Annotated in this window: 97 protein-coding genes, 1 tRNA gene and 3 pseudogenes (2 of these 101 only partly in view); 57 read left to right on the top strand and 44 right to left on the bottom strand. The window is 52.1% G+C overall.

From position 1 onward, the window contains the following. Positions 1 to 170: the final stretch of a PQQ-dependent sugar dehydrogenase gene (locus HV350_RS16140; protein ID WP_094760734.1), read on the top strand. The gene continues 928 nt to the left of window position 1, outside the view; the window shows 170 of its 1,098 coding nt (coding positions 929–1,098); its start codon lies beyond the left edge, outside the window; it ends in the stop codon at positions 168 to 170. Positions 171 to 175: 5 nt separating this feature from the next. Here the strand turns inward: HV350_RS16140 and HV350_RS16135 are convergent, their stop codons facing one another. Next, on the bottom strand, positions 176 to 802 hold the full coding sequence (locus tag HV350_RS16135) for a glutathione S-transferase family protein (protein ID WP_016152396.1): 627 nt from the start codon (positions 800 to 802) through the stop codon (positions 176 to 178). 328 nt (positions 803 to 1,130) lie between these two features. On the opposite strand from HV350_RS16135, the gene dacC reads away from it, so the two are divergent. Continuing rightward, entirely contained in the window at positions 1,131 to 2,333 is a 1,203-nt protein-coding gene (dacC, locus tag HV350_RS16130; RefSeq protein ID WP_016156089.1) for a serine-type D-Ala-D-Ala carboxypeptidase, read from the top strand. Between the two features lie 45 nt (positions 2,334 to 2,378). Here the strand turns inward: dacC and deoR are convergent, their stop codons facing one another. Together deoR and ybjG are read right to left on the bottom strand one after the other, a co-directional pair. Beyond that, the gene (deoR, locus tag HV350_RS16125) at positions 2,379 to 3,137 is read right to left on the bottom strand and encodes a DNA-binding transcriptional repressor DeoR (protein WP_094760736.1); all 759 of its coding nucleotides are present in this window, start codon (positions 3,135 to 3,137) and stop codon (positions 2,379 to 2,381) included. Positions 3,138 to 3,201: 64 nt separating this feature from the next. Next, positions 3,202 to 3,810 carry an undecaprenyl-diphosphate phosphatase gene (ybjG, locus tag HV350_RS16120; RefSeq protein ID WP_103283667.1) on the bottom strand — a complete coding sequence of 203 codons (609 nt, stop codon included), beginning with the start codon at positions 3,808 to 3,810 and terminating at the stop codon, positions 3,202 to 3,204. Positions 3,811 to 4,107: 297 nt separating this feature from the next. On the opposite strand from ybjG, the gene HV350_RS16115 reads away from it, so the two are divergent. Continuing rightward, positions 4,108 to 5,340, top strand: coding sequence for an MFS transporter (locus HV350_RS16115; RefSeq protein WP_047501216.1), 1,233 nt, complete (start codon positions 4,108 to 4,110; stop codon positions 5,338 to 5,340). Positions 5,341 to 5,368: 28 nt separating this feature from the next. Here the strand turns inward: HV350_RS16115 and HV350_RS16110 are convergent, their stop codons facing one another. From HV350_RS16110 to HV350_RS16100, 3 genes are all read right to left on the bottom strand, one after another. Continuing rightward, positions 5,369 to 5,650: a hypothetical protein gene (locus HV350_RS16110; protein ID WP_019076373.1), complete on the bottom strand. Its 282-nt coding sequence runs from the start codon at positions 5,648 to 5,650 to the stop codon at positions 5,369 to 5,371. Positions 5,651 to 5,756: 106 nt separating this feature from the next. Then, positions 5,757 to 6,572 carry a Cof-type HAD-IIB family hydrolase gene (locus HV350_RS16105; RefSeq protein ID WP_049282702.1) on the bottom strand — a complete coding sequence of 272 codons (816 nt, stop codon included), beginning with the start codon at positions 6,570 to 6,572 and terminating at the stop codon, positions 5,757 to 5,759. Beyond that, positions 6,572 to 7,780 carry an MFS transporter gene (locus HV350_RS16100; RefSeq protein WP_029139467.1) on the bottom strand — a complete coding sequence of 403 codons (1,209 nt, stop codon included), beginning with the start codon at positions 7,778 to 7,780 and terminating at the stop codon, positions 6,572 to 6,574. The genes HV350_RS16105 and HV350_RS16100 overlap by 1 nt, the downstream gene beginning before the upstream one ends. A gap of 85 nt (positions 7,781 to 7,865) precedes the next feature. On the opposite strand from HV350_RS16100, the gene HV350_RS16095 reads away from it, so the two are divergent. Further along, positions 7,866 to 8,426, top strand: coding sequence for a TetR/AcrR family transcriptional regulator (locus HV350_RS16095; RefSeq protein WP_049040682.1), 561 nt, complete (start codon positions 7,866 to 7,868; stop codon positions 8,424 to 8,426). On the opposite strand, the gene HV350_RS16090 is transcribed toward HV350_RS16095, so the two are convergent. After that, positions 8,413 to 9,210, bottom strand: coding sequence for an SDR family oxidoreductase (locus HV350_RS16090; protein WP_181628906.1), 798 nt, complete (start codon positions 9,208 to 9,210; stop codon positions 8,413 to 8,415). The two genes, HV350_RS16095 and HV350_RS16090, sit on opposite strands and share 14 nt — an antisense overlap. Before the next feature lie 267 nt (positions 9,211 to 9,477). Further along, entirely contained in the window at positions 9,478 to 11,163 is a 1,686-nt protein-coding gene (locus HV350_RS16085; RefSeq protein WP_016152406.1) for an aspartate:alanine antiporter, read from the bottom strand. Positions 11,164 to 11,432: 269 nt separating this feature from the next. On the opposite strand from HV350_RS16085, the gene HV350_RS16080 reads away from it, so the two are divergent. Beyond that, entirely contained in the window at positions 11,433 to 11,813 is a 381-nt protein-coding gene (locus HV350_RS16080) for an inner membrane protein YbjM (RefSeq protein ID WP_016152407.1), read from the top strand. Positions 11,814 to 11,847: 34 nt separating this feature from the next. On the opposite strand, the gene HV350_RS16075 is transcribed toward HV350_RS16080, so the two are convergent. Beyond that, positions 11,848 to 12,111 (bottom strand): GrxA family glutaredoxin, encoded by a 264-nt coding sequence (locus HV350_RS16075; RefSeq protein ID WP_016152408.1) that lies wholly within the window; start codon positions 12,109 to 12,111, stop codon positions 11,848 to 11,850. Between the two features lie 172 nt (positions 12,112 to 12,283). Here HV350_RS16075 and HV350_RS16070 point away from each other — a divergent pair, with 172 nt between their 5' ends. Next, positions 12,284 to 12,574 (top strand): YbjC family protein, encoded by a 291-nt coding sequence (locus HV350_RS16070; protein ID WP_181628905.1) that lies wholly within the window; start codon positions 12,284 to 12,286, stop codon positions 12,572 to 12,574. Then, positions 12,558 to 13,295, top strand: a complete 738-nt coding sequence (gene nfsA, locus HV350_RS16065; protein ID WP_181628903.1) for an oxygen-insensitive NADPH nitroreductase — start codon at positions 12,558 to 12,560, stop codon at positions 13,293 to 13,295. Before HV350_RS16070 ends, nfsA begins: the two co-directional genes overlap by 17 nt. 411 nt (positions 13,296 to 13,706) lie before the next feature. Here nfsA and HV350_RS16060 read toward each other — a convergent pair whose 3' ends face one another. Next, entirely contained in the window at positions 13,707 to 15,281 is a 1,575-nt protein-coding gene (locus tag HV350_RS16060) for a YadA C-terminal domain-containing protein (protein ID WP_181628901.1), read from the bottom strand. A gap of 731 nt (positions 15,282 to 16,012) precedes the next feature. Between HV350_RS16060 and HV350_RS16055 the strand changes: the two are divergent. From HV350_RS16055 to rlmC, 9 genes and pseudogenes are all read left to right on the top strand, one after another. Beyond that, positions 16,013 to 16,090: pseudogene (locus tag HV350_RS16055) on the top strand (oxygen-insensitive NADPH nitroreductase); the annotation flags it as partial. 59 nt (positions 16,091 to 16,149) lie between these two features. Next, on the top strand, positions 16,150 to 17,052 hold the full coding sequence (gene rimK / locus HV350_RS16050) for a 30S ribosomal protein S6--L-glutamate ligase (protein ID WP_181628900.1): 903 nt from the start codon (positions 16,150 to 16,152) through the stop codon (positions 17,050 to 17,052). A gap of 90 nt (positions 17,053 to 17,142) precedes the next feature. Then, positions 17,143 to 17,619 (top strand): YbjN domain-containing protein, encoded by a 477-nt coding sequence (locus tag HV350_RS16045; protein ID WP_016152413.1) that lies wholly within the window; start codon positions 17,143 to 17,145, stop codon positions 17,617 to 17,619. 433 nt (positions 17,620 to 18,052) lie between these two features. Beyond that, complete coding sequence (potF, locus tag HV350_RS16040) at positions 18,053 to 19,165, top strand: spermidine/putrescine ABC transporter substrate-binding protein PotF (protein ID WP_181628898.1); 1,113 nt, start codon at positions 18,053 to 18,055, stop codon at positions 19,163 to 19,165. 138 nt (positions 19,166 to 19,303) lie between these two features. Continuing rightward, a complete protein-coding gene (potG, locus tag HV350_RS16035; protein WP_016152415.1) occupies positions 19,304 to 20,437 on the top strand; it encodes a putrescine ABC transporter ATP-binding subunit PotG in 1,134 nt (377 codons plus the stop codon). Positions 20,438 to 20,446: 9 nt separating this feature from the next. Then, complete coding sequence (gene potH, locus HV350_RS16030; RefSeq protein WP_016152416.1) at positions 20,447 to 21,400, top strand: putrescine ABC transporter permease PotH; 954 nt, start codon at positions 20,447 to 20,449, stop codon at positions 21,398 to 21,400. Further along, positions 21,397 to 22,242 (top strand): putrescine ABC transporter permease PotI, encoded by an 846-nt coding sequence (gene potI / locus HV350_RS16025; RefSeq protein ID WP_016152417.1) that lies wholly within the window; start codon positions 21,397 to 21,399, stop codon positions 22,240 to 22,242. The genes potH and potI overlap by 4 nt, the downstream gene beginning before the upstream one ends. Before the next feature lie 59 nt (positions 22,243 to 22,301). Beyond that, entirely contained in the window at positions 22,302 to 22,790 is a 489-nt protein-coding gene (locus HV350_RS16020) for a YbjO family protein (protein ID WP_181628896.1), read from the top strand. A 41-nt stretch (positions 22,791 to 22,831) separates the two neighbouring features. Next, on the top strand, positions 22,832 to 23,959 hold the full coding sequence (gene rlmC / locus HV350_RS16015; RefSeq protein WP_049259765.1) for a 23S rRNA (uracil(747)-C(5))-methyltransferase RlmC: 1,128 nt from the start codon (positions 22,832 to 22,834) through the stop codon (positions 23,957 to 23,959). Positions 23,960 to 24,590: 631 nt separating this feature from the next. Here rlmC and HV350_RS16010 read toward each other — a convergent pair. The 3 genes from HV350_RS16010 to HV350_RS16000 all read right to left on the bottom strand — a co-directional run bounded on the left by HV350_RS16010 (position 24,591) and on the right by HV350_RS16000 (position 26,382). Next, positions 24,591 to 24,678 (bottom strand) — tRNA-Ser (locus HV350_RS16010). Positions 24,679 to 24,827: 149 nt separating this feature from the next. Next, a complete protein-coding gene (locus HV350_RS16005; protein ID WP_016156101.1) occupies positions 24,828 to 25,505 on the bottom strand; it encodes an isochorismatase family protein in 678 nt (225 codons plus the stop codon). 16 nt (positions 25,506 to 25,521) lie between these two features. Beyond that, positions 25,522 to 26,382, bottom strand: coding sequence for a pirin family protein (locus tag HV350_RS16000; RefSeq protein WP_016156102.1), 861 nt, complete (start codon positions 26,380 to 26,382; stop codon positions 25,522 to 25,524). Positions 26,383 to 26,490: 108 nt separating this feature from the next. On the opposite strand from HV350_RS16000, the gene HV350_RS15995 reads away from it, so the two are divergent. Continuing rightward, the gene (locus HV350_RS15995) at positions 26,491 to 27,402 is read left to right on the top strand and encodes a LysR family transcriptional regulator (RefSeq protein WP_181628894.1); all 912 of its coding nucleotides are present in this window, start codon (positions 26,491 to 26,493) and stop codon (positions 27,400 to 27,402) included. A gap of 79 nt (positions 27,403 to 27,481) precedes the next feature. On the opposite strand, the gene infA is transcribed toward HV350_RS15995, so the two are convergent. The 6 genes and pseudogenes from infA to trxB form a co-directional block, all read right to left on the bottom strand. Continuing rightward, positions 27,482 to 27,700, bottom strand: a complete 219-nt coding sequence (gene infA / locus HV350_RS15990) for a translation initiation factor IF-1 (protein WP_002211347.1) — start codon at positions 27,698 to 27,700, stop codon at positions 27,482 to 27,484. After that, positions 27,628 to 27,985, bottom strand: a pseudogene (locus tag HV350_RS15985) (hypothetical protein). The gene infA and the pseudogene HV350_RS15985 overlap by 73 nt, the downstream one beginning before the upstream one ends. Continuing rightward, a complete protein-coding gene (aat, locus tag HV350_RS15980; RefSeq protein WP_046274664.1) occupies positions 27,986 to 28,690 on the bottom strand; it encodes a leucyl/phenylalanyl-tRNA--protein transferase in 705 nt (234 codons plus the stop codon). A gap of 44 nt (positions 28,691 to 28,734) precedes the next feature. Next, positions 28,735 to 30,456, bottom strand: coding sequence for a cysteine/glutathione ABC transporter ATP-binding protein/permease CydC (cydC, locus tag HV350_RS15975; protein ID WP_181628892.1), 1,722 nt, complete (start codon positions 30,454 to 30,456; stop codon positions 28,735 to 28,737). After that, positions 30,457 to 32,223, bottom strand: coding sequence for a cysteine/glutathione ABC transporter permease/ATP-binding protein CydD (cydD, locus tag HV350_RS15970; RefSeq protein WP_047359392.1), 1,767 nt, complete (start codon positions 32,221 to 32,223; stop codon positions 30,457 to 30,459). A 114-nt stretch (positions 32,224 to 32,337) separates the two neighbouring features. Beyond that, positions 32,338 to 33,306, bottom strand: coding sequence for a thioredoxin-disulfide reductase (gene trxB, locus HV350_RS15965; protein ID WP_181628891.1), 969 nt, complete (start codon positions 33,304 to 33,306; stop codon positions 32,338 to 32,340). A gap of 547 nt (positions 33,307 to 33,853) precedes the next feature. On the opposite strand from trxB, the gene lrp reads away from it, so the two are divergent. From lrp to HV350_RS15925, 8 genes and pseudogenes are all read left to right on the top strand, one after another. After that, the gene (gene lrp, locus HV350_RS15960; RefSeq protein ID WP_002439523.1) at positions 33,854 to 34,348 is read left to right on the top strand and encodes a leucine-responsive transcriptional regulator Lrp; all 495 of its coding nucleotides are present in this window, start codon (positions 33,854 to 33,856) and stop codon (positions 34,346 to 34,348) included. A 134-nt stretch (positions 34,349 to 34,482) separates the two neighbouring features. Then, the gene (gene ftsK / locus HV350_RS15955) at positions 34,483 to 38,388 is read left to right on the top strand and encodes a DNA translocase FtsK (RefSeq protein ID WP_181628890.1); all 3,906 of its coding nucleotides are present in this window, start codon (positions 34,483 to 34,485) and stop codon (positions 38,386 to 38,388) included. A 111-nt stretch (positions 38,389 to 38,499) separates the two neighbouring features. Next, the gene (gene lolA, locus HV350_RS15950) at positions 38,500 to 39,111 is read left to right on the top strand and encodes an outer membrane lipoprotein chaperone LolA (RefSeq protein ID WP_003831898.1); all 612 of its coding nucleotides are present in this window, start codon (positions 38,500 to 38,502) and stop codon (positions 39,109 to 39,111) included. 10 nt (positions 39,112 to 39,121) lie between these two features. Further along, positions 39,122 to 40,465 (top strand): replication-associated recombination protein RarA, encoded by a 1,344-nt coding sequence (gene rarA, locus HV350_RS15945; RefSeq protein ID WP_181628888.1) that lies wholly within the window; start codon positions 39,122 to 39,124, stop codon positions 40,463 to 40,465. 92 nt (positions 40,466 to 40,557) lie between these two features. After that, positions 40,558 to 41,850, top strand: coding sequence for a serine--tRNA ligase (gene serS, locus HV350_RS15940; RefSeq protein WP_003831902.1), 1,293 nt, complete (start codon positions 40,558 to 40,560; stop codon positions 41,848 to 41,850). Positions 41,851 to 42,079: 229 nt separating this feature from the next. Then, positions 42,080 to 44,525 (top strand): annotated as a pseudogene (gene dmsA, locus HV350_RS15935) (dimethylsulfoxide reductase subunit A). Between the two features lie 10 nt (positions 44,526 to 44,535). Then, positions 44,536 to 45,153 carry a DMSO/selenate family reductase complex B subunit gene (locus HV350_RS15930; protein ID WP_003035741.1) on the top strand — a complete coding sequence of 206 codons (618 nt, stop codon included), beginning with the start codon at positions 44,536 to 44,538 and terminating at the stop codon, positions 45,151 to 45,153. Position 45,154: 1 nt separating this feature from the next. Further along, positions 45,155 to 46,018 (top strand): dimethyl sulfoxide reductase anchor subunit family protein, encoded by an 864-nt coding sequence (locus HV350_RS15925; RefSeq protein ID WP_046274694.1) that lies wholly within the window; start codon positions 45,155 to 45,157, stop codon positions 46,016 to 46,018. A gap of 29 nt (positions 46,019 to 46,047) precedes the next feature. Here the strand turns inward: HV350_RS15925 and ycaC are convergent, their stop codons facing one another. Then, positions 46,048 to 46,674 (bottom strand): isochorismate family cysteine hydrolase YcaC, encoded by a 627-nt coding sequence (gene ycaC, locus HV350_RS15920; protein ID WP_181628887.1) that lies wholly within the window; start codon positions 46,672 to 46,674, stop codon positions 46,048 to 46,050. 385 nt (positions 46,675 to 47,059) lie between these two features. On the opposite strand from ycaC, the gene HV350_RS15915 reads away from it, so the two are divergent. After that, positions 47,060 to 48,208, top strand: a complete 1,149-nt coding sequence (locus HV350_RS15915; protein ID WP_181628885.1) for an MFS transporter — start codon at positions 47,060 to 47,062, stop codon at positions 48,206 to 48,208. Between the two features lie 45 nt (positions 48,209 to 48,253). Here HV350_RS15915 and HV350_RS15910 read toward each other — a convergent pair whose 3' ends face one another. Genes HV350_RS15910 through HV350_RS15890 form a run of 5 tightly spaced genes read right to left on the bottom strand, consistent with a single transcriptional unit; the run spans position 48,254 to position 52,062 of the window. Beyond that, complete coding sequence (locus tag HV350_RS15910; protein ID WP_047359387.1) at positions 48,254 to 48,730, bottom strand: PTS sugar transporter subunit IIA; 477 nt, start codon at positions 48,728 to 48,730, stop codon at positions 48,254 to 48,256. Positions 48,731 to 48,783: 53 nt separating this feature from the next. Beyond that, entirely contained in the window at positions 48,784 to 49,695 is a 912-nt protein-coding gene (locus HV350_RS15905; protein WP_181628883.1) for a transketolase C-terminal domain-containing protein, read from the bottom strand. Continuing rightward, positions 49,695 to 50,492, bottom strand: coding sequence for a transketolase (locus HV350_RS15900; RefSeq protein ID WP_016156111.1), 798 nt, complete (start codon positions 50,490 to 50,492; stop codon positions 49,695 to 49,697). The genes HV350_RS15905 and HV350_RS15900 overlap by 1 nt, the downstream gene beginning before the upstream one ends. 12 nt (positions 50,493 to 50,504) lie before the next feature. Then, the gene (locus HV350_RS15895; RefSeq protein ID WP_046274698.1) at positions 50,505 to 51,770 is read right to left on the bottom strand and encodes a PTS ascorbate transporter subunit IIC; all 1,266 of its coding nucleotides are present in this window, start codon (positions 51,768 to 51,770) and stop codon (positions 50,505 to 50,507) included. A gap of 16 nt (positions 51,771 to 51,786) precedes the next feature. Continuing rightward, on the bottom strand, positions 51,787 to 52,062 hold the full coding sequence (locus HV350_RS15890; protein WP_016152439.1) for a PTS sugar transporter subunit IIB: 276 nt from the start codon (positions 52,060 to 52,062) through the stop codon (positions 51,787 to 51,789). 121 nt (positions 52,063 to 52,183) lie between these two features. On the opposite strand from HV350_RS15890, the gene HV350_RS15885 reads away from it, so the two are divergent. Next, on the top strand, positions 52,184 to 53,032 hold the full coding sequence (locus tag HV350_RS15885) for a MurR/RpiR family transcriptional regulator (RefSeq protein ID WP_016156113.1): 849 nt from the start codon (positions 52,184 to 52,186) through the stop codon (positions 53,030 to 53,032). Positions 53,033 to 53,093: 61 nt separating this feature from the next. Here the strand turns inward: HV350_RS15885 and pflA are convergent, their stop codons facing one another. The 4 genes from pflA to ycaO form a co-directional block, all read right to left on the bottom strand. Beyond that, complete coding sequence (pflA, locus tag HV350_RS15880; RefSeq protein WP_003035751.1) at positions 53,094 to 53,834, bottom strand: pyruvate formate lyase 1-activating protein; 741 nt, start codon at positions 53,832 to 53,834, stop codon at positions 53,094 to 53,096. Positions 53,835 to 54,019: 185 nt separating this feature from the next. Next, positions 54,020 to 56,302 (bottom strand): formate C-acetyltransferase, encoded by a 2,283-nt coding sequence (gene pflB, locus HV350_RS15875; protein ID WP_016152441.1) that lies wholly within the window; start codon positions 56,300 to 56,302, stop codon positions 54,020 to 54,022. A 59-nt stretch (positions 56,303 to 56,361) separates the two neighbouring features. Then, complete coding sequence (gene focA / locus HV350_RS15870; RefSeq protein ID WP_003831909.1) at positions 56,362 to 57,219, bottom strand: formate transporter FocA; 858 nt, start codon at positions 57,217 to 57,219, stop codon at positions 56,362 to 56,364. Between the two features lie 404 nt (positions 57,220 to 57,623). After that, positions 57,624 to 59,384 carry a 30S ribosomal protein S12 methylthiotransferase accessory factor YcaO gene (ycaO, locus tag HV350_RS15865; protein WP_047414124.1) on the bottom strand — a complete coding sequence of 587 codons (1,761 nt, stop codon included), beginning with the start codon at positions 59,382 to 59,384 and terminating at the stop codon, positions 57,624 to 57,626. 136 nt (positions 59,385 to 59,520) lie between these two features. Here ycaO and HV350_RS15860 point away from each other — a divergent pair, with 136 nt between their 5' ends. The 13 genes from HV350_RS15860 (at position 59,521) to HV350_RS15800 (ending at position 74,552) form a co-directional block, all read left to right on the top strand. Then, complete coding sequence (locus HV350_RS15860; RefSeq protein ID WP_016156114.1) at positions 59,521 to 60,213, top strand: DUF421 domain-containing protein; 693 nt, start codon at positions 59,521 to 59,523, stop codon at positions 60,211 to 60,213. Between the two features lie 212 nt (positions 60,214 to 60,425). Further along, complete coding sequence (gene serC, locus HV350_RS15855) at positions 60,426 to 61,514, top strand: 3-phosphoserine/phosphohydroxythreonine transaminase (RefSeq protein WP_049043001.1); 1,089 nt, start codon at positions 60,426 to 60,428, stop codon at positions 61,512 to 61,514. Between the two features lie 68 nt (positions 61,515 to 61,582). Beyond that, positions 61,583 to 62,866: a 3-phosphoshikimate 1-carboxyvinyltransferase gene (gene aroA / locus HV350_RS15850; RefSeq protein WP_181628882.1), complete on the top strand. Its 1,284-nt coding sequence runs from the start codon at positions 61,583 to 61,585 to the stop codon at positions 62,864 to 62,866. Positions 62,867 to 63,098: 232 nt separating this feature from the next. Continuing rightward, entirely contained in the window at positions 63,099 to 63,782 is a 684-nt protein-coding gene (cmk, locus tag HV350_RS15845; RefSeq protein WP_016152447.1) for a (d)CMP kinase, read from the top strand. Positions 63,783 to 63,895: 113 nt separating this feature from the next. Further along, the gene (gene rpsA / locus HV350_RS15840) at positions 63,896 to 65,569 is read left to right on the top strand and encodes a 30S ribosomal protein S1 (RefSeq protein ID WP_003035776.1); all 1,674 of its coding nucleotides are present in this window, start codon (positions 63,896 to 63,898) and stop codon (positions 65,567 to 65,569) included. Between the two features lie 160 nt (positions 65,570 to 65,729). Beyond that, the gene (gene ihfB / locus HV350_RS15835) at positions 65,730 to 66,014 is read left to right on the top strand and encodes an integration host factor subunit beta (RefSeq protein ID WP_003035780.1); all 285 of its coding nucleotides are present in this window, start codon (positions 65,730 to 65,732) and stop codon (positions 66,012 to 66,014) included. Between the two features lie 206 nt (positions 66,015 to 66,220). Then, positions 66,221 to 68,485, top strand: a complete 2,265-nt coding sequence (locus HV350_RS15830; protein WP_181628880.1) for a ComEC family protein — start codon at positions 66,221 to 66,223, stop codon at positions 68,483 to 68,485. Between the two features lie 36 nt (positions 68,486 to 68,521). Then, positions 68,522 to 70,270 (top strand): lipid A ABC transporter ATP-binding protein/permease MsbA, encoded by a 1,749-nt coding sequence (gene msbA / locus HV350_RS15825; protein WP_047414130.1) that lies wholly within the window; start codon positions 68,522 to 68,524, stop codon positions 70,268 to 70,270. Next, positions 70,267 to 71,244, top strand: a complete 978-nt coding sequence (lpxK, locus tag HV350_RS15820; RefSeq protein WP_016152450.1) for a tetraacyldisaccharide 4'-kinase — start codon at positions 70,267 to 70,269, stop codon at positions 71,242 to 71,244. The genes msbA and lpxK overlap by 4 nt, the downstream gene beginning before the upstream one ends. A 41-nt stretch (positions 71,245 to 71,285) precedes the next feature. Next, positions 71,286 to 72,518: a winged helix-turn-helix domain-containing protein gene (locus HV350_RS15815; RefSeq protein ID WP_181628878.1), complete on the top strand. Its 1,233-nt coding sequence runs from the start codon at positions 71,286 to 71,288 to the stop codon at positions 72,516 to 72,518. Between the two features lie 51 nt (positions 72,519 to 72,569). Next, positions 72,570 to 72,752: a protein YcaR gene (ycaR, locus tag HV350_RS15810; RefSeq protein WP_003035793.1), complete on the top strand. Its 183-nt coding sequence runs from the start codon at positions 72,570 to 72,572 to the stop codon at positions 72,750 to 72,752. Next, positions 72,749 to 73,495, top strand: a complete 747-nt coding sequence (kdsB, locus tag HV350_RS15805) for a 3-deoxy-manno-octulosonate cytidylyltransferase (RefSeq protein WP_016152452.1) — start codon at positions 72,749 to 72,751, stop codon at positions 73,493 to 73,495. The genes ycaR and kdsB overlap by 4 nt, the downstream gene beginning before the upstream one ends. A gap of 163 nt (positions 73,496 to 73,658) precedes the next feature. Continuing rightward, positions 73,659 to 74,552, top strand: a complete 894-nt coding sequence (locus tag HV350_RS15800; RefSeq protein WP_016156120.1) for a YcbJ family phosphotransferase — start codon at positions 73,659 to 73,661, stop codon at positions 74,550 to 74,552. A 35-nt stretch (positions 74,553 to 74,587) separates the two neighbouring features. Here HV350_RS15800 and elyC read toward each other — a convergent pair whose 3' ends face one another. Next, complete coding sequence (gene elyC / locus HV350_RS15795) at positions 74,588 to 75,352, bottom strand: envelope biogenesis factor ElyC (protein ID WP_019076401.1); 765 nt, start codon at positions 75,350 to 75,352, stop codon at positions 74,588 to 74,590. Between the two features lie 135 nt (positions 75,353 to 75,487). Between elyC and cmoM the strand changes: the two genes are divergently transcribed. The 7 genes from cmoM to HV350_RS15760 all read left to right on the top strand — a co-directional run bounded on the left by cmoM (position 75,488) and on the right by HV350_RS15760 (position 86,161). Beyond that, the gene (gene cmoM, locus HV350_RS15790; protein ID WP_016156122.1) at positions 75,488 to 76,291 is read left to right on the top strand and encodes a tRNA uridine 5-oxyacetic acid(34) methyltransferase CmoM; all 804 of its coding nucleotides are present in this window, start codon (positions 75,488 to 75,490) and stop codon (positions 76,289 to 76,291) included. Next, positions 76,284 to 77,606, top strand: a complete 1,323-nt coding sequence (mukF, locus tag HV350_RS15785; RefSeq protein ID WP_047414139.1) for a chromosome partition protein MukF — start codon at positions 76,284 to 76,286, stop codon at positions 77,604 to 77,606. The genes cmoM and mukF overlap by 8 nt, the downstream gene beginning before the upstream one ends. After that, the gene (mukE, locus tag HV350_RS15780) at positions 77,587 to 78,291 is read left to right on the top strand and encodes a chromosome partition protein MukE (RefSeq protein ID WP_016152457.1); all 705 of its coding nucleotides are present in this window, start codon (positions 77,587 to 77,589) and stop codon (positions 78,289 to 78,291) included. The genes mukF and mukE overlap by 20 nt, the downstream gene beginning before the upstream one ends. Continuing rightward, entirely contained in the window at positions 78,291 to 82,751 is a 4,461-nt protein-coding gene (gene mukB / locus HV350_RS15775; protein ID WP_101699881.1) for a chromosome partition protein MukB, read from the top strand. Before mukE ends, mukB begins: the two co-directional genes overlap by 1 nt. 256 nt (positions 82,752 to 83,007) lie before the next feature. After that, entirely contained in the window at positions 83,008 to 84,759 is a 1,752-nt protein-coding gene (gene ldtD / locus HV350_RS15770; RefSeq protein WP_016152460.1) for a L,D-transpeptidase, read from the top strand. Positions 84,760 to 84,936: 177 nt separating this feature from the next. Then, positions 84,937 to 85,485 carry a YcbK family protein gene (locus tag HV350_RS15765; protein WP_016152461.1) on the top strand — a complete coding sequence of 183 codons (549 nt, stop codon included), beginning with the start codon at positions 84,937 to 84,939 and terminating at the stop codon, positions 85,483 to 85,485. Positions 85,486 to 85,513: 28 nt separating this feature from the next. Then, positions 85,514 to 86,161, top strand: a complete 648-nt coding sequence (locus tag HV350_RS15760; RefSeq protein WP_003035823.1) for an MBL fold metallo-hydrolase — start codon at positions 85,514 to 85,516, stop codon at positions 86,159 to 86,161. 54 nt (positions 86,162 to 86,215) lie between these two features. Here the strand turns inward: HV350_RS15760 and aspC are convergent, their stop codons facing one another. From aspC to pncB, 4 genes are all read right to left on the bottom strand, one after another. Beyond that, positions 86,216 to 87,406, bottom strand: coding sequence for an aspartate transaminase (gene aspC / locus HV350_RS15755; protein ID WP_016152462.1), 1,191 nt, complete (start codon positions 87,404 to 87,406; stop codon positions 86,216 to 86,218). A gap of 183 nt (positions 87,407 to 87,589) precedes the next feature. Next, on the bottom strand, positions 87,590 to 88,666 hold the full coding sequence (gene ompF / locus HV350_RS15750; RefSeq protein WP_016152463.1) for a porin OmpF: 1,077 nt from the start codon (positions 88,664 to 88,666) through the stop codon (positions 87,590 to 87,592). Positions 88,667 to 89,266: 600 nt separating this feature from the next. After that, positions 89,267 to 90,667, bottom strand: coding sequence for an asparagine--tRNA ligase (asnS, locus tag HV350_RS15745; protein ID WP_016152464.1), 1,401 nt, complete (start codon positions 90,665 to 90,667; stop codon positions 89,267 to 89,269). Positions 90,668 to 90,832: 165 nt separating this feature from the next. After that, a complete protein-coding gene (gene pncB / locus HV350_RS15740; protein ID WP_016156127.1) occupies positions 90,833 to 92,035 on the bottom strand; it encodes a nicotinate phosphoribosyltransferase in 1,203 nt (400 codons plus the stop codon). 265 nt (positions 92,036 to 92,300) lie between these two features. On the opposite strand from pncB, the gene pepN reads away from it, so the two are divergent. Further along, positions 92,301 to 94,913, top strand: coding sequence for an aminopeptidase N (pepN, locus tag HV350_RS15735; protein WP_181628876.1), 2,613 nt, complete (start codon positions 92,301 to 92,303; stop codon positions 94,911 to 94,913). A 103-nt stretch (positions 94,914 to 95,016) separates the two neighbouring features. Here pepN and ssuB read toward each other — a convergent pair whose 3' ends face one another. Genes ssuB through ssuE form a run of 5 tightly spaced genes read right to left on the bottom strand, consistent with a single transcriptional unit; the run spans position 95,017 to position 99,268 of the window. Continuing rightward, positions 95,017 to 95,784: an aliphatic sulfonates ABC transporter ATP-binding protein gene (ssuB, locus tag HV350_RS15730; RefSeq protein WP_016152467.1), complete on the bottom strand. Its 768-nt coding sequence runs from the start codon at positions 95,782 to 95,784 to the stop codon at positions 95,017 to 95,019. Then, on the bottom strand, positions 95,781 to 96,572 hold the full coding sequence (gene ssuC / locus HV350_RS15725; protein ID WP_101699887.1) for an aliphatic sulfonate ABC transporter permease SsuC: 792 nt from the start codon (positions 96,570 to 96,572) through the stop codon (positions 95,781 to 95,783). The genes ssuB and ssuC overlap by 4 nt, the downstream gene beginning before the upstream one ends. An 11-nt stretch (positions 96,573 to 96,583) precedes the next feature. Next, the gene (gene ssuD, locus HV350_RS15720; protein ID WP_016156131.1) at positions 96,584 to 97,729 is read right to left on the bottom strand and encodes an FMNH2-dependent alkanesulfonate monooxygenase; all 1,146 of its coding nucleotides are present in this window, start codon (positions 97,727 to 97,729) and stop codon (positions 96,584 to 96,586) included. Next, complete coding sequence (locus tag HV350_RS15715) at positions 97,726 to 98,700, bottom strand: sulfonate ABC transporter substrate-binding protein (RefSeq protein ID WP_181626265.1); 975 nt, start codon at positions 98,698 to 98,700, stop codon at positions 97,726 to 97,728. The genes ssuD and HV350_RS15715 overlap by 4 nt, the downstream gene beginning before the upstream one ends. Beyond that, positions 98,693 to 99,268, bottom strand: a complete 576-nt coding sequence (gene ssuE, locus HV350_RS15710; RefSeq protein WP_016152471.1) for an NADPH-dependent FMN reductase — start codon at positions 99,266 to 99,268, stop codon at positions 98,693 to 98,695. The genes HV350_RS15715 and ssuE overlap by 8 nt, the downstream gene beginning before the upstream one ends. Before the next feature lie 242 nt (positions 99,269 to 99,510). Between ssuE and pyrD the strand changes: the two genes are divergently transcribed. Further along, a complete protein-coding gene (pyrD, locus tag HV350_RS15705) occupies positions 99,511 to 100,521 on the top strand; it encodes a quinone-dependent dihydroorotate dehydrogenase (RefSeq protein WP_181628875.1) in 1,011 nt (336 codons plus the stop codon). A gap of 165 nt (positions 100,522 to 100,686) precedes the next feature. Continuing rightward, positions 100,687 to 101,229: a cell division protein ZapC gene (zapC, locus tag HV350_RS15700; protein ID WP_016152473.1), complete on the top strand. Its 543-nt coding sequence runs from the start codon at positions 100,687 to 100,689 to the stop codon at positions 101,227 to 101,229. Here the strand turns inward: zapC and HV350_RS15695 are convergent. Then, the gene (locus HV350_RS15695) at positions 101,226 to 102,332 is read right to left on the bottom strand and encodes a YcbX family protein (protein ID WP_181628873.1); all 1,107 of its coding nucleotides are present in this window, start codon (positions 102,330 to 102,332) and stop codon (positions 101,226 to 101,228) included. The genes zapC and HV350_RS15695 overlap by 4 nt on opposite strands. 98 nt (positions 102,333 to 102,430) lie before the next feature. On the opposite strand from HV350_RS15695, the gene rlmKL reads away from it, so the two are divergent. The 6 genes from rlmKL to rmf all read left to right on the top strand — a co-directional run bounded on the left by rlmKL (position 102,431) and on the right by rmf (position 110,352). Next, entirely contained in the window at positions 102,431 to 104,539 is a 2,109-nt protein-coding gene (gene rlmKL / locus HV350_RS15690; protein WP_016152475.1) for a bifunctional 23S rRNA (guanine(2069)-N(7))-methyltransferase RlmK/23S rRNA (guanine(2445)-N(2))-methyltransferase RlmL, read from the top strand. Between the two features lie 12 nt (positions 104,540 to 104,551). Next, positions 104,552 to 106,459, top strand: coding sequence for an ABC transporter ATP-binding protein (locus HV350_RS15685; RefSeq protein ID WP_181628872.1), 1,908 nt, complete (start codon positions 104,552 to 104,554; stop codon positions 106,457 to 106,459). A 15-nt stretch (positions 106,460 to 106,474) separates the two neighbouring features. After that, a complete protein-coding gene (gene pqiA, locus HV350_RS15680) occupies positions 106,475 to 107,722 on the top strand; it encodes a membrane integrity-associated transporter subunit PqiA (RefSeq protein ID WP_016152477.1) in 1,248 nt (415 codons plus the stop codon). Between the two features lie 4 nt (positions 107,723 to 107,726). Further along, positions 107,727 to 109,367, top strand: a complete 1,641-nt coding sequence (pqiB, locus tag HV350_RS15675; RefSeq protein WP_003836843.1) for an intermembrane transport protein PqiB — start codon at positions 107,727 to 107,729, stop codon at positions 109,365 to 109,367. Then, positions 109,364 to 109,927, top strand: a complete 564-nt coding sequence (gene pqiC / locus HV350_RS15670; protein ID WP_016152478.1) for a membrane integrity-associated transporter subunit PqiC — start codon at positions 109,364 to 109,366, stop codon at positions 109,925 to 109,927. Before pqiB ends, pqiC begins: the two co-directional genes overlap by 4 nt. Positions 109,928 to 110,184: 257 nt before the next feature. Continuing rightward, positions 110,185 to 110,352, top strand: a complete 168-nt coding sequence (gene rmf, locus HV350_RS15665; RefSeq protein WP_003035871.1) for a ribosome modulation factor — start codon at positions 110,185 to 110,187, stop codon at positions 110,350 to 110,352. A gap of 107 nt (positions 110,353 to 110,459) precedes the next feature. Here the strand turns inward: rmf and fabA are convergent, their stop codons facing one another. Together fabA and HV350_RS15655 are read right to left on the bottom strand one after the other, a co-directional pair. Then, a complete protein-coding gene (gene fabA / locus HV350_RS15660) occupies positions 110,460 to 110,978 on the bottom strand; it encodes a bifunctional 3-hydroxydecanoyl-ACP dehydratase/trans-2-decenoyl-ACP isomerase (protein ID WP_003035875.1) in 519 nt (172 codons plus the stop codon). A gap of 68 nt (positions 110,979 to 111,046) precedes the next feature. Continuing rightward, positions 111,047 to 112,807, bottom strand: coding sequence for a Lon protease family protein (locus HV350_RS15655; RefSeq protein WP_080858512.1), 1,761 nt, complete (start codon positions 112,805 to 112,807; stop codon positions 111,047 to 111,049). Positions 112,808 to 112,992: 185 nt separating this feature from the next. On the opposite strand from HV350_RS15655, the gene matP reads away from it, so the two are divergent. Beyond that, the gene (gene matP / locus HV350_RS15650) at positions 112,993 to 113,445 is read left to right on the top strand and encodes a macrodomain Ter protein MatP (protein WP_016152480.1); all 453 of its coding nucleotides are present in this window, start codon (positions 112,993 to 112,995) and stop codon (positions 113,443 to 113,445) included. 98 nt (positions 113,446 to 113,543) lie between these two features. Here matP and ompA read toward each other — a convergent pair whose 3' ends face one another. After that, the gene (gene ompA, locus HV350_RS15645) at positions 113,544 to 114,602 is read right to left on the bottom strand and encodes a porin OmpA (protein ID WP_016156137.1); all 1,059 of its coding nucleotides are present in this window, start codon (positions 114,600 to 114,602) and stop codon (positions 113,544 to 113,546) included. A gap of 357 nt (positions 114,603 to 114,959) precedes the next feature. After that, positions 114,960 to 115,343, bottom strand: the 3' portion of a protein-coding gene (sulA, locus tag HV350_RS15640) for an SOS-induced cell division inhibitor SulA (protein WP_181628870.1). 126 nt of this gene lie beyond the right edge of the window; only the last 384 of its 510 coding nucleotides appear in the window; the start codon falls outside the window, past its right edge; it ends in the stop codon at positions 114,960 to 114,962.

The raw sequence follows: 115,343 nt of genomic DNA, 5'->3' as shown, positions 1-115,343 counted from the left end.
AAGATAAAGAAGTGATCGTGCTGAGCGTCAAAGGGAATGCCGTCACCGAAGAGGGGCGTCTGTTGCAGGAAAGAGGGCAACGGATCCGTGATGTGCGTGTCGGACCAGACGGGTACTTATACGTACTAACCGACGAGTCCGACGGGGAATTACTGAAAGTGAGTCCCTGATTTAGTTAGCTGACCGGGATCATCACGACTTTTTGAAACGCCGGACGTTCGGTCAGTTGCTGATACCAGTGCTCCAGATGTGGGCGCGGGGTCCAGCTCAGGCCAACGTTGAACAGGTTATAGATAAACGGCGCAACGGCGATATCGGCAGTGCCAAATTCAGCCCCGGAGAACCATGGCTGGTCCGCCAGCGCGTTATCCAGAATAGCAAACAGGTTATCGCACACCTGACTACCCGCCTCGATTGCCGCCATATCGCGTTTCTCGGCAGGGGTTCTGACCAGGCCAAACAAGATAACCCGATGCGCAGGACTTAGCGTCTGGTTTGCCCAGTCCATCCATTTTTCACCGACGGCGCGCGCGGCCGGGGCGTCAATCCACAAACGCTTTTGTCCGTACTGAGCTGCCAGATAGCGGACAATGGTATTGGATTCCCACAGAACAACGTCCGTTTCATCATCACGTAGCAGCGGGACCAGTCCGTTCGGGTTGAGTGCCAGATAGTCGGCATCGCGGTTACCGCCATGCTGTCCGCCCGCCAGAATTTGGTTATACGGCAGTTCCAGTTCCTCGAGCGTCCACAATACTTTTTTTACGTTGGTCGAGTTATTGCGACCCCACAGTGTAATCATAGTAACCCCGCAAATTAATTGAGCAGCTTTATGGCTGCAGATGCCATCTGACTAGCCCACATGGTGGGGTAAACCTAATATTTACGCAACAAAGTCTAAAAAAATCGTGCCAGGAGCAGCGCAGCGCGGTGTTATTGCATAAACTTTAAAAACTTTACCAACTTACGGTTTCTTTAAGCTCGTTAGTGCGTTATTACTCACCGCACTTATTTTACACGTCATCCATCAGACCTTTTCTGCATGGGTTGGCCAGGGTCGCTTGGCTGGTTTTGTGTAAACACGGTGTGGTATGACGTGGTTTTTTGGAATGGATACTCGGGTGGCATTTATGACGCAATACTTCTCTTCACTTCGCAGCTTTGCTGCAGGTTCTGCACTCTTAATCCTTTTGGCGCCGAGCGTACAGGCGGCGGAGCAACCAACGGCCCCACCGAGCGTCGACGCGCGCGCGTGGATCCTAATGGATTACGCCAGCGGTAAGGTTCTGGCGGAAGGTAATGCTGATGAGAAACTGGATCCTGCCAGTCTGACCAAGATCATGACCAGCTATGTGGTCGGTCAGGCGCTGAAGGCCGGGAAAATTAACCTCAACGACATGGTCACTGTGGGCAAAGACGCCTGGGCGACCGGTAATCCGGCCCTGCGCGGTTCGTCGGTTATGTTCCTCAAGCCCGGCGATCAGGTTGCAGTGTCCGATCTGAACAAAGGCGTTATCATCCAGTCTGGTAACGATGCCTGTATCGCCCTGGCTGATTACGTTGCCGGCAGCCAGGAATCCTTCATTGGTCTGATGAACGGCTACGCGAAAAAACTGGGGCTGACCAATACCACTTTCCAGACCGTGCATGGCCTGGATGCGGCAGGACAGTTCAGTACCGCACGTGATATGGCCCTGCTCGGGAAAGCGCTAATCCACGATGTACCGGAAGAGTACGCTATCCACAAAGAGAAAGAATTTACCTTTAATAAAATCCGCCAGCCGAACCGCAACCGTTTGTTGTGGAGCACCAACCTGAACGTGGACGGTATGAAAACCGGTACTACGGCCGGGGCGGGATACAACCTGGTCGCTTCTGCGACCCAGGGGGATATGCGCCTGATCTCCGTGGTGTTGGGGGCGAAAACCGACCGCATTCGTTTTAATGAGTCAGAAAAGTTGCTGACCTGGGGCTTCCGCTTCTTTGAAACCGTTACGCCGATTAAACCGGATGCCACTTTCGTGACGCAGCGCGTCTGGTTTGGCGATAAGAGTGAAGTTAATTTGGGCGCCGGAGAAGCGGGCTCGGTGACTATCCCGCGTGGTCAGCTCAAAAACCTGAAGGCCAGCTTTACCCTGACCGAACCACAGTTAACCGCGCCGCTGAAGAAAGGCCAGGTTGTGGGGACTATCGACTTCCAGTTGAACGGGAAATCCATCGAGCAGCGTCCACTGATGGTGATGGAGGCCGTGGAAGAGGGGGGATTCTTTAGTCGCATGTGGGACTTTGTGATGATGAAATTCCATCAGTGGTTTGGCGGCTGGTTCTCTTAATCTTAGCGTTTGCCGGATGACGCTATCGCCATCCGGCAGTATCGCTTAATACATCAGCTTGATACGTTGCGCTTTCGCGTACTCAATAAACGCCTCGTCAGGGCGGCTATCGCTGACGATGGTATTAAAGCGTTTTACTTCACCCATCCGCGCAGGACGCACCTTACCAAATTTGCTGTGATCGACCACCAGCACGTGATGCTGCGCCATCGACATCGCCCAGTGTTTCACCGGTAGCTCTTCCAGGTTAAAACAGGTCGCGCCTTTCTCAATATGAATGCCAGCTGCGGAATAAAAAGCGATATCCGGGCACAGGTTGTTCAGCGTTTCCTGGAAATCAAGCGGTTTGAAAATTGCGTTGCTGGCATGGAATTCGCCACCACACAGAATGACGCGGCACTGCGGTTTTTCCTGCAGCACCAGAAACGTATTCAGCGAGTAGCAGATTGCGGTGAAAGGCAATTCATTGTCGATAGCCTCAATGATCCACGGCGTGGTGGTACCACAGTCGAAAAAGATAGTCTGATGTGCCTGCACGAGGCTTGCCGCCATCTGGGCGGCACGGCGCTTTTCATCAACCAGTCGGGATTTTTGATCGCTGATTAAATAGTGATTGGCGCTGCGGGGTTCCAGAACAATATAGCCCCCGAGCAAGACGACGGGAGCATCGTGATTATTCAGGTCGCGACGAATGGTCATCTCAGATACGCCCAGCAGCGTCGCGGCTTCTTTGAGGTGTAATTTATCGCTGCGTTTCAGCGCCTGCAGTAATTGACCAATACGCTCGTCGCGTCGAGTTTCCATAGTTCCCCTGGAGAGTAGAATAAGTGCTCAGTATCGCGCTTAATACTACTCTTTTTACCGTGGGTTAGTCACGCACCCAGCCTTTACGGATGGGCAGAGCGAAGCAGGCGCGATAGCCATTTTGCAAGCCGAGGTACAGGGGCGCGCCAAACCGCTGCCAGATCATCTGGGCGCTCAGGCAGCCAATCAGCCCGACGAGTAATCCTCCCAGCATATCCAGCGGCCAGTGTACGCCAAGGTAGACCCGCGACCAGGCAATCGCCACAGCAACGACCATCAGCAGAGCGCCCGTCCACAGGCGATGCCAGAACAAGAAAGCCAGTGCAAAGGTAAAGATAACCGTACCGTGATCGCTCGGGAAAGAGTCATCCGCCGCATGATGCAGGAAGTTGTAACCGGTGTGGTTAACAAACGGACGATCGTGAGGGAACAGATGCCCCATCAGCCATGAAATCGTCAGACCGACGATCAGCGCAATCGCCATTTTTATAACTAACTGGCGCTGGAGAGTAACCTGGGCCCGCGGCCCCCAAAGCCAAAGCACAACGGCTAATAGCGGTACGATGTTAATCAGGTCTTTGGCAATAAAAATGGCAAGCGATATCATCCATTGCGCAGAGTCCGGCGTGGCATTGATGAGATAAAAAAGTGAGTTGTTCAGATTTTCCAGCATAACGTCCAGACTCAGTGTAATCGTTAAAAAGGCCCAAGAGGGGAGAGCATAAAATTGCTTTCACGGGATAAAAAGCGGTCTTGTCTTATTTGTCTGTTAAATGACTATTTTTCAGACAATTAATGAGACTTATTGAACATGATAGCGGCCTCAACTTAAATTAACCTTAACGCAAAATGTTCCTGAGCAAATGAGTGTAAAAATGTGCGCAATTTGCTTTCAAATCACATAATTCACTATCACCAGTACGGCGCATTTATTACACTTTGCGCGATTTTTCTATAGTTAAGAGACTGCATGCAGAACCGTTTATCTTCAGGCGCCCGTTTGGGGCGTCAGGCATTACTTTTCCCTCTCTGTCTGGTGCTTTACGAATTCTCTACTTATATCGGCAACGATATGATCCAGCCCGGAATGTTGGCGGTGGTGGAGCAATATAATGCCGGATTAGATTGGGTGCCCACATCCATGACCGCCTATCTGGCTGGCGGCATGTTTTTGCAGTGGTTATTAGGACCGCTGTCGGATCGAATTGGACGTCGCCCGGTGATGTTAACCGGCGTGCTCTGGTTCATTGTGACCTGCCTTGCAACCCTGCTTGCGCAGAATATTGAGCAATTTACCTTCCTGCGTTTTTTACAAGGGATAAGCCTGTGCTTTATTGGCGCGGTGGGTTACGCCGCAATTCAGGAATCCTTTGAAGAAGCGGTGTGCATAAAAATTACCGCGCTGATGGCAAACGTAGCGTTGATTGCGCCCCTGCTGGGGCCGTTGGTCGGTGCAGCCTGGGTACATGTTCTGCCGTGGGAAGGGATGTTTATCCTGTTTGCCGCCCTGGCCGCCATCTCTTTTTTTGGTCTGCAACGCGCGATGCCGGAGACGGCAACCCGGCTTGGTGAAAAGCTGTCGATTAAAGAGCTGGGCAAAGATTATAAGCTGGTGCTGAGGAACGTGCGCTTTGTTGCAGGCGCGCTGGCATTGGGTTTTGTCAGCCTGCCGTTACTGGCGTGGATTGCGCAGTCCCCGATTATTATCATCAGCGGTGAACATCTCAGCAGCTACGAATATGGCCTGTTGCAGGTGCCGATTTTTGGCGCGTTGATTGCCGGTAACCTGGTACTGGCGCGCCTGACCTCGCGAAAAACCGTACGTTCGCTGATTATCATGGGCGGCTGGCCAATCGCCGTCGGGCTGGTGATTGCCGCTGCGGCCACGGTGGTGTCATCCCATGCGTATCTATGGATGACGGCGGGTTTAAGCATCTATGCGTTTGGTATTGGCGTGGCGAATGCTGGACTGGTACGTCTGACGCTGTTTGCCAGTGAAATGAGTAAGGGCACGGTTTCTGCCGCCATGGGTATGTTGCAGATGCTGATTTTTACCGTCGGTATTGAGCTGAGCAAACACGCTTATCTGCTCGGAGGAAACGGCTTGTTCAGCCTGTTCAATCTGGCAAGCGGCGTACTGTGGGTGATTCTGATGGTTATCTTCCTGAAAGATAAACGGGTAGGGGATTCACGGGAAGGTTAAAGCCCGGTTGCCCGGGCCAGGCAAAAACTTAGTGGTGATCGTCAATCTGGTGTTCGATGATCATTCCTTCACCGACGCTTGCAACATGTCGCGCATAAGGATGTGCGCGATAGACAGGGGCCGGGGCAGGCGCCGGAGCAACATACACCGTTTGTGGCGCGGTGGTGACGCTGACCGCCTGCGGAACACTGACGGAAGAGGGCACTACCACCACCTTATAACCGCTTGGTACATCAACGGTAACGCTTTGCGCAAATGTTGTCCCCGCAAAACCCAGCAACAATGTCGCTATCAGTACACTTTTCTTCATAATCCGCTCGTCTGAATATTCACTGGAGGTAATAATCCAGCGGGTTAATTTGAGGCGGATTATGAATAGATCATGCCATCATTTTGTTGCCGTCTGTGCTGAGGCGTTATTGCGTAAACGGTGCTTCATTCTTTAACACGCGGTCGATAATATCCAGCACGCCCTCTTCGTTGTTCGACCCTGCGCGATATTTTGCCGCCTGGATCACCGGCTCATGGGCGTTCGCCATTGCAAAACTAAATCCTGCCTGACGCAGCATCTCAATATCATTGCCACCATCGCCAAACACAACAACTTCATCGTCGGTAATATTCCAGCGTTGTTGCAGCAGACGCAGACCGTTTGCCTTATGCACACCGGGTATAATTAAATCGATGCTGCCGTAGCCGGTATGTACCGGCACCATAATGTCGCCAATCGCCTCATGGAGGTCAGCCTGCACCTGGGGGATACGATCGTCTGAAATATTTAGCCCGAACTTGAAGAAAATGTCGTTGAGGTTGTCAAAATTATCCACAAATTCAAGACGATGATAATACATGGCGGAGACAGTCTTATGCTCATCGCTGTACCGCTTCAGGGTATAGGCGCTGTTTTTACCGCAGGCGATAATGTCGATGTCCGTACGGGTCAGCAGATGTTCCATGATGGCCTGGAAATCGTCTTTTGCCAGCTCACCGTTAAAGACATCTTCCCCTTCACTGACCACCCATCCGCCGTTTTCGGCGACAAATGAGATTTCACTGGCCAGTTCAGGGAAAAAGGAGATGAGCTGGTAATACTGGTTACCGCTGGCGACCACAAAGCGGATCCCTTGTTCTTTCATCTGGCGGTATTGCGCCATAAAGCGCTCACGATTATAGGTTTTTTGGTCGCTTAAAAATGTGCCGTCCATGTCGACTGCAATCAGTTTGATACGCATTAGCTGTTCTCCATCACAGTGGTGTTTTTGAGATCCGGTTTTGCCACCGCTTTCGCGACGATGGCGGCGACAAGCACCAGCGCCAGCACCACCAGCATAGCGCTACGCAGGCCGTAGTGTTCACCCAGGTAGCCCAGCAGCGGTGGTCCAACCAGGAATGCCAGATAGCCGGTAGTGGCGACAACGCTGACGCGGGTTGGCGCATCGGGACCGGTGTCGCTGGCAGCCGAAATGGTCAGTGGGAATCCCAGTGATGCGCCGAGTCCCCACAGAATAACGGAAACACCCGCCACCCAAGTGCTGTCGACAAAAATAATCAGGCTAATCCCAAGAGCACCCATAAGCGCACTGGCGCGTACTACCGCGACGCGGCTGTAGCGGTCGATGAACCAGCCGCCAGTAAATCGTCCAACGGTCATACCCAGCGTAAATCCGGCATAAATCAGCGAGCCTGATGTCGGGCTAAATCCATGTCCGTCCACCATCAGCAGCGGAAGCCAGTCGTTGGCGGAACCTTCAGCAAATGCCATTGCGAGCACCACGACGCCAATCAGCAATAGCTGAATATCGCGATAAAAAGGCAGTCCTTTTTCGCCGGAGTGAGACCCGTCAGCGGCATTTTTACCCGTGCCGTCAGGAATGGCTTTGATGGCGATGAAGATAGGGGTGATAGCCACCATCGCCGCCAGCAAGATATGCGCGGTCGCCGGTACGCTGAAGGCGGTAAGCATCATCCCGACTCCGGCACCCGCCAGCGTTCCCAGGCTGTAAAAACCGTGCATCATCGGCAGTACGGTTTTATTCATTTCGCGCTCAACAGCCGCACCTTCGACGTTGATGGCAACTTCTGCTGCGCCAAAGCTGGCGCCGAACACGCCCAGACCAAATGCGAAAAGCCATGCGGAATGCAGCCAGAGCGCCACGCTGAGGATTGCCATTCCGAGGACTGCGCAAGACATGGTGGTGCGGATCACTTTACGTGTGCCAAATCGTTTCACCAGCCAGGCCGAACAAAGAATGCCACTCATCGAACCAATTGAAAGTCCAAACAGCACCGCGCCCATTTCGGCGGTTGAGATGGAGAGGATATCTCTGATGGCAGGGGTACGCGTTGCCCAGGAGGCCATTAATAATCCTGGTAAAAAGAAGAACGTGAACAGTGCCCAGGTGCGACGTCTTAAGGCTTTGCGTGATGAGATGCCAGTCATGAATTCGAGCCAAAGAAAAGAGGAAAGAAGACAACCTTAGCAAGGTTGTGTACATTTGTACACAAATGCAAGAAGAGGTAATGCAGTGCGACGTGCGAACGATCCGCAGCGGCGGGAAAAAATAGTTCAGGCGACTCTGGATGCGGTAATAGCCCATGGTATTCATGCGGTTACACATCGGAAGATTGCGACAATTGCTCAGGTGCCCTTGGGTTCTATGACCTATTACTTTTCGGGAATTGATGAGCTTTTAATGGAGGCGTTTGAGCGTTTTACTGACAGGATGATGCTGCAGTATCAGGCTTTTTTTGCCGACGTTGCGGATGCGTCGCAGGCTTGCCATGCGATTACCGATATGATTTACAGCTCCCAGGTCACGACACCCGATAACATGGAACTCATGTATCAGCTGTATGCCTTCGCCAGCCGTAAACCGGCACTAAAAACGGTGATGCAAAACTGGATGTTACGCAGCCAACAAACGCTGGAGCAGTGGTTTGCTCCGGTTACGGCGCGGGCGCTGGATGCGTTTATTGAAGGGATGACGCTGCATTTTGTCACGGACAAAAAACCACTGCGGCGAGAAGATATCTTGCTGATGGTGGAGCGTATTGCGGGGTTGCCCGCGACGGTCAGTTGTGCGTAGCGCCGCCGGTAATATTCACCACCGTTGCGGTGATTGCTCCGGCATGGTCTGAAGCCAGAAAGGTCATTACCTCAGCGATTTGTGCAAGCGTAGGCAGGCGCCCAAGCATGGTACTTTGCGCCGCACCTCCTAACCATTGTGCAACGGTTATACCCATTGACTGCGCTTTAGCGGTAAAAATCTCCCCGGTATAGGAACCGGCCTGAACGGCATCCACAATCGCATGCGAGCGCAGGCCGACGACCCGAATATTCGCCGGCCCCAGTTCGCTGGCGAGCGCTTTAAGAAAGGCCTCTGTTCCCGCACAGCCAACGATGTGTCCCAGATGTCCAGGTATCGCCATCGGGGCCGCAGGCGCAACAACGGTGAGAATGACGCCCGCACGATTGCCGCCCATGTGTGGCGTTACGGCTTTTGCGATATTGAACTGCGCCGAGAGGAAAGGGGTGATACCGCTCATAAACTCAGAAAGGGATAACGCCTCGATGCGTTTGCCCTGTTCATGCATAAAGCCGGTTGCGTTAACCACCACATCTATTCCACCGGTTTGCTGCGCAAGCTGAGTAACTTGTTTTGAGGTACCGTATTCGTCGAGTACATCGGTGACAAAGGTTTCGACTGCACCGCCCGCGGTTCGAATGCTACTGGCCACCCAATCCAGCTTTTCCTGACTGCGCGCGCCCAGATACACATGAGCGCCTTCACGCGCCATGGCATGCGCAACTGCACTGCCTATAGCGCCGCTGCCTCCGAAGATTACCGCGACTTTGCCTGCGAGTAACATAGCACCCCCCATTACCATTTAGCTCTGACTAAAAGTATGTGTCATAACCGGCATGCTGCAAATGTGAGAGAGTTTCGGGGGAGGGAGTCAGCGAACGCAAAATTCAGGCAACAAAAAACCCATCAACCTTGAACCAAAACGGCGGGGTTGATGGGCTCCACAAATTGGGGACATCAAAGAAAAGCAGTGGCAATAGTTATGACTGACGTCTTGAAGAAAAGTTCTGCTTACCTGCAAAAAATTTTCGTTTAAGAGTAAATTTCAGCGCTAACCAAGCCCAGGCCAGACAATGACGATGAGTGTCCCCGCTAATGTCAGCAGTACGTTGGCAATTGCGTAGGTCCCGGCATAGCCTAATGCGGGGATGTTGCTGCGTGCCGTATCGCTGATGATTTCCATTGCCGGAGCGCAGGTACGCGCGCCCATCATGGCGCCAAAAAGCAGGGCGCGGTTCATGCGCAATACGTAAGCACCGAATAAGAAACAGATGACAACCGGCACCAGGCTGACAACCAGGCCGGCAATCAGCATTTGACCACCCACGGCGCCAAGGCCATTGCCAATGCCGCTGCCCGCGCTTAAACCGACGCCTGCCATAAATACCATCAGGCCAAACTCTTTAACCATGTTCAGCGCCCCCTGTGGGATATAGCCAAACGTTGGATGGTTGGCACGCAGGAAGCCCAGCATGATCCCAGCGAACAGCAGTCCAGCCGCATTCCCGATGCCGAAGCTGAAATTACTGAACTGGAAGGTGATCATCCCGATCATCAGACCGATGATAAAGAAGGCGCAGAAGGCCAGCAGATCGGTCACCTGACTGTGAATGGAAATGAAGCCGATACGATCGGCAATGGTTTTGACGCGGCGAGCATCCCCACTGACCTGCAGCACGTCGCCTTTATTAAGCACGACGTTGTCATCGATAGGCATTTCAATCTGGCTACGGATCACGCGGTTGAGAAAACAGCCGTGATCGGTCAGTTTCAACTGGGCCAGGCGGCGGCCAACGGCATTGTGGTTTTTCACCACAATCTCTTCAGTGACGATGCGCATATCGAGCAGATCGCGATCGAACACCTCTTTACCATTACGGAAACTGGGATCGAGGCGGGCATGCGCATCCGGATAACCCACCAGGGCTATCTCATCGCCCATTTGCAGTACCGCGTCGCCATCCGGGTTGGCCAGGATGCCGTTGCGACGGATGCGTTCAATGTAACAACCGGTCTGGCGATAGATACCCAGCTCGCGCAGATTTTTGCCATCGGCCCATGCCACCAGTTCCGGGCCAACGCGATAGGCACGAATTACCGGCAGATAAACCTTACGGTTGGCATCAGTGTCCAGACCTCGTTCACGTGCGATTTGTTGGGCGCTGGTTTGCAGATCCTGATGCTGAAGTTTCGGCAGGTAGCGCGCGCCAACAATCAGACTGACCAAACCAATCAAATAGGTGAGCGCATAACCGAGGCTCAGGTTATCGAGGGCGGTTGAAAGCGATGTCCCCGACATTCCGGAATGGCGCAAGGTGTCACCCGCGCCGACCAGCACCGGCGTTGAGGTCATCGAGCCGGCCAGCATACCTGCCGTCAGGCCGATGTCCCAGCCAAATAGCTTACCCAGCCCCAGGGCGATCAGCATGGCGCTGCCGACCATCACCAGAGCAAGCATTAGATAATTTTTCCCATCGCGAAAAAAAATCGAAAAAAAGTTGGGACCGGCTTCGACGCCGACACAAAAAATAAACAGCATAAAGCCGAGATTTAATGCATCGGTGTTAATACTAAAGTGCTGTTGACCTAATAATAGGGACACCACTAAAACGCCAATGGAATTACCGAGTTGGACTGAACCCAGACGTAATTTACCCAGACACAGGCCCAGTGCCAGGACCACAAATAATAACAGGATGTAATTCCCATTTAACAAATCTGCGACGTTTATATTCACGGAGACTAACTTCTTGTTTACTAGTAAGCTATTGAAAGAAATGGCAATTTACGCTAATGTTTTTGCCAGAAATTAAGGGGCGACAGCTTCGTACACAGCCCCGAATAATGCAGCATAACAATATATGCGGTTAGTTTAATCTCATTACGTATCAACGGCTATAAGAATCGTGTGAGTGTGTTTTTGGCATGGAATGCCTGGTTACTTTATCTGACTGGACGCCTGCGGGCGAAAAGAGTGTTCGATAGAGAATGTGTCAGGAGGAACAATTGAAACATAAGCAAAGTTGGGCGGGTGCGGTCTGCTGCTTTGTGCTCTTTATTGTGGTGTGTCTTTCATTAACGCTGAACGTGAAAGGGGCATTCAGAGCGGCAGGGCATCCTGAGGTCGGATTGTTGTTTTTTATCCTGCCTGGTGCTGCAGCAAGCTTTTTCTCCCATCGTCGGGAGGTGCTCAAACCCCTTCTTGGTGCCATGTTGGCGGCGCCGTGCTGTCTGTTACTGATGCGGTTCGTTTTTATGCCGACGCGTTCGTTGTGGCAAGAGCTGGCGTGGTTGTTTAGTGCGGTGTTTTGGTGCGCGCTTGGCGCATTGTGTTTTTTGTTTATCAGCAACTTGTTCAATCAGCATCATCGACGGAAAAAGAACTGAAGACGCCCTCCAGCGGAGGGCGTAGAAACGGCTATCAGGCGAACAGATTCATGTTCTCTTTTGCCCACGCTTCAAAATCCGTGCAGCCGCCGATGTGTTTTTGATCAACAAAAATCTGCGGAACGGTTTCAACTGGCTTACCTACCGTCTTTTCCAGATCGGCTTTCGTAATACCTTCGGCATGGATATCAATGTAGCGGAAGTTAAAATCGTCATGCTCATTGCTTAATTTTTCTGCTAATTCTTTTGCGCGCACGCAATACGGGCACCCTGGACGACCAAAAATAACGGCAAACATCTCTCTCTCCTCGAACTTATCAGGCCGGATGGCAATACTTGTTATGATGCCGCGATTTGTGACAGATGAAAAGCAGGTTCAGCCTGTTGCTTTGATATCCTCAAGCTATAACTGTTAAACACGACAAGCCGGAACGTTTTATAATGAAAGCCATTTCGCCGGGAGGCCGCTTATGCGCGCAATTGGTGCATTACCCAAAAGCGTATTGATGCTGGAAATAATCGGGATGGTTTTGTTATCGCTGGCGCTGCTATCGATTAACGATTACCTCACTTTACCCGCACCGCTTGGCAGTCCGTTAGCCTGCGTGGCGATGATATTTCTGGGTGTGCTGCTGATGCTTCCCGCCGCGGTGGTATTAACGTGGCGTATTGCTCAACTGGTTGCGCCGCAGCTGATGTCACGAACCCCCGGTGATTCTTCACGTTCAGACAGAGAAAAAAGAGATGACGCCAACCATTGATTTACTTCGTAGCCACCGTTCCATTCGCCATTTCACCGATGATGCCATTTCGGATGCGCAGCGGGAGGCGATTATTGCCGCCGCTCAGGGGACCTCAAGCTCCAGTTTTTTACAATGCACAACCATCGTTCGCATAACGGATAACGCCTTGCGTGAATCACTGGCTACTTTATCCGGCGGACAAAAACATGTAGCGCAGGCTGCCGAGTTCTGGGTGTTTTGCGCTGACTTTAATCGCCATTTGCAGATTTGCCCTGACGCGCAACTCGGGCTGGCGGAACAGCTGCTACTGGGCGTTGTTGATACCGCGATGATGGCGCAAAATGCGCTGACGGCGGCAGAGTCTTTGGGGCTTGGCGGCGTGTTTATTGGCGGTCTGCGAAATAATATTGAGCCGGTCACTGAACTTCTGAAGCTTCCGCAACATGTTCTGCCGTTGTTTGGGCTGTGCCTCGGCTGGCCGGACAAGTCAATTCCTCAATATGAAAAAATTACAAAACCTCGTCTTCCCGCTGGTTTAGTTGTGCATGAGAATAACTATCAGACTGTAAACAAAGCGCTTTTACAAGAATACGATGAAGAATTAGCTCACTACTACATGACACGCGCGACAAACAACCGCCGCGATACGTGGACTGATCATATCCGTCGAACCATCATCAAAGAGAACCGACCGTTCATTCTGGACTACTTGCATAAACAAGGTTTTGCTATCCGCTAACCCCTTGCTGTTGGGCGGCGCTTTCGCCGCCCCTTCTAAATACCTGTATCAATCATCTAATACAGGTAACATCATGTTCCAGATTATCAGCCGGGGAATTCCATAAACTAATATCTCCTAAAGTAATCAAACTACTCTCCAGCGTGAAAGAGTCATTACACAATTCAATTTTATAAAATGAAATTTTACCATTTCGACCAGCTAATGCTTTCATCACTAAAAATTTAGCTGAATCTTGGAATCGAAGACCGAATTTTCTTTCCACTCATTCGGGTTGTGCAACTTTGTCGAAAAGGATTATCTATAGGCTGTTTTATATCCTTGTCTTACTTTTTTCGATAAGAGCATCATATTTTTTTTGATAGTTCATAAATATTCTCTTTTATTAAGGGCGATTCCACCATCCTTTATTTAAAAGCCCACAGCGATCCCTGTGGAGTACGCAACCTGTGTAGCGCTCGTGGTGGAAACACCTGCTTTAACCGCTACACGGTCAGAAACGTTATAGTTAACACCAACCGCAATTGCTTGTTCACCGCTATAACCACCAGTTGCCGCACCTAAAGAGAATTTAGAACCTGCAACAGTAGGGAGGCCAGCCAGCGCCGCAACGCTTGCGATCCCCGCATTTGCTTTCTTCTCGTTACGGTCAACTTTAGCCTTCAGGTCAGAGAACGACTTGTTTAGCCCATTAACTTCCTGTTCAACACCAGTAATACGACCGTCGAACCCTGCAACCTGGCGTTGTGTGGTGTCTGCCATATTGTAAGCGGTGTTCGCGGTGGTCTGGGCAACATCGGCTTTAACCGTAGCAATATCAACCTGTGATTTTGCTTCTGCTGCCTGGGTTGCTGCCTGGTTTACAGAATCAACAATGCTCGAAACCTGGGTAGAAACTACCTGAATATCAGTTTTCACGTTTTGAACATCGGTTGTGTTCTTATCAACCTTTGCAATCAGACCGATATCACCCGTTGAATCCGTACCCATCGTGGATGTTGCACCGTGCAAAATCTGGTTGATCTGGTCTGCTTTGCTGTGCGCTGCGTCCACATCACTTTTATCCGCTTTGCCGCTAACAGCTACAGAAAGATTCTGTACGGTTTCTTTATCAGCTTTTTCCAGCATAGTCTTCTGTAAACCGCCTACCGTATCCGCTACGTCCTGGACGGTGCTTTTATCCGCTTTCAGGTCGTTCAGTTCGTTTACCATCTGAGTATTCTTAGAAGCAGTATCCGCTACCTTAACCAGTTCCGTTTTATCAACCTTACCCGCGACCGCTTCCGCAATGGAGGTATCAACCTGGTTTTGGTTTACCTTGTCTGCAACCGCGTTAGAAATTGCCGCTGTCACTTCGGCTTTATCCGCTTTGTTCGAAACATCAACTGCTGACAAGTTGTTCAGACGGTCGTTAATTGCGTTGAGTTCCGTTTTATCCGCTTTCACATCCAGATCAGCTTTATCTGCTTTGTTGTTTATTTCCGTGTTGATATTGGTAAGGCTAACTTCGGTGGAGGTAACGCGATCAGAAACAGCAGTCAAATCAGATTGTTCAGCTTTACCGGAGACATCGACCGAAGTCATCGTATCCAGATGATGTTTAATTTGGGTGATATCACTGGTGTTGAGATCAATAATACCTTTGTAATCTTCAACCTTACGCAGCGCTTCCGTTGCGTTGGTGTTCGCGGTTTCAGCGATGTTTTGCACGTAACCAACATCATCAAGAATGACTTGGTTAGTTACTTTCTGTTTTTCCATATCGGTTATAACCTGTTCGAGGTCATAACCCATCTGACCGATGTCCACCACTTTCACACCTGGAACAGCTACACCGTTGATCTGATATTCACCATTAACCATCACGCCATTCGCCATCAAGTCATATTCTGGCGTTCCTGGTTGATGCGGGATAATATACCCGTTAGCGTTAACACCAAAAGAAGCCAGAATAGTAAAAACAACCAGAGTTTTTACAGCTTTCATACAAATATCCTTTTTGATAAATTAAATGTGAGTTTGGTCGGCCCCAAATCCAGGGGCTTTAATTGCTATAATTATTTCGGGTATTACGGGGTTGCAGCTTTTCGTAAAATGAAATCACTTTATTAAAATCACCAACATCATAAACAAGCGTTTTGGTTCCGATGCTTGCACTATATTCAATTACGCTGCTGTCTGTTGCGAAATTAATTTTTTGCTAAGAACTTCCTTGGCAAAAGCTTAGTGTTAATATCAGCCAATGCCATATCAGAAAAAATATCTCTGTGTTCTACTTGCGGTAATTAATGCAGAAATTACCAGGGCAATTAATTTAGAGTTGCTCTTCATTTATTTTTTTAGTCCGTGTAACAAACTGTAAATTGGTCGTACCACTTGCGGGGTATTCTAGTGACTTGTGAAAAATGAAATTTTGTTTTAGATCACATATCCTGACATTACTTTATTACTCGAAACTGAATGATTGGAAAATGAACTGTTGCGGAATGAAACGATATCGATACAACACACCAGGATAAATAGGAAAGGCAGGATTATCTGGAAGCGGGGCATCAGCCCCACACAGCGTTTCGCTTGTATCACGCCCTCCCAGTTAACCGTTTTGAGGAACTCGACGTGTGATACCAACCCGATAGCGTTGTTATTCGCCACGCCCTCAGGGGGGCGTGATAGCGGATCATCTCCTGTGCGTGGTCAAGGAATCCGACAACATCACTCTTCGCCGCACCATCGTTAAAGAAAGTGGTCCCTTTATCCTGGAATATTTGCATAAACAGGGGTGGGCTACGCGCTAAAGATTTTAACGCAGTGTATGATATGCCAGCTTTTACCAGGTCATTCAGAGAGGTGCAGGGTGAAAATTGCCATTTTGTCCCGGGACGGAACGCTCTATTCTTGTAAGCGCCTGCGTGAAGCGGCGATGCAGCGTGGTCACCTGGTTGAAATTATCGATCCCCTTTCTTGCTATATGAACATCAGCCCGGCGGCGTCCTCAATTCATTATAAGGGCCGCCAGCTTCCTCATTTCGATGCAGTGATCCCAAGGATTGGTTCAGCGATTACCTTTTACGGTACCGCGGCGTTGCGCCAGTTTGAGATGCTGGGTAGCTATCCGCTGAATGAGTCGGTAGCAATTACGCGTGCGCGCGATAAGCTGCGTTCGCTGCAGCTGCTGGCGCGTCAGGGAATCGATTTACCCATCACCGGGATTGCTCACTCCCCGGACGATACCAGCGACATGATTGACATGGTTGGCGGCGCGCCGCTGGTGGTGAAACTGGTTGAAGGTACGCAGGGGATCGGCGTGGTACTGGCGGAAACGCGCCAGGCCGCAGAAAGCGTGGTGGATGCCTTTCGTGGGTTGAATGCCCATATTCTGGTTCAGGAATATATCAAAGAAGCGAAAGGGCGAGATATTCGCTGTTTCGTGGTGGGTGACGAGGTGGTGGCCGCCATTGAGCGCCGGGCCAAAGAAGGTGATTTTCGTTCTAATCTCCATCGCGGTGGGGTTGCCACTATTGCGAATATCACGCCGCGCGAAAGGGAAATTGCGCTCAAAGCCGCTCAGACAATGGGTCTGGACGTTGCTGGCGTTGATATTCTGCGTGCTGAACGTGGGCCGCTGGTCATGGAGGTCAACGCTTCTCCTGGCCTGGAAGGGGTGGAGAAAACCACCGGAATAGACATTGCCGGCAAGATGATCCAGTGGATTGAGCGTCACGCTAAGCCTGAATTTTGCCTTAAAATCGGCGGCTAAGCACAATATCGATTGCGATCGTAGTATGACACGCTCTTTTTGCGTAAGCTGTGCCGGTATTTTTTTCATCAATAGAGGTCGCACATTATTATGACATCACTGGTCGTTCCCACTCTGGATACGTTGCGTCAATGGCTCGACGACCTGGGCATGAGTTTTTTTGAATGCGATACCTGTCAGGCGCTGCATTTGCCGCACATGCAGAATTTTGACGGCATCTTTGATGCAAAAGTTGATTTGGTTGATAACGTCATTCTGTTTTCCGCGATGGCAGAAGTCAGACCTTCTGCACTACTGCCGCTGGCCGCCGATCTGTCTGCGATTAACGCCAGTTCACTGACGGTGAAAGCCTTTCTGGATATGCAGGATGATAATCTGCCAAAGCTGGTGGTCTGCCAGTCTTTATCCGTTATCCCGGGCGTGACGTTTGAGCAGTTCGAATATTTTGTTCGCCAGAGTGAAGAGCAAATATCGATGGTGATCCTCGAGGCCGGTGCGCATCAGCTGTTATTTAACGCTGAAGAAGATGCGCAAAACAGCAACGCCGAAGTTCATTTCCTCCATTAATTCTTCCTGAATCTGGACATATATTGCGCAGCCGCTGCCAAAGCGGTTGCGTATTGCCTGTTTTTATTCTGCATTTAACCGTTCATTAAAGAATTATTCACCTCCATTCAGCGCCTTCCGCTGTATGTCATAGACAATTCATGCATAAAAAATTGATAAAAGACGTTTTTTAATCTGGGCTATATCCACAAATCCTGGCTAAAGTTATTCTTGCGAAGCTTATCAACGTCATCATTCAAACAGCCCCTTGTGGCCTGACCTGTGGCCACAATGCATATTGAATGCATGGGGGGATGCCAGCGCGCAATAGCGGCGTGAGGAGAGGCCTCTCTTTTCATGGGTGCCGCTTGAAAGAATATGCACGTTTCTTGCATATCATTAGAGTGTGACATTTTTGTTCGTTTGTTAACGAACTTTCAGAAGGAAAGAGATTATGACCGCCTTAAATAAACGATGGTTACCAGGCCTGGTTGCGGGTGCTCTGATGGCCATCTCTGCTGGCACGCTCGCTGCTGAACAAAAAACGCTGCATATTTATAACTGGTCTGATTATATTGCCCCGGATACGGTGGCTAATTTTGAAAAAGAGACCGGAATTAAAGTTATTTATGACGTATTTGATTCCAATGAAGTGCTGGAAGGTAAGCTCATGGCTGGCAGTACCGGCTTTGACCTTGTCGTTCCATCCGCCAGTTTCCTTGAGCGTCAACTGACCGCGGGCGTCTTCCAGCCGCTGGATAAGAGCAAATTGCCTGGCTGGAAAAACCTCGATCCTGAATTGCTGAAGCTGGTGGGTAAACACGATCCGGACAACAAGTTTGCGATGCCGTATATGTGGGCAACAACCGGTATTGGCTATAACGTGGATAAAGTGAAAGCGGTACTGGGGCCGGATGCGCCGGTTAATAGCTGGGATTTGATCCTCAAGCCAGAAAATCTGGAAAAACTCAAAAGCTGCGGCGTCTCTTTCCTCGACGCGCCCGAAGAAGTGTTTGCCACCGTGCTGAATTATTTGGGTAAAGATCCAAACAGTACCAAAGCGGATGATTACACCGGACCGGCAACCGATCTGCTGTTGAAACTGCGCCCGAATATTCGCTACTTCCACTCCTCGCAGTACATTAACGACCTGGCAAACGGTGATACCTGCGTGGCGATTGGTTGGGCCGGGGATGTATGGCAGGCGGCAAACCGTGCGAAAGAAGCGAAAAATGGCGTCAATATTTCCTTCTCAATTCCTAAGGAAGGTGCGATGGCCTTCTTTGATGTGTTCGCGATGCCAGCCGATGCGAAAAACAAAGACGAAGCCTACCAGTTCCTCAACTACCTGCTGCGCCCTGGTGTAATTGCGCATATTTCTGACCACGTGTTCTATGCCAATGCCAACAAAGAAGCGACAGCACTGGTCAGCCAGGACGTTCGCGACAACCCGGGCATTTACCCGCCTGCCGATGTCCGCGCCAAGCTGTTCACGCTGAAAGTACAGGATCCGAAGATCGACCGTGTACGTACTCGCGCCTGGACGAAGGTAAAAAGCGGGAAATAACCCGATGTACGGGACGTGACCCGGCAGGATTTACGCCTGCCGGGCAGTGTTGATCCCGGACACATATAACCCGGCAATACGCACCACCGTGGTGCGTTATTTGCACCGTTTCTTTGTTTTATGCCGGAGAGCGCCTAATTGAATGATGCAACCCCACGCCCACAAGCGAAAATCCGCAAGGCGCTGACCCCGCTGCTTGAAATTCGCAACCTGACCAAGTCCTTTGACGGTCAGCACGCCGTTGATGACGTCAATCTTACTATCTATAAAGGCGAAATATTTGCTCTGCTCGGGGCGTCCGGCTGCGGTAAATCGACCCTGTTGCGGATGCTGGCGGGATTTGAACAGCCAACAACCGGGCAAATTATGCTTGATGGCGTCGATTTAGCGCATGTCCCGCCTTATCTGCGTCCGATTAATATGATGTTTCAGTCCTATGCCTTGTTTCCGCACATGACGGTAGAGCAGAACATTGCCTTTGGCCTCAAGCAGGACAAGCTGCCAAAGGCTGAAATCGCCAGCCGGGTGAGTGAGATGCTGGGACTCGTGCATATGCAGGAGTTCGCCAAACGTAAGCCGCATCAGCTTTCTGGCGGTCAGCGTCAGCGCGTGGCGTTGGCGCGTAGCCTGGCGAAACGCCCGAAGCTGCTGCTGTTGGATGAACCGATGGGGGCGCTGGATAAAAAGCTCCGTGACCGCATGCAACTGGAAGTGGTGGATATCCTTGAACGTGTCGGCGTGACCTGCGTGATGGTGACGCACGATCAGGAAGAAGCCATGACGATGGCGGGCCGCATTGCGATCATGAACCGTGGCAAATTTGTCCAGATCGGCGAGCCTGAAGAGATCTACGAGCATCCGACTACGCGTTACAGTGCAGAATTTATCGGTTCGGTTAACGTCTTTGAGGGGCTGCTGAAAGAGCGTCAGGAAGATGGTCTGGTTATTGAGTCTCCAGGACTGGTACATCCGCTGAAAGTGGACGCAGACGCTTCCGTTGTCGATAACGTCCCGGTGTATGTTGCGCTGCGCCCGGAAAAAATCATGCTCTGCGAAGCCCCTCCGCCAGAGGGATATAACTTCGCGGTAGGCGAAGTGGTGCACATTGCCTATCTGGGTGATTTGTCGGTGTACCACGTACGCTTGAAAAGTGGCCAGATGCTGAGCGCTCAGCTACAAAATGAACATCGTTATCGCAAGGGATTACCAACCTGGGGTGACGAAGTCCGTTTATGTTGGGATGCGGACAGCTGTGTGGTGTTGACGGTTTAAGGAGCGAAGATGAGTACACTTGAACCTCCGGCGCGCGTGGATAACGTGGGGCGTTTCACGCTGTTTATGTCGCGGCTGCAAATGAAGCACGGGCGCAAGCTGGTCATCGCGCTGCCGTATGTGTGGCTGATGCTCCTGTTTCTGCTGCCATTTCTGATCGTCTTCAAAATCAGTTTGGCTGAAATGGCGCGGGCTATTCCGCCGTATACCGACCTCATTTCATGGGCTGACGATCAGTTATCCATCACCCTCAATTTAGGCAATTTCCTGCAACTGACGGACGATCCGCTCTATTTTGATGCGTATCTGCAATCTTTGCAGGTAGCGGGGATTTCGACTGTCTGTTGCCTGCTGTTGGGATATCCGCTGGCATGGGCGGTCGCGCACAGCAAACCCTCGACACGCAATATTCTGTTGCTGCTGGTGATCCTGCCGTCCTGGACGTCATTTTTGATTCGCGTATACGCCTGGATGGGGATCCTGAAAAATAACGGTGTCCTGAACAACGTTCTGATGTGGCTGGGTGTTATAGACCAACCGTTGACGATTCTGCACACCAATCTGGCGGTCTATATCGGTATTGTTTACGCCTATTTGCCCTTTATGGTGCTGCCGATTTATACCGCGCTGACGCGTATTGATTACTCGCTGGTGGAAGCGGCACTGGATTTAGGCGCCCGACCATTGAAAACCTTCTTTAGCGTGATCGTGCCGTTGACCAAGGGCGGGATTATCGCCGGGTCAATGTTGGTGTTTATTCCGGCAGTTGGGGAGTTTGTGATCCCGGAACTGCTGGGCGGCCCGGACAGCATCATGATTGGGCGCGTGCTTTGGCAGGAATTTTTCAATAACCGTGACTGGCCGGTGGCTTCTGCCGTCGCCATTATTATGCTGCTGTTACTGATTGTGCCGATCATGTGGTTTCATAAATATCAGCAAAAAAGCGTGGGGGAACACGGATGAATAACTTACCGGTCGTTCGCTCACCGTGGCGTATTTTTATCCTGGTACTGGGTTTTACCTTCCTGTACGCGCCGATGCTGATGTTGGTTATCTACTCGTTTAACAGCTCCAAGCTGGTGACGGTCTGGGCGGGGTGGTCAACGCGTTGGTATGGTGAGCTTTTCCACGATAGCGCGATGATAAGCGCCGTCGGCATGAGCTTAACGATTGCCGCCTGTGCTGCGACGATGGCGGCAATTCTCGGTACCATCGCCGCCGTGGTGATGGTGCGCTTTGGTCGTTTTCGTGGATCAAATGGTTTCGCCTTTATGATCACCGCACCGCTGGTGATGCCGGATGTCATTACCGGTTTGTCGCTGCTGCTGCTGTTTGTGGCGTTGGCGCACGCCATCGGCTGGCCAGCGGATCGCGGTATGTTGACCATCTGGCTGGCGCACGTCACATTCTGTACAGCGTACGTGGCGGTAGTGATTTCCTCGCGTTTACGCGAACTGGATCACTCCATTGAGGAAGCGGCGATGGATCTTGGTGCCACGCCGCTGAAGGTTTTTTTCGTCATCACGCTGCCGATGATTATGCCGGCGGTGATCTCAGGGTGGTTACTGGCCTTTACGCTGTCGCTTGATGACCTGGTCATTGCCAGTTTTGTCTCTGGTCCTGGCGCCACAACGTTACCCATGCTGGTGTTCTCCAGCGTACGTATGGGGGTCAATCCGGAGATCAACGCGCTGGCGACGTTGATACTTGGCGTGGTAGGAATTATCGGATTTATCGCGTGGTATCTGATGGCGCGAACAGAAAAACAACGGATTCGCGATATCCAACGTGCAAGACGCGGCTGAAAAAACTAAAATCTGCCAACCTGTCTATACGGCGCAGCTGCGGTGGCTGCGCCGTTTTCATGGAAGACGACGCGTTGGGATTTTTTAAGAAATCATCCACATCACATGCCCGTTTAAACGTCCCTACTTTAGTGCAGGTGGCGGCGCTGGCTATTATCATGATCCGCTGTCTCGATCTGTTGATGATTTTTAATACGCTCGGGTTTCGCGGAACCAGCGAGTTTATTCATCGCAGCGTCCAGACCTGGAATTTGACGCTGGTGTTTCTGGGTAGCCTGGTGCTGCTGTTTATCGAAATTTACTGCGCATTTTCGCTGGTTAAAGGTCGGAACTGGGCACGCTGGGTCTATCTACTGACCCAGATTATCGCCAGCGTCTATCTGTGGGCGGCCTCATTGGGCTATGGATATCCGGAACTGTTCAGCATTGCGGGAGAGTCCAGACGTGAAATCCTGCATACGCTGGTGATGCAAAAATTGCCGGATATACTGGTGTTGCTACTGCTGTTTGTTCCTGCGTCCAGCAGGCGGTTCTTCCGCTTGCAATAACGTGTATAATCTTCGCCCCCTGTTAATTTTTAGGTTTTTGTATGCAGTGCGCACTTTATGACGCCGAACGCTGCCGCTCTTGTCAGTGGATAACGCAGCCTGTCGCCGATCAACTCTTCGCCAAAACAGCCGATCTGCAGAATCTGCTGGCCGATTATCCGGTCGGAGAATGGTGCGCGCCGGTCAGCGGCCCGGAGAGCGCTTTTCGTAATAAAGCCAAAATGGTGGTCAGCGGCAGCGTGGAAAAACCGCTGCTGGGGATGCTGCATCGTGACGGTACGCCGGAGGATTTGTGCGAGTGTCCGCTCTATCCTGAGTCTTTTGCGCCGGTGTTTGCCGCACTAAAACCGTTTATCGCCCGTGCGGGGTTGACGCCCTATAACGTGGCGCGCAAACGCGGGGAGCTGAAATATCTGCTGTTAACGGAAAGCCGGTTTGATGGCGGTATGATGCTGCGTTTTGTTCTGCGCTCCGATGCGAAACTGGCACAACTGCGTACGGCGCTGCCATGGTTACAGGCGCAGCTTCCGCAGTTAAAAGTGATCACCGCCAATATTCAACCTGTGCATATGGCGATTATGGAAGGGGAGAGCGAAATCTTCCTGACGGAACAACAGGCGCTGGCTGAACGCTTTAACGATGTGCCATTGTGGATACGCCCACAGAGCTTCTTCCAGACCAACCCAGTGGTGGCTGGGCATTTATATGCCACGGCGCGCGACTGGGTGCGTCAGCTTCCGGTTAATCACATGTGGGATCTGTTTTGCGGCGTCGGGGGTTTTGGTTTGCACTGCGCCACGCCGCAGATGAAACTGACGGGTATTGAAATTGCGCCAGAGGCCATTACCTGCGCGAAACAGTCGGCGCAGGAGCTTGGGTTGCAGAATCTGCATTTTCAGGCGCTGGATTCGACCCAGTTTGCTACCGCACAGGGAGAAGTGCCGGACCTGGTGCTGGTGAATCCGCCTCGTCGGGGGATTGGGAAGCCGCTGTGCGATTTTCTTTCCCGCATGGCGCCGCGTTTTATCGTTTACTCCAGCTGTAATGCACAAACCATGGCAAAGGATATCCGCGAGTTGCCTGGGTATCGCATTGAACGCGTCCAACTTTTCGATATGTTCCCACATACTGCGCATTACGAAGTGTTAACTCTGCTCAGCCGACAATAACCGACATGCCTGATAGCGTGACGCTTATCAGGCAAATGCAACATGCGAAAAAAAAGCCCGTACTTGCGTACGAGCTCTTTCTCGAATATGGCGGTGAGGGGGGGATTGACTCGCTTCGCTCGCCCTTCGGGCAGCCTGTTCGCTGCGCTCTCAGTCTGTCCAACTGGCTGCGCCAGTTGTCGACCCCCGGTCGGGGCTTCTCATCCCCCCGCAGGCGTGCAACATGCGAAAAAAAAGCCCGTACTTACGTACGAGCTCTTTCTCGAATATGGCGGTGAGGGGGGGATTGACTCGCTTCGCTCGCCCTTCGGGCAGCCTGTTCGCTGCGCTCTCAGTCTGTCCAACTGGCTGCGCCAGTTGTCGACCCCCGGTCGGGGCTTCTCATCCCCCCGCAGGCGTGCAACATGCGAAAAAAAAGCCCGTACTTACGTACGAGCTCTTTCTCGAATATGGCGGTGAGCGGGGGATTGACTCGCTTCGCTCGCCCTTCGGGCAGCCTGTTCGCTGCGCTCTCAGTCTGTCCAACTGGCTGCGCCAGTTGTCGACCCCCGGTCGGGGCTTCTCATCCCCCCGCAGGCGTGCAACATGCGAAAAAAAAGCCCGTACTTGCGTACGAGCTCTTTCTCGAATATGGCGGTGAGGGGGGGATTCGAACCCCCGATACGTTGCCGTATACACACTTTCCAGGCGTGCTCCTTCAGCCACTCGGACACCTCACCATATTGTATTGCTGCCTGACCGCTTGGGGGGCAACGGGGCGCTACTATAGGGAGTTGCGCTAAAACGGTCAAGCAGAATTTACGTGTTAACTCTCGTTTGGTTACGCAATGTACATATTCCTCCGCCCGGACAGGCGCGGAGAATATGATTAGCGCTGAGAGTCCAGTTTTTCGCCGTTGGTCACGACTTCCTGGGCCTTGCTATAGCTCTCGATCAGCAACTGATAAGCCGGGAAGATTTTGGTATACACTTCCGCCCATTCAGCGGCGTCTTCACGGTTCCATGTCCCCTGAATTTCAGAAGCGACGGCGGCGGTATCCATCGGTATCACGCCAGCCTGAACAACACGTGCCAGGGTGATTTCCTGCGCCATTTTGCTGTAAGTACCGGAAGCGTCGATCACTGCGAAGACCTTGTAGCCCTCCGCAACCGCGCTGATGGCCGGGAACGCCATGCACACGCTGGTGATCGTACCGGCGATAATCAGCGTCTTACGACCCGTTGCTTTGACCGCTTTCACGAAGTCTTCGTTATCCCAGGCGTTGATTTCGCCTTTACGTGCTACGTATTGGGCATGTGGCGCATTGGCATGGATCTCTGGGATCAACGGGCCGTTAGGCCCCTGCGGTACCGACGCCGTGGTAATTACCGGCATCTTCGCCAGGGTTGCAATTTTAGCCAGCGCGGCGGCACGCGCACGCAGTTCCGGCATGGGCATATCGCCGACGGTCTGGAACAGCCCACTCTGATGATCGATAAGCAGCATGACGGAATCATTCACATCGATGACCGGACGTGAACCATTAAAGTTTGCAGGACTGGACATATTCTTCTCCTTCGATTCAGATTTGGCCAAAGCGGCCGGAGTTAAAATCGCGGACGGCTTCAGCGATTTCTTGTTTCGTATTCATCACAAACGGACCGTAACCTACAATCGGCTCGTTCAACGGTTCGCCAGACAGCAGCAGCACGCTGGCGTCGCTGGTGGCTTCAATGTGTAGCGTTTTCCCCTGCTGGCTTAGCACTACCAGTTGTGCTTCGCTGGCAGGCGTGGTGCCGTTTACGGTGATATTCCCTTTTAATACCACCAGAGCGGTGCTCCACCCTTCAGACTGGGACAACGTCAGCGGATGATTACGTTGCAGGCGCATATCCCAGACGTTCAGCGGTGAAAAGGTGTGTGCCGGGCCTTTCGTATCCTGATAACTACCCGCGATCACGCGAACGCTGCCTGCATCATCGGGCAAGGCGACGGTGGGAATAACATCGCTGCTGATGCCCTGATAACCCGGTACGGCCATTTTGTCTTTTGCCGGCAGATTGACCCACAGTTGCACCATTTCCAGTTCACCGCCCTGACGGGTAAATTCCGGGGAGTGGAACTCTTCGTGTAATATTCCTGCACCAGCGGTCATCCACTGCACATCGCCAGGGCCGATAATGCCGCCGCGACCGGTTGAATCACGGTGTTCAACTTCGCCGCTGTAAACTATAGTCACCGTCTCAAAACCGCGGTGAGGGTGTTCACCTACGCCGCGTTTTTCGTTACCCGGCGTGAACGTATGCGGACCCGCGTAATCAAGCAGCAGGAACGGGCTTAATTGCTCAGCATGAGACTGGTAAGAGAACATCGAGCGAACCGGAAATCCATCGCCAACCCAGTGTGGGCGAGGTGCGGTGTAGACGCCTGTTACTTGTTTCATATGTGTCTCCTCAGTGGCGTTGTTTTGATGTGAATAAGCTTATATTCATGACAGCGAGCTGGGTAGTAGCTAAAATAGCTCTCACTGTCTCAAAAATAGGACAATGAAATGACAAGGCCGGATCTCAATGATTTTGCATGGTTTGTGCATGTTGTAGAGGAAGGGGGATTCGCGGCGGCGGGTCGGGCGCTTGATGAACCTAAATCAAAACTGAGCCGACGAATAGCGCAACTCGAAGAGAGACTAGGGGTACGACTGATTCAGCGAACCACCCGGCAATTTAACGTGACTGAAGTCGGGCAAACCTTTTACGAACACTGTAAGGCGATGCTGGTGGAGGCGCAGGCGGCGCAGGATGCCATTGCCGCGTTACAGGTTGAACCGCGTGGCGTTGTGAAGCTGACTTGTCCTGTTACGTTGCTGCATGTGCATATCGGGCCAATGCTTGCCCGTTTTATGGCACGTTATCCTGACGTATCAGTACAACTGGAGGCCACTAACCGCCGTGTTGACGTCGTTGGAGAAGGTCTGGATGTGGCGATTCGCGTCAGACCTCAGCCATTTGAGGATAGCGACCTGGTGATGCGCGTCCTGGCGGACAGAGGACATCGCTTGTATGCCAGCCCACAGTTAATTGAGCAGATGGGGGCGCTACACTCTCCGGCAGAGCTGACCCGTTGGCCAGGTTTGAGTCTGGCCTCTGGTAAACATGTGCATCGTTGGGAATTATTCGGCCCGCAGGGCGCGCGGGCGGAGGTGCATTTCACGCCGCGTATGATCACCACCGATATGCTGGCGTTACGCGAAGCCGCAGTCGCCGGCGTAGGTGTTGTTCAACTTCCACAGTTGATGGTAAAAGATCAATTAGCTGCGGGTGAGTTGGTGGCGTTGCTCGACGGTTGGGAACCTAAGCGAGAAATTATTCACGCAGTCTTTCCATCACGCAGGGGATTATTACCGTCAGTGCGCGCATTAGTGGATTTCTTAACGGAAGAATATGCGCGGATGATTGAGGATTAAATACCAGGCTTCAGCCCACAAAAAAGGCCGGTTAAACCGACCTTTTATTATCTGGACGCCATTCGGGCGTTAAAAACAATCAGCGACTACGGAAGACAATGCGGCCTTTGCTCAGGTCGTACGGGGTCAGCTCAACAGTCACTTTGTCGCCCGTCAGGATGCGGATATAGTTTTTACGCATTTTACCGGAGATGTGTGCAGTAACCACGTGACCGTTTTCTAACTCTACGCGGAACATGGTATTAGGTAACGTATCGAGAACGGTACCCTGCATTTCAATATTGTCTTCTTTGGCCATCTAATCCTCTGGGGTATCACTACCGTAATTTGAACCGGCAAGATAATGCCGAAGTTCTTTTAATAAGTAAAGATTTGTGCGTTTAAAACACAGCAAATCGGGTTTGGCGCATTACTCTATCCACACACGGCAAAGCCGCACTTAAAGCGCAACGTGTAAGGGAACGAGGAGATAAACGATAGGCGTTGCCTGACGCGAACTGTTCCTTAACGGCGGCGGGGTAATGGGCTAAACCAACTCTGCGCGACAATTATAACACCCCGACAAAAAATGTGCCGAAAACATTCACTCCTGAGGTGAAAATAACATCCTGGGAATCCAGAAATGGCTCGGTAGCCGCTGCTGGCGCAGTCTGCTCAGGTGCTCAAGGTACTCCCGACGCGGTGTTTCGACGGCGCCCAGTGAGGCTGTGTGGCTATTTAATACCTGGCAGTCGATTAATTTTCCGCCCTGACGGATAAATTCAGCGCAAAAAACGAGCAGTGCGGTTTTGGACGCATTTTCCTGACGGCTGAACATCGATTCGCCACAAAACAGCGTACCTTGCGCCACGCCATACATACCGCCCACTAATTCATTTTGTCGCCACACCTCAATTGAGTGGGCATGCCCCAGTTCGTGCAGGCGATGGTAAGCATCCACCACATCATGCGTTATCCAGGTGCCTTCTTCCCGGTCATTCGCGCAGCCTTCAATCACTTGACCAAACGCGTAATTGAGCGTCACGCGATAAGGCGAATTTTTATGAAAGCGTTTCATGCTGCGGCTGAGGTGAAATTTCTCGGGCCAAAGAATGGCGCGCGGATCGGGCGACCACCAAAGGATGGGGTCGCCAGGTGAAAACCATGGGAAAATACCGCGCTGATAGGCCATCAGCAGGCGGGCAGGGCTGAGATCGCCGCCAAGCGCCAATAAACCGTTAGGCTCGCGTAAAGCGCCTTCCGGTGACGGGAAGGCTATGGAATGGCGGGACAGTTGCACCAGGCGCATGACAGCGAAACTCCACTACGCGAGTTTGATCGTTCAATAATAGCTTACAGACGTTGCTTAAACTGGTAATAACGCCCCTGCCTGGCTAACAGATCTGCGTGATTACCTTGCTCAATAATTTGTCCGTTGTCCATTACTATTATTTGATCAAAACGTGACAACCCACGCAGACGATGTGTAACCATTAATACGGTTTTGTTGCGCATGACATCGCTAATTAATTCAAGCATTTGACTTTCCGTTGTGGCATCCAACCCTTCGGTGGGTTCATCCAGCAGCATCAGCGGAGCATCGTGCAATAAGGCGCGGGCGATAGCCAGACGACGGAGCTCGCCGCCAGAAAGCTGACGACCGCCTTCGCCAAGCCAGGCGTTGAGTCCATCATCCTCAAGCAGTTTGTCCAGACCGACGCGGCACAACATCGCGGCTAATGCGTCATCGCCGGCGTCCGGTGCCGCCAGCAACAGGTTATCGCGAAGCGTAGCGCTGAACAGATGCACGCGCTGTGGCACGACGCTGATACTCTGGCGCAGCGTGGCTTCACTAAGGGTCGCAATCGGCTGTTCGTTAATCAGGATCTCGCCACTCTGCGGATCCCATGCGCGGGTTAGCAATTGCAATAACGTTGACTTACCACAGCCGGTGCGACCGAGAATCGCAATGTGTTCACCGGGGTTGGCTTGCAGGGAAAGTGTATCGAGTGCCTTTTGCGCCTGTCCTGGATAGCTGAATGATACATCGCGTAGCGTAAGGGTTACCTGCTCTGAAACCGAGGAACCCGCATCCGGGAAGGTCACTTCTGGCTGCTGTTCGGTCAGTTCGGTGATGCGCAGCGCAGAGGCAATAACCTGGCCGAGATGCTGAAACGCGCCGGTGACAGGCGCTAACGCTTCGAACGCGGCTAGTGCACAGAAGACAAACAGCGCGATCAGTGCGCCTGGCTGAGTGTTACCGCCCACGCCGCCTGAGGCCATCCATAGCATCATAATCACTGCCAGCGCGCCGACTAACAGCATGACCGCCTGCGACAACGCCGTTAATTCAGACTGGCGTCTCTGGGCTTCGTGCCACTGCAGCTCGGTGACTTCCATTTGAGCGCGGTAGCGTTCACTGGCGCCAAAAATGGTCAATTCAGCCTGGCCCTGTAGCCAGGAGGTTAACTGCTGACGATATTGCCCACGCAGATGCGTCAGACTTTGTCCGGTGCTTTTGCCTGCCTGATAAAAGAGTGGGGGCAGAATAAATAAGGTCAGCAGCATAATACCGCCGAGGGTGATAGCCAGCGTGAAATCGAGAACGCTTAGACCCAGCGTGACCACCATGATGACGACAAAAGCCCCCACCAGCGGGGAGATCACGCGCAAGTACAGATGATCGAGCGTGTCTACATCAGCCACCACGCGGTTAAGTAATTCACCCTGTCCATAACGGGACAGGCCCGCAGGAGAGAGCGGCAGTAGTTTGCTGAAGGTATAAATACGCAAATGCTGCAGCACACGGAATGTTGCGTCATGGCTGACCAGTCGTTCGAAATAACGCCCCGCGGTGCGGGTGATCGCTGCGCCGCGTACGCCTGCGGCAGGGAGCATATAGTTAAAGCTGTAAATTCCGGTGACGCCAACCACTGCAGAAGCCGACAGGAACCACCCTGAAAGCGTCAGCAAACCAATACTTGCCAGCAGCGTGACGATCGCCAGAACGATCCCCAGCGTTAACATCCATTTGTGCCGTTTATACAGCGTCAGATAAGGTAGCAAAGCGCGCATTTAGATGTCCTCCTGACGATGAGCCAGTAATGTCGCAAAAGCCCCGTTGGCTGAGCTAAGTTCGGTCCAGGTACCTTGTTCAACGATCTGTCCATCCTGCATCACCCAGATAGCGTCCCAGTCGGCAAGATCTTCCAACTGGTGCGTCACCATCAGCGTGGTCTGGCGGCGAGATGCCGCGTTCAACGCCTGCATCACGCGTTGTTCGCTGTGCGCATCAAGACTGGCGGCGGGTTCATCCAGCAGCAGTAACTGACAGGGATTGAGTAAGGCGCGAGCAACGGCAACGCGCTGCGCTTGCCCGACGGAAAGTCGGGCCGCCTGATCGCCAACTGGCGTATCCACGCCCTGCGGCAGCAGCGGTAAAAACTCGCTGACCCAGGCGCTGTCGAGTGCGGCTTGTAGCTGTTCTTCGCTGGCATCGGGGCGAGCCAGCAGAACGTTTTCGCGTAACGTGGCGGCAGGAAGCTGCGGATTTTGCCCAACCCATGACAGCTGTTTACGCCAGGAATCAGGTGACAGGTCGCGAAGTTCAAAGCCGTTAATTCGCAGCGATCCCCGATAAGAGAGGAAACCGGACAGGACATTAAGCAGCGAACTTTTACCGGAACCGCTGCGTCCAACCAGCACCGCACGTTGCCCGGCAGCCAGGGTAAAGTTGAGCGGGCCGGCCAGCACTTTACCTTCCGGCGAAGTGATAATCAGATCGTGTGCCTCAATTGAAACGGCGTCTTTCGTCGCCAGCTCAATGTCGCCACGCTCTGGATGAGCCAGCGGGGTTTCCATGAAGGTTTTCAGACTATCAGCTGCACCCACGGCTTGCGCTTTGGCGTGATAAAACGTACCCAGATCGCGCAGGGGCTGGAAAAACTCCGGCGCCAGAATGAGCGCGAGGAAGCCTGCCGCCAGCGTGACGCCCGTCCCGTAGTGGCCGAAATCGAGCTCTCCGAGGTAGGAAAAACCGAAGTAAACCGCTACCAGCGCAATAGACAGAGAGGTAAAGAACTCAAGGACACCGGATGACAGGAACGCCAGGCGCAGGACTTCCATGGTGCGCTGGCGGAAATCTTGCGACGCTGCGCGGATGCTTTCCGTTTCGGCTTCACCGCGACCAAATATTCTTAGCGTTTCCATGCCCCGCAGACGATCGAGGAAATGACCGCTGAGGCGGGCAAGAGCCTGAAAATTGCGGCGGTTAGCATCGGCAGCGCCCATACCGACCATTGCCATAAATAACGGGATCAGTGGGGCTGTTCCGAGCAGAATAAGGGCGGCTACCCAGTTTGACGGGAATACCGCCGCCACAATCAATAATGGGACGCATACGGCCAGCGCCATTTGCGGCAGATAACGTGCATAGTAATCATGCATATCGTCAATCTGCTCCAGGATCAGAGTGGCCCAGCTCCCGGCCGGTTTGCCCTGTATCCAGGCCGGACCAGCCTGTTGCAGACGGTCAAGCACCTGGCGGCGAATTTCAAAGCGAATATGTTGCCCTGCGTGAAACCCGACCCGTTCGCGTAACCAGACGACCCATGCCCGCAGGATGAAAATCAATACCAGCACGATGAAAGGAAGCAGCAGCGCCTCTCGGGGAATATTGGCCATGATCATATGGTCCAGAATGCGGGCCATGAGCCAGGCCTGAGCGACGATTAACAGACCACTCACGAACCCCAACAGGCGTGAAATGTTCAGCCATCGTTGGGAAATTACACTTTGCTGTTTTAACCAGCGGGTCAGCTCTTTTTGACGGGTTTTATTCATTGCACGCTTAGCAGGTGAGTTATTGGAATTTTTGGGCAGGGCAATGTTACAACGAGGCAAAAATAAAGGCGACTTATAGTCGCCTTTTTTACTTTTGTTACTGATTTGTAAAACTTATTTGCAAGCGTCCGCCAGACCGTCGAGATAACGTTCTGCATCAAGCGCGGCCATACAGCCCGTGCCCGCAGAGGTGATCGCCTGGCGATAAATATGATCCATCACGTCACCGGCTGCGAAGACCCCCGGAATGCTGGTCTGTGTGGCATTACCGTGAATACCGGACTGAACTTTGATGTAGCCGTTTTCCAGTTCAAGCTGACCGTCGAAAATGGCGGTATTCGGGCTGTGACCGATAGCGACAAACAATCCGGCAACGTCAAGTGACTCCACATTGTCAGTGTTTTGCGTATCGCGCAGGCGCAGCCCGGTTACGCCCATTTGATCACCGGTTACTTCTTCCAGCGTGCGGTGGGTGTGCAGCACGATGTTGCCGTTTTCAACTTTATCCATCAAACGCTTGATGAGAATTTTCTCAGCGCGGAAACTGTCGCGACGGTGAATCAAATGCACTTCAGATGCGATATTCGCCAGATACAGTGCTTCTTCAACCGCAGTGTTGCCACCGCCAATCACCGCAACTTTTTGATTACGGTAGAAGAAACCGTCGCAGGTTGCGCAGGCGGAAACGCCGCGGCCTTTGAATGCTTCTTCTGAAGGCAGGCCCAGGTAACGTGCTGAAGCGCCGGTAGCGATGATCAGTGCGTCACAGGTGTACTCTCCGCTATCGCCGGTCAGACGGAAAGGGCGGTTTTGCAGATCAACGTTGCTGATGTGATCAAAAATGATTTCTGTATCAAATTTGGTCGCATGTTCGTGCATACGCTCCATCAGCAGCGGGCCAGTGAGATCGTGCGGATCGCCAGGCCAGTTTTCCACTTCTGTTGTTGTGGTCAGTTGACCACCTTTTTCCATACCGGTAATCAGTACCGGTTGCAGGTTAGCGCGTGCAGCGTAGACCGCAGCGGTATATCCCGCAGGGCCTGAGCCCAGAATAAGAAGTTTACTGTGTTTGGTTGCGCCCATGAGATCCCCATAGTTGTTGGCAGGCAATGAGCAGGATTGTAGGGAATTTACAGGCGTAAAAAAAGAGTATGGCGATTTTGTTAACAATATGTGTAATAGCAGAAACCGATGAGCGGGGGAATAAGTCGTAATACTATAACGATTTCTACTAAAAATCGGTCAGTTATAAGGTGATAAAATGACGATTTTCCATCACTGCGAATGAATAACTGGCATGTTGTACTAAAAATCGATGTTTTGCTTTGACAATCACCTGCTGTTTTGCGAAAACAGTCAAGGAAGAAAAAAAATGTGTCATGTATGTGCTGCATAATCATGCATGTAGATACCATGTTTACCGTGTTAGCGAAATCTACGCATGGTGTGGACAGATGCCATTCGTGATGTCGATAGCCGCCGACAGGCAACGGTCTTCTCACCATAAGCCCAGGCATTACAAACCGAAAATCCCTCTGGGTTGCGGTTTATTTTGATGGGTAGCGACTCTGAACAGTGATGTTGGTAGAGTCAGGCAGGAGTAGGGAAGGAATACAGAGAGACAATAATAATGGTAGATAGTAAGAAGCGCCCTGGCAAAGATCTCGACCGTATCGATCGTAACATTCTTAATGAGCTGCAAAAGGATGGGCGTATTTCTAACGTCGAGCTTTCTAAACGTGTGGGACTTTCACCAACGCCCTGCCTTGAGCGTGTGCGTCGGTTGGAAAGACAGGGTTTTATTCAGGGCTATACAGCGCTGTTAAACCCGCATTATCTGGATGCATCACTTCTGGTTTTTGTTGAGATTACTCTGAATCGTGGCGCCCCGGATGTGTTTGAGCAATTTAACTCTGCAGTACAAAAACTTGAAGAAATTCAAGAGTGTCATTTGGTTTCCGGTGATTTCGACTATTTGTTGAAAACACGCGTACCGGATATGTCGGCGTACCGTAAGCTGTTGGGGGAAACCCTGCTGCGTCTGCCGGGCGTGAATGACACACGTACTTATGTCGTAATGGAAGAAGTCAAACAGAGCAATCGTCTGGTAATTAAGACGCGCTAACACGGAACAGGTGCAAAATCGACGCAGTTTGATTACACTCCTGTTAATCCATACAGCAACAGTGCCGGGGCAACCCGGTGCTGTTGTCCGTTTTAGCATCGGGCAGGAAAAGCCTGAAACCTGGAGAGCCGTTTTTGAGCCAGGAATACACTGAAGACAAAGACGTCACATTGACGAAGTTAAGCAGCGGGCGCCGACTCCTGGAAGCGCTACTGATCCTTATTGCCCTTTTTGCCGTCTGGTTGATGGCTGCCTTACTCAGCTTTAACCCTTCGGATCCCAGTTGGTCGCAAACCGCGTGGCACGAACCTATCCATAATCTTGGGGGAATACCCGGAGCATGGCTGGCAGACACACTGTTCTTTATTTTTGGCGTCATGGCCTACACCATTCCCGTCATCATTGTCGGCCGCTGCTGGTTTGCATGGCGACACCAGGCCAGCGACGAATACGTCGATTATTTTGCCGTTTCGCTGCGTATTATTGGCGTTTTGGCGCTGATCCTTACCTCCTGCGGGCTTGCCGCAATCAATGCCGATGACATCTGGTATTTCGCCTCTGGCGGCGTGATCGGCAGCCTGCTCAGCACCACGTTGCAACCATTACTGCACAGTAGCGGCGGTACGCTGACGCTATTGTGCATTTGGGCTGCGGGATTAACGCTGTTTACCGGCTGGTCATGGGTGAGCATTGCGGAAAAACTGGGCGGCTGGTTACTCAATATCCTGACGTTTGCCAGCAACCGTACCCGTCGCGATGATACCTGGGTCGATGACGAAGAATATGAAGATGAAGATGAGTCTTTCGACACCGCTGATGGCAAACCTCATGAATCGCGTCGGGCGCGTATTCTGCGCGGTGCGTTAGCGCGCCGTAAGCGTCTGGCGGAGAAATTTACCAACCCGCTTGGCCGTCATACTGATGCCGCGCTATTTTCCGGCAAACGCATGGATGATGAAGACGAAATTGAATACAGCGCTCGTGGCGTTGTTGCCGATCCTAACGATGTGCTGTTCTCCGGTAATCGTGCGACGCTGCCTGAATATGACGAACTTGACCCACTGCTGAATGGTCATTCGGTGACAGAGCCAGTTGCCGCCGCAGCGGCAGCGACAACGGCAGCTCAGGCCTGGAGCGCACCGGTTGATCCGCTGCTGCAAACATCGCCAGTGACCAATACGGTTATGGAACAACCGGCCCCAGCCGTAGCCTGGCAAGCCGTGCCTGGTCCGCAAACCGGTGATGCGGTGAATGCGCCAGCGCCTGAGGGTTATCCTCAGCCAGCCCACTACGCGCAGCCACCGGTGCAGCAGCAGTATGAATCATGGCAGCAGCCGGTTGTGGAGGAGAGTCCGCAGCCGCAGGGATTTACCGCGGAGCACAACTGGCAGCCGGAACCTGCATATCAGCCGGAGCCCGTGCAGCAGCCTGTTTATCAGCCGGAATCAACCTTTCAACAAAACGCCGCGTTCCAGCAGCCTGCGGTTGAACAACCGCCTTTAGTGGAACCTGAGCCGGTAGTTGAAGAGGTTAAACCGACCCGTCCGCCACTCTACTATTTTGAAGAAGTTGAAGAGAAACGTGCACGTGAGCGCGAGCAACTGGCCGCCTGGTATCAGCCGATTCCAGAGCCTGCTCAGGAGCCCGAACGTGTTAAGCCATCTATGCCGACGGCAGCATCCATACCGCCCGTTGAGTCAGTTGCTGCCGTTGCGCCGCTGGCTGCCGGGGTGAAAAACGCCGCTTTAGGGGCGGGTGCGGCTGCCGCAGCACCTGTCTTTAGTCTTGCGGGTAGCGGTGCACCGCGTCCACAGGTGAAGGAGGGGATTGGTCCGCAGTTACCGCGTCCGAATCGTGTGCGCGTACCTACTCGTCGGGAGCTGGCGTCGTATGGCATAAAACTGCCGTCACAACGTATGGCTGAAGAGAAAGCTCGCGAAGAGCATCTTGATACAGATGCGTACAGTGACGAAGAAATTGACGCAATGCAGCAAGATGAGCTGGCGCGTCAGTTCGCCCAGTCGCAGCAGCACCGCTATGGCGAGGAGTATCAGGATGATGCCAGTCAGACTGATGATGATTCCGCCGCAGAAGCAGAACTGGCTCGCCAGTTTGCCTCTTCCCAGCAGCAGCGCTATTCCGGTGAACAGCCTGCCGGAGCGAATCCGTTCTCGCTTGATGACTTTGAATTTTCGCCAATGAAAACGCTGGTGGATGATGGTCCGCATGAGCCGCTATTTACTCCAGGCGTAATGCCGGAGTCTGCACCGCAGTACCAGCAGCCTGTCGCACCGCAGCAGCATTACCAGCAGCCAGCGCAGCCTGTCGCACCGCAGCAGCATTATCAGCAGCCAGCGCAGCCTGTCGCACCACAACAGCATTACCAGCAACCGGCGCAGCCTGTCGCACCACAGCAGCATTATCAGCAGCCAGCGCAGCCAGTCGCACCGCAGCAGCATTATCAGCAGCCGGCGCAGCCTGTTACACCGCCGCCGCAGGATAGTCTGATCCATCCGCTCCTGATGCGTAATGGCGACAGTCGTCCGGCGCACCGTCCAAGTACGCCGCTGCCATCGTTGGATCTGCTCACGCCGCCGCCGAGTGAGGTTGAGCCGATAGATACTTTTGCTCTGGAGCAAATGGCTCGTCTGGTGGAGGCTCGTCTGGCGGACTTCCGCATTAAAGCCGATGTAGTGAACTACTCTCCTGGTCCGGTCATTACCCGCTTTGAGCTTAATCTTGCTCCTGGAGTTAAAGCGGCGCGTATTTCCAACCTGTCGCGAGATCTGGCGCGTTCATTATCGACCGCAGCGGTACGCGTGGTCGAGGTAATTCCGGGCAAACCGTATGTCGGGCTGGAGTTACCCAACAAAAAACGTCAAACCGTTTATCTGCGCGAAGTGTTGGATAACGCCAAATTCCGTGATAACTCATCTCCGCTGACCGTGGTACTGGGTAAAGATATTGCGGGCGAACCGGTGGTTGCCGATCTGGCGAAAATGCCGCACCTGCTGGTGGCAGGGACAACCGGTTCCGGTAAGTCGGTTGGGGTGAACGCCATGATCCTCAGCATGTTATACAAGGCGCAGCCGGAAGACGTTCGCTTTATCATGATTGACCCGAAAATGCTGGAACTGTCGGTTTATGAAGGCATTCCGCATTTGCTGACTGAAGTTGTGACCGACATGAAAGATGCCGCCAACGCCCTGCGCTGGAGCGTCAATGAAATGGAACGTCGCTACAAGCTGATGTCGGCGCTTGGCGTGCGTAACCTTGCCGGTTATAACGAAAAAATTGCTGAAGCCGCCCGTATGGGACGTCCGATTCCGGACCCGTACTGGAAGCCGGGCGACAGTATGGATGTTCAGCATCCGGTGCTGGAAAAACTGCCGTATATTGTTGTGCTGGTGGATGAATTCGCCGACCTGATGATGACCGTGGGTAAAAAGGTGGAAGAACTGATTGCTCGTCTGGCGCAAAAAGCGCGTGCGGCGGGGATCCACCTGGTGCTGGCGACCCAGCGACCGTCGGTTGACGTTATCACTGGTCTGATTAAAGCGAACATCCCAACGCGTATCGCCTTTACCGTGTCCAGTAAAATTGACTCGCGTACCATCCTTGACCAGGGCGGAGCGGAATCGCTGTTGGGTATGGGTGACATGCTTTATTCCGCACCAAACTCAACGATCCCTGTGCGTGTACACGGCGCCTTTGTACGTGATGAAGAAGTTCACGCTGTGGTTCAGGACTGGAAAGCGCGCGGTCGTCCACAATACGTTGACGGCATAACGTCTGACAGCGAAAGCGAAGGCGGCGGTGGCGGCTTTGATGGTGGCGAAGAGTTGGATCCGCTGTTCGATCAGGCGGTAAACTTTGTCACCCAGAAACGCAAAGCCTCAATCTCCGGCGTCCAGCGTCAGTTCCGTATCGGTTACAACCGAGCGGCGCGCATCATCGAACAGATGGAAGCGCAGGGAATTGTCAGCGAGCAAGGGCATAATGGTAATCGTGAAGTGCTGGCCCCGCCGCCCTTCGAATGATTGCAAAGTTAAGTAATTCAGTATTTTCTACTTTCCTCATGCTGATTTTTGGCCTGAAATGGATAGCAGAGGGATCTCCCCGTTGGGAGTGACGTATTTTGAGGAATAACGATGAAAAGAATCGCAATCACCTGTGCATTATTGTCGAGCTTTGTGGTGAGCAGCGTCTGGGCTGATGCTGCCAGCGACCTGAAAAGCCGCCTGGATAAAGTCAGTAGCTTCCATGCCAGCTTTACTCAGAAGGTCACGGACGGTAGCGGTGCGGCGGTGCAGGAAGGTCAGGGTGACTTATGGGTTAAACGTCCTAATCTGTTTAACTGGCATATGACGCAGCCTGACGAGAGCATCCTGGTTTCCGATGGTAAAACGCTGTGGTTCTTTAACCCGTTTGTTGAGCAGGCGACGGCGACATGGCTGAAAGACGCCACGGGCAACACGCCGTTCATGCTGATTGCACGTAACCAGGCCAGCGACTGGCAGCAGTACAATATTAAGCAAAATGGCGATGATTTCGTGCTGACGCCAAAAACCAGCAGCGGTAACCTTAAACAGTTTACTATCAATGTTGGGCGTGACGGGACGATCCACCAGTTCAGCGCCGTTGAACAAGACGATCAGCGCAGCAGCTATCAGCTGAAATCTCAGCAGAATGGTGCGATTGAACCCTCTAAATTCACCTTTACCCCGCCGCAAGGTGTAACGGTTGACGATCAACGTAAGTAGAGGCGTGTGAGTGAGCAATCTGTCGCTCGACTTTTCTGATAATACTTTTCAGCCGCTGGCCGCGCGTATGCGGCCAGAAAATTTAGCGCAGTATATCGGCCAGCAGCATCTGCTGGCTGCGGGCAAACCCTTGCCGCGCGCTATCGAGGCCGGGCATCTGCACTCCATGATTTTATGGGGACCGCCGGGGACCGGGAAAACGACGCTTGCCGAAGTTATTGCCCGTTACGCCAACGCCGATGTCGAACGAATTTCGGCAGTTACGTCTGGCGTTAAAGAAATTCGTGAAGCGATTGAGCGTGCGCGTCAGAACCGTAACGCGGGTCGACGCACGATCCTGTTCGTGGACGAAGTTCACCGTTTTAATAAAAGCCAACAGGATGCGTTTTTACCGCATATTGAAGACGGCACTATTACGTTTATTGGCGCCACCACTGAAAACCCCTCGTTTGAGCTCAACTCGGCGCTGTTGTCGCGTGCACGCGTTTATCTACTGAAATCGTTAACTTCCGACGACATTGAACAGGTACTGGACCAGGCGATGTCAGACAAAGCGCGTGGTTATGGCGGCCAGGATATTGTTCTGCCGCCAGAGACGCGTCGGGCTATTGCCGAACTGGTTAATGGTGACGCGCGGCGGGCGCTGAATACGCTGGAAATGATGGCCGATATGGCCGAAGTTGATGATTCCGGCAAGCGCGTATTGAAACCAGAATTGCTCACCGAAATTGCCGGTGAACGTAGTGCGCGTTTCGATAATAAAGGCGATCGTTTTTACGATCTCATCTCCGCATTACACAAGTCGGTACGTGGAAGCGCCCCAGATGCGGCGCTTTATTGGTATGCGCGAATTATTACCGCTGGTGGCGATCCGCTGTACGTTGCCCGTCGCTGTCTGGCGATTGCCTCAGAAGATGTCGGCAATGCCGATCCCCGCGCCATGCTGGTGGCGATTTCCGCATGGGACTGTTTTACCCGCGTGGGACCCGCGGAAGGCGAACGCGCGATTGCTCAGGCGATTGTTTATCTGGCCTGTGCGCCGAAGAGTAATGCGGTTTACACCGCCTTCAAAGCCGCGCTGTCTGATGCCCGCGAACGTCCGGATTACGACGTGCCGGTTCACCTGCGCAATGCGCCGACTAAGCTGATGAAAGAGATGGGCTACGGTCAGGAGTATCGTTATGCCCATGATGAGCCTAATGCCTATGCCGCCGGAGAAGAGTACTTCCCGCAGGAAATGGCACAAACGCGCTATTATCGCCCCACAAACAGAGGTCTTGAAGGCAAGATTGGCGAAAAGCTCGCCTGGCTCGCCGGACAGGATCAAAATAGCCCTATAAAACGCTACCGTTAGTGTTATCGTTGCGGTAATGTTGTCTCTGTATCCCTGTGACCGCAGGCTGTGGTCACTTTCTCCTATTTTAATTCGATAAGCACAGGATAAGCATGCTCGATCCCAATCTGCTGCGTAATGAGCCAGACGCAGTCGCAGAAAAACTGGCAAGCCGGGGCTTTAAGCTGGATGTAGATAAGCTGCGCGCTCTTGAAGAGCGTCGTAAAGTTCTGCAGGTACAAACTGAAAACCTGCAGGCAGAGCGTAACTCGCGATCGAAATCCATCGGCCAGGCAAAAGCGCGCGGGGAAGATATCGAGTCTTTACGTCTGGAAGTGAACAAACTGGGCGAAGAGCTGGATGCCGCGAAAGCTGAACTTGATACCTTACAGGCCGAGATCCGCGACATTGCGCTGACTATTCCTAACCTGCCAGCGGACGACGTTCCGGTGGGTAAAGATGAAAATGACAACGTCGAAGTCAGCCGCTGGGGTACTCCGCGTGAGTTTGATTTCGAAGTGCGCGATCACGTTACCCTGGGTGAAATGCACACGGGTCTTGATTTCGCCGCTGCGGTTAAGCTGACCGGCTCTCGTTTCGTGGTCATGAAAGGGCAGATTGCGCGTATGCACCGTGCGCTGTCTCAGTTCATGCTGGATCTGCATACTGAGCAGCATGGCTATAGCGAAAACTACGTCCCGTATCTGGTTAACCATGACACGCTGTACGGTACAGGCCAACTGCCGAAATTCGCTGGCGATCTGTTCCATACCCGTCCGCTGGATGAAGAAGCTGATAGCAGCAACTATGCGCTGATCCCAACGGCAGAAGTTCCGCTGACCAACCTGGTGCGCGACGAGATCATCGATGAAGATGCGCTGCCGATCAAAATGACTGCGCATACGCCGTGCTTCCGTTCTGAAGCAGGTTCTTACGGTCGTGACACGCGTGGTCTGATCCGTATGCACCAGTTCGATAAAGTTGAGATGGTGCAGATTGTTCGCCCGGAAGATTCGATGGACGCGCTGGAAGAGATGACCGGCCATGCCGAGAAGGTCCTGCAACTACTGGGGCTGCCGTATCGCAAAATCATCCTGTGCACTGGCGACATGGGCTTCGGCGCATGCAAAACTTACGATCTGGAAGTGTGGATCCCGGCGCAGAACACCTATCGCGAAATCTCCTCTTGCTCCAACGTGTGGGATTTCCAGGCTCGTCGTATGCAGGCGCGTTGCCGCAGCAAATCCGACAAAAAGACTCGTTTAGTGCATACTCTGAACGGTTCCGGTCTGGCGGTTGGGCGTACGCTGGTTGCGGTAATGGAAAACTATCAGCAGGCTGATGGCCGCATTCAGGTTCCGGAAGTATTACGTCCGTACATGAATGGCCTGGAATTCATCGGTTAAGTTACCTTTCTCTGCTAAAAAAGCGCCTCAGGGCGCTTTTTTTATGCCCGTTTGACGTCGGACAATAACGACTACTCCCATAGGGGTAATACTGACTTCGAATGAAAGTCAGTATTTTTCTCTGTCTTTTAGCAAATTCAGTTTCTACCAGCCTGTATATCGATATTAACGTTATATAAAAAACTATACATCGAATATTTGTTTATTGTGAGCAGCAGAGTGAGCCACTATGAAAACTAAGATCCCCGATGCCGTGCTGGCAGCTGAGGTTACTCGCCGCGGTTTGGTGAAAACGACGGCGATAGGCGGACTGGCGGTGGCCAGTAGCGCGTTTACCCTGCCATTTACCCGGATTGCAAATGCTGCAGAAGCCCTTAATCCGACGCCGATTAATGAGAAAGTGATCTGGAGCGCGTGTACGGTGAACTGCGGCAGCCGCTGCCCGCTGCGTATGCATGTGGTCGACGGTGAAATAAAGTATGTCGAAACCGACAACACCGGCGATGACAACTATGACGGTCTGCACCAGGTACGCGCCTGTCTTCGTGGTCGATCCATGCGTCGCCGAGTCTATAATCCCGATCGTCTGAAATACCCGATGAAACGCGTTGGTAAGCGTGGCGAAGGAAAATTTGAGCGCATCAGTTGGGATGAAGCCTACGACATCATTGCCAGCAATATGCAGCGTCTTATCAAAGACTACGGCAATGAGTCTATCTACCTGAACTACGGTACCGGTACGCTGGGTGGCACTATGACGCGCTCGTGGCCGCCGGGTAAAACGCTGGTAGCACGGTTGATGAACTGCTGCGGCGGCTATCTTAATCACTACGGTGACTACTCTTCAGCGCAAATCGCTGCCGGGTTGAACTATACCTACGGCGGCTGGGCTGACGGTAACAGCCCGTCCGACATTGAAAACAGCAAGCTGGTGGTTCTGTTCGGTAATAACCCTGGTGAAACCCGTATGAGCGGGGGGGGGGGTAACTTATTACCTTGAACAGGCGCGACAGAAATCCAATGCCCGCATGATCATTATCGATCCCCGTTATACGGATACCGGTGCGGGGCGTGAAGATGAATGGATCCCGATCCGTCCTGGTACTGATGCGGCGCTGGTCAATGGTCTGGCGTATGTCCTGATCACCGAAAACATGGTTGACCAACCGTTCCTCGACAAATACTGCGTGGGTTACGACGAGAAAACCTTACCGGCCGACGCGCCGAAGAACGGTCACTATAAGGCGTATATTCTTGGGCAGGGTAAGGACGGCATTGCCAAGACCCCGGAGTGGGCGGCGCAGATTACCGGTATTCCCGCTGAACGTATCGTCAAACTGGCGCGTGAAATAGGTAGCGCTAAACCGGCATACATCAGCCAGGGGTGGGGGCCGCAGCGTCATGCTAACGGTGAAATAGCGACCCGCGCCATTTCTATGCTCGCTATCCTGACCGGTAACGTTGGGATCAACGGCGGCAACAGCGGGGCGCGTGAGGGCTCATACAGTTTGCCGTTTGAGCGTATGCCAACGCTGGAAAACCCTGTTGAAACCAGCATCTCAATGTTCATGTGGACGGACGCGATTGAGCGAGGCCCGGAGATGACGGCCCTGCGTGACGGCGTACGCGGCAAAGACAAGCTCGATGTTCCTATTAAGATGATCTGGAACTATGCCGGTAACTGTCTGATTAACCAACACTCTGATATTAACCGCACGCATGAAATCCTCCAGGACGAGAAGAAGTGCGAGATGATCGTCGTCATCGACTGTCATATGACTTCCTCGGCGAAATACGCAGACATTTTGCTGCCGGACTGCACTGCCTCCGAACAGATGGATTTTGCGCTGGATGCCTCATGCGGGAACATGTCCTATGTGATTTTCACCGATCAGGCGATCAAACCACGCTTCGAATGCAAGACTATCTACCAGATGACCAGCGAGCTGGCGAAGCGCCTTGGCGTTGAGCAGCAGTTTACAGAAGGTCGTACTCAGGAAGAGTGGATGCGCCATCTGTATGAGCAGTCGCGCAAAGCGATTCCTGAACTGCCTACGTTTGAAGAATTCCGTCAGCAAGGGATCTTTAAACAGCGCGATCCGCAAGGACATCATGTGGCGTATAAGGCGTTCCGAGAAGATCCTAAAGCCAATCCGCTGACCACGCCGTCAGGTAAGATCGAAGTTTATTCGCAGCAGCTTGCCGAGATCGCGGCAACCTGGGAACTGCCGGAAGGTGATGTAATCGATCCGCTACCGATTTATACCCCAGGCTTTGAAAGCTTAAACGATCCGCTGGTGGAGAAATTCCCTTTGCAGCTGACCGGCTTCCACTATAAGTCTCGCGTTCACTCGACCTATGGCAACGTCGATGTCCTGAAAGCATCCTGCCGCCAGGAAATGTGGATCAACCCGATGGATGCGCAGCGACGCGGTATTAACAACGGCGACAAGGTACGTATTTTTAACGATCGTGGTGAAGTGCATATCGAGGCGAAAGTGACGCCACGTATGATGCCCGGCGTGGTGGCATTGGGCGAAGGGGCCTGGTATGACCCGGATGCAAAACGCGTGGATCAGGGCGGTTGCATTAACGTCCTGACGACCCAGCGTCCGTCTCCTCTCGCAAAGGGGAATCCGTCACACACGAACCTTGTTCAGGTTGAAAAGGCGTAAGGAGTAACCGATGACAACCCAGTATGGATTTTTTATTGATTCCAGCCGTTGCACCGGTTGCAAAACCTGCGAACTGGCCTGCAAAGATTTCAAAAATTTAACCCCGGAAGTCAGCTTCCGCCGCATTTATGAATACGCAGGCGGCGACTGGCAGGAGGACAACGGCGTCTGGCATCAGAACGTCTTTGCTTATTACCTCTCCATTGCGTGTAACCACTGTGAAGATCCAGCCTGTACCAAGGTTTGTCCGAGCGGCGCGATGCACAAACGTGAAGATGGTTTTGTCGTTGTCGACGAAGATGTTTGCATTGGCTGCCGGTATTGCCACATGGCCTGTCCTTACGGCGCGCCGCAGTACAATGCTGAAAAAGGGCATATGACTAAATGTGATGGCTGCCATGAGCGCGTCGCTGAAGGCAAAAAACCTATCTGCGTGGAGTCCTGCCCACTGCGTGCGCTGGATTTTGGTCCGATTGAAGAGCTGCGCAAAAAACACGGTACTTTGGCTGCGGTAGCGCCACTGCCGGGCGCGCACTTTACCAAACCAAGTATTGTCATCAAACCTAACGCCAATAGCCGCCCGACAGGGGATACTACAGGTTATCTGGCCAATCCGAAGGAGGTGTAAGATGGGAAGTGGATGGCATGAATGGCCGCTGATGATCTTCACTGTCTTCGGACAGTGTGTAGTTGGTGGCTTTATCGTTCTGGCGCTGGCGTTGATGAAAGGGGACTTACGCCCTGAATCGCAGCAGCGCGTGATTGCCTGCATGTTCGGGCTGTGGGTATTAATGGGCATTGGCTTTATTGCTTCCATGCTCCACCTGGGCTCACCGATGCGCGCCTTTAACTCACTCAATCGTGTAGGATCTTCTGCGTTGAGTAATGAAATTGCCAGCGGCTCAATCTTCTTTGCCGTTGGCGGCATCGGCTGGCTGCTGGCAACGTTGAAAAAAATGTCGCCCGTATTACGCAATCTGTGGTTAGTTGTCACCATGGTACTGGGCGTGATTTTTGTCTGGATGATGGTGCGCGTGTATAACACCATCGATACCGTGCCGACCTGGTACAGCATCTGGACGCCGCTGGGCTTCTTCCTGACGATGTTTATGGGCGGTCCGCTGCTGGGATATCTGTTGCTGAGAATTGCTGGCGTGGACGGTTGGGCGATGCGCCTGTTGCCGGCTATTTCAGTGCTTGCTCTGGTCGTGAGCGCCATCATGTCTGTAATGCAGGGGGCTGAACTGGCGACGATCCACAGTTCCATTCAACAGGCGTCTGCGCTGGTTCCAGATTACGGCTCGCTGATGGCGTGGCGGATTGTCGCTCTGGCATTAGCGCTGTGCTGTTGGATTGTACCGCAAGTGAAAGGCTACCAGCCTGCAGTTCCGCTGCTTTCCGTCGCGTTTATTCTGCTGTTAGTCGGCGAGTTGATTGGTCGTGGCGTGTTCTACGGGCTGCATATGACCGTCGGTATGGCGGTTGCCAGCTAAATGACAAACCGGGGCATAGCCCCGGTTTTTTACTTCTGTTTAGTTAACGTGTCGTAGCTGGTCATCAGATTGCGATAATCAGGAATGTGATTAGATAACAGCGTCGCCAGACCTTCGATATCGTTGCGCCAGTCGCGATGCAACTCACATGCGACACCAAACCACGTCATCAGTTGAGCACCGGCCTGGGACATCCGATCCCATGCTGAATGGCGAGTAATTTCATTAAACGTACCCGACGCATCGGTTACGACAAAGACATCAAAACCTTCTTCAATAGCCGAGAGCGCAGGGAAAGCAACGCAAACTTCCGTCACGACACCGGCAATAATCAGCTGTTTTTTACCGGTCGCTTTCACTGCTTTCACGAAATCTTCGTTATCCCACGCGTTAATGTTTCCGGGGCGAGCAATATAAGGCGCATCGGGAAATTGAGCTTTCAGTTCCGGTACCAGTGGCCCGTTTGGTCCTGTCTCGAAACTGGTTGTCAGAATGGTTGGGAGTTTGAAGTATTTTGCTAAGTCGCCGAGGGCAAGCACGTTGTTTTTAAATTTATCGGGATCGATATCCCGAACCAGAGAGAGCAGGCCAGCCTGATGGTCGACCAGCAGTACTGCCGCATTATCTTTATCAAGTCTTACGTAAGGTTTAGTCATGATATTTCTCCTGTTCAGCATCAGTGGGGGAAATTTGATGAGTTTAAGTCTACAGAAAGAACGATATATGGATTAGATACCTAAATAAGAACTCACTGTTCTATTTTGAAGACAATGCAGATCTGCATCCCGCATAGAGTTTAGTAAGAAATAAAAGTAAGGGGAGTCCATGAAATTTTTCGACTGAACGCAACGCGAGATTTTTGTTTTAGATCAATAAAAACAAGCAGATGTGTTTTTGTGTTTTTTATCTATTCACATTAAGAATCAGTAATGCAAATCGATCGTCCGGAAAGCGCCTCAGCCCTTTGATTGCGCCGATTGACAATGTTTTTGGCAGTGTCATGATTCGCATGAAATTTGAACTTCCTCACGGTTTTTATTCATGTCCATCTATACCCGTCCCGTCATGCTGTTGCTGTGCGGGCTGCTTCTGCTGACCCTGGCGATCGCCGTGTTAAACACGCTCGTCCCGCTTTGGCTCGCCCATGAAAATTTGCCCACCTGGCAGGTAGGTGTGGTGAGTTCTTCCTACTTTACGGGCAATCTGGTAGGGACGTTGCTGACCGGGTATTTAATAAAATACCTTGGTTTTAATCGCAGCTATTACATTGCCTCGCTTATTTTTGCCGCGGGCTGTATCGGCCTTGGGGTTATGGTGGGATTCTGGAGCTGGATGACCTGGCGTTTTATCGCCGGTGTTGGCTGCGCCATGATTTGGGTGGTAGTGGAAAGTGCGCTGATGTGCAGCGGGAATTCGCGTAATCGCGGACGCTTGCTTGCCGCCTATATGATGATCTATTACGTGGGGACGTTTTTAGGCCAGCTACTGGTTAGTAAAGTATCAACAGAATTGATGAACGTCCTGCCGTGGGTGACGGGTACGATCCTGGCTGGTGTTTTGCCATTGCTCTTTACGCGCATTGCCAATCAGCAGGGTGATGAACAGCAGTCTACTCCTATTACCTCCATGCTGAAGCTGCGGCAGGCGCGTCTGGGCGTTAACGGCTGTATTATTTCTGGGATTGTTCTGGGGTCTTTGTATGGCCTGATGCCGCTGTATCTCAACCATCAAGGGGTGAGCAACGCCAGCATTGGTTTCTGGATGGCGGTTCTGGTTAGCGCCGGTATTCTGGGGCAATGGCCGATTGGCCGCCTGGCAGACAAGCTGGGACGCCTGCTGGTTTTACGCGTCCAGGTCTTCGTGGTTATCGTCGGAAGTATCGCCATGCTGAATCAGGCGGCGATGGCGCCTGCGTTGTTTATGTTGGGTGCGGCAGGTTTTACCCTCTATCCGGTGGCGATGGCCTGGGCCTGTGAAAAGGTTGAACATCATCAGCTGGTCGCCATGAATCAGGCATTGTTATTAAGCTATACCGTTGGCAGCCTGCTGGGTCCTTCATTCACCGCAATGCTGATGCAGAATTATTCCGATAATCTGTTATTCATTATGATTGCCAGTGTATCGTTTATTTATCTGCTGATGTTGTTGCGTAGCGCCAGACATACGCCGACTCCGGTGGCTCACGTATAAAGCGCGCCAGACGGTATGCAAGGCAAAATGTTTGCATACCGTGACTCATTTTCCCATTGCGGGTATGCCGGAAGTTGCGAGGTATTCGCATGCTTTCAGCGTGCAGTGAAGCTGCGCCTGACTGGTCATACTCGTCAGCTGTTGTAAATGCTCCCCTTCATCCAGCCAGCAAACCAGTTTTTGAATCATTTCAATATGTCGGGTGCTGCTGGCAGCCGCCAGGACAATAATTAACCGCACATCTGGATGCCCTGGAAAAGGCACCGCCTCTTTCAGACACAAGAGCGACAGATGTGTCTCACTGCTTATCACTCCTTCTTCCGGACGAGCGTGCGGTAGGGCAAACTCAGGGCTTAGGATGTACCACGGTCCCAGTTGTTCTGTTTCACGGATGATTGCCTGTGCGTAGGCGGACGTAATCGCGCCCAGTTCTTCCAGAGGCTGGCAAGCCAGCGTCACGGCCTCCTGCCAGGAGTAGCATTGTTTACGAAACTGACAGGCAGAAAATAGCGCAGATGTCATTGTGTTCTCCTTATTTCAGAGCAGCAGACCGCATTGCGGCCTGCCAACCCGAACTATCTGAGGGCTTCAAAGAGTGCGGTCGCCGAAATACCGTATTTCTCTTTCAACTGGCGGCTATTGCCTGATTCCGTAAACGTATCTTGTGTCCCCAGTCGGATTAATCTCGTGGTTAATCCTTCCTCCGCCAATACTTCAGCAACCTGTCCGCCAAGCCCACCGGTGATCGTGTGATTTTCAATCGTTGCGATCTGCGGGCAACTGGCAATCAGTTGCAGAAAGCGCTGGCGGTTAAACGGTTTTAGCATGGCGACGTGAATCAGCTTGCCACGTTTTCCCTGGGCGCACAGTTGCACATAACCTGCGCTTGCCTGCTCCAGAACGGTCCCTTCATAGAGAATGGCGAAATCATTGCCTGAGTCCTCCACGGTGGCGATATCGGTCACTCGCGGAACGGCAGATTTATCGCGCACGGGCATCGGTTCTCGGGCTACGCGAATATAGACCGGACCGGGAATGTTTACTGCCTGTTCAAATGCGGCCTCAACTTCTTCAGCGTCGGCAGGCGTCAGAATTGTGAGCCCCGGCAGTACGCGCGTCAGGGCCAGATCTTCCAGCGCATGATGCGATGCGCCGTCAGGTCCATCATCCATTCCTGGGTGGCTACCAACTAATTTAATGTTAGCTTTGGCGTAGCATGCCTGGCGCAGTTGAGTCCAGGCGGTGCCTGTCACAAACATCGCAAAGTTAACGTAGAACGGAATATTTCCTTCCAACGCCTGGCCAGTGGCAAAGCTCATTGCCGATCCTTCCGCAATACCCATTTCAAAGAAAGCGTCTGGATAGACGGCCTGGAACTGGTCAGTGCGGGTGGAGCTGGCTAAATCACTATCAATGGCGACAATGGGATAGCCCTTTTTTTTCAGGGCAATGAGTGCGTTACCAATTTCATCACGTGGGGCTTTCATCACTGCAACTCCTCCATAGCCTGCTGATATTGTTCGGTGGTTGGGGTTTTTGAATGCCAGTCACCGTTATTTTCCATATAGCTAACGCCACTGCCTTTGGTGGTATGCGCAATAATGGCGACAGGTTTTCCTTTCAGATGGCGTGAAAGCATCAGCGTGTCGGCAACCTGATGCATATCGTTACCGTTATGGAGTTCGAGTACGTGCCAGCCGAAAAGACGCACTTTGTCGGCCAGAGGTTCCAGATTCACCACCTGGTTAACGGGGTCGTGGGAGGAAAAACCGTTGTAGTCGATAATCGCCACCAGGTTATCCATCTTCATATGGCCTGCCTGTTGTAGCGTTTCCCAGATTTGCCCTTCGTGCATTTCGCCATCGCCAATGATGGCGAAAACGCGCTGTGATTCCCCCCGCTGTTTTTTGGCCGCCGCCATACCAAAGGCAATAGATAATCCCTGGCCCAGCAGGCCGGTTGTTGCATCGACTTCGGGCAGAGATTTGATGCTAGGGTGCCCCTGTAAACGTGAGTTAATTTGTCGAAAAGTATTAAATTCGCTGCGCTCAATTTTGCCTTTTTGATGCAGCATGGCGTACTGAGCAGCAACCGCATGACCTTTGCTCATGACCACGCGAGCGCGAGGGGCGCAGGAGAAGTCCACCTCTTGATCGTAAATCCAGGTCAGAATGTCGATGATGGACAATGCACCGCCAGGATGGCCAATGCCTGATTCATAAATCATGGTGACAATATCCCGGCGAGCAGCCAGCGCATGGGATTTCAATTCATCAATATTCATGTTCATTCCTTATCAGGGCAACATTTTGCCGATGTAATAAACCACTAAGCCGAGGGCGACAAAATCTGTCTCCGGGAAGCTAGTACCGGACAATCCCACCGATTCCATGATGGGATAGATGAGTGCCGGGCCAATACCAATTAATATGCCAGTGACAAAGCTACCGGCGATGGCCCCTTTCCAGCCTCCTGACGCATTACCGAAGACGGCGGCGGTAGCACCAATGAAGAAGTAGGGGATGGCGACGGGGATAATGACCGTTTGCCCAATTAATGCGAGTACCCCCATAACCACCAATCCACCCACAAAGGAAGAGATGAAACCTAAAACGGTGGCGGTTGGGGCGTACGGAAAGACGACTGGGCAATCCAGTGCGGGTTTGGCGTTCGGGATAAATTTTTCAGAGATGCCCAGAAATGCCGGGACTATTTCTGACAACAGCAAGCGAACGCCGGTGATGATGATATAAAGCGATGCGGTAAACGTGAGTGACTGGAATAGCGGATAAACCAGCCAATGCATTCCACCGGCGGCGGCTGTTACCGCTTCTTCGCCTGCGGCAAGCGCCGCGATGTAATAGAAAATACTGACAGAGATGGACACGGAGACGATGTAGTCTTTAAAAATCCCCAACCATCCGGGAAGATTTAGCTTTTCTGTTGACTGCTTAGGATCACCCACTTTCGAACCGATCCATCCCGATAGCGCGTAGGCCAGAGTAACGTAATGACCCATCGCGATTTCATCATTACCGGTAATCTTACGCATCCACGGCTGAGCGATAGCTGGATAGACACAGGCTGCAAGCCCCAGCAGTATGGAACCGACGATAATTGTTGTTACATCGCTGTAGCCAAGCGCCTTAAGCGTAACGGTTAAGAGGGCAGACAGATACAGATTATGTTGGCCCGTCAGGAAGATGTATTTGAACGGCGTTACGCGGGCAAAAAACAAGTTCCAGCCGAAACCAACGACCATGATGAGTGAAACGCACATGGCAAACTTGGTTTGTGCCAGCCCAGTTAACGCTTCGGCTAACGGCATCACACCTTTCAGACCGAATCCATCGCTGAATAAGGTCTGAAAATTACCTAAGGATGTCACCGCAATCCCTGCTCCGCCGGCAAATACCAGAAATCCGACGATGGTTTTAAAGGTACCTGAAAGCACTTTTTCGATGGGTTTACGCTGGATAAGCAAACCAATTAGCGCAATAAAGCCAACTAAAAGTGGGGTTACACCCAAAATGTCGAATACAATGAACTTTAGGAGATCCATATTTCCCCCGGAGAGGTTAGTTGTTTTGAACAACGCTGGTGAGCGCAGATTCCATTTCTTCGCTGTTCATCAGATCGGTGATACCGATTGCTCTGAACCCGGCGGCTTCTACCTCATCGGTCAGGTCGCTCATGGTGATCACGAAGTCGATGTTTTGCCAGGTTCGTAGCCCTGACAGGACATCGTGTTCAAGATCGATATCCCAGCCATGTTTATCGATGACTTTTTGGGCTTTGATTTTCAGCATTAGCGAACTGCCCATACCGGTACGACAGACGATCAGACCTTTCATTAGACGTTCTCCTGTTTGTAAAAATAATTATTTTTAATTATCATTGGTGCGATAAAAATTATTATCGCAAAGCCGGGCAAAGTATGTGACAGCATTTGCATTTTGTGCAAAAAGGCGAAAAATGAGTCAGATAGATACTAATTTATTGATTAACATAAGAAATGGGGCTTCAGAGCTGAGTCCGATCCTGGAAAAGGTAGGGCGTTTTATCACTGAAAATCCTGATTTTGTGATGCGGCATACGATAACCGAGCTGGCCGATTCTATTGATACCAGTGAGGGGAGCATCACTCGTTTTTGCCGTGCCTTTGGTTTTAAGGGGTTTTCTGATTTCAGAACGGCTCTTGCACTGGAGCAAGGAGCTGCACGGCCGAATGATGGAGGAAGTGAGGAGACGGCGGCGGTACTGGCAAGCGTTTGTGACAGCAATGCCATCATCGACAGCAAAGAGTTGCAGGCGGTTGCGACCTGGTTAAATCAGCTCAGTAATATTGCAATTTATGCGGTAGGTACTGCGGTGCCGGTGGCGTTATTCCTGCAAATCAATCTGGTGCAGATGGGGAAAATAGCCAGTTATATCGACCGATTTTATCCGGCGGCTATCTCTCCGTTGGCGGACAGCCAAAAAACAGGGATTATCGTTATTCATACAGAACAAGTCTCTACCGATATGATGCAGTCGCTGACGCTAGCGAAGGAACAAGGCATAAAAATTCTCTCGTTAACTCGCGGATCGTTTGCGCCATTAAATCGGCTTTCTGACTGGAATTTGCAGGCGGCGGTTGCGTTACAGGGGGAAGGTGAGTCTGGTTTTGCTGAAATTGCTGGTGCGATGATGGTGGCGGATCGCATACTCAGTGCTCTGGAAGAGCAGGATGAGCGTTACGTGCAGTGTCGTAAAGCACACCAGAAACGTATTTTCTCTATTGAAAGCGTGACCAATAAACTTTCAGAATATTTTATGTCGTAGGCATCGAACGTTGGCGTCGCGCTACTCAAGCAGAGCGCTGCGACGCCGTGGTCGTCATACCTTAGTACATTACTTTATGACCATACTGCTCAAGAATGCCTTTCACGCGCTCCATGGTCTCTTTCTTCGGTGGCTTAACACCGTCAAGTTTGTACTCTTCACCCATTGCCACCCATTTGTGTTTGCCCAGCTCATGGTATGGCAGCAGTTCGATTTTCTCTACGTTGCCCATATCGCGGGTAAACTCGCCCAGGCGGTGCGCGGAGTCGTCATCGTCAGACCAGCCAGGCACAACGACGTAGCGGATCCACACCTTGATGTCTTTATTGGACAGGTAACGTGCGAACTCAAGCGTACGATGGTTAGATACGCCCACCAGATTCTGATGGATTTCATCATTCATCTGTTTGAGATCGAGCATCACCAGGTCAGTGACTTCCAGCAATTCATCAATCACCGGATCGTAGCGGCGAACAAAACCGTTGGTATCCAGACAGGTATGAATACCTTCTTTTTTACAGGCACGAAACCAGTCGCGTACAAATTCAGCTTGCAGGATAGCTTCGCCACCGGACGCTGTCACACCGCCACCGGAGGCGTTCATAAAGTGGCGGTAGGTCACGACCTCTTTCATTAACTCGTCGACGGTGACTTCTTTGCCGCCGTGCGTATCCCATGTGTCACGGTTATGACAATACAGGCAGCGCATCAGGCAGCCCTGGAAGAAGGTAATAAAACGGATGCCCGGGCCATCAACAGTGCCACAGGATTCAAAGGAGTGAATGCGACCAATAACTGACATTGCGGTGTTTCTCCAGGTGTGGCCCATCCGGGGCCAGTGTTAGTGCACAGTTATTAACTGTGTCGAGTCTGTTTTGGCTGCTATCCATAAGTATAGATAGCTGACAAAGCAGGCTATTAAAAAGGCCCCACTTACGTGGAGCCTTTATTGTACGCTTTTTAAAGTACGATTTCAGTCAAAACCAATTACATGGTCTGAGTGAAGGTACGAGTAATAACGTCCTGCTGCTGTTCTTTAGTCAGGGAGTTAAAACGTACTGCGTAGCCAGAAACACGGATGGTCAGCTGCGGATATTTTTCCGGATGTTCCATCGCATCCAGCAGCATTTCACGGTTCATGACGTTCACGTTCAGGTGCTGACCACCTTCGATGGACGCTTCGTGGTGGAAGTAACCATCCATCAGACCAGCCAGGTTGGTCTTACGAACTTCGTCATCTTTACCCAGTGCGTTCGGAACGATAGAGAAGGTGTAAGAGATACCATCTTTAGCGTAAGCAAACGGCAGTTTAGCAACGGAAGTCAGAGAGGCAACAGCACCTTTCTGGTCACGACCGTGCATTGGGTTAGCACCCGGTCCAAACGGCGCGCCAGCACGACGACCATCTGGGGTGTTACCGGTTTTCTTACCATAAACCACGTTAGAGGTAATGGTCAGAACAGACTGAGTCGGGATAGCGTTACGATAAGTAGTCAGTTTCTGAATTTTCTTCATGAAACGTTCTACCAAGTCAACCGCCATGTCATCAACGCGAGAGTCGTTGTTACCAAACTGCGGGTATTCGCCTTCGATTTCGAAGTCGACAGCCAGACCGTCTTCGTCACGAATCGGTTTAACTTTCGCATATTTGATTGCAGACAGGGAGTCAGCAGCAACGGACAGACCAGCGATACCACACGCCATGGTGCGGATAACGTCACGGTCGTGCAGCGCCATCAGAGAGGCTTCGTAGCTGTACTTGTCGTGCATGTAGTGGATAACGTTCAGTGCAGTGACGTACTGTTTAGCCAGCCAGTCCATGAAGTGATCCATGCGCTCCATAACTTCGTCGAAGTTCAGAACGTCGCCTTTGATCGGTTCAGATTTAGGACCAACCTGCATTTTCAGTTTTTCATCAACGCCGCCGTTGATTGCGTACAGCATGGTTTTCGCCAGGTTTGCACGCGCACCGAAGAACTGCATTTGTTTACCAACAACCATCGGGCTTACGCAGCAAGCGATAGCGTAGTCGTCGTTGTTGAAGTCCGGACGCATCAGGTCATCGTTCTCGTACTGCAGAGAAGAGGTGTCGATGGACACTTTAGCGGCGAATTTCTTGAAGTTCAGAGGCAGTTTTTCAGACCACAGAACGGTGATGTTCGGCTCCGGAGAAGGACCCATGGTGTACAGGGTATTCAGGAAGCGGAAGCTGTTTTTGGTAACCAGAGTACGGCCATCAACGCCCATACCACCGATAGATTCAGTTGCCCAAATCGGGTCACCGGAGAACAGTTCATCATATTCAGGGGTACGCAGGAAACGAACCATACGCAGTTTCATGACCAGGTGGTCAATCATTTCCTGAGCGTCTTGCTCGGTGATTTTGCCTGCTTTGATATCACGTTCGATGTAGGCATCCAGGAAGGTGGATACGCGACCGAAGGACATTGCTGCGCCGTTCTGAGATTTAACCGCGGCCAGGTAGCCGAAGTAAGTCCACTGGATAGCTTCCTGAGCGTTGGTTGCCGGACCAGAGATATCGCAGCCATATTTAGCAGCCATTTCTTTGATCTGACCCAGTGCGCGGTGCTGTTCAGCAATTTCTTCACGCAGACGGATAGTGGCTTCCAGGTTTACGCCGTTTTCCAGATCGGACTGCAGAGAGACGAACTGAGCGTATTTGTCTTTCATCAGGTAGTCGATACCGTACAGCGCAACGCGACGGTAGTCACCGATGATACGGCCACGGCCATAGGCATCTGGCAGACCAGTCAGAACACCGGATTTACGGCAGTTCAGAATGTCTTTGGTGTAAACATCGAATACGCCCTGGTTGTGGGTTTTGCGGTATTCGGTGAAGATTTTTTTCAGCATCGGGTCCAGTTCGCGATTGTACGCTTTGCAGGAACCTTCAACCATTTTGATGCCGCCAAACGGAATGATCGCACGTTTCAGCGGAGCTTCAGTCTGCAGACCAACAATTTTCTCGAGCGCTTTGTTGATGTAGCCAGCGTCGTGAGAAGTGATGGTAGAAGCAACGGAGGTGTCAAAGTCAACAGGCGCGTGAGTGCGGTTTTCCTGTTTAACGCCTTCCATCACGCTGTCCCACAGTGCAGTGGTCGCATCAGTTGCGCCAGCCAGGAAGGACTCGTCACCCTCATACGGAGTGTAGTTTTTCTGAATGAAGTCACGGACGTTTACTTCATTCTGCCAATCACCTTTGGTAAAACCTTCCCAGGCTGTGGCTAACTTTTCATTAAGCTCGGACATGTAACACCTACCTTCTTAAGTGGATTTTTTATTTACTGCGTGTAATGGGCATCATCAGATTAATGATGATCGTTACCACGCAGATAAATGACCCAGTATGTCAACCCGACCAACAAACCGCCGCCGATAATGTTGCCGATCGTAACCGGAATCAGGTTATCGGTGATGAAATTCATCACGGTCAGGTGAGAAAAATTCTCCGGAGAAGACCCAACAGCGGTCCAGAATTCCGGGGTGGCGAAATCGCGAATTACAATACCCATAGGGATCATAAACATGTTTGCGATACTGTGCTCAAAACCGCTGGCAACAAACATTGCGACCGGTAATACCATGATAAACGCTTTGTCCATCAGGCTGCGACCCGAATAGCTCATCCATACTGCCAGACACACCATCAGGTTCGCCAGGATGCCAAGACTTACCGCCTCAACAAAAGTATGGTGCACTTTGTGGTCGGCTGTTTGCAGGACGTTGAGACCCCACGCGCCGTTAGCGGTCATATACTCGCCAGAAAGCCACATGAGTAACACGAAGATCAGGGCGCCAATCAGGTTGCCGACATAAACGTTAAGCCAGTTTTTAGCCAATTGGCCCCAGGTGATGCGGCCACTGGCTTTCGCTACGACAATCAGTACGGTTGAGGTGAAGAGGTCTGCACCGCAGACAACGCAGAGAATCAGCCCCAGGGAAAAGCAGATACCACCTACTAGCTTCGCCATGCCGAAAGGCATTGTGCCGGTACCGGTTGTGGCGGTGATATAGAAAACAAAGGCAATTGAAATGAATACACCGGCAGTAATTGCCAGATAGAACGTCTTAAGCGGATGTTTCGTTGCTTTATAGACGCCTGCTTCTTCGGCAACTTTGGCCATTGCAGCAGGAAGAATAAGATCAAAAGGGTTGTCAGCTTTCACACTAACTCTCTCTTTATTAAGTCGGCGACGAGATACTAACAAAGCATTATAGATGAGAATTTGATATAGATCATATCTCGCCTGGCTTATAGGCCCGTAAGGCGCATGGTTTTTATGCGATTACGGTGTAACTTGTTGATTATCCAAATAAAAATAAATTTTAAAAATTATAAAGTGAGTTGAATTTTTTCTTTCTGTCTCCTCTGGGGCGGTTAATTAAAATGGAGTAATTGAGATAAAAAACCACATTAATAAGCTAATTTTCTTAATATCAACTACTAATATTTAACCTTGTTTTTACATTTATTTTTTGATTTGACCAAAATAAAAAACAGGGCGCATTAAGCGCCCCGTAATATAGCCCAGACAATACCTTTAGCCTACTCAGCGCAGGCTGATTGTCACTATTTTGACCAATGTGCTGCTTTCGCGCGCTGCAGTTTTTCGTAAGCTTTCAGCAGAGACTGATGCGCCGGGAAAGCCTGCAGATCGCTATCAACAGTTTGAAGCCCGTAGAACGGCGCTTCGCCACTTAATGCTGCACTTGCGGCTTCAACCGCCTCGGCACCGTACATGCGCACAAACGCGTTCAGATATTGTAGCGGCTGACGATCTTCTTCCTGAGATAGCAGCAGCAGCGTTTGCAGACAGCGGTAGTAGTTGGCACGTTCAGCGCTAAAGACAGAGGCGTTGAATTCCATCGTCCATTCTGTCCAGACCAGCGCCTGCTCCAGGTCGCCGCCGGCCAGCGCCAGCATCACTTTAAGCTCGCCAATGCGCAGGGTGTACCAACCGTTATCCGCACCGGTTGCCAGACCGAGCAGCTCGCGTACGCGGGTGAAGTCGTCAAAGCCTTCTTCATCCAGTTGTTCGATCAGATTGAGATAGTCTTCTTTATCCCATTCACTGCCCGGAAGAGAGAGGATAGTGTCACGCAGATGGGCGCCCATGGCATTGTTGGCTAACCACAGATCTTCAGCCGGATAGATGTCAGACATTCCCGGAACAATAATGCGGCACGCATAAACGCTCAGGTGCTCGTAGTCGGCGATATACACTTCTTTATCTTCAGCATTGAAGATGGCCATCAGGGTGGCGAACTCTTCTTCCGTGGTACCGGAGAAATTCCAGTCAACGAACGGATAGTCAGCATCCTGCTTGAACAGATCCCAGGAGATCAGGCCGCTGGAATCGATGAAGTGGGTTTCAAGGTTAGTGTGTTCAGCCACTTCTTCGTCGTCAAAGGTCGGTGGGGTGAAGACATCAAGATCTTTCAGACCACGGCCCTGTAGCAGTTCAGTGACAGTACGCTCCAGCGCAACGCCGAAATCCGGGTGCGCACCGAAGGAGGCAAAGCAGGTACCATTGGCCGGGTTGAACAGGACAACGCAAATCACCGGATACTTGCCGCCCAGCGAGCCATCGTAGGCGAAAATTGGGAAACCTTCCGCTTCCAGTTTGGCGATGGACTCAACCACTGCCGGGTAGCGCGCCATGACTTCGGCCGGGATTTCCGGCAGGCTGATGCTTTCCGCAATAATACGGTTCTTCACATGACGCTCAAAGACTTCAGACAGGCCCTGAACGCGCGCTTCGTTTCGGGTGTTACCCGCAGACATGCCGTTAGAAACGTACAGGTTGCCAATAATGTTCATCGGAATATAGACGGTCTGGTTATCCGACTGACGGGTAAACGGTAGGCCGCAGACCCCACGTTCTTCATTACCGGATTGCAGATCGATAAGCATGCTGCCAGTCAGTTCGTTGTCTGGATCGTAAAACGCACGTAGACGAGCATCCAGTAGACCTTCTGGTACGTCGTCTTCTTCAGTCAACGGGAACCATTTTTCGTTCGGATAATGCACGAATGGGCCGTTGGCGATGGTTTCACCCAGCCAGAAATCCGCAAAGAAATAGTTAGTCGACAGACGCTCAAAATATTCGCCCAGCGCGGAAGCCAGCGCCGCTTTTTTCGTCGCGCCTTTACCGTTGGTGAAGCACAGCGCGCATTCTTTGTCGCGAATATGTACAGACCAGACGTTAGGGACGGGATTCAACCACGAGGCTTCTTCAATTTGAAAACCAAGGTCGAGCAATTTTTGCTGGAAGCGAGCGATGGAGTCTTCCAGAGCGGCATCTTTGCCGGGGATAAATGTTTGCGTCATGAAAATCACTTTTGTCGTACGGAAAGCGCGCAATGATACGGGTTTTAAATGAATGGCGCTATCGTCGCCGGAGTTCAGACGTAAATAAAAGTATTAGCTATGCTTTCCTACAGCCAACCACGTTTAGAGCATAATAATGAAAGCTTTCGATTTACACCGAATGGTACTGGATAAGGTGCCCATGGATTTTCTGGGAGAAGTTGCTCTGCGCAGCCTCTATACCTTTATATTGGTTTTTCTGTTTTTAAAAATCACCGGACGTCGCGGCGTACGCCAGATGTCGCTTTTTGAAGTGCTGATTATCCTTACGCTGGGGTCCGCGGCGGGAGACGTGGCATTTTATGATGATGTCCCGATGCTGCCGGTGCTGGTGGTCTTTATTACGCTTGCTGTGCTGTATCGGCTGGTTATGTGGCTGATGGCGCATAGCGAGAAAATGGAGGATTTGCTGGAGGGCAAGCCCGTTGTGATCATTGAGGACGGCGAGCTGGCATGGTCGAAGCTCAATAGCGCCAATATGACGGAATTCGAATTCTTTATGGAATTGCGTTTGAACGGCGTGGAGCAATTGGGACAGGTGAGACTGGCCATCCTGGAGACTAATGGGCAAATCAGCGTCTATTTCTTTGCTGATGAAGACGTAAAGCCGGGACTCAGTATTTTGCCTAAACGCTGTACACAGCGATTTAAAGTGATACCGGAAGCTGGGGACTATGCCTGTATACGGTGTAGTGAAGTGGTGCAAATGAACGCCGGAGATCATCAATTATGTCCACGCTGTGCAAATCCAGAATGGTCGAAGGCCAGTCGGGCAAAACGGGTCACCTGACAGCGAAAATCTCGGTTTTTACCCGTCAATCCGATAGATTCTGTTGTGTGACCAATGACACATTTTTACCCCGGCCAGTTTTACCCATTGCGGCGCGTGTCACTGAATGATAAAACCGATATCCACAGGAATAACTTATACCAATGTCTGTCACCGGATTATCGCCAATGACAGGATGTTGATTGGACAACAACACAACGTGGTGAGGGGAAATGGCTCAGGTCTTCAATTTTAGTTCAGGTCCGGCAATGTTACCGGCAGAAGTACTTAAACTGGCTCAACAGGATCTTCGCGACTGGAACGGTCTTGGCACGTCGGTGATGGAAATTAGCCACCGTGGCAAAGAATTCATCCAGGTCGCAGAGGAAGCGGAGCAGGATTTTCGCGATCTTCTCAGCATCCCCTCCAACTATAAAGTGTTGTTCTGCCATGGCGGTGGGCGCGGGCAGTTTGCGGGTATCCCGTTAAATATTCTGGGTGACAAAACCACGGCGGATTACGTCGATGCCGGTTATTGGGCCGCCAGCGCAATTAAAGAAGCGAAAAAATACTGTGCGCCAAACGTTATCGACGCCAAAGTCACCGTTGACGGACTGCGTGCTGTTAAGCCAATGAGCGAATGGCAGCTTTCTGACAACGCGGCGTATTTGCACTATTGCCCGAATGAAACCATTGATGGCATTGCGATCGATGAAACGCCGAATTTTGCCAGCAATGTGGTGGTTACGGCGGATCTGTCCTCTACCATTCTTTCCGCACCTCTTGACGTGAGCCGTTATGGCGTAATTTATGCCGGGGCGCAGAAAAACATCGGCCCGGCCGGGCTGACCATTGTCATCGTACGTGAAGATTTGCTGGGTAAGGCTCATGTGTCATGCCCGTCAATCCTCGACTATACCGTCCTGAATGACAACGACTCCATGTTCAACACACCGCCAACCTTTGCCTGGTATCTGTCTGGCCTGGTCTTTAAATGGCTGAAAGAGCAGGGCGGTGTTAACGCGATGGATAAAATTAACCAGCAAAAAGCGGAACTGCTGTACGGCGTAATCGATAACAGCGATTTCTACCGTAACGACGTGGCAAAATCGAACCGTTCACGCATGAACGTACCGTTCCAGCTTGCTGACAGCGCACTGGATAAACTCTTCCTGGAAGAGTCTTTCGCTGCGGGTCTGCACGCGTTGAAAGGGCACCGTGTGGTCGGCGGTATGCGCGCGTCCATCTACAATGCAATGCCGCTAGAAGGTGTAAAAGCGCTGACCGATTTCATGGTCGATTTCGAGCGCCGCCGCGGTTAATCTGCTGTATTTTCATCCCCACAGCCAGTCTGTGGGGTTTTTATGTCTGTTTTTGAGAGTCGAGTTTCATGGAATCCCTGACGTTACAACCCATTGCGCGGGTGGATGGCACCATCAATCTGCCTGGATCCAAAAGTGTTTCTAACCGCGCTTTGCTGCTGGCTGCATTAGCAAATGGCACCACTGTCCTGACCAACCTGCTGGACAGCGATGATGTCCGCCATATGCTTAATGCTCTGAATGCGTTAGGAATTAGCTATACCCTTTCTGCCGACCGTACGCGTTGCGAGATTATCGGCAATGGCGGCGCGCTGCATGCCGAAGGCGCAGTGGAACTGTTCCTTGGCAATGCCGGAACCGCAATGCGCCCGCTGGCCGCTGCGCTGTGTCTGGGCAGCAATGACATCGTGTTGACGGGCGAGCCGCGCATGAAAGAGCGCCCGATTGGCCATCTGGTTGATGCGTTACGCCAGGGCGGAGCCAACATTGAATACCTGGAGCAAGAAAACTATCCGCCTTTACGTCTGCGCGGTGGCTTTACCGGAGGACAGGTTGAGGTAGACGGCAGCGTGTCCAGCCAGTTCCTGACTGCGCTGCTGATGACTGCGCCACTGGCGCCGCAGGATACGACGATCGCCATTAAAGGCGAGCTGGTATCCAAACCTTACATTGATATCACACTGAACCTGATGAAAACGTTTGGTGTTGAAATTGAGAATCAGAACTACCAGCGCTTTATTGTGCAGGGTCAGCAGCAGTATCAGTCACCGGGTGCATATCTGGTTGAAGGTGACGCTTCTTCCGCTTCCTATTTTCTCGCAGCAGGAGCCATTAAAGGCGGTACGGTAAAAGTCACCGGGATTGGCCGAAACAGTATGCAGGGTGATATCCGCTTTGCTGATGTGCTGGAAAAAATGGGCGCGACCATTACCTGGAGCGATGACTTTATTGCTTGTACTCACGGTGAGTTGAACGCGGTAGACATGGATATGAACCATATTCCCGATGCGGCGATGACCATCGCCACGGCAGCGCTGTTCGCTAAAGGCACCACGACCTTACGTAACATCTATAACTGGCGCGTCAAAGAGACCGACCGCCTGTTTGCGATGGCGACCGAGTTGCGTAAAGTGGGTGCGATCGTTGAAGAGGGCGAAGACTATATTCGTGTCACACCACCGGCGACGTTACAGTTTGCGGAGATCGCGACCTACAACGATCACCGCATGGCGATGTGTTTCTCGCTGGTGGCGTTGTCTGACACGCCGGTGACCATTCTGGACCCTAAATGTACCGCCAAAACCTTCCCGGATTATTTCGAACAGCTGGCGCGTATTAGTACACCTGCCTGACCCTCACATCTGACGATCGCGCTCCGCATATTCGTGAGCGCATCGCTGCAGAAAAAAGTAAATCAGTGTCATCTTCCGGGCTGGTTTCTCGCCAGCCCGCTATAATTGCGCAATTCTTCCTCACATCGTTACAGACTAATCGGGTTTTTACACTCTGTGTTAACGATTATTAGCGTTGGCGCGTATAATGCGCGGCGTTCACGTTAACGTATGCCCGTTTAAGGAGAAAAAGATGACGGCAATTGCCCCGGTTATTACCATTGATGGCCCAAGTGGTGCAGGAAAAGGCACCTTGTGCAAGGCAATGGCGGAAGCATTGCAATGGCATCTGTTAGATTCAGGCGCGATCTACCGCGTACTGGCGCTCGCAGCGTTGCATCACCATGTTGATGTCACATCTGAAGATGCTCTGGTACCGCTTGCCTCACACCTGGATGTGCGTTTTATCTCAACGGACGGCAACCTGGAAGTCATTCTGGAAGGTGAAGATGTCAGCGGCGAAATCCGCACCCAGGAAGTAGCGAATGCCGCATCTCAGGTCGCTGCGTTTCCTCGCGTACGCGAAGCGCTGTTACGCCGCCAACGCGCGTTTCGTGAAGCGCCCGGCCTGATTGCCGACGGACGAGACATGGGGACCGTGGTGTTCCCGGATGCACCAGTGAAAATTTTCCTGGACGCCTCCTCGCAAGAACGTGCGCATAGACGTATGCTACAGTTGCAGGAAAAGGGCTTTAGTGTTAACTTTGAACGCCTTTTGGCCGAGATCGAAGAACGCGATTTCCGCGATCGTAACCGTGCTGTAGCGCCGCTGGTTCCCGCTGCCGATGCTTTAGTTTTGGATTCAACCCGATTAAGCATTGAGCAAGTGATTGAAAAAGCGTTACAATACGCGCGCCAAAAACTGGCACTCGCTTAAGTGCGACCGAATTTGCAGTACCCCCGTTGCAATGGATTGACAGCGGGTATGTTAAACAACCCCATCCGGCATGGAGCCAGGTGGACGTTAAATATGAAACCTGAAGATTAAACATGACTGAATCTTTTGCTCAACTGTTTGAAGAATCCTTAAAAGAAATCGAAACCCGTCCGGGTTCCATCGTTCGTGGTGTTGTTGTTGCTATCGACAAAGACGTAGTACTGGTTGACGCTGGTCTGAAATCTGAGTCCGCCATTCCGGCAGAGCAGTTCAAAAACGCCCAGGGCGAGTTGGAAATCCAGGTTGGTGACGAAGTTGACGTTGCTCTGGATGCAGTAGAAGACGGCTTCGGTGAAACCCTGCTGTCCCGTGAAAAAGCTAAACGTCACGAAGCTTGGATCACGCTGGAAAAAGCTTACGAAGAAGCTGCAACCGTTACTGGTGTTATCAATGGCAAAGTCAAGGGTGGCTTCACTGTTGAGCTGAATGGTATTCGCGCGTTCCTGCCGGGTTCCCTGGTAGACGTTCGTCCGGTCCGCGACACGCTGCACCTGGAAGGCAAAGAGCTTGAATTCAAAGTAATCAAGCTGGATCAGAAGCGTAACAACGTTGTTGTTTCCCGTCGTGCCGTTATCGAATCCGAAAACAGCGCAGAACGCGATCAGCTGCTGGAAAACCTGCAGGAAGGCATGGAAGTTAAAGGTATCGTTAAGAACCTCACTGACTACGGTGCATTCGTTGATCTGGGTGGCGTTGACGGCCTGCTGCACATCACCGACATGGCATGGAAACGCGTTAAGCATCCGAGCGAAATCGTAAACGTTGGCGACGAAATCACTGTTAAAGTGCTGAAGTTCGACCGCGAGCGTACTCGTGTATCTCTGGGCCTGAAACAGCTGGGCGAAGATCCATGGGTAGCTATCGCTAAGCGTTATCCGGAAGGTACCAAACTGACTGGTCGCGTGACCAACCTGACCGACTACGGCTGCTTCGTTGAAATCGAAGAAGGCGTTGAAGGCCTGGTTCACGTTTCCGAAATGGATTGGACCAACAAAAACATCCACCCGTCCAAAGTTGTTAACGTTGGCGATGTAGTGGAAGTTATGGTTCTGGATATCGACGAAGAACGTCGTCGTATCTCCCTGGGTCTGAAGCAGTGCAAAAACAACCCATGGCAGCAGTTCGCGGAAACCCACAACAAGGGCGACCGTGTTGAAGGTAAAATCAAGTCTATCACTGACTTCGGTATCTTCATCGGCCTGGACGGCGGCATCGACGGCCTGGTTCACCTGTCTGACATCTCCTGGAACGTTGCAGGCGAAGAAGCAGTTCGTGAATACAAAAAAGGCGACGAAATCGCAGCTGTTGTTCTGCAGGTTGACGCAGAACGTGAGCGTATCTCTCTGGGCGTTAAACAGCTCGCAGAAGATCCGTTCAACAACTGGGTTGCACTGAACAAGAAAGGCGCAATCGTAAACGGTAAAGTCACTGCAGTTGATGCTAAAGGCGCAACCGTAGAACTGGCTGACGGCGTTGAAGGTTACCTGCGCGCTTCTGAAGCTTCCCGCGACCGCGTTGAAGATGCAACTCTGGTTCTGAGCGTAGGCGACGACGTTGAAGCTAAATTCACCGGCGTTGATCGTAAGAACCGCGCAATCAGCCTGTCTGTTCGTGCTAAAGACGAAGCTGATGAGAAAGATGCAATCGCAACTGTTAACAAACAGGAAGATGCTAACTTCTCTAACAACGCAATGGCTGAAGCTTTCAAAGCAGCTAAAGGCGAGTAATATCGAGTGCTCCCAAATCCTTTGTGCTGTTAACAGCACAAAGGGTGACGAGTAGCTTGACAGATTACAGGATTCGTCCTGTAATCAATGACAAAGGGCGGCTAAGGCCGCCCTTAATCAATGCAGCAGCTAATTATGCCTTTAAGGAACCGGAGGAATCATGACCAAGTCAGAATTGATTGAAAGACTTGCAACCCAGCAACCTCATATTCCCGCGAAAGCGGTTGAAGATGCAGTTAAAGAGATGCTGGAACATATGGCCTCGACTCTTGCGCAGGGCGAGCGTATTGAAATCCGCGGTTTCGGCAGTTTCTCTTTGCATTACCGCGCACCGCGCACCGGACGTAATCCGAAGACCGGCGATAAAGTGGACCTGGAAGGAAAATACGTTCCGCACTTTAAACCAGGTAAAGAACTGCGCGATCGCGCCAATATTTACGGTTAAGTTTTTAGCGAGACTTAACGCCGAGAAAAGCACCCGCATGGGTGCTTTTTTCATTTCTGCCAGCCCATCCTGGAATCTCCATCTCAGTTAATTTGCACGTTACAAGCGCCGCTAAATGTTAGCGGAATGCATACCGTATAACGCTAAATTGGCACCAGACAACCGTCGAACATTACTGCACACTTCCTGCTACAGGGAGGTGACTGATGAAAATAACAACGGTTAGTACGTGTGCATTATTCGGCATTCTCCCGCTTATGCTATTACCTGCGTTACCTGACATGTTGTGCATCGGCGTTATATTTGGTCTGGCAATTCTGCTCTGTCTTATTTCTCACAGCCCTGTACGTTTCGCCGGATTAACCCTGCTATTTTTTCTTTGGGGAGTTCTGGCTGCGAAAGATGCGCTGTGGGCCGGTAATACGCTGCCTGCAAAAAGCCAGCAGGCCATCGTGCGGATAACCGGAACCGATAATATGACAACGCACTACGGCCAGATCACGCATCTGCAGGGGAAGCGGGTATTTCCTGCTATCGGAATTACTCTGTATGGGCAGTACCTACCCGGCAACGTTTGTGCGGGCCAGACATGGGCGATGACGTTGAAGGTTCGTGCTATACACGGTCAATTGAACGAGGGCGGGTTTGATAGCCAGCGTTACGCATTGGCGCAGCACCAGCTGCTGACGGGAAGATTTTTGCAGGCTTCGGTTATCACACAACAATGCAGTTTGCGTTCGCGGTATCTCTCCTCGTTGAAAAGCGCGCTCGCTGACTATCCCTGGCAGCAGGTTATACTGGGCCTGGGAATGGGGGAGCGCTTGTCCGTGTCACAAGCGGTGAAAACCATTATGCGTGATACCGGTACGGCCCATTTGATGGCTATCTCCGGGCTGCATATTGCATTTGCCGCACTTCTGGCTGCAGGATTAATTCGCGCGGGGCAATTTTTTATGCCAACCAGATGGATTTGCTGGCAGGTTCCGTTAGTTGGCGGGATCGTCTGCGCAACATTCTATGCCTGGTTAACGGGGCTACAGCCCCCGGCATTACGTACGGTTGTTGCGCTACTGGTCTGGGGAGGGCTAAAACTCAGCGGCAGGCAGTGGAGTGGATGGTCGGTGTGGATCTGCTGTCTGGCAGCCATTCTGGTGGTGGATCCTGTCGCCGTTCTTTCACAAAGTCTGTGGTTGTCTGCTTTTGCCGTTGCGGCGCTGCTGTTCTGGTATCAATGGGTTCCGATGCCGGATTGGCCGCTGTCTCGCGTTGGACGCCAATTTCTGGCGCTTGCTCATTTGCAATTGGGAATTACGCTCCTGCTTCTGCCTGTGCAAATCGCGATGTTTCACGGTTTTAGCCTGACCTCATTTTTGGCCAATTTGTTTGCTGTACCGCTGGTTACGTTTATTTCCGTACCATTGATATTAGCAGGCATGATCGTGCATTTAACCGGGCTGGCGATGGTTGAGTCGAACCTATGGTATTTAGCGGATCGCTCCCTCGCGCTATTATTTTGGGGGCTCAGGAGCCTGCCTGAAGGGTGGATCAATATTGATGCACGTTGGCAATGGCTTACATTTGTACCCGGACTCCTGCTCATCGCATATCGGCTGAACGCGTGGCGAACTATACCGGTAGTTTGCGTCACTGTGCTCCTTTTACTGAGCGCCCCGTTCTGGCGAACGCCACGTACTGATGTCTGGCAAGTGCATATGCTGGACGTCGGGCAGGGGCTGGCGATGGTCATTGCGCGAAATGGGAAAGCGATTCTTTACGATACCGGTCTGGCATGGCCTGAAGGCGATAGCGCGCAACAGCTGATTATTCCCTGGCTACGCTGGCACAACCTGGAGCCAGAAGGCGTTATTTTAAGCCATGAGCATATGGATCACCGGGGCGGGTTGCGTTCGCTGCAGCAAGCCTGGCCGTCGCTATGGATAAGAAGCCCATTAGGTTGGGAAGGGCATCTCCCGTGTTTACGCGGGGAGCGCTGGCAATGGCAAGGGTTAACCTTTAGTGCGCATTGGCCCGTGCGTGGAAATAAAGATCTGGGGAATAACCACTCCTGCGTGGTTAAGGTCGATGACGGGCATCAGAGTATTCTGCTGACCGGAGATATTGAGTCTCCCGCTGAACAAAAAATGCTCAGTCACTACTGGCAGCATCTGCAGTCTACGGTGATACAGGTTCCACATCATGGTAGCAATACCTCATCATCGCAGGCGCTGATTCAGCGGGTCGGCGGGCAGGCCGCGTTAGCCTCCGCATCCCGTTACAATGCCTGGCGTCTCCCGTCCAGGAAAGTGAAGCAACGTTATCGGCAACAAAATTATCAATGGCTGGATACACCCCACCAGGGGCAGATTACGCTGGATTTTTATCAAAAAAACTGGCGAATAAACAGCTTGCGGGATCAGATTTTACCTCGTTGGTATCATCAGTGGTTTGGCGTGTCGGAGGATAACGGGTAGAATATGCGGCTATTCTAACAAATGCTGGTTTTTTGAATGCATAACGATAAAGATCTCTCTACGTGGCAGACGTTTCGCCGACTATGGCCAACCATAGCGCCTTTTAAATCGGGTCTGATCGTGGCGGGTATAGCGTTAATCCTGAACGCGGCCAGCGATACCTTCATGCTATCGCTCCTTAAGCCATTACTGGATGATGGTTTTGGTAAAACGGATCGCTCGGTGCTGCAGTGGATGCCGCTGGTGGTCATTGGACTAATGGTTCTTCGCGGATTCACCAGCTATGTCTCCAGCTACTGCATCTCATGGGTATCAGGCAAAGTGGTCATGACCATGCGTCGCCGCCTGTTTGGCCATATGATGGGCATGCCGGTCTCCTATTTTGATAAGCAGTCTACAGGTACGCTGTTGTCACGTATTACCTATGATTCAGAGCAGGTCGCGTCATCGTCCTCCGGCGCGCTGATCACCGTGGTACGTGAAGGGGCTTCAATTATTGGCCTGTTTATCATGATGTTCTATTACAGCTGGCAGCTGTCATTGATTCTGATTGTACTGGCGCCAATTGTGTCAGTGGCGATTCGTATAGTTTCCAAGCGTTTTCGTAGCATCAGTAAAAATATGCAAAACACCATGGGGCAGGTTACGACCAGTGCGGAGCAGATGCTAAAAGGCCACAAAGAAGTTCTGATTTTTGGTGGTCAGGAAGTCGAAACTAAGCGCTTTGATAAAGTCAGCAATAAGATGCGTTTGCAGGGTATGAAGATGGTTTCCGCCTCTTCTATCTCCGATCCTATCATCCAGCTGATTGCGTCTCTGGCTCTGGCCTTCGTGTTGTATGCAGCCAGCTTCCCAAGCGTAATGGAAAACCTGACTGCAGGGACAATTACGGTTGTCTTCTCGTCAATGATCGCGCTGATGCGTCCGTTGAAATCGCTGACCAACGTCAACGCGCAGTTCCAGCGCGGTATGGCGGCCTGCCAGACCTTATTTACGATTCTGGATAGCGAGCAGGAAAAAGATGAAGGTACGCGCGAAATCGAACGCGCTACCGGCAATCTCGAGTTCCGCAACGTGACATTCACCTATCCGGGACGTGAAGTACCTGCGCTGCGCAATATCAACCTGAATATCCCAGCGGGGAAAACCGTTGCCCTGGTTGGCCGTTCAGGTTCAGGGAAATCCACCATCGCCAGCTTGATCACGCGCTTCTATGATATTGATGAAGGGCAGATTCTAATGGACGGACACGATCTACGTGAATATACCCTGGCATCCTTGCGCGATCAGGTCGCGTTGGTTTCGCAGAATGTGCACCTGTTTAACGATACGGTTGCCAACAACATCGCCTACGCGCGTACCGATTTGTACAGCCGTGAGCAGATCGAAAAAGCGGCGAAAATGGCTTACGCCATGGATTTCATCAATAAGATGGACAATGGCCTGGATACGGTGATTGGCGAAAACGGCGTCCTGCTATCTGGTGGTCAACGTCAGCGTATCGCTATTGCCCGCGCCTTGTTGCGTGACAGTCCGATTCTGATCCTTGATGAAGCAACGTCGGCACTCGACACCGAGTCTGAACGCGCGATTCAGGCTGCTCTGGATGAGCTTCAGAAAAACCGTACCTCCCTGGTGATTGCTCACCGCCTTTCTACCATTGAACAGGCGGATGAAATCATCGTGGTGGAAGACGGTATTATTGTTGAGCGCGGAACCCATAGCGAGCTGATTGAGCAGCGTGGGGTGTATGCACAATTACATAAAATGCAATTCGGTCAATGATCGCTCGAATCTGGTCTGGTGAGTCGCCGCTGTGGCGACTGTTACTCCCGCTCTCCTGGCTGTATGGCCTCGTGAGCGGGGGGATCCGCTTATGTTACAAGCTTGGGATTAAACGCGCGTGGCGTGCACCAGTCCCGGTTGTGGTGGTCGGAAACCTGACCGCGGGTGGCAATGGCAAAACACCCGTGGTGATTTGGCTGGTTGAACAACTGCGTCAACGTGGGATTCGCGTGGGCGTGGTGTCGCGTGGTTATGGCGGGAAAGCGGCTGCTTACCCGCTGTTACTGACCGCAGATACCACTACGGCAGAAGCGGGTGATGAACCTGTGCTGATCGCCCAACGTACCGGCGTGCCCGTAGCGGTATCCCCGGTAAGATCGGATGCGGTCAAAGCCATTTTGGCCCAACACGATGTGCAGATGATTGTGACGGACGATGGGCTACAGCACTACCGTCTGGCGCGAGATGTTGAAATCGTGGTTATTGACGGAGAACGTCGGTTTGGCAATGGCTGGTGGCTTCCCGCGGGTCCCATGCGGGAACGCGCAGGTCGGCTTAAATCGGTGGATGCGACTATCGTTAACGGTGGCGTTGCGCAGCCAGGGGAAATCCCTATGCGACTTGAACCGGGGCTGGCCGTTAATTTACGTACGGGTGAACGCCGCGATGTGTCGCAGCTGTCCAATATTGTCGCCATGGCGGGCATTGGCCATCCACCGCGTTTTTTTGCCACGCTGGAAGCATGCGGTGCCAGCGTGCAAAAAAGTATTGCGCTGGCAGACCATCAGTCTCTGACCTACAGTGACGTCAGTGCGTTTGCAGACGCCGGGCAAACGCTGGTGATGACGGAAAAAGATGCGGTTAAGTGCCGTGCATTTGCCGATGAAAACTGGTGGTATTTACCTGTTGACGCTCATTTGTCAGGCGATCGGCCTGATATGTTGCTGGATAGCTTAATCTCGCTGACTCGCTAACTGATTCACGCTGCGGCAGCGAATCATTTATGAGGCCATAAATGTCGTTGCCGCGTCTTTCTTTGACGGATGCCCGTCATCTTCACCTTGCCGCTCAAGGGCTGCTGAAAAAAACACGCCGTCGGGCAACCCCAGCAGATATTCTTGCTACCATTTCGCGCATGTCGTTATTGCAAATCGATACCATCAATATTGTGTCGCGCAGCCCTTACCTGGTGCTGTTTAGTCGGTTGGGTGATTATTCGCCCCAGTGGCTGGATGACGCATTGCAGCGGGGCGAACTGATGGAATACTGGGCGCACGAGGCCTGCTTTTTGCCGCGTAGCGACTTTATGCTGATACGTCACCGCATGCTGGCCCCGGAGAAAATGGGCTGGAAATATAAAGCGGAGTGGATGAAAGAACATGCGCATGAGATTGAGCAACTGCTCCAGCACATCCAGCATAACGGACCAGTACGCTCTACCGATTTTGAGCATCTGCGCAAGGGGGCCAGCGGCTGGTGGGCATGGAAACCGCATAAGCGTCATCTTGAAGGCCTGTTCACCGCCGGGAAAGTGATGGTGGTGGAACGGCGTAATTTCCAGCGAGTGTATGATTTAACCCATCGCGTCATGCCGCACTGGGATGATGAACGCGACCGGCTTTCACAGGAAGAAGCTGAAAACCTCATGCTGGATAACAGTGCCCGCAGTTTGGGGATTTTTCGCGAACAATGGCTGGCAGACTACTATCGCCTGAAGCGTCCGGCGCTAAAAAACTGGTGCAACGTACGTGCACAGCAGCAACAGATTATTCCTGTCGATGTCGAAGGGTTAGGAACCCTGTGGCTGCATAGCCACCTTCAGCCGCTGCTGGAGCAGGCATTGACGGGTAAATTAACGGCGACGCATAGCGCAGTATTATCACCCTTTGATCCGGTGGTCTGGGATCGTAAACGGGCAGAGCAGCTATTCGATTTTAGCTATCGCCTCGAATGCTACACGCCAGCACCGAAACGTCAGTATGGTTATTTTGTCCTGCCGCTGCTGCATCGCGGGCAGTTAGTTGGGCGGATGGATGCCAAAATGCACCGCAAAACGGGCGTACTGGAAGTGATTTCGCTCTGGTTACAGGATGGCGTCAAACCTGGGGTTACTCTGCAAAAAGGATTGTTTCAGGCGATTGATGATTTTGCCCGCTGGCAGCAGGCAACACGTGTGACGCTGGGACGCTATCCTGAAGGTTTATTTGCTGATGCACGCCATGGTTGGGAAATAGACCCAGCACGGTAAGCGATTATGTTAATATTTACGGATTCACAATCCGGTCCATCTGGAGGAACTATGGATCATCGTCTGCTTGAAATCATTGCCTGCCCGGTATGCAATGGCAAACTCTGGTTTAACCAGGAAAAACAGGAACTGATTTGTAAACTGGATAACCTTGCTTTCCCACTGCGTGATGGCATTCCCGTGTTACTGGAAACCGAAGCTCGCGTTCTGACTGCTGATGAGAGTAAATCATGAGTTTTGTGGTCATTATTCCTGCGCGTTATGCGTCCACACGTTTGCCGGGCAAGCCGCTGCTGGATATCAATGGCAAGCCGATGATCGTGCATGTGCTGGAGCGTGCGCGTGAATCTGGCGCTGAACGTATTATTGTTGCGACCGATCACGAAGATGTCGCTCGCGCGGTAGAAGCGGTAGGGGGTGAAGTATGCATGACCCGAGCCGATCACCAGTCCGGTACGGAGCGTCTGGCGGAAGTCGTCGAGAAATGTGGCTTTAGCGATGATACCGTTATTGTGAACGTACAGGGTGATGAGCCGATGATCCCGGCGGTCATTATTCGCCAGGTCGCTGAGAATCTGGCACAGCGCCAGGTCGGTATGGCGACCCTTGCTGCCCCGATTCACAGTGCGGAAGAGGCATTTAATCCGAATGCGGTGAAAGTCGTTCTGGACGCCGAAGGTTATGCGCTCTATTTTTCACGCGCGACCATTCCGTGGGATCGCGACCGTTTCGCTAAAAGCCTGGAAACGGTGGGTGACACCTTCCTGCGACATCTGGGTATTTACGGCTATCGCGCCGGTTTTATCCGCCGTTATGTTAACTGGCAGCCCAGCCCGCTTGAGCATATTGAAATGCTGGAGCAGCTACGTGTGCTGTGGTACGGCGAAAAAATTCATGTTGCCGTCGCCAAAGAAGTACCCGGTACCGGCGTAGACACTGCCGAAGATCTTGAGCGCGTTCGCGCCGAAATGCGTTAGTTTTTCTCACGACACTCCCCCTGATGACGCGAATTTTTGGGAGGAGTGTCATATCGTTACGCTTTCCCGCCACTTTTCTTTTCATCAATTGATCTCATCCGGGTGACATCTGTCTGCACGACGCTCATTATGAAAGCAGTAGCATTTATGAGGGCAATCCGAAATGGAACAGTTGCGTGCCGAACTCAGTCATCTGTTGGGTGAAAAACTCAGTCGTATAGAATGCGTGAATGAAAAAGTGGATACGGCCCTGTGGTCACTGTACGACAGCCAGGGAAATCCGATGCCACTGATGGCGAGAAGTTTCACCACGCCGGGTATGGCGCAGCAGTTGGCATGGAAAACCTCCATGCTGGCGCGCAGTGGTACGGTGCGTATGCCCGTCATTTATGGGGTCTTAACCCATGAGGAACATCCCGGTCCTGATGTGCTACTGCTTGAGCGTTTACGTGGAGTGCCGGTGGAAGCGCCTGCCCGAACGCCCGAACGCTGGGAACATTTAAAAGATCAGATCGTAGAAGGTCTGCTGTCATGGCATCGGCAGGATAGTGCTGGCTGCGTGGGAATGGTGGATAACACGCAAGAGAATATCTGGCCATCCTGGTATCGTCAGCGGGTTGAGGTGCTGTGGACCACGTTAAATCAGTTCAACAATACCGGGCTAACGATGCAGGACAAGCGGATCCTGTTTCGCACGCGTGAGTGTTTGCCTGCCTTATTTGAAGGATTCAATGATAACTGCGTGCTGATCCACGGTAATTTCAGTTTACGTAGCATGCTCAAAGACGCCCGTAGCGATCAGCTTCTGGCTATGGTGGGACCGGGGTTGATGCTGTGGGCGCCAAGGGAATATGAACTGTTCCGCTTGATGGATAATGCGCTGGCGGAAAGCCTGCTTTGGCAATACCTGCAGCGCGCGCCAGTGGCGGAGTCATTCATCTGGCGGCGCTGGTTGTATGTGTTATGGGATGAAGTGACGCAATTGGTCAACACCGGACGCTTTAATCGTTCCAACTTTGACCTGGCAACGAAATCATTGCTGCCGTGGCTCGCATGATAAACATGTGAACACCTTATCAGGCAACATTCCTGTCAATGTTCCGATCCTTTCAGCCACTGCCAGATACGTCCCAGGGTTTCGTAACCAACGCGATCGCTGTGCATCAACCAGACGGGTGAAGGTATAGCGCGCTCCCACGGATTAAGCGGTGAATCAATTGCTAACTGATTGGCTGGCGCTGGCAGCGGATGCAAGCCGGCCTGCTGGAAGAAGATCATCGCCCGCGGTAAATGGGAGGCAGAGGTTACCAGCAGGAACGGCGCATTGCCGATGGCCTTCTTTACCGCTGCGGCTTCTTCTTCGGTATCTTTGGGGTGATCCAGGGTGATGATTTCATTGGCTGGCACCCCCAGCGACTGCGCAACTCGGGCACCAGCTTCTGCGGTACTGACGTTATTCGTCTTTGCGGCAGCGCCGGTAAAGATGAGCTTCGATCCCGGGTTTGCGCGCCATAGGCGAATACCTTCATTCAGACGTGGAAGGCTGTTGCTGATCAGATTTGAACTCGGTGCCCACTGCGGATTCCAGGTATACCCTCCGCCCAGCACCACAATATATTCCACTTTTTGCGAACCTTGCCACGTTGGATAACTGTCCTCAATCGGTTTCAACAGGCTGTCGGCGACGGGCTGTAAACTAAGGAGTAACAGTGCCAGCCAACTCAGGCTAATACACACTTTCCCTGTTTTTTGAAAGCGACTGAACCAGACCAGCGCCAGGCCAATACCCATCATAATTAGCATCAGTGGCAGCGGCAGCATCATACCGCCAATCACTTTCTTCAGCGTAAAAAGCATCCTTTTTGGTTCCTTTTTTAACCATACAGCAGGGGATCTGCAGGGATATTACACCAGGAAGGTTCATTCTCGGCGTGGGTGTGACAAAATAGCGGTTTTACTTAGTCACCCTAAAGCCAGTATGTGGAGAGCCCGATGCGGGACCGCAATTTTGATGACATTGCAGAGAAGTTTTCCCGTAACATTTACGGCACCACCAAAGGCCAATTGAGACAGGCTATCCTTTGGCAGGATCTGGATCGATTACTGGAAACGTTCGGTGAGCAAAAACTGCACATTCTGGATGCCGGTGGTGGTGAAGGGCAAACGGCCATCAAAATGGCGGAACGAGGACATTTCGTCACATTATGCGATCTGTCTGGCGAGATGATCGCCCGAGCGCAACAGGCGGCAGAGGCAAAAGGTGTGAGCGGGAACATGCATTTTATACAATGCGCCGCTCAGGATGTTGCTTCGCATTTGGAAAGCCCGGTTGATCTGATATTGTTTCATGCTGTGCTGGAGTGGGTGACAGATCCGGTCAACGTGTTGCAGACTCTGTGGTCAGTATTGCGTCCTGGCGGCGCGCTGTCGTTAATGTTCTACAATGCTAACGGTCTGTTGATGCATAACATGGTCGCAGGGAACTTTGACTATGTGCAGGTGGGGATGCCGAAACGTAAAAAACGCACGCTTTCACCGGACTACCCACGCGATCCGGGGCAGGTCTACCAGTGGCTGGACGAGATCGGTTGGCAGATAACCGGTAAAACGGGCGTCCGTGTGTTTCATGATTATCTGCGAGATAAACATAAACAGCATGACGACTTTGAAATGTTACTTGAGTTAGAAACGCGCTATTGCCGCCAGGAACCATATATCAGCCTTGGGCGCTATATTCATGTCACCGCGATTAAAAGTTCGGCCCGAGCCGCAGATGCAAGGATAATTTATGAGTGAATTTTCCCAGACAGTCCCCGAACTGGTTGCCTGGGCCAGAAAAAATGACTTCTCCATCTCTCTGCCGGTAGACAGACTTTCGTTCCTGCTGGCGGTCGCGACCCTGAACGGTGAGCGACTTGACGGCGAGATGAGTGAAGGTGAGCTGGTGGATGCGTTCCGCCATGTGAGTGATGCGTTTGAGCAAACCAGCGAAACCATCGGCGTACGCGCCAACAACGCGATCAACGATATGGTGCGTCAACGTCTGCTGAACCGCTTTACCAGCGAGCAGGCGGAAGGCAACGCTATATATCGTTTAACGCCATTGGGAATTGGCATCACGGATTACTACATTCGTCAGCGCGAATTCTCTACGCTGCGTCTTTCAATGCAGCTGTCGATTGTTGCAGGTGAACTAAAGCGTGCGGCGGATGCGGCAGCGGAAGGTGGCGATGAGTTCCACTGGCATCGTAACGTCTACGCGCCATTGAAATACTCGGTGGCGGAGATTTTCGACAGTATCGATCTGACTCAGCGCATCATGGATGAGCAGCAACAGCAGGTAAAAGACGACATCGCACAGTTGCTTAATAAAGACTGGCGGGCGGCGATCTCCAGCTGTGAACTGCTGCTCTCTGAAACGTCTGGTACGCTGCGTGAACTGCAGGATACGCTGGAAGCGGCGGGGGATAAGCTACAGGCTCACCTGTTACACATCCAGGACGCCACGATGACGCATGACGATTTGCATTTCGTCGATCGGCTGGTGTTTGACTTACAAAGTAAGCTCGACCGCATTATCAGTTGGGGTCAGCAGTCCATTGATTTATGGATCGGCTACGATCGTCACGTGCATAAGTTTATCCGTACCGCGATCGATATGGATAAAAACCGCGTCTTTGCCCAGCGTCTGCGCCAGTCCGTGCAGACATACTTTGACGATCCGTGGGCGCTAACCTATGCCAACGCCGATCGTCTGCTGGATATGCGTGACGAAGAGATGGTGCTGCGTGACGAAGAGGTCACCGGCGAGCTTCCGGACGATCTGGAATATGAAGAATTTAACGAGATCCGTGAACAGTTGGCGGCGATCATCGAAGAACAGCTGGCTATTTACAAATCCAGACAAACACCACTGGATCTCGGTTTGGTCGTGCGCGAGTATCTGGCGCAATACCCACGTGCGCGTCATTTCGACGTCGCGCGCATAGTTATCGATCAGGCGGTACGCCTTGGCGTAGCGCAAGCAGACTTCACCGGACTGCCAGCCAAATGGCAGCCGATTAATGATTACGGAGCCAAGGTACAGGCGCATGTCATTGACAAATATTGAACAAGTGATGCCGGTAAAGCTGGCGCAGGCGCTGGCGAATCCGTTATTTCCGGCGCTGGACAGCGCCTTACGTTCGGGCCGCCATATCGGTCTGGATGAACTGGATAATCATGCCTTCCTGATGGATTTTCAGGAATATTTTGAAGAGTTTTACAGCCGCTATAACGTGGAATTGATCCGTGCGCCGGAAGGGTTCTTCTACCTTCGCCCGCGTTCAACGACGCTCATTCCCCGTTCGGTCCTGTCTGAACTGGACATGATGGTCGGTAAAATTCTTTGCTATCTCTATCTCAGCCCGGAACGCCTGGCGAACGAAGGGATTTTTACCCAGCAAGAGTTGTACGACGAGCTGCTAACGCTGGCTGATGAAGCGAAGCTGCTGAAACTGGTGAACAACCGTTCAACCGGTTCGGATGTTGATCGCCAGAAGCTACAGGAAAAAGTTCGTTCTTCGCTAAACCGTCTGCGCCGTTTAGGCATGGTGTGGTTTATGGGTCACGACAGCAGCAAATTCCGTATTACGGAATCAGTCTTCCGCTTTGGCGCGGACGTGCGCAGCGGTGACGATCCGCGCGAAGCGCAGCGTCGCTTAATTCGTGATGGCGAAGCGATGCCGGTCGAGAACCGCCTGCAGCTCAACGATGAGCCCGAAGAGAATCAGCCGGACAGTGGAGAAGAAGAATAATGATTGAACGCGGTAAATTTCGCTCACTTACGCTGATTAACTGGAATGGTTTTTTTGCCCGTACATTCGACCTTGATGAACTGGTTACCACGCTGTCCGGCGGTAACGGTGCGGGTAAGTCCACCACCATGGCGGCATTTGTTACAGCGCTCATCCCGGACTTAACCCTGCTGCATTTCCGTAACACCACCGAAGCCGGTGCAACCAGTGGTTCACGTGATAAGGGCCTGCACGGTAAGTTGAAAGCGGGCGTCTGTTACTCAATGCTCGACGTCCTCAACTCGCGCCATCAGCGCGTGGTCGTGGGGGTGCGTCTGCAACAGGTTGCCGGTCGTGATCGTAAAGTGGATATCAAACCGTTTGCCATTCAGGGGCTGCCGATGTCGGTGCAGCCAACCCAACTGGTGACGGAAACGCTGAATGAACGCCAGGCGCGCGTGCTGTCCCTCTCTGAGCTGAAAGAGAAGCTTGATGAGATGGAAGGCGTGCAGTTTAAACAGTTCAACTCAATCACCGATTATCACTCACTGATGTTCGATCTGGGCATTATCGCCCGTCGTCTGCGTTCCGCGTCTGACCGTAGTAAATTCTATCGTCTGATTGAAGCCTCGCTGTACGGCGGGATCTCCAGTGCCATTACCCGTTCACTGCGTGACTACCTGCTGCCGGAAAACAGCGGCGTACGTAAAGCCTTCCAGGATATGGAAGCTGCGCTGCGTGAAAACCGCATGACGCTGGAAGCGATTCGCGTAACTCAGTCTGACCGCGATCTGTTTAAGCATTTGATCAGCGAAGCGACCAACTATGTGGCCGCGGATTATATGCGTCACGCCAACGAACGTCGTATCCATCTTGATAAAGCGCTGGAATATCGTCGTGAGCTGCATACTTCACGCAAGCAGCTGGCCGCGGAGCAGTATAAGCACGTGGATATGGCGCGCGAACTGGGCGAGCATAACGGCGCGGAAGGCGATCTGGAAGCTGATTACCAGGCCGCGAGCGATCACCTGAATCTGGTGCAAACCGCGCTGCGTCAGCAGGAAAAAATTGAACGCTACGAAGCGGATCTTGAAGAACTGCAGGTCCGTCTCGAAGAACAAAATGAGGTGGTCGCGGAAGCCGTTGACCGCCAGGATGAAAACGAAGCCCGCGCAGAAGCCGCGGAACTGGAAGTGGATGAGCTGAAAAGCCAGCTTGCCGATTATCAGCAAGCGCTGGACGTCCAGCAAACGCGAGCCATCCAGTATACCCAGGCGATCCAGGCGCTGAATCGGGCGAAAGAGCTCTGCCACTTACCGGATCTGACCGCCGACAGCGCTGCTGAATGGCTGGAAACCTTCCAGGCTAAAGAGCAGGAAGCCACTGAAAAACTGCTGACGCTGGAACAAAAAATGAGCGTGGCGCAAACCGCGCACAGCCAGTTCGAACAGGCTTATCAGCTGGTGGCGGCTATCAATGGCCCGCTGGCGCGTGGTGAAGCCTGGAGCGTGGCGCGTGAACTGCTGCGGGAAGGCGTTGAACAGCGCCACCTGGCGGAACAGGTTCAGCCGTTGCGTATGCGACTCAGCGAACTGGAGCAGCGTCTGCGCGAACAGCAAGATGCCGAGCGTCTGCTGGCTGAATTCTGCAAGCGTCAGGGTAAACAGTTCGATATCGATGAGCTGGAAGCGCTGCACCAGGAGCTGGAAGCACGCATCGCCGCCTTGTCGGACAGCGTCTCTTCTGCCAGCGAACAGCGTATGACGTTGCGTCAGGAGCAGGAACAGCTGCAGTCTCGTATCCAGCATCTGATGAAACGTGCGCCTGTCTGGCTGGCCGCGCAGAATAGCCTGAATCAGCTTAGCGAGCAGTGTGGCGAAGAGTTTACCTCAAGCCAGGACGTGACCGAGTATCTGCAACAACTGCTGGAGCGCGAGCGTGAAGCCATTGTTGAGCGTGATGAAGTCGGTGCGCGCAAAAATGCAGTTGATGAAGAAATTGAACGTTTAAGTCAGCCGGGCGGGGCGGAAGATCAGCGTCTGAACGCGCTGGCGGAGCGCTTCGGCGGCGTTCTGCTGTCAGAAATCTATGACGACGTTAGCCTTGAAGATGCGCCGTACTTCTCTGCGCTGTACGGTCCTTCGCGTCATGCCATCGTGGTGCCGGATCTGACGCTGATTACCGAGCAGCTTGAAGGGCTGACGGATTGTCCGGAAGATCTCTATTTCATCGAAGGGGATCCGCAGTCGTTTGATGACAGCGTTTTCAGCGTTGATGAGCTGGAAAAAGCAGTAGTGGTGAAAACCGCCGAGCGTCAGTGGCGTTATTCCCGCTTCCCGACGGTGCCGATTTTTGGCCGTGCAGCGCGCGAAAGCCGTATCGAAACCCTGCATGCTGAGCGTGAAGGGCTGTCTGAACGTTTCGCAACGCTCTCCTTTGACGTCCAGAAAACCCAGCGTCTGCATCAGGCGTTCAGTCGTTTCATTGGCAGTCATTTGTCGGTGGCGTTTGAAGCCGATCCTGAAGCGGAAATCCGCCAACTGAATGGCCGTCGCGTTGAACTGGAACGTGCGCTGAGCAATCATGAAAATGATAATCAGCAAAGCCGTATGCAGTTTGAGCAGGCGAAAGAGGGGGTCTCTGCTCTTAACCGCCTTCTCCCGCGTTTGAATCTGCTGGCGGATGACACGCTGGCCGATCGCGTGGACGAAATTCGTGAGCGCCTGGATGAAGCCCAGGAAGCGGCGCGTTTTGTGCAGCAACATGGCAACCAGTTAGCCAAACTGGAACCGATTGTTTCGGTCCTGCAAAATGACCCTGAGCAGTTTGAACAACTGAAGGAAGACTACGCGTATTCCCAGCAGATGCAGCGCGATGCGCGTCAGCAAGCTTTTGCTCTGACCGAAGTGGTGCAGCGCCGGGCGCACTTTAGCTATTCCGACTCTGCTGAAATGCTTAGCGGCAACAGCGATCTGAACGAAAAACTGCGTGAGCGCCTGGAACAGGCGGAAGCTGAACGTACCCGCGCCCGTGAAGCGCTACGCAGTCACGCTGCACAGTTAAGCCAGTACAACCAGGTCATGGCGTCGCTGAAAAGCTCCTATGACACCAAAAAAGAGCTGCTTAACGATTTACAACGTGAACTGCAGGATATTGGCGTTCGTGCGGACAGCGGTGCCGAAGAGCGCGCGCGTATTCGTCGTGATGAACTGCATGCACAGCTCAGCAATAACCGTGCCCGCCGTAACCAACTGGAAAAAGCGTTGACCTTCTGCGAAGCGGAGATGGAAAACCTGACCCGCAGGCTGCGCAAGCTGGAACGTGATTATTTTGAGATGCGCGAGCAGGTGGTTACCGCGAAAGCCGGATGGTGTGCGGTGATGCGGATGGTGAAAGATAACGGCGTTGAACGCCGCCTGCACCGTCGTGAGCTGGCGTATCTTTCCGGTGATGAACTGCGCTCGATGTCGGATAAGGCGCTTGGTGCGCTGCGCCTGGCGGTTGCGGATAACGAACACCTGCGCGATGTACTGCGCATGTCTGAAGATCCAAAACGCCCAGAGCGTAAAATTCAGTTCTTTGTCGCGGTTTATCAGCATCTGCGTGAACGTATTCGCCAGGATATCATCCGTACCGACGATCCGGTTGAAGCGATCGAACAGATGGAGATTGAGCTGAGCCGTCTGACGGAAGAATTAACGTCCCGCGAACAGAAACTGGCGATCAGCTCTCGCAGCGTGGCGAATATCATTCGTAAGACCATTCAGCGCGAACAGAACCGTATTCGCATGCTGAACCAGGGGCTGCAAAGCGTGTCGTTTGGCCAGGTAAACAGCGTTCGTCTGAACGTCAACGTACGCGAGACGCATGCTACCTTGCTGGACGTACTTTCCGAACAGCATGAGCAGCACCAGGATCTGTTTAACAGCAATCGTCTGACCTTCTCTGAAGCGCTGGCGAAGTTGTATCAGCGTCTGAATCCGCAGATTGATATGGGGCAACGTACGCCGCAAACCATCGGTGAAGAACTGCTGGATTACCGTAACTATCTGGAAATGGAAGTTGAAGTTAACCGTGGCTCTGACGGCTGGCTGCGTGCTGAATCTGGCGCGCTGTCAACCGGTGAAGCGATCGGGACCGGGATGTCTATTCTGGTGATGGTTGTGCAAAGCTGGGAAGACGAAGGGCGTAGACTGCGCGGGAAAGATATTTCTCCTTGCCGTCTGCTGTTCCTGGATGAAGCTGCGCGACTTGATGCACGCTCTATCGCGACTCTGTTTGAACTGTGCGAGCGTCTGCAAATGCAACTGATTATCGCAGCCCCAGAAAACATTAGCCCGGAGAAAGGCACCACCTACAAACTGGTGCGTAAAGTCTTCCAGAACACCGAACACGTTCACGTGGTCGGTCTGCGCGGGTTTGCGCCTCAGTTACCTGAGCCGCTGCCTGGCACCGAAGATGCCTCCTCGCAGGCAAGCTAAATAAAAGGCGGCTAAATGGCCGCCTTCTTTTCTTCCGAAAATTCTCAATAACTGGTGTAATTTCTTTAAACTTCTTTACATTAGGTTAGGCAAAAATTTTTTCATGTTTATATACTAAAGGTAAGCCTAACGCGTCACAGGCTTGCTCGTCATACTTCAGCTTGTATTGGCGTTTTACAGGTTCGGCCCCGCCAAAATAAGGGGAAGACATACGGCCTGGCTACTCAAAGTATGATAAAAAAACAGGGGGCAAGGGATGTTGCTTAATAAAATGTGTGGTCGTCGGCTGTCGGCAATTAGTTTGTGCCTGGCCGTAACATTCGCTCCACTGTTCAATGCGCAGGCCGATGAGCCTGAAATGATCCCTGGCGATAGCTCAGCGACCGTCAGTGAACAGCCAACAGCGTTATCGCAGCCGCAGGCTCAATCTTCCGCGACGGCTATCATGGCAGGTATTCAACCACTGCCCGAGGGCGTGTCAGTTGATAAAGCCCGCGCCGAATTACAATCTCAACTTCCAGCGGGCTTCACACCGGTTTATATGAGCCAACTGGAACTGCTGTATGCCGCACGCGAAATGAAACCGATGTGGGAAAATCGTGATGCGGTAAAAGCCTTTCAGCAACAGTTAGCTGAAGTGGCGATTGCCGGCTTTCAGCCGCAGTTCACCACCTGGGTTGCTCTACTGACTGACCCGGCAGTAACCGGTCAGGCGCGAGATATCGTGCTCTCAGATGCGATGATGGGGTATCTGCACTTTATTGCCAACATCCCCGTCAAAGGTAATCGCTGGCTCTATAGCGATAAGCCCTATGCGCTGACGACGCCGCCGATTTCCGTGATCAACCAATGGCAAGTCGCGCTGGATAACGGTCAACTGACTTCGTTTGTCGCCAGCCTGGCACCGCAACATCCGCAGTACGCAGCCATGCATGAATCGCTGCTCAAGCTGGTGGGCGATACGCGGCCCTGGCCGCAACTGACCAGTACCGCGACGCTGCGTCCGGGGGAGTGGAGTAAGGATATCCCTGCGCTGCGTGAAATTTTGCGCCGCACCGGGATGCTGGAGTCTGTTGTCAGTACGGCTGCCAAAGAAGGCCGTAGCGCTTACGATCGTGAACTTGTTGACGCGGTTAAGCGTTTTCAGACGTGGCAGGGGCTTGGGGCCGATGGCGCGATTGGCCCAGCCACGCGTGACTGGCTGAACGTGACGCCCGCTCAACGTGCGGGCGTGCTGGCGTTAAATATTCAGCGCTTGCGCCTGCTGCCGGGTACGCTGTCTACCGGTATTATGGTGAATATTCCTGCCTACTCGCTGGTGTATTATCAGAACGGCAATCAGGTGCTGGCCTCGCGCGTTATCGTCGGACGTCCCGATCGTAAAACGCCGATGATGAGCAGTGCGCTGAATAACGTGGTCGTTAACCCGCCGTGGAACGTGCCGCCGACGCTGGCCCGGAAGGATATTCTGCCTAAGGTTTGGAATGACCCGGGGTATCTTGAGCGTCACGGCTATACCGTAATGCGCGGCTGGAACAGCAAAGAGACGATAGATCCGTGGCAGGTTGACTGGGCCACCATCACCGCCTCCAATCTGCCGTTCCGCTTCCAGCAGGCTCCGGGAGCGCGTAACTCGCTCGGACGCTATAAATTCAATATGCCGAGTTCGGATGCTATTTATCTGCACGATACGCCGAACCACACTCTGTTCCAGAAGGATTCGCGGGCGTTAAGCTCCGGCTGCGTGCGCGTGAACAAGGCATCTGAGCTGGCGAATATGCTGCTACAGGATGCGGGGTGGAATGATACGCGCATCTCGGATGCCCTGAAGCAAGGGGATACAAGGTACGTGAATATTCGCCAGAATATTCCCGTCAACCTCTACTATCTGACCGCATTTGTTGGCCCGGATGGTCGCACGCAGTATCGTACAGATATTTACAATTACGATCAGACAGCGCGATCCAGTGCACAAATTGTGTCAAAAGCTGAACAATTAATCAGATAAATGAAGCAGTTCGAGGAAAATAATTGTCGTAAGTTATGCTGGAAACGGGGCGAAATGGCTGCAAGCCCCGTATTTCCTGGGGTTGGGAGCCTTGACGTGGACTACTTAGCCAGATAAGGTTTCCCGCGTGCGCTAGAGCATACATACGATAACATTGACCTTGTAGACCTTAAAACCATGGACAAATTTGACGCTAATCGCCGCAAACTGCTGGCGCTTGGTGGCATTGCCCTCGGCGCTGCCATCCTGCCTACGCCTGCGTTTGCTACACTCTCTACCCCACGTCCGCGCATTTTGACTCTGAATAACCTGCATACCGGTGAGTCAATAAAAGCAGAGTTTTTTGATGGCAGGGGCTATATTCAGGACGAATTAGCTAAACTTAATCACTTTTTCCGTGATTTTCGTGCGAATAAAGTGAAATCCATCGATCCGGGATTGTTCGATCAACTCTTCCGTCTGCAGGGCCTGCTGGGCACGCGTAAACCCGTACAGCTTATTTCTGGTTACCGCTCTATTGATACCAATAATGAATTACGTGCGCACAGCCGCGGTGTGGCAAAGAAAAGCTACCACACGAAAGGGCAGGCCATGGATTTCCATATTGAAGGCATCGCATTAAGTAATATTCGCAAAGCTGCGTTATCTATGCGCGCAGGTGGTGTAGGATACTACCCACGCAGTAACTTTGTGCATATTGACACCGGACCGGCGCGTCATTGGTGATCCATAAGCTTAATGAAACAGGAGCCGTATGAACTATCGTATTATTCCGGTCACTGCATTCGCCCAGAACTGCTCGTTAATCTGGTGTGAGCAAACCCGTCTGGCTGCGCTGGTCGATCCCGGCGGCGATGCTGAGAAAATCAAACAGGAAGTCGATGCCAGTGGCCTGACGCTAATGCAGATCCTGCTCACCCATGGTCATCTTGATCACGTAGGTGCGGCGGCTGAACTGGCACAGCATTATGGTGTACCGGTTATTGGTCCGGAAAAAGAAGATGAGTTCTGGTTACAAGGACTTCCTGCTCAGAGTCGCATGTTTGGCCTGGGCGATTGTGAGCCGCTGACGCCCGATCGCTGGTTGAATGAAGGCGACCGGGTAAGCGTGGGTAACGTGACGTTGCAGGTACTGCATTGCCCGGGCCACACGCCGGGACATGTGGTCTTCTTTGATGAACAATCAAAGCTACTGATTTCTGGTGACGTGATCTTCAAAGGCGGCGTAGGGCGCAGCGATTTTCCTCGCGGAGATCATAGTCAATTGATTGATTCGATTAAACGTAAACTGTTGCCGTTGGGCGATGACGTGACGTTTATTCCGGGTCACGGCCCACTTTCGACGTTGGGCAACGAACGGCTACATAATCCGTTCCTGCAGGATGAAATGCCAGTCTGGTAACACCGCAGATAAATGAAAAAGGCCGCTATTGCGGCCTTTTTAGTACGCGATAGATTACAGTACTGCGACAATCGCTTCGCACAGCGGCGCCATGTTATCTGGCGTCATTCCTGCTACGTTCACACGTCCGGAAGCGACGGCATAGACACCAAACTCTTCACGCAGACGCAGAACCTGCTCTTTGGTCAGGCCGCTGAATGAGAACATGCCGTTCTGTTTGATGATAAAGCTGAAGTCGCGGTTCGCACCTTTCTCCTGCAGCGTATTCACAAACAGCAAACGCATGCGTTGAATGCGTTGACGCATATCGGTCAGTTCCTGCTCCCAGATAGCGCGCAGGGCATCGTTGCTCAGGATGGTTGCCACAACCGACGCACCGTGTGCTGGTGGGTTGGAATAGTTGGCACGAATGACGGATTTCATCTGGCTAAACGCGCGGTCGACGGTTTCAGCATCGGCTGCAACCAGAGTACAGGCGCCTACGCGCTCATTGTACAGACCAAAGTTCTTGGAGTAGGAGCTGGCGACGATCAGCTCTTTGTGCAGCGCAGCGAATGCGCGCAGACCTTCTGCATCTTCTTCCAGACCGCGGGCAAAGCCCTGATATGCGAAGTCAAACAGCGGCAACCAACCTTTTTCGACAGAAAGCTGAGCCAGCGTTTGCCACTGCTCCAGCGTAGGGTCGATACCGGTTGGGTTATGGCAGCAGCCGTGGAATAACACCACGTCGCCAGCCTGCGCTTCGCTGAGGCTTGCCAGCAGCGCATCAAAGTCTAATGAGTGGTTCGCGGCATCGTAATAGTTGTATTCACGAACTTCCAGACCGGCAGAGTTAAAGACGCTCTTATGGTTTGGCCAGCTTGGATTGCTCACCCATACGCGTTTAGCTGAGGTGTTTTTTGCCAGGAAATCAGCGGCCACACGCAGTGCGCCAGTGCCGCCAGGGGTCTGTGCTGTACGCGCACGTTTGTCGTTGATAAGCGAACTTTCTTTACCAAACAGTAATTCCTGAGTGCAGCGACCAAATTCTGGAATACCGTCGATGCCAAGGTAATTTTTGGTGGTTTCATTTTCCAGTATATATTGCTCGGCTTTTTTAACGCTGGTCAGTACCGGCGTTTTGCCTGTCTCATCTTTATATACACCGATCCCAAGGTTTATTTTTCCTGGGCGGTCATCGGCACGAAACAAATCAGCCAGACCCAAAATGGGGTCGGCAGGAGCGGCAGTAATGTTCTCAAACATGACGAGGTTCCATAGTGATTACAGAAGGGAAGTCCGCTATCAGGTTAACGGTAGATTTACAAAATGCCAACCGTTACTGACGAAAAGCCGAGGTGTTTTTTTAAGACGCAAGAATCCGCTAGCAGAGATAAAAAAACAGGACCGAAGTCCTGTTTTTTAGGCATTTAACAAAGAGGTCTGCTATTAGAACTGGTAAACGATACCCACTGCAACGGTGTCGTCAGAGCCTACGCCCAGTTTGTTGTCAGAATCGATCTGGTTGATGATGTAATCAACATAGGTGGACATGTTTTTGTTGAAGTAGTAAGTCGCACCCACTTCGAAGTAGTTCACCAGATCTACGTCGCCGATTCCTTCGATGTCCTTACCTTTAGATTTGGTATAGGCGAGGGACGGACGCAGGCCGAAGTCGAACTGGTACTGAGCAACCAACAGGACGTCTTCAGTTTTGTTAGCATAACCGTTAGCGATACGGGTTGCGTTACGGGTTTCGCTGTAGTTCGCCGCCAGGTAGATGTTGTTAGCATCGTATTTCAAGCCGGTCGCCCACTGCTCAGCTTTGTCGCCGTGGCCGCGCAGAAGTGGGTTTTGCTGGTCATCGGTACGATCAGCTGCACCATACGCACCTACGATACCAAAACCTTCGAATTCGTAGCTAACAGAGCCGCCAACGCCATCACCGTTAGAGCGACGAACGTCATCACGCTCGTTTTTGCCCAGGTACTGAACAGCGAAGTTCAGGCCTTCAACCAAACCGAAGAAGTTAGAGTTACGGTAAGTTGCGAGACCGCCGTTACGCTGGGAGAAGAACTGGTCGGAAGCAGCAGTGTCACCACCGAATTCTGGCAGCATATCGGTGTAACCCAGTGCATCGTAAACGACGCCGTAGTTACGACCGTAATCGAAGGAGCCTGCATCACCGAATTTCAGACCGGCAAACGCCAGACGGGTTTTGTTGCCATTCTGAGCATCATCACCGCCTTCAGAGTTATTGCCGCTGAACTGGTATTCCCACTGGCCGTAACCGGTCAGTTGGTCGTTAATCTGAGTTTCCCCTTTGAAACCAAGACGGGCGTAAGTCTGATCGCCATTAGGTGCGTAGGCATTGTCACCGTTGTGCTTGGAAAAATAGTGCAGACCTACTGCTTTACCGTACAGGTCTACTTTGTTGCCATCTTTGTTATAGATTTCTGCAGCGTTAGCTGCCCCGGCTACCAGCAGAGCAGGGATAACCACTGCCAGAATATTGCGCTTCATCATTATTTATTACCCTCATCGGTTTTTATATGACACCTGCCACTGCCGCCAATAATTTCCGTCAATAAAAATTTACGGAACTATTGATGAGAGTTTGGTGTCTTTATGTGTCTGACAGGCATCTTTCCATTCAAACTATCGTTTCGCTACCGTCAAAGTGCTACAAATATAAGGATTTGGTTTCAAAAAGAAAAAGTGTGTAACAAAATGTTATTTTTGTGCAACTTTGTGAACAACTTCAAATTTCAGATGTCCGTACGCTAAAAATCACCGCTTCTATTTCTATTTATATGATTTTCTTATATTTAATTTAGATAAACTCCTTTTTTCTCTGTTCTGCCATAAAGTTCCTGCTTTACAGATGGCTATTTCTGGACGTCTGGAATGCCGTGCAAATGGTCAGAAAATGTACTATTTAATCAGAAAATACTAATCCACAATAAAAGTGCTGATTATTTTTTGTTCAAATATGTTGCGGTGAAATATTACGTAACAGGAAGGGGGAAGGCGAAGGGTTGTGTTAAACGCGGGAGGGGGATCCCAAAACGTGAAGCGGTGACAAAAAAAGCCAGCAATGCTGGCTTTTGTATCAAAAATGCAGGGTTAGAACGTGGCGTTACGCGGGGTACGCGGGAACGGAATAACGTCACGGACGTTCTGCACGCCGGTAACGTAAGCGATCAAACGCTCAAAGCCCAAACCGAAGCCGGAATGTGGAACGGTACCGTAGCGACGCAGGTCGCGATACCACCAGTAATCTTCTTTGTTCAGACCCATTTCCAGCATACGGGCATCCAGGACGTCCAGACGCTCTTCACGCTGAGAACCACCGATGATTTCACCGATTCCTGGAGCCAGGACGTCCATTGCTGCAACGGTTTTACCGTCTTCGTTAAGGCGCATATAAAACGCTTTGATATCTTTCGGGTAGTTTTTAACGACGACCGGCGCTTTAAAGTGCTCTTCAGCAAGGTAACGTTCGTGCTCAGAAGACAGATCCACACCCCAGTAAACCGGGTTTTCGAACTGTTTGCCGCATTTTTCCAGAATGCTTACCGCGTCGGTGTAATCCACCTGCGCGAAGTCAGCCTCAATGAAACGTTCCAGGCGTGAAATCGCGTCTTTGTCGACACGTTCGGCGAAGAATTTCATATCATCCGCACGCTCAGCCAGTACGGCTTTGAACGCGTACTTCAGCATCGCTTCAGCCAGGCCTGCAACATCGTTCAGGTCGGCGAAAGCCACTTCCGGTTCCAGCATCCAGAACTCTGCCAGGTGACGACTGGTATTAGAGTTTTCTGCACGGAACGTCGGGCCAAAGGTATAAATTTTGGACAGAGCACAGGCGTAGGTTTCGCCGTTCAGCTGACCGGAAACGGTCAGGAAGGCTTCTTTACCAAAGAAGTCTTTGTCGAAATCGACTTTGCCCTGATCGTTACGCGGCAGGTTTTCCAGATCCAGCGTAGACACGCGGAACATTTCACCAGCACCCTCGGTGTCGGAGGCAGTGATCAGCGGCGTGGAGACCCAAAAGAAACCCTGCTCGTGGAAGAAGCGATGCAGCGCTTGCGCCAGCGTATGACGTACACGCGCGACGGCACCAATCATGTTGGTACGTGGACGCATGTGCGCCACTTCACGCAGATACTCAATGCTGTGACGCTTAGCCGCCATTGGATAGGTATCAGGATCTTCAACCCAGCCGGCTACTTCAACCTCAGTGGCCTGAATTTCAAAGCTCTGTCCTTGTCCAGGAGATGCAACGACTTTACCCGTTACGATAACTGAACAACCCGTCGTCAGGCGCAGTACGTCCTGATTGTAATTGGGCAGAGAATTATTGATGACGGCCTGTACAGGATCAAAGCAGGAACCGTCATAAACGGCGAGGAAGGAGATGCCAGCTTTTGAATCTCGGCGGGTACGCACCCATCCGCGCACGGTGACTTCGCTGTCAACGGCTACGCGGCCCTGGAGTACGTCGGCTACAGGCACAACGCTCATAATATTCTCTCTGTTAATAGTCGGATATATAAACACATGTCCACCCGTAATGGGGGGATACCTATGTTACCTGGCATCTGCAATCAGACAAGCAGAATTCGTAGCTGGAGTGAAAGATTTCGGAAATTAGCGTGAAAAGGGAGCCAAACTGGCTCCCTGGAAGGTTTAACTGGCTTTTTTAATATGCGGCAAATCGAAGGCTTTGCGTAGCGCGCGCACGAACGCTTTATCGTGGCAGATGGTTTTACCCGGGCTATCAGATAACTTCGCCACAGGTTTGCCGTTACATTCCACCAGCTTGATCACAATATTGAGCGGCTTAACCTGGGGAATATCACAGGTTAAACGTGTGCCAATACCAAAACTCAACTGCACACGAGAAGAGAAGTGGCGGTAGAGCTCAATCGCTTTTTTCAAATCGAGGTTATCTGAAAACACCAGCGTTTTGCTCAGCGGATCAATGCCCAGTTTTTCATAATGGGCGATGGCTTTTTCACCCCATTCCACCGGGTCGCCTGAATCATGGCGTAAACCCTGATAGCGGGTTGCAAACTCGACGCCAAAGTCGCGTAAAAACGCATCCATGGTGATGCAATCGGTCAGCGCAATGCCGAGTTGGTCAGGATATTCATTTAACCAGGCGGCCAGGGCAACGCGCTGGCTGGTGGCAAGCTCAGGGCTGATTTGCTGATGAGCCTGGAACCACTCATGCGCCTGCGTGCCCATTGGGGTTAATGACAGGCGGCGGGCCAGATCGTAGTTACTGGTGCCGACAAACCAGGGCTCTCGCTGCAGGCGTTTAACAATAGCCTGCTGTACTTCACGTGAAAAACGACGACGCGTACCGAAATCCATCAGATGGAAGCGGGACATATCGACATCTTTCGTTAAAGCAGAGAATTCTACTAGTTTGCTTTCCAGCTCATTGAGTGCCTGCGGGACGCCTGATTCGGGCGAACGGTAGCGGTGTACCATCTCGCTGATAACCGCTAGCAGCGGGACTTCCCACATGATCACTTCACGCCACGGCCCGGTTAAGCGGATGTTCAGCTTACCGTTATCATTGGTGACGCAAACCTGTTCCGGGTTATAGCGGAAATCACGTAACCAGGTGAGGTAATCAGCTTTAAAGAAAGGCAGGCCGGAGAGCCACTGGTACTCGTCCTCCTGCAGTCGCAGGTGTTGCATAGCATTCACCTGCTCACGAATAGAATCGGCATAAATACCGAGCAGGTCATCGCCACGGCAACGAAATTCAGCCGCTACTTGTACATCATAGTAGTGGTGAAAAACGGCTTGCTGCATATGCAACTTATAAGCGTCTGTATCCAGCAGCGAGTGCAGAACAGGAGAAGCGAATTGTGTCATAGGTGCGCAGTAGCATCCTCTCACGGGAGCGTTTAGTACAATAAACAACTAAGAAAACCGCTGGAGTATACCTTGTTTAGCGATTTATTGAACCCCGATCACACCATAAGCTGTCTTTCTGGTCGAGGGCAATTCGTGCCGCGTGTTATAAAAATGTAGCAAAAAGGGTGTTTGTGCCTGAAAAGATGAACATTCTGCGTAGCGCGATTTACGCAACAGGAATAGACTGAAGCCGAGACTCTACCAAAGATGCTAAAGGTTTTTTATGACACAACAGCCACAAGCCAAATACCGTCACGACTATCGTGCGCCGGATTACCAGATTACTGATATTGACTTGACCTTTGACCTGGATGCTGAAAAAACCGTGGTCACCGCCGTGAGCCAGGCTGTCCGTCATGGAGCGTCCGATGCGCCCCTGCGCCTGAATGGCGAAGATCTGACCCTGGTGTCGATCCACGTGAACGACGAGCCGTGGGCAGAGTATAAAGAAGAAGAGGGCGCTCTGGTCATCAGTCAACTGCCGGAACGTTTTACGCTGCGTATCGTGAATGAAATTAGCCCGGCGGCCAATACCGCGCTGGAAGGACTGTACAAGTCCGGCGATGCGCTGTGCACCCAGTGTGAAGCGGAAGGGTTCCGCCATATTACCTGGTATCTCGACAGGCCGGATGTCCTGGCGCGTTTTACCACCAAAATTATCGCCGATAAAATCCAATATCCGTTCCTGCTCTCCAACGGTAACCGCGTAGCGCAGGGGGAACTGGAAAATGGTCGTCACTGGGTACAGTGGCAGGATCCGTTCCCGAAACCGTGTTATCTGTTTGCGCTGGTAGCCGGTGATTTCGACGTCCTGCGCGACACCTTTACCACCCGTTCCGGGCGTGAAGTGGCGCTGGAACTGTACGTCGATCGCGGCAACCTGGACCGCGCGCCGTGGGCGATGACCTCGTTGAAAAACTCCATGAAATGGGATGAAGAGCGCTTTGGCCTCGAATATGACCTCGACATTTATATGATTGTCGCGGTCGATTTCTTCAACATGGGGGCGATGGAGAATAAAGGTCTGAACATCTTTAACTCCAAATATGTGCTGGCACGTACCGATACCGCCACCGACAAAGACTACCTCGATATTGAGCGCGTCATCGGTCACGAATATTTCCACAACTGGACCGGCAACCGCGTGACCTGTCGCGACTGGTTCCAGTTGAGCCTGAAAGAGGGGCTAACCGTGTTCCGCGATCAGGAGTTCAGTTCCGATCTCGGCTCACGCGCGGTAAACCGGATCAGCAATGTGCGCACCATGCGCGGCCTGCAGTTTGCCGAAGATGCCAGCCCAATGGCGCATCCTATCCGTCCGGATATGGTCATTGAAATGAACAACTTCTATACCCTGACCGTGTACGAAAAGGGCGCTGAAGTTATTCGTATGATCCACACCCTGCTCGGTGAGGCTAACTTCCAGAAAGGGATGCAGTTGTACTTTGAGCGTCATGACGGCAGCGCTGCAACCTGTGATGATTTCGTGCAGGCGATGGAAGATGCGTCCAACGTCGATCTTTCGCATTTCCGCCGCTGGTACAGTCAGTCCGGTACGCCGATTCTGACCGTGCGTGATGACTACAATCCATCCACTGAGCAGTACACGCTGACTATCAGCCAGCGCACGCCGGCCACGCCGGATCAGGCCGAAAAACAGCCGCTGCATATTCCTTTCGCCCTCGAGTTGTATGACAACCAAGGGAAAGTGATCCCGCTGCAAAAAGGCGGGCACCCGGTGAATTCCGTACTCAATGTCACTCAGGCTGAGCAGACGTTTGTCTTCGATAACGTCTACTTCCAGCCGGTTCCGGCACTGCTGTGCGAATTCTCCGCACCGGTAAAACTGGAATACAAATGGAGCGATCAGCAGCTGACTTTCCTGATGCGTCATGCGCGTAACGATTTCTCTCGTTGGGACGCGGCGCAAAGCTTGCTGGCGACCTATATTAAGCTCAACGTAGCCCGCCATCAGCAGGGACAGCCGCTGTCGCTGCCGGTACACGTGGCCGATGCATTCCGGGCGATTTTGCTGGATGAAAAAATCGATCCGGCACTGGCGGCAGAGATTCTGACGCTGCCTTCGGTGAATGAAATTGCTGAACTGTTCGACATCATCGATCCGGTGGCAATAACGGAAGTACGTGAAGCGTTAACTCGCACGCTGGCGGCCGAACTGGCGGATGAATTCCTCGCCATCTATAACGCTAATCATCTTGATGAGTACCGCGTTGAGCATGCCGATATTGGCAAGCGTACGCTACGTAATGCCTGCCTGCGTTTCCTGGCCTTTGGCGAAACCCATCTGTCCGACACGCTGGTCAGCAAGCAGTACCGTGAAGCAAACAATATGACCGATGCGCTGGCGGCGCTGTCCGCGGCAGTCGCGGCGCAACTGCCTTGCCGCGACACGCTAATGCAGGAGTATGACGATAAGTGGCATCATGACGGTCTGGTGATGGACAAATGGTTTATCCTGCAATCCACCAGCCCGGCGAGAAACGTGCTGGAAACGGTACGTGGCTTACTGAAGCACCGTTCCTTCAGTATGAGTAACCCGAACCGAATCCGATCTCTGATTGGCGCCTTTGCGGGCAGCAACCCGGCGGCATTCCATGCGGAAGATGGCAGCGGCTATCAGTTCCTGGTCGACATGCTGACTGAACTCAATAGCCGTAACCCGCAGGTGGCGTCACGTCTGATTGAGCCGCTGATTCGCTTAAAACGGTATGATGCAAAACGTCAGACGCAGATGCGCGCGGCGCTGGAGCAGCTGAAAGGTCTGGAGAATCTCTCCGGCGATCTGTTCGAGAAGGTAACCAAAGCGTTAGCCTGAAACGTTGACCTGTCGTTTTGTAAGCCGGATTAGGCGGTAACGCCGCCATCCGGCAAAAGGCCCGGTGGCGCTTGCGCTTACTGGGCCTGATTTATCTGAATGCTTATCCATGCCGGCGGATCGGCTGTTCCGTTTCGCTACGCTGCATTACCCGGTTCAACACTTCTGCTTCCAGCTCTGCCAGACGCACCGAACCAATCCGGCGTGGTCGCGCAATATCCACCGTTAAATCCAGTCCGATTTTTCCATCTTCAATAAGCAACACGCGATCGGCCATTGCCACCGCTTCACTGACGTCATGGGTGACCAGCAGTACGGTAAAGCCGTGCTCTTGCCATAAAGAGACAATCAGCTCCTGCATTTCAAGGCGGGTTAAGGCATCCAGCGCACCGAGGGGTTCATCCAGCAGCAGCAGACCGGGACGATGAATTAATGCCCGCGCCAGGGCCACGCGCTGTTTTTGTCCACCGGACAGGGCGGCAGGCCATTCCTGAGCACGATTCTCCAGCCCAACTGCGGCCAGCGCGTCCCGGGCCGCATCGCGCCAGTGACCTTTCAGACCCAGACCCACATTATCGATAACCGTCTTCCAGGGTAGCAGACGCGCATCCTGAAACATCATTCGCGTATCCTCCTGAATTTCTGCCAGCGGGGTGGTTCCGGCAAGTAATGCACCTGAGGTAGGAGACTCCAGCCCAGCCAGCAGACGCAGTAGCGTGCTTTTTCCTCCTCCGCTGCGGCCAACCACGGCAACAAACTGTCCGGCCTGAATGTGCAAATCTAACTGATTGAGCACCGTATTGGCGGCGTATTGTTTCGTCACGGCACTCAGTAAAAGCGGCGTGCCTTGGTTCAAACGAGCGGTATTCATACGGTAGCCTCCTTCACATGGTAAGCCGGGTTCCAGCGCAGCCAGATCCGCTCCAGCCATTGGGCGCTGACGTCGGCAAGTTTGCCGAGCAGGGCGTAGAGAATAATGGCCACCACGACCACGTCGGTTTGCAGAAATTCGCGGGCGTTCATTGCCAGGTAACCAATGCCGGCATTGGCTGAAATGGTTTCCGCGACAATAAGCGTCAACCACATCAGTCCGAGAGCAAAACGCACGCCAACCATAATCGAGGGCAGGGCGCCGGGGAGGATCACATGAATAAATAGTGAAAAACCAGACAACCCATAGCTGCGAGCCATCTCTACCAGAGCGCGATCGATATTGCGGATCCCATGCCAGGTGTTGATGTAAATCGGAAAAAGCGTGCCCAGCGCGACGAGAAATATCTTGGCGGATTCATCAATGCCGAACCACAAAATCACCAGTGGGATCAGCGCCAGATGCGGCACGTTACGCAGCATCTGCACCGAAGTATCTAGCAGGCGTTCTCCCCACCGCGAAAGACCGCTAATCAGTCCCAGCGTCAGGCCAATCGATCCGCCGATGGAGAAGCCTACCAGCGCGCGCCAGGAGCTGATCGCCAGATGCTGCCAAAGCTCGCCGCTGGCGGAAAGCGTCCAGAAGGCTTCGACAACGCCCTCCGGAGAGGGCAGGATGCGGGTGGACAACCAGCCCATTGATGATGCGAGCTGCCAGAGCGCGACCAACCCAACCGGTAAAAACCAGGGTGCGAGGCGCAGTAACCACCTGTTTTTCGGCGTTGCCATCAGCAGGCTCCTTAGCTTTGCGCGATTTTGCGTGGGATAAATTCGTTTGCCACCGCTTCGCCTTGTTGATGCTGGCGCTGCGGCTGCGGAATTTCTGGTATAGCGACATCCAGATGTGGGAACAGCAGCTCGCCAACCTTGTATGCCTCTTCCAGATGTGGATACCCGGACAACACAAAACTGTCGATTCCCAGTGCGGCATACTCGTTGATACGCGCCGCGACCGTCGGACCATCTCCGACCAGCGCGGTACCCGCGCCACCGCGCACCAGTCCTACTCCTGCCCACAGGTTCGGGCTGATTTCCAGTTTGTCGCGTTTACCGTTGTGCAGTGCAGCCATTCGCTGCTGACCAACCGAATCCGTTCTTGAGAAGGCGGCCTGGGCTTTGGCAATGGTGTCGTCATCCAGATGGGCTATCAGACGATCCGCTGCCTGCCACGCCTCTTGCGTTGTCTCCCGGACGATCACATGCAGACGAATACCAAAGCGGATCTTGCGCCCGAGCGCCGCCGCTTTGGCCCGCACCTGTTCAATCTTCTCTTTCACCTGTTCTGGTGGCTCGCCCCAGGTCAGATAGAGATCAACCTGCTCGGCAGCAAGATCTTGTGCGACATCAGACGAACCGCCGAAATAAAGCGGTGGCCGGGGTTGTTGTACAGGAGGGAAAAACAGTTTCGCGCCGCGGACATGAATGTGTTTGCCGTTGAAATCCACGGTTTCACCTTGCAGCAAACGCCGCCAGACCTGAGTGAATTCAGCAGAGGCTTCATAGCGCTCGGTGTGATCAAGGAACACGCCGTCACCCGCCAGCTCTTGTGGATCGCTGCCGGTTACCAGGTTGAATAACGCCCGGCCGTTAGAGAGTCTGTCGAGCGTCGCGGCCTGGCGGGCGGCGACCGTCGGCGAGGTTACGCTTGGACGAAGCGCGACCAGAAACTTTAATCGCTGGGTGACTGGGATCATCGACGCTGCGACCAGCCAGGCATCTTCACAGGAGCGACCGGTTGGGATCAGAACGCCAGTAAATCCCAGACGATCGGCTGTTTGCGCAATTTGTTGCAAATAACCGTGATCGACCGGGCGCGAACCTTCTTCCGTCCCCAGATAATGACCGTCACCGTGGGTGGGTAAAAACCAGAACATGTTCAGACTCATAATTTTTCTCCTGCCTGCTGAGTGGGTTGCCAGATACGCTGGCGAATATCGATTTTTTTCGGCACCAGACGGTTGTCATAAAACAGATCGGCGGTTTGTTGTTGTAGGGCGGCAACAGAGGCGCTGACGGGCGTAATGGTGGTTGGCGGACGGTGATCCAGATAAGACGCAATTACCGGCTCGGGCAGGCCCATGGTTTTAGCCAGCAGAGTAATGCTTTGCTGGCGTTGGCTGAGAGTTAACGCATCCGCCTGGCTAAAGGTATCCAGCACGCCAAGAACAAAAGCGCTATTTTTTTCGGCATAGGGACGTGCAGCGAGATAAAACGAACCGGTCTGCTTGAGGTCTGAGCCGTCTTTCAGCACGCGCACATCACCTTGCAGTAATGCGGCCGAATAGTAAGGATCCCAGATAGCCCACGCATCGACGTTTCCTTGCTGGAAGGCCGCTCGCGCATCGGCGGGGGTCAGATAAGTCGGTTGAATATCGGTAAATTTCAACCCTGCCTGTTGCAGCGCCCGGAGCAGTAAATTGTGGGCGCTGGAACCTTTCTGGAAGGCGACTTTATGCCCTTTGAGCTGCGCAACGCTCTGGATCGGGCTATTTTTCGGCACCAGAATCACTTCGGCTTTCGGTTTGGGCGGTTCGACGCCCACATAAACCAGATCGGCTCCGGCGGCCTGGGCGAAAATTGGCGGAATGTCACCGGTACTGCCGAGATCGATACTGCCGATATTGAGTGCTTCCAACATTTGCGGTCCAGCCGGGAACTCAATCCACGAGATTTTGGTCTGTGGGTAACGTTTCTCCAGTAGCTGATGACTTTTTGCCAGCACCATGCTGACGCTTCCTTTCTGGTAGCCAATGCGCAGGGCATCCGGAGCCGATTCTGCGGCATGCGCCAAGGATGACAGGGACAGCAGCCCGGTTAATGCCAGCCATGAGGTGTGACGCTTGAGCAGATTAAGCATGGGCGGCACCTCGCAGGGCGTTCAGTTGAGGGAGTTGGAGATCGCGACGATGCAACGCCAGCCAGAAGGTGTCGAGCGCACTGTCCAGGCGCTGCTGCAGGTTGGGCGTAAACTGCGGTTTATGCTGATAATCGATGACCTGTGAATCATCGGCAAACACGCCGTGCAGGATCTCCTGAGCCTTTAACGCGCTCAGCACCGGTTTCAGCGCGTAATCGACGGCCAGTAAATGCGCCACGCTGCCGCCGGTCGCCAGCGGCAAAACCACTTTTCCTTCCAGCGCCCGCTCGGGGAGCAGATCGAGCAGCGTTTTCAGTGCGCCAGAGTAAGCGGCTTTGTAGACCGGCGTTGCGACAATCAGCCCGTCAGCATCCTGCAGTTGTTCGATAAATGTTTTCAGTGCCGGACTGTCAAAACGGGCATAGATCAGGTCTTCCGGGGCAAAGTTGTGCAGGTTCCAGTGAAAGACTTCGACGTCCTGGCCGTTCAATTTTTCTCGGGCATATTCCAGCAACGCGCTGGAGCGAGAGGGAAAGCGTGGGCTTCCCGCCAGAGTGATGACGCGCATAATTTTATTCTCCCCTTATAACCAATTGTTTTCTTTTAATTAACATTGATAACAATTTGTGCAGTCTGGCAGAGAGACTTTGTTTATCGAAATGATTTATACGGGATAGAAAAGTTGAAAAATGAATATAAAGGAGGAAGCAGGAAAACGATTGCTATTTATTGCCGCAGGTCAATTCCCTTTTTGCTCGCGATCGCACATAATACGCCCCCGGTTTGCACACCGGGAATCCAGGAGAGTTCATGTACTACCCCTTCGTTCGTAAAGCCCTTTTCCAGCTCGATCCAGAGCGCGCTCATGAATTGACATTCCAGCAATTACGTCGCATTACCGGCACGCCACTCGAAGCGCTTGTCCGCCAGAAAGTACCCGCAAAACCGGTTACCTGTATGGGGCTGACGTTTAAAAATCCACTCGGGCTTGCTGCCGGACTGGATAAAGACGGGGAGTGCATTGATGCGCTCGGCGCGATGGGATTTGGTTCCATTGAGATTGGTACCGTGACGCCGCGTCCTCAGCCGGGTAATGATAAACCACGTCTGTTTCGTCTGGTCGATGCAGAAGGTTTGATCAACCGCATGGGGTTTAATAACCTGGGGGTTGATAACCTGGTTGAGAACGTCAAAAAATCGCATTTTGACGGTATTCTGGGGATTAATATTGGTAAGAATAAAGATACTCCGGTAGAGAACGGCAAAGATGACTATCTGATTTGTATGGAAAAAGTCTATGCTTATGCTGGTTATATCGCGATTAATATCTCTTCACCGAATACGCCGGGATTACGTACGCTGCAATATGGTGAGGCGCTGGATGATCTTCTGACGGCAATTAAAAATAAGCAAAATGATCTGCAAGCGATCCACCATAAATATGTTCCAGTGGCGGTTAAGATCGCCCCGGATCTTTCTTTGGAAGAACTGATCCAGGTTGCTGATAGTTTAGTTCGTCATAATATTGATGGCGTAATTGCGACTAACACCACTCTCGATCGTTCCCTCGTTCAGGGAATGAAAAATTGCGATCAAATGGGTGGCCTGAGCGGTCGACCGTTACAATTAAAAAGTACAGAAATTATTCGCCAGTTGTCTCAGGAATTAAAAGGTCAGCTGCCGATTATTGGGGTTGGTGGCATCGACTCAGTAATCGCCGCGCGTGAGAAAATAGCTGCCGGTGCTTCCCTGGTACAGATTTATTCGGGCTTTATTTTTAAAGGCCCACCGTTGATTAAAGAAATCGTCACCAATATCTGAATGCTACCTTAATCACAATCCAGGGCTTTATTTCTGGCCCTGGTTGTTTTATATTCCTTTACTGTTGCTTATTTAAACATTCTGAGCTTTTATTATTAAGGCAATAAACGAAGCGGCAAAAGGATACTGTCGTAATGGTGATGATTAAGGAAAGGAGAGAAACTGATGCGAATTAAACCCGACGATAACTGGCGCTGGTATTATGATGAAGAGCACGATCGTATGATGCTCGATTTGGCCAATGGCATGTTATTCCGTTCGCGTTTTGCTCGTAAAATGCTCACTCCAGATGCATTTTCTCCGTCGGGTTTTTGTGTTGATGACGCCGCGCTTTATTTTTCGTTTGAAGAAAAATGTCGCTACCTGGATTTAGCCAAAGAGCAAAAGGCGGAACTGGTGCTTAATGCGCTGGTGGCGATTCGTTACCTTAAACCGCAAATGCCAAAAAGCTGGCACTTTGTCGCACACGGTATTAACTGGTCGCCAGTCGTGGGGGATGCTGCTTGTGTGGATTTAAGCGATACGGATGAACAGGTAAACCTGTTAGTGGTTGAACCGGGTGAAAATGCCGCGCTTTGTCTGCTTGCACAACCTGGTGTGGTTATTGCCGGGCGCACAATGCAACTTGGCGACGCGATTAAAATAATGAATGACCGACTGAAACCGCAGGTTATTGCCGACAGTTTCAGCCTTGAACAGGCGGTTTAACTCTCCAGCCTGATTGTCGTTTTGGGAACACAACTGCAGCACAGAATCGTCCCGTCATCCCCAATCGCTGATTTTTTCAGCGGACTAACTTCGCCTTCCAACAGTCGAATTCGACAGCATCCGCAAATTCCTGCCCGGCATGAATAGGGCACCCTGATACCCTGGTTTTCCAGCTGTTCAAGCAATACCTGCTGATTATTTCCGCGAAAGGTCTGTCCCTGCCAGTCAATAAGTACCGTGGCATCGGGTTGTTGTTCCAGTGCGGTATCATCTGGCTCCGCCGCACCGTAAGCTCTGGCGGGACCGGTTGCCAAAATTTCTACCTCATCGCCAACGCGAATAACGCCACTGTTGCGTGCGATAAGATTCTGGCCGAAATCGACGTCGCCGTTATCCACCGCTGTCCGGAAGGTTTGCAGCGTGGCGAGCGGCTCGCCAGACGGATGTTTCTGGCCTTTTTCTGGGCTAACGGTAGTGAAAATGCAGCGGCTACAGGGTTTTGCCACATCAAAAATGACGTCGCCAATGCGAATCACTTTCCAGGTGTCTTCTGTCCAGGCGTCAGCCCCCGAAACCACCAGATTGGGGCGAAACTGTTCCATTTTGACGCTTGCCGGACAGCGCTGTTGCACATCGCGCAGAGATGCTTCGTTGGCCAGCAGGTAGGGATAACCATCGGCGAAGGACAAAGGAACATCAGCGTGGCGCTTCACCCGGCGTGTCAGTTGCGGCCCCACCCAGCGCAACTGCACGTCACGGGAGAAAAAGCCGCTCAGCCACAGGTTGATAGCCGCTGGCGCAATACGCGCGGTAAAATGGTTTCCCCACACTTCAGTCGGCGCATCCTGGGTGGCGAAGTCTGCGAATCGCACGAGCGCGCTGCTGCCGTCTGGAGCCGTGAGATGAAGTCCATCGTGGAAAGGGGAAGGGGTAAAGCGGACCATTTGCGGGAACTGTCGGGCGGTAATGAACGTCCCGTCGGGTTCGGTAATCATAAATATACGATCCAAGGCGAGACCGCTCACGTCTGCCAGGGCGTGCGTGAGTCCAATTCCACGCATTGATTTAACCGGATGAATAAAAAGTCGGGTCAACGTTACCACTGCACAGCCCCTTGAACGAAAATAAGCCTTCAACTTTATGACATACAGCCCATATTAGCTATAATGCGCAGCAATTTTCTAGGAGTAAAAGTGACATTATGAATTCTCTGTTTGCCAGTACGGCCCGCGGGCTGGAAGAGCTGTTAAAAACTGAACTGGAAAACCTCGGCGCGCTGGAGTGCCAGGTCGTTCAGGGTGGGGTCCATTTTAAGGGCGACACGCGGCTTGTTTACCAGAGCCTGATGTGGAGCCGCCTGGCCTCGCGCATTATCCTGCCGATGGGAGAGTGCAAGGTCTACAGCGATCTTGATCTGTACCTCGGCGTTCAGGCAATCGACTGGACAGAGATATTTAATCCTGGTGCTACGTTTGCCGTCCATTTTAGCGGCCTGAACGAGACCATTCGTAACAGCCAGTACGGCGCGCTGAAGGTCAAGGATGCGATTGTCGATGCCTTTACCCGCAAAAATCTGCCGCGTCCGAATGTGGATCGTGAATCTCCGGATCTGCGAATCAATGTCTGGTTGAACAAAGATACCGCCAGCATTGCGCTCGATCTGAGCGGTGACGGTTTGCATCAGCGCGGTTATCGCGATCGCGCGGGTCAGGCGCCGATTAAAGAGACGCTAGCCGCCGCTATTGTTATGCGTTCTGGCTGGCAGCCGGGCACACCGTTACTCGATCCGATGTGCGGCTCCGGCACGCTGCTGATTGAAGCGGCGATGTGGGCAACCGATCGCGCGCCGGGCCTGCACCGCGGGTACTGGGGCTTTAGCGGTTGGGCACAGCACGATGAAGCCGTCTGGCAAGAGGTTAAAGCCGAAGCTCAGGTGCGTGCGCGTAAGGGACTTGCTGACTATACTTCGCACTTCTATGGCTCCGACAGCGATGCGCGCGTGATTGAAAAAGCGCGTAGTAACGCCCGCCGCGCAGGTATTGCCGATCTGATGACATTTGACGTTAAAGATGTCGCCAAACTGAGTAATCCACTGCCGAAGGGACCGTATGGTACGGTGATCAGTAACCCGCCCTACGGCGAACGTCTGGATAGCGAACCGGCGCTGATTGCCCTGCATAGCTTGCTGGGCCGTACGATGAAAAACCAATTTGGCGGCTGGAATTTGTCGCTGTTCAGCGCATCTCCGGATTTGCTCAGCAGCCTGCAATTGCGTGCTGACAAGCAGTTCAAAGCGAAAAACGGTCCGCTGGATTGCGTACAGAAAAACTATCACGTTGCAGAGACCACTGCGGACAGCAAGCCAGCCACGGTCGCGGAAGATTATGCCAACCGCCTGCGCAAGAATATCAAGAAGCTGGAAAAATGGGCGCGTCAGGAAGGAATTGAATGCTATCGCCTGTATGATGCTGACCTGCCGGAATACAACGTTGCAGTGGACCGTTACGGTGAGTGGGTCGTGGTTCAGGAATACGCTCCGCCGAAGACGGTCGATGCGCAAAAAGCACGTCAACGTCTGTTCGATATCATTGCCGCAACGCTGTCGGTCCTGGAAATCGCGCCAAATAAACTGGTGCTGAAAACCCGTGAGCGCCAGAAAGGGAAGAACCAGTATCAGAAGATGAATGAGAAGGGTGAATTCATTGAGGTAAGCGAGTACAACGCGCGCCTGTGGGTCAACCTGACAGACTATCTTGATACCGGTTTGTTCCTCGATCACCGTATTGCGCGCCGCATGCTGGGCCAGATGAGTAAAGGTAAGGATTTCCTTAACCTGTTCTCCTACACCGGCAGTGCCAGCGTTCATGCCGGACTGGGCGGTGCGCGTAGTACCACGACAGTTGATATGTCGCGTACCTACCTGGAGTGGGCTGAGCGTAACCTGCGCTTGAACGGCCTGAGTGGTCGCGCTCACCGTTTAATTCAAGCCGATTGCCTGGGCTGGCTGCGCGATGCCAATGAACAGTTTGATCTGATTTTCATCGATCCGCCGACGTTCTCTAACTCAAAACGTATGGAAGACTCTTTTGATGTACAGCGCGATCATCTGGCGCTGATGAAAGATCTGAAACGTCTGCTGCGTAAAGACGGTACGATCATGTTCTCCAACAACAAGCGTGGGTTCCGTATGGATCTCGACGGTCTGGCTGAACTGGGATTAAAAGCACAAGAAATCACCCAAAAAACGCTTTCCCAGGATTTTGCCCGTAACCGTCAGATCCACAATTGCTGGCTGATTACCGCAGCCTGAAAGGATAAATAAATGTCATTGATCAGTATGCATGGTGCATGGCTGTCGTTCAGCGATGCGCCGCTTCTTGATAATGCAGAACTGCATATCGAAGATAACGAACGCGTCTGTCTGGTTGGCCGTAATGGCGCAGGTAAGTCGACGCTGATGAAGATCCTCAACCGTGAACAGGGTCTTGACGACGGGCGTATTATTTATGAGCAGGACCTGGTTGTGGCGCGTCTGCAGCAGGATCCGCCGCGTAATGTTGAGGGCAGCGTCTATGACTTCGTTGCTGAAGGTATTGAGGAACAGGCTGAATATCTGAAGCGTTATCACGATATTTCGCGCCTGGTGATGACCGATCCCAGCGACAGAAACCTGAATGAAATGGCGCGGGTTCAGGAAATGCTCGATCACCATAATCTGTGGCAGCTCGAAAGCCGCATTAATGAAGTGCTGGCGCAACTGGGACTGGATCCTAACGCCGCGCTTTCTTCGCTTTCGGGCGGCTGGCTGCGTAAGGCGGCGCTGGGCCGCGCGTTAGTGAGCAACCCGCGCGTACTGCTGCTGGATGAACCAACTAACCACCTGGATATTGAAACTATCGACTGGCTGGAAGGGTTCCTGAAATCCTTCAATGGGACAATTATTTTCATTTCCCACGACCGTTCATTTATTCGCAATATGGCGACGCGTATTGTCGATCTCGACCGCGGCAAGCTGGTGACCTATCCGGGGAACTACGATCAGTATCTGCTGGATAAAGAAGAAGCGCTGCGGGTGGAAGATCTCCAAAATGCGGAATTTGATCGCAAGCTGGCGCAGGAAGAAGTCTGGATCCGTCAGGGCATCAAAGCGCGTCGTACCCGTAATGAAGGCCGCGTGCGGGCACTGAAAGCCATGCGTCGCGAGCGTGGCGAACGTCGCGAAGTGATGGGCACGGCGAAGATGCAGGTCGAAGAGGCGAGCCGTTCTGGCAAGATTGTCTTCGAAATGGAGAATGTTGATTACCAGGTTGATGGAAAGCAACTGGTAAAAGATTTCTCCGCGCAGGTGCAACGTAGCGACAAGATTGCGCTAATTGGACCTAACGGCTGCGGTAAAACAACGCTGCTGAAGCTGATGTTAGGTCAGCTTCAGGCTGACAGCGGACGCATTCACGTCGGCACGAAGCTGGAAGTGGCGTATTTCGATCAGCACCGCGCCGAACTGGATCCGGATAAAACCGTGATGGACAACCTTGCTGAGGGTAAGCAAGAGGTGCTGGTTAACGGTAAACCTCGCCATGTGCTGGGCTACCTCCAGGATTTCCTGTTCCATCCGAAACGGGCGATGACGCCAGTACGTGCGCTCTCTGGTGGGGAACGCAATCGCCTACTGCTGGCGCGTCTTTTTCTCAAACCCAGTAATCTTTTGATTCTCGATGAACCAACGAACGATCTGGACGTCGAAACGCTGGAACTGCTTGAAGAGCTGATTGATAGCTACCAGGGCACCGTGCTGCTGGTGAGCCACGACCGTCAGTTTGTGGATAATACCGTAACCGAATGCTGGATCTTCGAAGGCGGCGGTAAAATTGGTCGTTATGTCGGCGGTTATCATGATGCCCGCAGCCAGCAATCGCAGTATGTGGCGTTTAAACAGCCAGTTGCGAAAAAAACAGAGGAAACCGTTGCTCCTAAAGCAGAAATTGTCAAACGCAGCACGAGCAAACTAAGCTATAAACTGCAGCGCGAACTGGAGCTGCTCCCCGTGCTGCTTGAAGAACTGGAAGCTAAACTGGAAGCATTACAAGCTCAGGTAGCTGACGCCGCTTTTTTCAGTCAGCCGCATGAGCAAACGCAACTGGTATTAGCTAATCTGAACGAAGCTGAACAAGAACTTGAGCAAGCCTTTGAGCGCTGGGAGTATCTTGAGTCTTTGAAGAACGGCGCATAATTTAAAGGAGCACATATGTGCGAACATCACCATGCCGCGAAGCATATTCTGTGCTCGCAGTGTGACATGCTGGTGGCGTTACCTCGCCTTGAGCATGGTCAGAAAGCGGCATGTCCACGATGTGGCACTACGTTAACGGTTGAGTGGGACGCGCCACGGCAGCGTCCTACCGCCTATGTGTTAGCAGCATTATTTATGCTGCTTTTGTCAAACCTCTTTCCCTTTGTGAATATGAATGTTGCGGGGGTGAGCAGCGAAGTGACGCTGCTGCAAATTCCCAGCGTTCTCTTTTCGGAAGATTACGCCAGCCTCGGTACCTTCTTTATCTTATTCGTTCAGTTGGTTCCCGCTTTTTGCTTATTGACCATTTTGCTGTTGGTGAATCGGGTTCATATGCCTGAGCGGCTTAAAACATGGCTGGCGCGTATTTTGTTTCAGTTAAAAAGCTGGGGAATGGCAGAAATTTTCCTCGCGGGTGTGCTGGTGAGCTTTGTTAAGCTGATGGCCTACGGCGATATCGGCGTGGGCAGCAGCTTCATCCCGTGGTGCATGTTTTGTATGCTCCAGTTGCGGGCTTTTCAGTGTGTGGATCGCCGTTGGCTGTGGGATGATATTGCCCCTATGCCAGCCATTAAGCAGGAATTAAAGCCTGGTGTGCCCGGCATCCGACAAGGATTGCGTTCCTGTTCCTGCTGCACCGCTATTCTTCCGGCAGACGAGCTGGTATGCCCACGCTGTCAGACGAAAGGTTATGTGCGGCGTAAAAACAGTCTGCAATGGACATTGGCATTACTGTTTACGTCGATCATGCTTTATCTTCCTGCCAATATTCTGCCGATCATGATCACCGATCTGCTCGGGTCAAAGCTGCCTTCAACGATACTCGAGGGCGTGGTTTTAATCTGGAGCGAAGGCTCTTACCCGGTGGCTGCGGTTATCTTTATCGCCAGTATTATGGTGCCGACGTTGAAAATGATCGCCATTGCCTGGCTGTGTTGGGATGCCAAAGGGCACGGCAAACGCGACAGTGAACGAATGCATTTAATTTACGAGGTTGTAGAATTTGTCGGTCGCTGGTCAATGATCGACGTTTTTGTAATTGCCGTACTCTCTGCGCTGGTGCGCATGGGAGGGTTAATGAACATTTATCCTGCAATGGGTGCTTTGATGTTTGCTTTAGTCGTCATTATGACAATGTTTTCTGCGATGACATTTGATCCCCGTCTGTCGTGGGACCGTGAACCAGATCATGAGGAGTCCTGACAGCATGGAATCTAAAAGTGGGGAAGCCAAAGTGCAAAAGGTAAAAAACTGGTCGCCCGTGTGGATATTCCCTATAGTCACTGCCCTCATTGGCGCGTGGGTCCTGTTTTATCACTACAGTCATCAGGGGCCACAAGTCACGCTGATTACTACCAATGCCGAAGGTATTGAAGGGGGTAAAACGACGATTAAGAGCCGCAGCGTGGATGTCGGCATCGTCGAGAGCGCAACCCTGACTGATGATTTGACCCATGTGGAAATTAAAGCTCGTCTTAACTCCGGAATGGAAAAGCTGCTGCATAAAGATTCTGTCTTTTGGGTGGTGAAGCCGCAGGTTGGACGTGAAGGTATCAGTGGGCTCGGCACGCTATTGTCCGGGGCTTATATTGAACTGCAGCCTGGCAATAAAGGCAGCAAGCTGGAAAATTACCAACTGCTGGATTCACCGCCGCTGGCGCCGCCAGATGCGAAAGGGATCCGTGTGATTCTGGACAGCAAAAAAGCCGGTCAGCTGAGCCCGGGCGACCCGGTTCTGTTCCGTGGTTATCGTGTAGGTTCGGTTGAAACCAGCACATTTGATGCGCAAAAGCGTACGATTAGCTATCAGCTATTTATCAATGCACCTAACGATCGTCTGGTGACCAGCAATGTGCGTTTCTGGAAGGACAGTGGGATCGCCGTGGATCTTACTTCGGCAGGTATGCGCGTGGAAATGGGATCTCTCTCCACGCTGTTTGGCGGTGGCGTAAGTTTTGATGTGCCAGAAGGGCTGGAACAAGGCGAACCGGTCGCACAACAGTCTGCGTTTAATCTTTATGACGACCAAAAAAGTATTCAGGATTCACTGTATACCGATCATATTGATTACCTGATGTTCTTTAAAGATTCAATTCGTGGCCTGCAGCCCGGCGCGCCACTGGAATTCCGTGGCATCCGTTTGGGTACGGTAAGTAAAGTACCTTTCTTCTCACCGAATATGCGTCAGGTCTTCAACAATGATTATCGCATTCCGGTGCTGGTACGTATCGAACCAGAACGTCTGAAGGCACAGCTGGGAGAAGATACTGATGTTGGCGCTCATCTGGCAGAATTGCTTAAACGCGGCTTACGGGCATCGCTGAAAACCGGGAACCTGGTGACTGGCGCTCTGTATGTCGATCTCGACTTCTACCCGAAAGAACCGCCGATTACCGGTGTGCGCGAATTTAACGGTTATCAAATTATTCCGACCGTGAGCGGTGGTCTGGCGCAGATCCAGCAGCGACTGATGGAAGCGCTGGATAAGATTAACAATCTGCCGTTGAACCCGATGATTGAGCAGGCGACCAATACGTTGTCGGAAAGCCAGCGTACGATGAAGCATCTGCAAACCACGCTGGACAACATGAATAAGATCACGTCCAGTCAGTCGATGCAGGATCTTCCGGCGGATATGCAGAACACGCTGCGCGAACTGAACCGTAGTATGCAGGGCTTCCAGCCGGGGTCCGCCGCCTACAACAAGATGGTGGCGGATATGCAGCGTCTTGATCAGGTACTGCGAGAACTGCAACCGGTACTGAAAACGTTGAACGATAAGAGCAATGCGCTGGTATTTGAAGCGAAGGACAAAAAAGATCCAGAGCCGAAGAGGGCGAAACAATGAAAAAGTGGCTAGTGGCGATGATGGCGGTCTGGCTGACGTCATGCAGCTCCAGCGGAGAAAATAAAAGCTATTACCAGCTCCCTATCGCGCAAGGGGGCGTACAGAGCTCAGCTAACCAGGGTAACCGTCTGCTGTGGGTTGAACAGATTGCGGTCCCGGACTATCTGGCGGGTAATGGGGTGGTTTACCAGACCAGCGATGTGCAATATGTGATAGCGAATAATAATCTCTGGGCCAGCCCATTAGATCAGCAATTGCGCAATACCCTGGTTACGAACCTCAGTATGCAGTTGCCTGGCTGGGTTGTCGCTTCGCAGCCGCTGGGAAGCACTCAGGACACGTTGAACGTTACCGTGACCGGCTTCCACGGTCGGTACGATGGTAAGGTCATCGTGAGCGGTGAATGGCTGCTGAATCACCAGGGGCAGTTGATCAAGCGTCCATTCCACATCGAAGCTGTACAGACTAAAGACGGCTACGATGAGATGGTGAAGGTTCTGGCCAACGCCTGGAGCCAGGAAGCGACGGCAATGGCTCAAGAGCTGAAACGCATCCCTTAAGCTTAAATAATTGTAAATTATGCCGCCCCTGGTTCATTGCCCGGGGCGGTTTTTTTTATTTTTTTAGCCGTGGAGATAGCTGTTCTGACAGACTATTTTTGTACAAATGATTTTGCGGGTAGCTCACAAATATGACACTGGCGTGAATTTTGCGCATTGACGAGCCTGATGTTTAGGGGTATTCGTTTTAGTGTGATTGCACACTTAGTAATCACTGTTTTCTTTTCCACCAGACCCAAAGATGAGGGAAACGAGGCATGAAGAGACAAAAACGAGATCGCCTGGAACGGGCACATCAACGTGGATATCAGGCCGGCATTGCCGGACGCTCAAAAGAAATGTGTCCCTATCAGACGCTGAATCAGAGGTCATACTGGCTGGGAGGCTGGCGAGAAGCCATGGGGGATAGGGTTTTAATGGCCTGATTCTGTCTCTTTAGATAAAAGAAACCTCCGCAGAGCGGAGGTTTCGCCTTTTTGCCCACCAGACAAGACGAATAAACGTTACTGTCTGGCGGCTACGCTGACCGGGATTAGAACGCGGAAGTGTCCTGGAACAGACCCACTTTCAGATCGTTTGCGGTATAGATCAGACGACCATCAACCAGCACTTCACCATCAGCCAGGCCCATGATCAGGCGACGATTAACGATGCGTTTGAAGTGAATGCGGTAAGTCACTTTCTTCGCAGTCGGCAGAACCTGGCCGGTGAATTTAACTTCGCCTACGCCCAGCGCGCGGCCTTTACCTTCGCCGCCCAGCCAGCCGAGATAGAATCCAACCAGCTGCCACATGGCATCCAGACCCAGGCAGCCCGGCATCACCGGATCGCCGATAAAGTGGCATCCAAAGAACCACAGGTCCGGGTTGATATCCAGTTCAGCTTCAACATAACCTTTGTCAAAGTTGCCGCCGGTTTCGGTCATCTTGATGACACGGTCCATCATCAGCATGCTTGGTGCAGGCAGTTGTGGCCCTTTTGCGCCAAACAGCTCACCGCGACCAGAGGCAAGAAGGTCTTCTTTTGTATAGGATTCGCGTTTATCTACCATGTTCTCTGTAAGCCTTATTTTATTGAAGCACGCAGGATAGCTAACACGTGTACGCTGAACAAGTCCGATCAGTTCGGAATAATCCAGTTCAGCCAACGTAGCGGCCAGGGAAAACGGTGACGACCTTCCTGCTGCGTTGCCGTAGCAATACGCTCCTGGATAGTTTGCATCAGCGTTGTCTGGCCTTCACCATCCCACACCAGATTTAATAACAGTGGCAGCGCATCGGTCACGTCGTCCACCGCCCAGATAGTGAATTTTTCTTCTTCTACGGCTTGTAGCAGAGCGGGCTGCAGGCTCAGGTGTCTGACATTCGCTGAAGGAATGATAACGCCCTGTGTGCCTGTCAGCTCACGCTGCTGACAGATGGCGAAGAAGCCTTCAATTTTCTCGTTCAGACCACCAACAGGTTGTGCCCGACCAAACTGATCGACAGAACCGGTAATGGCGATGCTTTGATTAACAGGAACGTCGGCGAGGGCGCTAATCAATGCGCAAAGTTCTGCCATGGATGCGCTGTCGCCGTCCACTTCGCTGTAGGATTGCTCAAAGGTCAGCGAGGCAGAGAAGGGGATTTGCTGTTCAAGCTGGAGTTCCGACATCAGGAACGCCTGCATAATCATCATACCCTTCGCATGAATATTTCCGCCAAGCTCGGCTTTGCGCTCAATATCCGTAAATTCGCCGTCGCCAATATGAACCACACAGCTGATACGAGAAGGCTCACCAAACGCGCGGGGGTGGCCAGGAAATTCAATCACCGACAAGGCGTTGATTTGGCCAATACGCTCGCCTTCCGTCTCGATCAGGATCTGTTCCTGCAGGATCTCATCCTGCATTCGTTCGGCGAGGAAACCTTCCCGCCATTCACGCTGGGTTAGCATCAGGCTGAACTGCTCAGCGTTGCAGGTTTCGCCCTCGCATAACGGGGCCACTTCTTTGAACTGCCGGGTGATCCACAGCGGGTTAAGCGGCAATGTATCCTGTTCGCCGGTATAACGAACGGCTTCACGGATCAGCACTTGCCAGGCATCAGGGGCCGGGTAGGGCAAATTGTTGCGCGTAGCGGTATGTGTTACCCACTGACACCACTGCGTCATGGTTTCGGCATCCACTATCTGCAGATTATCTTCAAACTCGCTATAAATAGCCTGCTCAGCCAACTCCGGCTCCATGTCCTGGAAGTCTGCCAGTGATTCACGTTCACCAACTAATACCACTTTGAGTTTAAGCGGCATAGGTGGAACGGAGACAGGCAGCGGGCGAGACTCATCAAAAGCTACCCAGTCAAAACGCTCGTGGCTGACAATGGCTTTCAGGCGCATCCACAGCAGCGGTTGGGCCAGTAGCGTGCGCAACGAAATAACCAGCACACCACCGTTGGCCTGATGCACAAGGCCTGGCTGTAGGGTAATTTCGCCGTTGAACTGACGCAGACAGCCAAACAGTTGTTCGGCTTCAACCCAGTCAGCGCAGACTACCTGGGTTAATGTCGCAAAATTGTCTTCTGCTGTCTCAGCTGCACGATAGCGGATAGTGTGACCGGAGATATCATAATGACCTCCGGTGAGACTTCCGGCATCCGAGTGCAGAGGCCGCGCGGCCTGTGCAATAAGGTTGATGTACTCAAGCTCTTCCGGCGCTTTTACCAGCATGAACGAAGACGTCGTCCAGTGCTGAAGAAGCTGCTCCAGCGCAAATTGTAAACGTGGCTGAGTATCACTAAGTAAGGTATCGGTGTCGTCAGTGACGTGCGGCTGTGCAAATACTTCCTGATAACTATCGGTGTCAGGAACCAGATCACGCCATGCAAGTTTCGTAATGGTCAAAGTTGATGTTTTTTAGTCTGTTGTAAAAAACGAGATTATACCGTAACCATCATCACTGCACACGTGGAAAGCGCTGTGAAACGAATGCGATGACGCGCGACAGTTCACAGGCTGGATATTCTTTTCTTCAGATGCCGAAAAAGCTGATATTCTGATAAGAGTTACACGGTAACATTGAGATCGCAATGAAATATCAACAACTTGAAAACCTTGAAAGCGGCTGGAAATGGAAGTATCTGGTGAAGAAGCATCGTGAGGGGGAATTAATCACCCGTTACGTAGAGGCCAGCGCTGCCGAAGAAGCCGTTGATTTGTTGCTAACCCTCGAAAATGAACCGGTTCGGGTCAATACCTGGATTGAAGAACACATGAACTCTGCGCTGCTAAATCGTATGAAACAAACCATACGGGCGAGGCGTAAGCGGCACTTTAACGCGGAGCATCAGCATACGCGAAAGAAATCTATCGATCTGGAATTTATGGTCTGGCAGCGCTTAGCGGGGCTTGCGCAGCGGCGCGGCAAAACGCTTTCTGAAACCATTGTGCAACTGATTGAAGACGCAGAGCATAAAGAGAAGTACGCGAATAAAATGTCGACATTGAAGCAGGATTTACAGGCGCTGCTGGGAAAAGAATAACCACAGAATGGCTAAATGTGTTGTGTACAGGCGTGCTTTGATTGATAAAAAGTGAAAAAAAAACCCCGCAAAGCGGGGTTTTTTCATAAGACGATAACTTAAGCCTGAGGCTGAGTTACAACGTCTTTGATACCTTTAACTTCGATCTCAACACGACGATCCGGAGCCAGGCAGTCGATCAGTGCAGCGCGAGCTTTCACGTTGTCACAGGTGTTGCCAGTAACCGGGTTGGATTCGCCCATGCCACGTGCAGAGATTTTGTCAGAAGGAATACCTTTAGAGATCAGGTAATCAACAACGGACTGAGCACGTTTCTCGGACAGACCCTGGTTGTAAGCGTCAGAACCGATGCGGTCAGTGAAGCCCAGAACCACTACGGAACCGTCTTTCGGATCCAGGTTGCTCAGCTGGCTGTACATCTGATCCAGAGCCTGCTGGCCTTCTGGTTTCAGAGTTGCTTTGTTGAAGTTGAACAGAACGTCAGACTTCAGAGTGAAGTGTTTGGTCTGTACTTCTGGAGCCGGAGCCGGAGCAACAACTACTGGAGCTGCTTCTTCCTGCTGACCGAAACGGTAGGAAACACCAACGCTCAACAGACCGTTATCCGGACGACCGCCAACGGTGTTCGCGTCACCGATGTTGTTGGTCCACTGGTATTCCAGACGGGTAGCGATTTCAGGAGTAATTGCATACTCTACGCCACCTGCGAATACTGGGGAAACACCAGTGTCGTGGTCTTTGAAGCCTTCGTTGTTTTTAGCGTCTGCACGCCAAACCATACCACCCAGACGGGTATAAACGTCCAGATCGTCAGTGATTGGGTAACCCAGTTTAGCGGTCAGCTGAACGCCCTGAGCTTTGAAAGCGCCATTATTGTGGGTAGCATCGGTGGCGCCTTTGTACGGCATACGACCTAACCAGTCGTAACCCATTTCGAAACCAACGTACGGGTTAACCTGGTAACCACCGAATGCACCAGCACCCAGTTGGCTTTCGTGGGTAGGACCGGAGTTGTTGATCTGGTTGTTGCCAATATCATGGTACTGAGACCAGCCCAGTTTAGCACCAGTGTACCAGGTGTTATCTTTCGGAGCGGCCTGCGCCACGGTAGCGAAACCAGCCAGTGCCACTGCAATTGCGATAGCTGTCTTTTTCATTTTTTGCGCCTCGTTATCATCCAAAATTCGCCATGAATATCTCCGAAGAGAGATAACACGGTTAAATCCTTCACCCGGGGACCAGTTCAATAGTTACTCTACCGATATCTGCGGCTTATGCCGAGCACCCCTGGCGATGTAAAGTCTACAACGTAGTTGAAAACTTACAAGTGTGAAGTCCGTCAGGCATATGAAAAAAAAAGGCTTGTGTACACATTATTTAACATTTATAGATGAATAAATGTACTGAGGATTTCCTGAAAACCGCTTCAGACAGGCCTTCAGCCGGAAAACGCGTTACAGCTCAATGGCAAATTAAAACATGAAAAAAAATTCCAGGATAATTCCTAATTTTACTCAATGATACAAATTCGAGTGAATTTTTAGCCCGGAATGCTGTCTCCCCGCAAGTGTCTGAGCGCGAACAGGACGCATGATAAATCCCATCGCATTACCTTCATCTGCCGCTTTTACCAGCTCGGCATGTTCATCTTCGGTTAATTCTTCCGTCAACCAGCCGATGACGACGCTGTAGTTACCTGTGCGCAGCGCACGAACCATCGATTCCAGCGTATTGCAGGGGGAGAGCTGACTGATTTGCATGACTTTGGTCAATGGAAGCCCTGCCGACTGCACCCACTCACGGCTTAATTTTTGCTGAGGCGTCAGCCACAGCTGCCAGCGTGATTGTTGCCCTAACTGTTGCAGCAGGGGAAGCAGCAGGAGCTGCGTCATCATGGG

It is taken from the genome of Citrobacter sp. RHBSTW-01013 (assembly GCF_013781985.1).
Lineage (GTDB): Bacteria > Pseudomonadota > Gammaproteobacteria > Enterobacterales > Enterobacteriaceae > Citrobacter > Citrobacter braakii.
The sequence above is the reverse complement of the archived record's forward strand: the minus strand, read 5'-3'. Positions and strand labels throughout refer to the sequence as shown.

Bases quoted from the DNA above. Each gene is read 5' to 3' on its own strand.
- HV350_RS16135 (WP_016152396.1), bottom strand. From the start codon at position 802: ATGATTACACTGTGGGGTCGCAATAACTCGACCAACGTAAAAAAAGTA.
- dacC (WP_016156089.1), top strand. From the start codon at position 1,131: ATGACGCAATACTTCTCTTCACTTCGCAGCTTTGCTGCAGGTTCTGCA.
- deoR (WP_094760736.1), bottom strand. From the start codon at position 3,137: ATGGAAACTCGACGCGACGAGCGTATTGGTCAATTACTGCAGGCGCTG.
- ybjG (WP_103283667.1), bottom strand. From the start codon at position 3,810: ATGCTGGAAAATCTGAACAACTCACTTTTTTATCTCATCAATGCCACG.
- HV350_RS16115 (WP_047501216.1), top strand. From the start codon at position 4,108: ATGCAGAACCGTTTATCTTCAGGCGCCCGTTTGGGGCGTCAGGCATTA.
- HV350_RS16110 (WP_019076373.1), bottom strand. From the start codon at position 5,650: ATGAAGAAAAGTGTACTGATAGCGACATTGTTGCTGGGTTTTGCGGGG.
- HV350_RS16105 (WP_049282702.1), bottom strand. From the start codon at position 6,572: ATGCGTATCAAACTGATTGCAGTCGACATGGACGGCACATTTTTAAGC.
- HV350_RS16100 (WP_029139467.1), bottom strand. From the start codon at position 7,780: ATGACTGGCATCTCATCACGCAAAGCCTTAAGACGTCGCACCTGGGCA.
- HV350_RS16090 (WP_181628906.1), bottom strand. From the start codon at position 9,210: ATGTTACTCGCAGGCAAAGTCGCGGTAATCTTCGGAGGCAGCGGCGCT.
- HV350_RS16075 (WP_016152408.1), bottom strand. From the start codon at position 12,111: ATGTTTGCCGTTATTTTTGGTCGTCCAGGGTGCCCGTATTGCGTGCGC.
- HV350_RS16070 (WP_181628905.1), top strand. From the start codon at position 12,284: ATGCGCGCAATTGGTGCATTACCCAAAAGCGTATTGATGCTGGAAATA.
- nfsA (WP_181628903.1), top strand. From the start codon at position 12,558: ATGACGCCAACCATTGATTTACTTCGTAGCCACCGTTCCATTCGCCAT.
- HV350_RS16060 (WP_181628901.1), bottom strand. From the start codon at position 15,281: ATGAAAGCTGTAAAAACTCTGGTTGTTTTTACTATTCTGGCTTCTTTT.
- HV350_RS16045 (WP_016152413.1), top strand. From the start codon at position 17,143: ATGACATCACTGGTCGTTCCCACTCTGGATACGTTGCGTCAATGGCTC.
- potF (WP_181628898.1), top strand. From the start codon at position 18,053: ATGACCGCCTTAAATAAACGATGGTTACCAGGCCTGGTTGCGGGTGCT.
- potH (WP_016152416.1), top strand. From the start codon at position 20,447: ATGAGTACACTTGAACCTCCGGCGCGCGTGGATAACGTGGGGCGTTTC.
- potI (WP_016152417.1), top strand. From the start codon at position 21,397: ATGAATAACTTACCGGTCGTTCGCTCACCGTGGCGTATTTTTATCCTG.
- HV350_RS16020 (WP_181628896.1), top strand. From the start codon at position 22,302: ATGGAAGACGACGCGTTGGGATTTTTTAAGAAATCATCCACATCACAT.
- rlmC (WP_049259765.1), top strand. From the start codon at position 22,832: ATGCAGTGCGCACTTTATGACGCCGAACGCTGCCGCTCTTGTCAGTGG.
- HV350_RS16005 (WP_016156101.1), bottom strand. From the start codon at position 25,505: ATGTCCAGTCCTGCAAACTTTAATGGTTCACGTCCGGTCATCGATGTG.
- HV350_RS16000 (WP_016156102.1), bottom strand. From the start codon at position 26,382: ATGAAACAAGTAACAGGCGTCTACACCGCACCTCGCCCACACTGGGTT.
- HV350_RS15995 (WP_181628894.1), top strand. From the start codon at position 26,491: ATGACAAGGCCGGATCTCAATGATTTTGCATGGTTTGTGCATGTTGTA.
- infA (WP_002211347.1), bottom strand. From the start codon at position 27,700: ATGGCCAAAGAAGACAATATTGAAATGCAGGGTACCGTTCTCGATACG.
- aat (WP_046274664.1), bottom strand. From the start codon at position 28,690: ATGCGCCTGGTGCAACTGTCCCGCCATTCCATAGCCTTCCCGTCACCG.
- cydC (WP_181628892.1), bottom strand. From the start codon at position 30,456: ATGCGCGCTTTGCTACCTTATCTGACGCTGTATAAACGGCACAAATGG.
- cydD (WP_047359392.1), bottom strand. From the start codon at position 32,223: ATGAATAAAACCCGTCAAAAAGAGCTGACCCGCTGGTTAAAACAGCAA.
- trxB (WP_181628891.1), bottom strand. From the start codon at position 33,306: ATGGGCGCAACCAAACACAGTAAACTTCTTATTCTGGGCTCAGGCCCT.
- lrp (WP_002439523.1), top strand. From the start codon at position 33,854: ATGGTAGATAGTAAGAAGCGCCCTGGCAAAGATCTCGACCGTATCGAT.
- lolA (WP_003831898.1), top strand. From the start codon at position 38,500: ATGAAAAGAATCGCAATCACCTGTGCATTATTGTCGAGCTTTGTGGTG.
- serS (WP_003831902.1), top strand. From the start codon at position 40,558: ATGCTCGATCCCAATCTGCTGCGTAATGAGCCAGACGCAGTCGCAGAA.
- HV350_RS15930 (WP_003035741.1), top strand. From the start codon at position 44,536: ATGACAACCCAGTATGGATTTTTTATTGATTCCAGCCGTTGCACCGGT.
- HV350_RS15925 (WP_046274694.1), top strand. From the start codon at position 45,155: ATGGGAAGTGGATGGCATGAATGGCCGCTGATGATCTTCACTGTCTTC.
- ycaC (WP_181628887.1), bottom strand. From the start codon at position 46,674: ATGACTAAACCTTACGTAAGACTTGATAAAGATAATGCGGCAGTACTG.
- HV350_RS15915 (WP_181628885.1), top strand. From the start codon at position 47,060: ATGTCCATCTATACCCGTCCCGTCATGCTGTTGCTGTGCGGGCTGCTT.
- HV350_RS15910 (WP_047359387.1), bottom strand. From the start codon at position 48,730: ATGACATCTGCGCTATTTTCTGCCTGTCAGTTTCGTAAACAATGCTAC.
- HV350_RS15905 (WP_181628883.1), bottom strand. From the start codon at position 49,695: ATGAAAGCCCCACGTGATGAAATTGGTAACGCACTCATTGCCCTGAAA.
- HV350_RS15900 (WP_016156111.1), bottom strand. From the start codon at position 50,492: ATGAATATTGATGAATTGAAATCCCATGCGCTGGCTGCTCGCCGGGAT.
- HV350_RS15895 (WP_046274698.1), bottom strand. From the start codon at position 51,770: ATGGATCTCCTAAAGTTCATTGTATTCGACATTTTGGGTGTAACCCCA.
- HV350_RS15890 (WP_016152439.1), bottom strand. From the start codon at position 52,062: ATGAAAGGTCTGATCGTCTGTCGTACCGGTATGGGCAGTTCGCTAATG.
- HV350_RS15885 (WP_016156113.1), top strand. From the start codon at position 52,184: ATGAGTCAGATAGATACTAATTTATTGATTAACATAAGAAATGGGGCT.
- pflA (WP_003035751.1), bottom strand. From the start codon at position 53,834: ATGTCAGTTATTGGTCGCATTCACTCCTTTGAATCCTGTGGCACTGTT.
- pflB (WP_016152441.1), bottom strand. From the start codon at position 56,302: ATGTCCGAGCTTAATGAAAAGTTAGCCACAGCCTGGGAAGGTTTTACC.
- ycaO (WP_047414124.1), bottom strand. From the start codon at position 59,384: ATGACGCAAACATTTATCCCCGGCAAAGATGCCGCTCTGGAAGACTCC.
- HV350_RS15860 (WP_016156114.1), top strand. From the start codon at position 59,521: ATGAAAGCTTTCGATTTACACCGAATGGTACTGGATAAGGTGCCCATG.
- serC (WP_049043001.1), top strand. From the start codon at position 60,426: ATGGCTCAGGTCTTCAATTTTAGTTCAGGTCCGGCAATGTTACCGGCA.
- aroA (WP_181628882.1), top strand. From the start codon at position 61,583: ATGGAATCCCTGACGTTACAACCCATTGCGCGGGTGGATGGCACCATC.
- cmk (WP_016152447.1), top strand. From the start codon at position 63,099: ATGACGGCAATTGCCCCGGTTATTACCATTGATGGCCCAAGTGGTGCA.
- rpsA (WP_003035776.1), top strand. From the start codon at position 63,896: ATGACTGAATCTTTTGCTCAACTGTTTGAAGAATCCTTAAAAGAAATC.
- ihfB (WP_003035780.1), top strand. From the start codon at position 65,730: ATGACCAAGTCAGAATTGATTGAAAGACTTGCAACCCAGCAACCTCAT.
- HV350_RS15830 (WP_181628880.1), top strand. From the start codon at position 66,221: ATGAAAATAACAACGGTTAGTACGTGTGCATTATTCGGCATTCTCCCG.
- msbA (WP_047414130.1), top strand. From the start codon at position 68,522: ATGCATAACGATAAAGATCTCTCTACGTGGCAGACGTTTCGCCGACTA.
- lpxK (WP_016152450.1), top strand. From the start codon at position 70,267: ATGATCGCTCGAATCTGGTCTGGTGAGTCGCCGCTGTGGCGACTGTTA.
- HV350_RS15815 (WP_181628878.1), top strand. From the start codon at position 71,286: ATGTCGTTGCCGCGTCTTTCTTTGACGGATGCCCGTCATCTTCACCTT.
- ycaR (WP_003035793.1), top strand. From the start codon at position 72,570: ATGGATCATCGTCTGCTTGAAATCATTGCCTGCCCGGTATGCAATGGC.
- kdsB (WP_016152452.1), top strand. From the start codon at position 72,749: ATGAGTTTTGTGGTCATTATTCCTGCGCGTTATGCGTCCACACGTTTG.
- HV350_RS15800 (WP_016156120.1), top strand. From the start codon at position 73,659: ATGGAACAGTTGCGTGCCGAACTCAGTCATCTGTTGGGTGAAAAACTC.
- elyC (WP_019076401.1), bottom strand. From the start codon at position 75,352: ATGCTTTTTACGCTGAAGAAAGTGATTGGCGGTATGATGCTGCCGCTG.
- cmoM (WP_016156122.1), top strand. From the start codon at position 75,488: ATGCGGGACCGCAATTTTGATGACATTGCAGAGAAGTTTTCCCGTAAC.
- mukF (WP_047414139.1), top strand. From the start codon at position 76,284: ATGAGTGAATTTTCCCAGACAGTCCCCGAACTGGTTGCCTGGGCCAGA.
- mukE (WP_016152457.1), top strand. From the start codon at position 77,587: ATGTCATTGACAAATATTGAACAAGTGATGCCGGTAAAGCTGGCGCAG.
- mukB (WP_101699881.1), top strand. From the start codon at position 78,291: ATGATTGAACGCGGTAAATTTCGCTCACTTACGCTGATTAACTGGAAT.
- ldtD (WP_016152460.1), top strand. From the start codon at position 83,008: ATGTTGCTTAATAAAATGTGTGGTCGTCGGCTGTCGGCAATTAGTTTG.
- HV350_RS15765 (WP_016152461.1), top strand. From the start codon at position 84,937: ATGGACAAATTTGACGCTAATCGCCGCAAACTGCTGGCGCTTGGTGGC.
- HV350_RS15760 (WP_003035823.1), top strand. From the start codon at position 85,514: ATGAACTATCGTATTATTCCGGTCACTGCATTCGCCCAGAACTGCTCG.
- aspC (WP_016152462.1), bottom strand. From the start codon at position 87,406: ATGTTTGAGAACATTACTGCCGCTCCTGCCGACCCCATTTTGGGTCTG.
- ompF (WP_016152463.1), bottom strand. From the start codon at position 88,666: ATGATGAAGCGCAATATTCTGGCAGTGGTTATCCCTGCTCTGCTGGTA.
- asnS (WP_016152464.1), bottom strand. From the start codon at position 90,667: ATGAGCGTTGTGCCTGTAGCCGACGTACTCCAGGGCCGCGTAGCCGTT.
- pncB (WP_016156127.1), bottom strand. From the start codon at position 92,035: ATGACACAATTCGCTTCTCCTGTTCTGCACTCGCTGCTGGATACAGAC.
- pepN (WP_181628876.1), top strand. From the start codon at position 92,301: ATGACACAACAGCCACAAGCCAAATACCGTCACGACTATCGTGCGCCG.
- ssuB (WP_016152467.1), bottom strand. From the start codon at position 95,784: ATGAATACCGCTCGTTTGAACCAAGGCACGCCGCTTTTACTGAGTGCC.
- ssuC (WP_101699887.1), bottom strand. From the start codon at position 96,572: ATGGCAACGCCGAAAAACAGGTGGTTACTGCGCCTCGCACCCTGGTTT.
- ssuD (WP_016156131.1), bottom strand. From the start codon at position 97,729: ATGAGTCTGAACATGTTCTGGTTTTTACCCACCCACGGTGACGGTCAT.
- HV350_RS15715 (WP_181626265.1), bottom strand. From the start codon at position 98,700: ATGCTTAATCTGCTCAAGCGTCACACCTCATGGCTGGCATTAACCGGG.
- ssuE (WP_016152471.1), bottom strand. From the start codon at position 99,268: ATGCGCGTCATCACTCTGGCGGGAAGCCCACGCTTTCCCTCTCGCTCC.
- pyrD (WP_181628875.1), top strand. From the start codon at position 99,511: ATGTACTACCCCTTCGTTCGTAAAGCCCTTTTCCAGCTCGATCCAGAG.
- zapC (WP_016152473.1), top strand. From the start codon at position 100,687: ATGCGAATTAAACCCGACGATAACTGGCGCTGGTATTATGATGAAGAG.
- rlmKL (WP_016152475.1), top strand. From the start codon at position 102,431: ATGAATTCTCTGTTTGCCAGTACGGCCCGCGGGCTGGAAGAGCTGTTA.
- HV350_RS15685 (WP_181628872.1), top strand. From the start codon at position 104,552: ATGTCATTGATCAGTATGCATGGTGCATGGCTGTCGTTCAGCGATGCG.
- pqiA (WP_016152477.1), top strand. From the start codon at position 106,475: ATGTGCGAACATCACCATGCCGCGAAGCATATTCTGTGCTCGCAGTGT.
- pqiB (WP_003836843.1), top strand. From the start codon at position 107,727: ATGGAATCTAAAAGTGGGGAAGCCAAAGTGCAAAAGGTAAAAAACTGG.
- pqiC (WP_016152478.1), top strand. From the start codon at position 109,364: ATGAAAAAGTGGCTAGTGGCGATGATGGCGGTCTGGCTGACGTCATGC.
- rmf (WP_003035871.1), top strand. From the start codon at position 110,185: ATGAAGAGACAAAAACGAGATCGCCTGGAACGGGCACATCAACGTGGA.
- fabA (WP_003035875.1), bottom strand. From the start codon at position 110,978: ATGGTAGATAAACGCGAATCCTATACAAAAGAAGACCTTCTTGCCTCT.
- matP (WP_016152480.1), top strand. From the start codon at position 112,993: ATGAAATATCAACAACTTGAAAACCTTGAAAGCGGCTGGAAATGGAAG.
- ompA (WP_016156137.1), bottom strand. From the start codon at position 114,602: ATGAAAAAGACAGCTATCGCAATTGCAGTGGCACTGGCTGGTTTCGCT.